This is a genomic window from Xanthomonas arboricola pv. guizotiae (genome assembly GCF_002940205.1).
In the GTDB taxonomy this organism is placed as follows: domain Bacteria; phylum Pseudomonadota; class Gammaproteobacteria; order Xanthomonadales; family Xanthomonadaceae; genus Xanthomonas; species Xanthomonas arboricola_C.
On record NZ_MDSK01000022.1, the window covers coordinates 1 to 85,286 of the forward strand.

Consider the following 85,286-nt stretch of genomic DNA (forward strand, 5'->3'; position numbering starts at 1 on the left):
ACGCCGTACGAGTTCATCTGCAAGCAGTGGACATCCGAACCCGAGCGGTTCAAGGTGGACCCGATCCATCTAATGCCGGGACTGAACACCTAGTGTGCCATAGCCGCCACAGAACGTCTTACCTCAGGTGCGGCGTTGGCATTTTTTTAGCGATTAATGGAGCCTAGGCCAAGTGTAGTTGACCAACTGAGTACATGCCGATATTTGTGCCACCGGCACTTATTTGGGAAAACCATGATTCACCCGCACAAGGCTAATGGAAACCCGTGCGGTTATCGGCCATCTCCATCTAGCGACATCACATCAGGTTGCTCTCCTTGCGACCTCAGCCGTCCAGCAATGCCTTATCCCGCACCGCACCCTTATCCGCACTGGTCGCCAGCAGCGCATACGCCTTCAACGCAGTGGTGACCTTGCGTGGGCGCACCTCGACCGGCTTCCAGCCCTTGGCATCTTGCTCTGCACGACGAAGGGCAAGTTCCTCTTCCGAGATCAGCAGATTGATCGAGCGGTTGGGGATGTCGATCAGGATCTTGTCGCCATCGCGTACCAGCCCGATCGCGCCGCCTGCGGCGGCTTCCGGTGAGGCGTGGCCGATCGACAGGCCCGAGGTGCCGCCGGAGAAGCGGCCGTCGGTGAGCAGGGCGCATTGTTTGCCCAGGCCCTTGGATTTGAGATAGCTGGTGGGATAGAGCATCTCCTGCATGCCGGGGCCGCCCTTGGGGCCTTCGTAGCGGATGACCACGATGTCGCCGGCTTTCACTTCGTCGGCGAGGATGCCCTTGACCGCCGCATCCTGGCTTTCGTACACGCGCACATTGCCTTCGAACACGTGGATGGATTCGTCCACGCCCGCGGTCTTCACCACGCAGCCGTCGCGGGCGATATTGCCGTACAGCACGGCCAGGCCGCCTTCCTGCGAGAACGCGTGCGCGACATCGCGGATGCAGCCGTCGCTGCGGTCGGTGTCCAGGCTGTCCCAGCGGGTGGCCTGGCTGAAGGCGATCTGCGTGGGGATGCCGGCCGGGCCGGCCTTGTAGAACGTGTGCACGGCCTCCGCGTCGGTCTGGGTGACATCCCACTGCGCGATGGCGTCGGCCAGCGTGCGTGCGTGCACCGTGGCCGCGTTGGTATGCAGCAGGTCGCCACGCGCCAGCTCGCCGAGGATGGCCATGATGCCGCCGGCGCGGTGCACGTCTTCGATATGGTACTTGGGCGTGTTCGGGGCGACCTTGCACAGCTGGGGCACGCGCTTGGACAGGCGGTCGATGTCGCGCATGCCAAACGGCACGTCGCCTTCCTGCGCGGCGGCGAGCAGATGCAGGATGGTGTTGGTCGAGCCGCCCATCGCGATATCCAGGGTCATCGCGTTTTCGAACGCTTCGAAGGTGGCGATGCCGCGCGGCAGCGCGGTGGGATCTTCGCCGCCGTACCAGCGGTGACACAGCTCCACCGCCACGCGTCCGGCGCGCAAAAACAATTGCTCGCGGTCGGCGTGCGTGGCCACCACGGTGCCGTTGCCCGGCAGCGACAGGCCCAGCGCTTCGGTCAGGCAGTTCATCGAGTTGGCGGTGAACATGCCCGAGCACGAGCCGCAGGTGGGGCAGGCACTACGTTCGAACTCGGCCACCTTCTCGTCGGAGGCGCTGTCGTCGGCGGCGATCACCATCGCGTCGATCAGATCGAGCTTGTGTTCGGCCAGCTTGGTCTTGCCGGCTTCCATCGGCCCGCCGGAGACGAACACGGTGGGGATGTTGAGCCGCAGCGCGGCCATCAACATGCCGGGGGTGATCTTGTCGCAGTTGGAAATGCACACCAGTGCGTCGGCGCAATGCGCGTTGACCATGTATTCGACCGAGTCGGCGATGATCTCGCGGCTGGGCAGCGAATACAGCATGCCGTCGTGACCCATGGCGATGCCGTCGTCCACGGCGATGGTGTCGAACTCCTTGGCCACGCCGCCGACGCGTTCGATCTCGCGCGCGACCAGCTGGCCGAGATCCTTCAGATGCACGTGCCCGGGCACGAACTGGGTGAACGAGTTGGCGATGGCGATGATGGGCTTGTGGAAGTCCCCATCCTGCATGCCGGTGGCGCGCCACAGTGCGCGGGCGCCGGCCATGTTGCGGCCGTGGGTGGAGGTCTTGGAGCGGTACTCGGGCATGGCGAATTCGACGGCTGATTGGCGAGCGGTGGCTGGCAATTAGACCGCGTCGTGACTGTTGCTGCTGCAACGGTCGCGGCGCGCTCCGGTGATCCGGCACGGTAGCACGCGGGGCAGGGCACGCCGTGGCGGTGGGGAGGGCGCCGGCAGGGTGCGCATCGCAAAAGCAGCGGCGGAGCGTTCGCGGGCACGGCGCGCGAACACGCGCCTCCCGCTGGTCGGCGTGGCATGTAATGCGATGTAAACGTATGCGTGCCGGCATGCAGTGCCCGGAGTGCGAACCGGAGCGCAGATTGCGCCGTTGCCACACCGGCACGATTGTCCTTAGACCGGTGTGGCAGAGGGGAGCACCACCGCCAAGGATCTCCACCAACGGCACCGCAGGAGGCGCCCATGTCCGACCATCCACACCCACACCCACACCCACACCCACGCCGCACGGCAGTGGCAGCCCCGCATCCCATCGAGCAGACGCCGGCAGCAACAGCCCGCATCACCCGCCGTCGCGTGCTGCAGGGCGCAGCCGGCGCGGTGGCATTGGCCGGCCTCGGGTGGGGCGGCCGCGCGGCTGCGCAGAGCGCCACCCTGCCGTTTGCGGGCCTGAACCTGTCGGGCCTGGCCTCCAACAGCTATGTGGAGAATGCCGAGATCGGCACGCACTACCGCGCCATCACCGCACAGCACGTGGCCGCCGCCGGGGCCTGCCCGCTGTTCCGGCTGCCGACCACGGCCGCGCGCTTCACGCGGGGGCAGGGCGTGGCCTTGAACGAGACCTACTGCAGCCAGGTCCAGGATGCGCTGGACCACATCGCCGCCCGCGGCAAGCGCGCCGTCGTGGAGCTGCACGACTACATGCGCCTGCCGCAGCGGGTGGCCGTCAAGTCGGGCTATCGGCGCGACGCCAGCGGCGCGCTTGTCGATGCGCGTGGCAACCGCATCGACGACCCGGCGGCCGCCGCGGTCTGGGCCGACACCTATCCGCTGCGCAACTTCGGCTACCAGGGCTACTTCGATCGCCGCGACGGGCTGCTCAAGCTGTACGAATACCGCGTGATCGGCACGCCGGGGTGCACGCTCTACAACGCGTCCGGCCTGCCCGACCTGTGGGCACGCATCGTCAACCGGTTCCGGCAGCACCCGGCGGTGTTCGGCTGGGGCGTGATGAACGAGCCCTATCAGGGCGACGAGCGCGCCGCCGACGGCAGCGTGCTGTCGATGGCAACGCACTGGCAGAACACCGCCACTGCGTGCTGCAAGACCATCATCGATCGCGACCGCGACCACTTCGTGTTCGTGTGCGGCAACGGCTATGCCAGTGCCCGGCTCTGGCAGAAGGATTCGATGGGCCTGTTCGACATCCCCGATCCCTACAACCGCATCGTCTACGAAGCGCACAACTATCTGGACAGCAACGGGGCTGGCGGCGGCAACTGGATCGGACCGGGCGGGCGCAACGAAGCGATCCAGCCCGATACCGGCATCACGATGGTGACGCCCTTCATCGAGGCGCTGCGGGATGCCGGCAAGCGCGGTTATCTCGGCGAGCACGGCTACCCGGCCGGCAACCGCAGCGCGGAGGTTGCCACCACGCGGATGCTGGCCCATCTGCAGGCGAACAATATCCCCAGCACGCAATGGTGCTTCGGCCCCGGTTGGCCGGATGACGACGTGCTCGGCATGAGCCGCGACGTGGGCGCGGACATCCAGGCCAAGAACAATCTCGCTGCCGTGCAGGGCTTTTTCGACGTGCGCCTGTCCAGCTACATCCCGCCGCGCTAGCCACGCTGCCGCTGCCGGCAGGTGGCGGCGGTTTACACTGGCGGCATGCGCAAGAACATCCCGTGCCGCGCCGGCTGCGCGGCCTGCTGCATCGCGCCGTCGATCAGTTCGGCCATCCCCGGCATGCCGCAAGGCAAGCCGGCGGGCGTGCCCTGCGTGCAGCTCGACGGCCAGGGCCGTTGTCGCCTGTTCGGGTTGCCGACGCGGCCGGCGGTGTGCGCCAGCCTGCGTCCGTCCGAGGACATGTGCGGCGCATCGCGCGCGCAGGCGCTGGCCACGTTGACGGCACTGGAGCACGCCACGCGGCCGTGAGCCGCGGCACGCCTCAGCTGCCGGTGCCCTGCGCCTTGCGGGAGAAGACCCGCTTGATGCCCGTACCCACGGCAAACACGCCCAACAGCACCAGCTTCCAGCCCTTGGCCAGCAACAGGCCCAGCTTGGCGAACAGCCCGGCCTTGGCCGCCAGGCCACCGCCGATCAGCCCGGCCAGCCCATAGCTGGCGATCTTGTCGGTGGACGGGTTGTGGTCGGCGTAGCGCGCGCCCTGGTCGAATTCGGTCATCGGCAGCAATTGCTGCATGCCCTGGCGGACCTGTTCGAGCTGGTCCATGCCGGCGACGGCATTGAGGCTGAGGTAGCCGCTGCGGCCCAGCACGCGGATATCGTAGTTGAGCGTGTGCTGCTGGGCGCCATCGAAGCGCAGTTCCTTGGCCCAATAGAGCTTCTTGCTGCCGGCGTCGTACCGCGGCGGCACCGCCCAGCCGAGCAAGTCGACGCTGCCGTAGCCCTGCTCGCGGCGCGCGGCGTTGTCTTCGGCGGTGCCCTTCTGCATGTCGGCCAGCAGCTCGCCGTAATCGATCTTGGCGGCATCCTCGTAGGATACATAACCGTCGGCGGCATAGGTCACCACCACTGCCCAGCCACCCGGCGCATCCAGTGCGGGTGTGCGCGGCACGATCATGCCCAGCACGCTGTCGTCGGGCGGGTTGCCCCACAGCTGCTCGAGCACGCGGCGCGTGTCGGCCTTGTCCAGGTAGCGGAATGCCGGGTCCAGGTCGAGGTGCGCCTTGGCTTGCGGCACGTCGATGTGGCCGGCGCGGTACTGCAGGGCAGACAGCACCTGCGCTTCGTCGACGGCGTCGGCTGGAATGGCCAGCAGCGACGGGCTTGCGATCAGCAGGCAGGCGGCCAGCAGGCTGCCCAGGGCAAAACGCGTATGCATCGGGTCGAATCCATTCGAGGGCAGCGTCCCCACGCCGCAGGGCGCCGATCATGCCATGGCCGCGTAGGGCGGACAACGGCTCAGCCGGTGCCGACGGTGCCCAGGTACTGGTCCTTGAGCCGCACATAATGCTGCGCCGAATAATGCAGGCTCTCGATTTCCTTGTCGCTGAGCGTGCGGGCCAGCCGTGCGGGATTGCCCAGCCACAACTCGCCTTCGCCGACGATCTTGCCCGGGCCGACGACCGCCCCGGCGCCGACGAAGCCGTAGCGCTTGACGGTGGCGCCGTCGAGCACGCAGGCGCCCATGCCGATCAGGCACAGGTCTTCGATGGTACAGGCATGCAGGATGGTGCCGTGGCCGACCGTGACATCGGCGCCGATCACGGTCGGGTAGCCGGCCTTGTTGAAGGGACTGTGGTGGCTGACGTGGATGATGGTGCCGTCCTGCACGTTGGTGCGTGCGCCGACCTGCACATGATTGACGTCGCCGCGAATCACCGTGCCCGGCCACACCGACACGTCATCGCCCAGGCTCACCTTGCCGATGATGGTGCAGGCAGGATCGACATAGACGCGTGCGCCCAGTTGCGGGGTGTGTTCCAGGAACGAGCGAATCGGGGTCACGATGATCTCCGGCATGTCGGCGTGCCGCCCGGTGCGGGCGCGGCCTGCATGATAGCGGGCAAGCGTCGGCATGCGGAAAGCGCTGGTGCGTGCAGTGGATCGATCTGGCTACGGACGTGCCTGATGCAGCGGCGCAGCGGGTTGGAACAGCTGGCGCCAGGGCGTGTAAGGCCGCGCCTGCACATTCGCTGCCGCTTCGAACGGATCGAGGTGTGTGTGGCGGTGTGCAGTCATGCATATGTCGCGTCGTTCAACCTCGCTGCCAGCAACGTTGCATCCATGCCTGCATCACGAGTGCGGCACTGCGCTTTGTAGGCCTGACCAAACGAACGTGATGGTTGCCCGGTCTGATCGCAATCGAGGCACGCGCTGCAGCCGCATGAAAGTCGATCGTTTCCGTACAGGCAAGGCGCACCCTGCAGATGCCGCTGCGCAGACAGCTCAACGAATGCGTGGAGAGGCAAGCGAAGCGCGCTGCCGGCTTGTTCGATAAGCGCACACCCATGCAGGCCGCTGTCTTGAACGCCCTCTGCGATCGGCCTAGCGTGCCGGTGACGTTGCAACGCCCCGTCCGTCGTTGCCGCGTTGCCGCGTTGCAGTACCGCTGCGCTGTCGAAGGCCGTCGCAGCTTCCAGCGTGCTTGCGTCTTCGTCGTGGCGGCGCTGCGTGAGCGCATGGCCATGCGTGAGGTTGCCAATGCAGCTGCCCTCCCTACCAGGATCACCCGATGACCCAGAGCGCCGCGACACCTGCACCCTTCGTACTGCAACGCATGACGCGGTTCCAGTGGAGGGCGGTGGCGGTGTGCGTGTTGCTGACCATGCTCGATGGCTTCGATGTGATGGCGATGGCCTTCACCGCCCCGCAGGTGTCGGCGCAGTGGCAGTTGTCGGGCAAGCTGCTCGGGGCCTTGTTCAGTGCCGGCCTGGTCGGCATGGCGGTGGGGTCGTTGCTGCTGGCGCCGTTGGCCGACCGCATCGGGCGGCGCGCGACGATCCTGGCATGCCTGGCGATCTTGACCATGGGCATGGGCGCCTCGGCACTGGCCACCGGGGTGTGGCAACTCGGTGCGTTGCGGGCATTTACCGGGATCGGCATCGGCGGCATGCTGGCCTGCGTTGCGGTCATCGCTGCCGAATATTCCACCGCCCAGTGGCGCAGCACGGCACTGGCGCTGCAGGCCACCGGTTATCCGATCGGCGCGACGCTGGGCGGCGCGATCGCAGCACTGCTGTTGCAGCACTGGTCCTGGCACGCGGTGTTCGTGCTCGGTGCGCTCGGGTCGCTGCTGTGTGTGCCCTTGGTGCTGGCGTTTTTGCCCGAGTCGTTGGAATTTCTGATCGCGCGTCGCCCGCCCGATGCAGGCGCACGCTTCAACGCGGTGCTCGCGCGCATGGGCATGCCGCCGCAGGCGGTACTGCCGTCACCGCCGCCGCATGGCTCCGATCGGGCGCGGGGCTATGCGGCCCTGTTCGTGCCGGCATTGCGGCGGCAGTCGCTGTTGATCGCGCTGGCGTTCTTTCTGCTGATGTTCGCGTTCTATTTCGTGCTCAGCTGGACCCCGAAGCTGCTGGTCGTGGCCGGCTTGTCGGCAGAGCAGGGCGTGACCGGTGGCGTGTTGTTGAATCTGGGCGGCATTGCCGGCGGCGCGATCTTCAGCGCGCTGGCCGCGCGCACGCGGCTGTCGTGGCTGACCGCCGGTGCGCTGGGGCTGTCGGCGCTGGCGCTGCTGGCCTTTGGCTGGTACGGCACGGTGCCGGGTTGGGCGTTCGTCATTGCGCTGCTGAGCGGCGCGGCGCTGTTTGCCGCCATCGCCGGGCTGTATGCGGTGGCGCCAGTGGTCTTCACCGCAGCGGTACGTTCCACCGGCATGGGCTGGGCGATCGGGGTGGGCCGCTTCGGTGCGATCGCCTCGCCGCTGTGCGTGGGCGTGCTGGTGGATGCGGGCTGGTCGCCGGCGGCCCTGTACCTGGCCTGCAGCGTGCCGTTGCTGCTCGCGGCCATCGCCGTGCTGGGCATGCGGCTGCCGGCGCGCTGAACTGCTCAGCAGGGCGGTTGCCGCGCGGCGCTAGCGAGTTCTACCGGGCCAAAGAAATCCTGCGCACCGCCGATAACCCGATAGACCCTCCATCGTCGTGGCGGGCTCTTCCGCGGACCATTTGCAGATCAGCGCCGCCATGCTCAGAACCATCGACTCAGATCAACTCCGCCCCGGCATGTATGTCTACAAGCTGCTGGGCGCGTGGGTGCACCATCCGTTCTGGAAGACCTCGTTCCTGGTCGATTCTCACGACGTGGAGAAGATTCATGGCAGCCGGATCGAGCAACTGGTGATCGACACCGCGCGTGGCCTGGACCTGGACACGGCGGCGCCGGACGCGCCCGATCCGGAGCCTGAGCCGGAGCAACCGCCGCCGCCGGCCCCGGAACCCGCCGAGCCGGCCACCACCACGCGCACCGCGCGGACCAATAGCGTCACCGCGCAGGTCGGCATCGAGTCCGAAGTGGTGCGCGCACGCAAGATCTTCGAAGACGGCCGCGACACGGTCGAGGCGATGTTCCGCGATGTGCGGCTTGGACGCACCGTCGACACCGAGGCGGCGATGCCGCTGGTGGAAGCCATCAACGATTCGGTCCTGCGGCATCCGCAGGCCTTGATCAGCGTGGCAAGGCTCAAGACCGCCGACGACTACACCTATCTGCATTCGATGGCGGTGGCCGGCCTGATGAGCGGGCTGGCGCGCCAGCTCGGTCTGCCCGAAGCGCAGGTCGTCGAGGCGGCCATGGGCGGCCTGCTGCACGACATGGGCAAGGCGGTGACGCCGCTGGACATCCTCAACAAGCCCGGCAAGCTCACCGACGAGGAGATGGAGATCATGCGCCAGCATCCGCTGGACGGTCATCGCCTGCTGGTGGCCGGCGGGGTGCAGAACGCGGTGGTGCTGGAGATCGCGCTGCACCACCACGAAAAAATGGACGGCAGCGGCTACCCGAACCGCCTGGCGGGCGAGAACATCGCGCTGATGTCGCGGATGGGCGCGGTGTGCGATGTGTACGACGCCATCAGCTCGGACCGCCCGTACAAGCGCGGCTGGGATCCGGCCGAATCGCTCAAGCGCATGGCCTCGTGGAAGGGGCATTTCGATCCGGTGGTGTTCCAGGCCTTCGTGCGGCGGCTGGGGATTTATCCGGTCGGCTCGTTGGTGCGGCTGGAGTCGCAGAAACTGGCGGTGGTGATCGAGCAGACCCCCGATGCGCTGCTCAAGCCCAAGGTGCGCGTGTTCTATTCGGCCAAGCTGCGCAGCCATGTGCTGGTGCAGGACATCGACCTGTCGCGCCCGGACTGCCAGGACCGCATCGCGCAGATGGAAAGCCCCTCCGACTGGGGCTTCCGCGACCTCGAGAAGCTCTGGCTGCCGTAAGCCGTAATCCGTAAGCCGTAGTCCGCTGGCCCCAGGCCGCAGGTGTGCCTGCGGCCTGCCTGGCGCGGAGATGCGCTGGGCGAGTGGGCTGGATGCGCAAGCGTCGTCCGGCGACGGCCGCAGCCTTGCCGTCGTGACCGCCACCATCGCTGCCAGGCCCGGCATACCGCGCGCAGCTGTGCCCGGCGTGCCTGTCACAGGCGGTTGCCGCCACGCCCGCGAGGCCCCACTGGCCCACTGGCCCATCGGCCCACTTGGTCATCCTGGCGAGCGCGACCATGCTGCGCTGCAGCTTGGCAATGTAGTTATGATCCATAACTATTCCGGTACGCAATCACTTGCCGACCCCGGATCCCATGTCCCAGCCCTGCCTGGATGACCGTCGCTTCCCACACCTGCCTGCCGCCGCATGCGGCGGCCATGTGCTGGCGCTGGACTGGCGCCAGCCTGTGGCGGCCTGCCCGCATGGCGGTGCCGCGCGCTTGACGGCCACGCCCACATCGGCATGCCTGCGCGCGTCTACAATGCAGTTCACGCCGCGGATCGGCGTTGCGGGCGGTGAGCGCTGCGCGCACCGGTCCGCCCGTCGTCTTCGCTGCGAGAACCGTCATGTCCGTCACTGCCACTGCCGTCCCGCTGCCGGATGCCGTCACCACGGTGGATCAGGCACGCCTGCTGCGGCTGCTGGGCTACCGCATCACCCGCACCGAGTTGCTGGTGCGGCGGATGTTTCAGGACTGCGTGGCGGCATTCGACCTCAAGCCGGTCGACTTCTCGCTGCTGATGCTGGTGGACGGCAACCCGGGCATCAACCAGCGCCAGATCGGCGACGTGCTGCACGTGTCGGCGCCCAACCTGGCGATCGTGGTGGCACGCCTGGTCAAGCGCCGCCTGCTGCGGCAGGTGCGCGGACGCCAGGACCGACGCATGCAGCATCTGTCGCTGACCAGTGCCGGCGTGGTCCTGCTGAGCGCCGCCGAGGCCGAAGTGCTGCGCATGGAACAGCAACTCAGCGTGGTGCTTGGCAGCAGCGAGGCGCCGTTGCTGCGCGCACTCGACCGGCTGGACCGGCTGGACACCGCGTAATCCGGCGCTGCCGTGCAGGCGCACGGCCCGCTTTCCTTTTGACCTGTGCACGCGCCGTTGCCGGCGTGTCGATCGCGCCTGGCTGACCGTTGTCCCGCCGCAGTTCCCGCGGTCCCTCCCCATGCTGGAGATGTTCGCAGTGAGCTATCGATCGGTCCTGTCCGGCTTGTCTTCCCGCGCGTCGGTACTGCGCAGCGCAGCGCTTGCCATGGTGTCGCTGCTTGCTGCCGGCACGGCCGGCGCACAGAGCCTGCCGCAGAGTACGACGCTGACCAACGGCATCAATACCGGCGGTACCAGCTATCTGGACGGCTTCACCCGCACCACGCCCGGCTGGGCGGTGATCACCTATCTGCGCCAGAACTCCCTGGATGCGATCAAGGACTCCCGCGGCAACGACGTGCCGGTGTTCGATCGCCCACGTATCGATTCCACCCTGCTGCTGACCCAGGTCGCCTATGTCATCCCGTACAAGCTCTTCGGTGGGGCAGTGGGCATCAACACGTTGCTGCCGCTGATCAACCTGGATGCCTCGTTCGGGCGCAACAGCATTGCCAGCTTGCGCGACAACGGCGCCGGCGTGGGCGACCTGACCTTCGGCCCGTATCTGCAGATGCTGCCGGTGATCCGCAATGGGAGGCCGGTGTTTTCGCAGCGTTTCGAAATCGATGCGATCGCGCCGATCGGCAAGTTCGACCGCGATCGCGACCTCAATCAGGGCGCCGGCTACTGGTCGCTGGTGCCGCAATACGCGTTCACCGTGTTCCCGACCCCCAACTGGGAAGTCAGTGCACGCATCAACTACATCTACAACTTCCGCAGCGAGCGGCGCCCGAACCTGCCGCCGGGCTTTGCGTTCCGCAACGGCCAGGCCGGCGATGCGGGCTGGATCAACTTCGCCACCTCCTGGGAAGTGGTGCCCGACATCCGCCTCGGCGTGAATGCCTATTACCTCACCCAGTTCCGCGACAACCGCACCAATGGGCAGCGCGTGGCCGATACCCGCCAACGCGTGTTCTATGCCGGCCCCGGCGGCGTGTGGCGGATGGATGCCAACAATATGCTGCTCGCCAACGTGTATCTGCCGGTGGAGGTCAGGAACGCTGCCTCCGGCAACAACGTCAACCTGCAGTACGTCCATGTGTTCTAGCGCCGGCACGGCCGGCTTCTTCGGAGAGTGGCGATGAATCTGCAGAACAAGACGATCGTGGTCACCGGCGTGGCATCGGGCATCGGTGCCGAAGTCGCGCGCCTGGCCCGCTTCCATGGCGCCACGGTGATTGGTGTCGATCGCACGCCGGTGCAGATGTCGCTGCATGGGTTCCACCAGGCCGATCTCGGCGATCCGGCGTCCATCGATGCGCTGGTGCAGGCCTTGCCGGCGCGTGTCGATGCGCTGGCCAATGTGGCGGGGGTTCCCGGTACCGCGCCGCTGGAGGTGGTGGCGCGCGTCAACTATCTGGGCCTGCGCCAGTTGAGCCAGGTGCTGTTGCCGCGCATGACGCCCGGCGGTTCCATCATCAACGTGGCCTCCATCCTGGGCGCCGAATGGCCGCAGCGCCTCGAACTGCACAAGCAACTGGCCGCCACCGACAGCTTTGCGTCCGGCACCGCATGGCTGCAGGCGCATGCGGTGGCGCACGCCACCTGCTACCAGTACTTCAAGGAAGCGCTGATCGTGTGGACCCTGCTGCAGTCGCGGCCCTGGTTCGCCGAGCATGGCGTGCGCGTCAACAACGTCTCGCCGGGGCCGGTGTTTACGCCGATTCTTGGCGATTTCGTCACCATGCTCGGCGAGGAGCGCGTCAAGGAAGACGCCAAGCGCATGACGCGGCCGGCGTATGCCGACGAGGTGGCCGACGCCATCGTGTTTCTCGCCTCCGACGCGGCGCGCTGGATCAACGGCATCACCCTGCCGGTCGATGGCGGGCTGGCGTCCACCACTCTGTAACACCACCCCTCAGCAGGAGGCTAGACCATGAATGCTCTCCCCACTCACGCAATTGCCGCAAGCGCCGCTCCGGCGTGGCATGGCTGTATCTTCAACGGCGACTGGGTGCCCGGCAACGGCGGCACCGTGCAGATCATCGAGCCGGCCACCGGCACGCTGCTGCACGAAGTCGGCAAGTCCGATCTGGCCGACGTCGCCGCTGCGGTGGCGCTGGCGAAAAAAGCGCAACGTGCCTGGGCAGCCACTGCGCCGCGCGAGCGCGCTGCGGTGTTTCACCGTGCCGCGCAGCTGATGCAAGCGCGCAGTGCCGAAGCGGCGCTGCTGATCGCGCGCGAAACCGGCGGCATCCTGCCCAAGGCCCAGCGCGAAGTGGACGAGTCGGTAGTGTTCTATCAGCAGGCTGCAGCGCTGCCGCTGCAGGCGGTCGGCCAGGTGCTGCCGACCGGCGACGGTCAGCTCAGCCTGGCCCGGCATTTGCCGCTGGGCGTGATTGCAGTGATTTCCCCGTTCAATTTCCCGCTGATCCTGTCGCTGCGCTCGGTCGCCCCGGCGCTGGCGATGGGCAATGCGGTGGTGCTCAAGCCTGACCCGCGCACGCCGTATACCGGCGGCGTGGTCATCGCGCAGGTGCTGGAAGAAGCCGGCCTGCCGAAGGGGTTGCTGCATGTGCTGCACGGCGATGCAGCGATCGGGCAGGCGCTGGTCGAATCGCCGGATGTCCCGATGATTGCCTTCACCGGCTCTACCGCGGCAGGGCGGCGCATCGGCGAGATCGCTGGGCGGCATTTGAAGAAGGTGTCGCTGGAGTTGGGCGGCAACAACGCGATGATCGTCCTCGACGACGCCGATCTGGACAAGGCCGCCTCTGCAGTGGCATTCGGCGCCTACTCGCATCAAGGGCAGATCTGCATGGCCACCGGCCGCGTGCTGGTCCAGCGCGGTATCGCCGATGCATTGACGCAGCGGCTGGCCGAAAAAGCCCGGCATCTGCCGGTCGGCGATCCGGTCAGCGGTACCGTGGCACTGGGCCCGATCATCGACCAGCGCCAGCTGCAGCGGGTGATCGATATCGTGAACGACAGCGTCGCCGCCGGTGCGGTGGTGGAAGCCGGTGCCAGCAACGAAGGCCTGTTCTATGCGCCGACGGTGTTGTCCAACGTGCGTCCGGGCATGCGTGCATTCGACGAGGAAATCTTCGGCCCGGTGATCAACATCACCGTGTTCGACACCGACGAGGAAGCTGCGGAACTGGCCAACCACGGCGAGTACGGTCTGGCTGCGGGCATCCTGTCGGCGTCGGTGTCGCGCGCGATGCGCCTGGGCGACAAGCTGCATACCGGCCTGTTGCATATCAACGATCAGACCGTGGCCGATGAAGTCATCAACCCCTTCGGCGGGACCGGCGCGTCGGGCAACGGCACCAGTGTCGGTGGGGTGGCCGATTGGGAGCAGTACACCCACTGGCAATGGCTGACGATCAAGAACGAAGTGCCGCAGTACCCGTTCTGACCGACGCGGCGCAACCGACCGGGTGGCGGGGCTGCAGGCGAGCCGTGGATCAGCCGCGTTGGGGCTGATCTATCGGCGTTGTCCAAGCGCACTGCTCTTAACCTTGCCCATCGACCATCTCAACTGGTCCTTGCCCGCTCACCGTCGCGGGACCTTACGCGGCATGGATGCCGCGTAAGAGCCTTACAAGGACATACTTGCGGCGTGTCCTGCGATGGTGGGCGGGCAAGGGCCCTGCAACCGAGTCACAGACCAGCCGCTCTGCAACCAACGCATCGGCACCGTTCAATCACCTTTCAAGACGATCGAGATCTCGCGCTTCAGGAGTTTTTGTCAGCCGCTCTTACTCGCCAGCGCGGAATTGCGTCGGCGAGCAGCCGGCATGGCGTGCGAAGTAGCGGCTGAAATATGCAGCGTCGAAAAATCCAAGGCTGGCGGCGATCTGCTGCACGCTCAGACTGGTGTAGCGCAGGCTGCGGCGTGCTTCGAGCATGATCCGGCGCTGCAGTAACTGCAGTGCCGAGGCGCCGGCCAGTCGCTGGCATAACGCGTTGAGATGGCCCGGAGTCAGACCCAGCTGCTCGGCATAGCGGGAGATTGGCCAATGCGCGCGGTAGTGCTGGTCAATCAGGGTCTGATAACCACGCAGATGGCGCAATGCCGGGTCGGCGTACGGGCTCACCGCAGCCGCATCCTGCGCGTGCTCCAGTGCCGTGCGGGCGGTCCAGATCAACAGCTGCGCTGCGGCGGCGTGCAATGCGGCCTCGTGGCCGATGCGTCGGCACGCGTGATCGTCGGCAATGCTGGCGAACAGCACGTCGAGCAATCCGCATGCATGGCGTGCGCGCAGGACCTGCGGGATGGCCAGCGCACGCTGCAACAGCGGCGCGGCACTCAAGGCACTACGTACCAATGGCATGCACACGGTGATGATGTGACCGCGCACCTGTGGATCGAAGTTGAAACCATGCACGCACAGCGGTGGCAGCCAGATCACGCTTGCGCCACGCACGCGCTGGCTGCGTCCATCCAGCTGCAGCGTCGCCGGCCCGCGTTGCATGTACAGCAGTTGCGCCAGGTCTTCGTGCCGGTGCGGGGCGATGCGCCAGTCATGCAGCCGGCTGCGTGCGGCAATCGACTCCCAGTGCAATAGCTCGGGCGTGTCGGCCTGCTGCTCGCCATACAGGCCGAAGGCGGGAACCGCAGCGGCTGCGGCAGTGGCGTGCGCGCGTGTGGGCATCGTCGAAAAGTCCAGGTACTGCACACAATCATCCCTTCAAAGCATGTGCTTGGCTACCCACACTGGCCTGCATCCCTCGGCTGAGGCAGGAGCATTGCATGCGAACCCAGATCGCAATCATCGGCGCCGGCCCCTCCGGCCTGTTGCTGGGCGAGCTGTTGCTGCGGGCCGGTATCGATAGCGTGGTGATCGAGCGGCAGACTCCGGAGCATGTGCTGGGGCGTATCCGTGCCGGCGTGCTGGAACAGGGCAGCGTGGCGCTGTTGCAACGGGCAGGGGTTGGCGCACGCGTGCAGCGCGAAGGCTTGCCGCATCACGGCTTCGAACTGTCGCTGGATGGCCGGCGCGAGCGCATCGATCTGCTGCGCGGCTGCGGACGCAGTGTCACCGTCTATGGCCAGACCGAGGTCACTGCCGATCTGATGCAGGCCCGTACGCGCAGCGCTGCGCCAACGTATTACAGCGCGCAGGACGTGACGCTGTGCGGGGTGGACAGCGATGCGTCCGCGGTGGAATTCACCCACAATGGCCAGCGCCTGCGTATCGACTGCGACTATATCGTCGGCTGCGACGGCTTCCATGGCATCAGCCGCGCCAGCATTCCGCCCGAACGACTGCGCCTGTTCGAGCGGGTATATCCGTTCGGGTGGCTTGGCGTGCTTGCCGACACCCCACCGGTCCACGACGAGTTGATCTACGCGCAGCACCCACGCGGCTTTGCCTTGTGTTCGATGCGCTCGCCGACGCGCTCGCGCTATTACGTGCAGGTGCCGGCCGATACGCGGGTGGAGGCATGGAGCGATCAGGCGTTCTGGGATGCGTTGCGTGCGCGTCTGCCAGACGCCTTGTCTGCGCAACTGGTCACCGGGCCATCGATCGAAAAGAGCATTGCGCCGTTGCGTAGCTTCGTCGCCGAGCCGATGCAGTACGGGCGTCTGTTCCTGGCCGGCGATGCGGCGCATATCGTGCCACCCACGGGCGCCAAGGGCCTGAATCTGGCGCTGGCCGATGTCGGCTTGCTGGCGCAATTGTTCGAGCGCTGGAACGCGCGTGGCGATATAGCGGTGCTGCAGCAGTATTCGGCGCTGGCGCTGCAGCGGGTGTGGAAGGCCGAACGGTTTTCATGGTGGATGACCACCTTGCTGCATACTTTCGACGATCAGGACGCATTCACCGCACGCATTCATGCCGCAGAGCTGGATTATCTGCTGGGCAGCGAGGCCGGGCGCGCAACACTGGCCGAGAACTACGCGGGCTTGCCGTTGGTGGAGCTGCCGGATTGAGCGTCGCGATGGCCGCCGTCGGGATGCCTCGTGTGCGCGCGAGAAACCGACTGCGGTGGTTATCTTCTGATTACCACCAATACCGCAGGTGCCCTGGTGCACTCCAGGGCGGCTAGCGGGCGAGCGGACGCGGCCGGTAGGCTGGCCGCGACGCGTGGAAAACCCCGTGTGTCAAGGCGCGTCGTCCCCCAATCAATGGTGCACCGTGTTGGCACCCAGCCAGCGCAGCGCCCGTCTCCACGTAAGGAGTCCTCCATGAAGAAGCTGTTCTCACGCGCCTTGCTGCTGGTCATGCTGGTGGCGCCGGTGGCTGCGTTCGCGCAGACCGCAGTGACCGAAAATCCCAACCACCAGAAGATGCTGCTCGGCTCCACCTGGCCCGAGACCGTCAACAAGCGGCTGGTCTACGATTTCTGGCGCATCGTGTTCGAAGCTGGCCAGGTGCAGGAAGCGCCGAAGTACATGGACAAGAACTACATCCAGCACAATCCCAATGTGGCCAATGGTCGCGATGCCTTCATCGCGTTCCTGACCGCATTCGTGCCGCCCACGCCGGTATAGGCACGCGTGCAGTTGCCGCTGGTGGCCATCACGGCAGATCGCGATCTGGTCACGCTGGTGTCCGTACGCACGCTGCCGGATCCGCGCGATCCGAGCAAGACCTATACCACCACCTGGTTTGACATGTTCCGCATCAAAAAAGGCCTGATCAAGGAGCATTGGGATCCGGACACGATTGCCGGCCGCGCCAATACCGGCGGCCAGTAATCGCTGCTGCATTGCAGGGCTGCAACGTGCAGCGCTGCAATGCGTGAGCCATGCAGGTCGTCGGCAACCATGCCGGTGGTTGACGAAAAAGACGACGCCCGCCTGACGGCGGGCGTCGTCTTTTTGAGGGCGGCGGTCAGCGGATGCGGAAGCCCATCGTCGCTTCCACTGCCTGCTGCCAGCCGGCATAGAGTTGTTCGCGCTTGTCGTCGGCCATGGTCGGCTCGAAGCGGCGATCCACTGCCCACTGTTTGGCGATCTCTTCGCGGCTGCTCCAGAACCCGGTCGCCAGACCGGCCAGATAGGCGGCGCCAAGCGCGGTGGTTTCGGCCACTTCCGGTCGCAGGACCGGCACGTTGAGCATGTCGCTCTGGAACTGCGCCATGAAGTCGTTGGCGATCGCGCCACCGTCGGCGCGCAGTTCCTTCAGCTCGATGCCCGAATCGGCCTGCATCGCAGTCAATACGTCGCGGGTCTGGTAGGCCATCGATTCCACTGCCGCACGCACGAAGTGTTCCTTGGTGGTGCCGCGGGTCAGCCCGAACACCGCGCCGCGGATATCGCTGCGCCAGTACGGCGCGCCCAGGCCGACGAAGGCCGGCACGAGGTAGACCCCGTCGTTGTCGCCGGCACGTTCGGCATAGGCCTGCGAGTCGCTGGCCTTGCCGAGCATGCGCAGCCCGTCGCGCAGCCACTGCACCACCGAGCCGGCGACGAAGATCGAGCCTTCCAGCGCGTACTCGACCTTGCCGTCGATGCCCCAGGCGATCGTGGTCAACAGACCGGCCTTGGACGCAACCGCCTTGTCGCCGGTATTCATCAGCGCAAAGCAGCCGGTGCCGTAGGTGTTCTTGGCCATGCCCGGTTCGAAGCAGGCCTGGCCGAACAGCGCCGCCTGCTGATCGCCGGCGATCCCGGCGATCGGCACCTGCTCGCCGTAGAAATACTGGGTTTGGGTCATGCCGTAGATTTCGCTGGACGAGCGCACCTCCGGCAGCATTTGCTTCGGCACGTCCAGCATGGCCAGCAGCTCGGCGTCCCACTCCAGCGTGTGGATGTTGTACATCAGCGTGCGCGAGGCATTGGTGTAGTCGGTGACATGCACCTTGCCGCCGGTGAGATTCCAGATCAGCCAGCTGTCGATGGTGCCGAAGGCCAGCTCGCCGTTGCGCGCGCGCTCGCGCGCGCCGTCGACGTGGTCGAGGATCCATTTGACCTTGGTGCCGGAAAAATACGCATCGATCAGCAGGCCGGTCTTGTCGCGCACCATCTGCTCGTGCCCGGCCTCCTTGAGCTGGGTGCAGATGTCCTTGGTCTGCCGCGATTGCCACACGATGGCGTTGTAGATCGGCTGGCCGGTGGCCTTGTCCCACACCACTGCGGTCTCGCGCTGGTTGGTGATGCCGATACCGGCGATCGAGCGCGCATCGATCTGCGCGTTGTTGAGCAGCTCGGTGATCGTGGTGTAGACGCTGGTCATGATCTCGCGCGGGTTGTGTTCCACCCAGCCCGGCTGCGGAAAGATCTGGCCGAACTCGCGCTGCGCCACACCGGCCACCTTGCCGTTGCGATCGAACAGCATCGCCCGTGAACTGGTGGTGCCTTGATCGATCGCAAGGACGTATTGCTTTTCCATCGGAGATTCCTCGAACAATGCCGGCGCGGGCGCACGGCGAGAAAGTGGGCAGTGCACGCCGCTGCGCGAAAGGCCGATAAAACCCAGGGCCTGCCCGGCAGCGGCGCCGTGCTGTCAGTCGTGCAGCGGTGCGATCAGCGCGGATCGAGCGGCGGTTTGCCGCCCTGCAGATGGCGCACGCGTGCCGGCAGGAACGGCAGGATCAGCCACTGGTAGGCGAGCGCGCCGATCGGGCCGCCGATCAACGGACCGACGATCGGGATCCACCAGTAATTGTCCTTGGCCGGCAATGCGGCCTCGCCCCAGCCGGCAAGGTAGGCGAACAGACGCGGGCCGAAATCGCGTGCCGGATTCATCGCCCAGGCTTCCAGATAGCCCATCGACGCGCCCAGCGTGGCCACCAGCAGGCCGATCATCAGCGCGCCGGAGTTGGCGGTCGGCGCGGCTTCGTTGAATTGTTCGGTGATGGCGAAGATGCCGAAGATCAGGAACGCGGTGATGATGATCTGGTCGACCAGCGCATGCATCGGCGTGACCGCAAGGCCGGGTGCGGTGAAGAACACCCCGGCGGCGCCACCGGCTTCGCGGGTGAGTTGCTGCACCTGGTTGTAGTGGTCGATGACCGGGCCGTACAACTGGTAGACGATGGCCGCGCCCAGGAATGCACCGATCACCTGCGCGCCCCAGTACGGCAGCACCTTCTTCCAGGAGAAACTGCGGAACAGCGCCAGCGCCAGCGTCACCGCCGGGTTGGCATGCGTGCCGGACACCGAGCCGGTGACATAGATCGCCAGCGTTACCGCCAGGCCCCAGGCGATGCACACGCCCCAATAGGCGTTCTGGTACGGGCTGGGGTCGTAGAGGACGTACATCGCCGCGACCGAATCGCCGAGCGCGATGATGATGAACATCGCCACCGCTTCGGAAATCAACTCACCCACGAGTTGGCGGCTCATGCGCGCGTCCTCGCGCCGATGGTGATGACGCAGGCAGGGTGGTGCGATACGCGCATTGGCGCGCAGGGGTCTTCGGTGATGCTCATCAGGGTGCCCTCCACGTGACTCAGGATGATGCCGGCGAATGCGCCAGGATACGTTGCCGCGCGACCCGTCCTCGCCGGCAACGTGGTTCGATCAGGCCGGCACGCCATCCGCCTGCCGGACCGAGTGTGTCTGCAGATACGCCTCCAGACGTGCGCGCCCGGCCGCGTCGATGCGCAGGCCGAGTTTGCTGCGGCGCCACAGGATGTCGTCGGCGGTCACGGCCCACTCGTGGGCACGCAGGTAATCCACCTCGGCCTGATACAGGTCGGCACCGAAGTGCGTGCCCAGGGCGGCGATGTCCTGCGCCTGGCCCAGCAGCTGCTGCGCACAGGTGCCGTAGTTGCGCACCAGCCGCTGCGCGGTCGGCGCCGGCAGCCATGGGTAGGCGTTGCGCACGCGCTCGAGCAGGCTGGCGATATCGCGTTGTTCGCCGCCGGGCAGTGCCTCGCCGCGCGCGGTCCATGCCGGCTTGCGGGCACCCAGTGCCTGGGTGAGGCGGTCGACCGCTTCTTCGGCCAGCTTGCGATAGGTGGTGAGCTTGCCGCCGAACACGTTGAGCAACGGTGCGCCGTCGGTGAGCACTTCCAGCTGGTAATCGCGGGTGACTTCGGCGGCGTTGTCCTCGGCATCGTCGAGCAGCGGGCGCACGCCGCTATAGCTCCACACCACATCGGCAGGGGTGATCTGCTGCTGGAAATACAGGTTCACCGCATCGCACAGGTACTGCACTTCGGCCGCATCGATGCTGGGCGCGGCGGGGTCGGCCTGGTAATCCACGTCGGTGGTGCCGATCAGGGTGAAGTCGTGCTCGTACGGAATGGCGAACACGATGCGCCGATCCGGTTGCTGGAAGATGTAGGCGTGGTCGTGGTCGAACAACTTGGGCACCACGATGTGGCTGCCCTTGACCAGGCGCAGCGCGTGCTTGTGCGGCACTGCGGCGACCTTGTCAAGGAACGACACCGCCCACGGCCCGGCCGCGTTGGCCAGTGCACGCGCCTGCACGGTGCGGCGGCGGCCGTCGCGGTCTTCCAGCTCGGCATACCAGAAGCCTGCATCGCGCCAGGCACCGACGCAGCGGGTGCGGGTGCGGATCTGTGCGCCACGCCTGGCGGCGTCCATCGCATTGAGCACCACCAGCCGCGCGTCCTGCACCCAGGCATCGGAGTACACGAAGCCGGTGCGCAGCGATTCCTGCAGCGGCTGGCCAACCGGGTGCGTGCGCAGCGACAGCCGGCGCGAGCGCGGCAGGCTGCGCTTGCTGCCGCCGAGATGGTCGTACAGGAACAGGCCGGCGCGGATCATCCAGGCCGGGCGCAGATGCGGTTGATGCGGCAGCAGGAAGCGCAGCGGCCAGATGATGTGCGGAGCCAGCCGCAGCAACACCTCGCGCTCGGCCAGCGCCTTGCCGACCAGCGCGAACTCGTACTGTTCCAGATAGCGCAGGCCGCCGTGGATGAGCTTGGTGCTGGCGCTGCTGGTATGCGCGGCCAGATCGTCCTGTTCGCACAGGCACACCGACAGGCCACGCCCGGCCGCATCGCGGGCGATGCCGACCCCGTTGATGCCGCCGCCTATCACCAGAAGATCGTATGTCTCGCCCATCGGTGTCTCCGTCCGGGCGCGCCAGCAGCGAACCCAAGTTGTCATGTTCGAACATATTCGAACATCAAACCTTTTCGGGACGTGAAGAACTGCCAGGCTGGAGAACTAGGCAATTAAAGAGTAAGGCGGCCTATCAAAGTCGGAATCCTGATAGCCAAAGCGGATCATCAAGGTCGCGGAATCGGCATGCCGCACCGCAAACGCACAAAAACGAACAATTGGCTCAGCTGGCGTCGCCAGGCGCGGCCAAGTGCACGCGGGTGCCGGCCTCGGCCAGCAAGGCGGCCAGTTCCTGCGGCGGCGGCCGGTCGGTGAACCAGTCGTGCACCTGGGCGATCGCGCCCAGCCGCACCATCGCGTTGCGGCCGAACTTGCTGTGGTCGGCGGCCAGCAGCACCTGCCGCGAGTGTTCGATGATGGCCTGCGCCACGCGCACTTCCTGGTAGTCGAAATCCAGCAGGGTGCCGTCCAGATCGATGCCGGAAATGCCGATCACCCCGAAGTCCACCTTGAACTGCCGGATCAGCTCCACCGTCGCCTCGCCGGTCACGCCCTGGTCGCGCCCGCGCACCACGCCACCGGCCACGATCACCTCGAAGCTGGGGTTGGCGCTGAGCATCACCGCCACGTTGAGGTTGTTGGTGATCACGCGCAGGCCGCGGTGCTGCAGCAAGGCGCGCGCGACCTCTTCGTTGGTGGTGCCCAGGTTGATGAACAACGAGGCATCGTCGGGAATGAAGCGCGCGACCTGCGCGGCGATGTGCTGTTTCTCGCGCGCCTGCAGCGCCTTGCGCGCGGTGTAGGCCAGGTTCTCCACGCTCGAGGGCATGCTGACGCCACCGTGATAGCGGCGCAGCACGCCGGCATCGCACAGCAGGGTCAGATCGCGACGGATGGTCTGCGGCGTCACCTCGAAGCGCGTCGCCAGCCCTTCCACCTCGGCAAAACCCTGCTGCCGCACCAATGCCACCAATTGTTCCTGGCGCGGGTTGAGTGCCGGCGCCGGGACCGTCCTGTAGTGAGTCGACTCCATGCGCAGATGATCGCGCATGCGCGTGAGGATGCAAACACGCGCTGCGCGAGCGCCGGCGTGCCGATGGCCGCGCTCAGCCCAGCTCGCCGCGGTAGCCGGTATCGATGCTGATGCTGCCGCCCACCGCGCGCGAGACGCAGGCGCACAGCTTGCGGTTCTCGCGGCGCTGTTCGTCGCTGAAGAACACATCGCGGTGATCGATATCGGCCGCGCTGTCCAGCACCTCGACCGCGCACAGCCCGCATTCGCCACGTCGGCATTCGGCGATCAGCTCGACTCCGGCGTCGGCCAGCGCATCCAGCATCGATTCGTTCTCGGCCACCGGCACTTCCAGGCCGAGCCCGGGCAGCTTGACCACGAACGCCTGTGCCGGCACCCGCCCGCTGTTGCCGAAGGTCTCGAAGTGCAGCCGCGCGCGCGGGCGCCCGGCGGCATGCCAGTGCTGGCGCACCGCCTCGAGCATGCCGAGCGGGCCGCACACGTACACCTCGGCATTGGGCGACAGCCGTGCCAGCTCGGCGGCAAGATCCGCCGGGCCGGCGCCGTCGTCGCATTGCAGCTGCAGGCGCTCGCCCAGCAGCGCTTCCAGCTCGTCGACATAGGCCATCGTACGCCGCGTGCGCCCGGCATACAGCAGGCGGAACGCGCGGTGGCGGCGCGCCAGCCGCTGCGCCATGCCGATGATCGGGGTGATGCCGATCCCGCCGGCGATCAGCAGGATCTCCTCGCCGCCCTCGTCCAGCGCGAAGTTGTTGCTGGGCGGGGAGATCTCCACCACATCGCCGGGCTGCAGCGTCCACATGTGCCGCGAGCCGCCGCGGCTGTCGGGCATCTGCCGTACCGCGATCTGGTAGTGGCCATCGGCACGCGGCTCGCCCACCAGCGAGTAAGAGCGCACGTCGGCGCGGCCATGCAACTGCACGCGAAAATCCAGATGGCTGCCGACTTCGAAGCCGCGCGCCGCGGTGCCCGGATCGAGCACGATTTCGCGCACGCCCTCGCAGGCGTCGGCGATGCTGACCACATGGGCGCGGTGCCACTGGGTGTCTTTACGCATGGGGAACTCCAGGCAGAGGGGTGGGCCGGCTGCTGCCGGCAGTGGCGGGATGGGCGCGGCCGATCAATGCGCCGCCGCGCACCTGGGTGATCGCCGCCGGGGTCTGCAGCACGTGGCGCAGATTGCGGTGCGCCAGCCGTGCGTGTTCGCGCATCAGCGCTTCGGCGCGCGCGCCCTGGCGGTCTTCGATGGCGGCCAGGACTTCGCGGTGCTGGTCCTGCGCCAGGGTCAGGATCAGCCGCGCCTCGGCGCTGGTGGTCTGCGCCATGACCAGGCTGTTGGGCGAGGCGAACGGCAGCTGCAGCACACGGGTGAGCTCGCGGCCCAGCACATCGCTGCCGGCCATGGCCACCAGCAACGCATGGAACTGCGCATTGGCCTGCACATACGCGCTGAAGTCGATGGCGTGCAGCGGCGAGCCGACGATGCGGTCGAGCGTGTCCAGCAGCTGACGTGCCTGGGCCAGCGCCGCGGCCGATGCCCCGCGCTCGGCCGCCATGCGCGCGGCCAGGCCTTCGAGCGTGCCGCGCAGTTCGATCGCATCGTGCACGTCGCGTTCGCTGAAGGCCTGCACCGCATAACCGCCGCCTGGCAGTGCGCTGGCCAGGCCTTCTTCGCACAGCCGCTGCAACGCGGCGCGCACCGGCGTGCGCGACATGCCCAGCCGCTGCACCACCGCCAGCTCGGACAGGCGCGTTCCGGCCGGCAGGGTGCCATCGAGGATCAGTTCGCGCAGCGACAGCAGTGCGCGCGTGGTCTGCGCGGCACTGCTGCGAAACGGGGTGGCGGGTGACATGGAGACCTCCGCTGCGGTGCTCAGCCCACCATGCGCAGCGACAGTTCCTGCGCGCGCTGCTCCTGGGCGATCAGCCGATCGATCACACGGCGCGCCCACATCCCGCCGGCATCGACGTTGAGGTTGTAGAAGGTGTGATCCGGATGCGCGTCGATGGCGCGTTGCTGCGCTTCCAGCACCGCCTCGTCCTCGCCGAACACGCCGGTGACGCCTGCACGGGTCAGCGTGGTCAGCGATTGGTCGTGCAGCGCGTAGTTGCGCATGAACGCCCAGAAGTAGTGGCAGGTGGTGTCGGTTTCCGGCGTGATGGTATTGAGCACGTAGCCGTTGACGCCCTGGCTGCGGTCGCCCTCCGGCGCACCGGTGCCGGCGATGGCCACGCCGACGTCGATGGCGATGGTGCCGGGCGCTTCGAAGCGGATGATCTGCCAGCGGTCGACCTTGCCGCGGTAATCCAGATGGCGCGCGATCTGGCTGGCCCAGAACGGCGGCGCGTCAATATTGCGCATCCAGCGCGACACCACCACCGAGCGGTCGCCATGCATCACCTCGAACGGCGCTTCGGCGATCTCGTCCTGGCCGATGCTGGAGCCGTGCACGAAGGTCTCGTGGGTCAGGTCCATCAGGTTGTCCAGCACCAGCCGGTAGTCGCACCTGGCGTAGATGGTGCGGCCATCGCCGGCCCAGGCCGGATCGTGCGCCCAGTGCAGGTCGGGAATCAGGCCGGTGTCGGCCTGCGCCGGGTCGCCGGGCCAGATCCACACATAGCGATGCTTCTCGGCCACCGGAAAACTGCGCACGCACGCGGAGGGATTGATGGTCTCCTGCGAGGGCATGTGCACGCAGCGGCCCTGGCTGTTGTAGACCAGCCCGTGATAGCCGCACACCACATCGTCGCCGCGCAGCTTGCCCATCGACAGCGGCACCAGGCGATGCCAGCACGCATCTTCGAGCGCGATCACCGCCCCGGCAGTGCTGCGATAGACCACCACATCCAGGTTGCAGACCTTGCGGGGGGTCAGCGCGTGCTTGATCTCGTGGTCCCAGGCGACGGCGTACCACGCGTTGAGGGGAAACAGTTGCTTGGACTGGGACATGACCGTGGCTCCTGGGGTTTGCATACAACCTGGGGGTGCGGATCGGCATCGGTGCGCCGGCTGGCGACCAGTTGACGCGCATGCCGGCGCTGGCGTCCGCTTGCAAGCGAAGTTATGTATACACCGGAGACAATGTTGGAGCGTCGGCCGTACATCGAAATTGTGCGATTATCGAATTGATGTACCGATAATCGCATTGACCGGGCCGTGCGCCTGCGCCTACCGTGACCACACGCTCGCTGCGCAGGACCGACCCAATGGCCCAGATCGTCCCCCTTTCAGAAGCGGTGTCCCAACTGATCGCCGATGGCGACTGCGTGGCGATGGAAGGCTTCACCCATCTGATTCCGCATGCGGCCGGCCACGAGGTGATCCGCCAGCGCAAGCGCGACCTGCACCTGGTGCGCATGACCCCGGACCTGATCTACGACCAGTTGATCGGTGCCGGTTGTGCATCGGTATTGCGGTTTTCCTGGGGCGGCAATCCCGGCGTCGGTTCGCTGCACCGGCTGCGCGATGCGGTCGAACATGCGTGGCCGCAGCCGCTGCAGATCCGCGAACACAGCCATGCCGACATGGCCAACGCGTACGTGGCCGGTGCCTCGGGCCTGCCGTTCGCGGTGCTGCGCGGTTATGTCGGCTCGGACCTGCCGCGCGTCAACGACAGCATCAGGTTCCTGCAATGCCCGTACACCGGCGAGACGCTGGCCACCACGCCGGCGGTGGCGCCCGATGTCACCGTGATCCATGCGCAGCAGGCCGACCGCCGCGGCAACGTGCTGCTGTGGGGCATCCTGGGCGTGCAGAAGGAAGCCGCGCTGGCGGCGCGCAAGGTGATCGTCACGGTGGAGGAGATCGTCGACACGCTGGATGCGTCGGCCAACGCCTGCATCCTGCCGCGCTGGGTGGTCGATGCGGTCTGCCATGTGCCAGGCGGTGCGGCGCCGTCGTACGCGCATGGCTATTACGCCCGCGACAACCGCTTCTACCTGGCCTGGGATGCGATCGCGCGCGACCGCGCCCGCTTCCAGGCCTGGATCCAGACCCACATTCTCGACACCGAGGACTTTGCCGCGTTCCAGCGCGTGTACGCGCAATCGCTGCTGCAGGTGGCCGCATGAGCGACTACAGCACCAACGAGATGATGACCGTGGCGGCGGCGCGGCGCCTGCCCGATGGCGCGGTGTGCTTTGTCGGCATCGGCCTGCCATCCACCGCCGCCAACCTGGCGCGGCTGACGCATGCGCCGGATGTCACCCTGATCTACGAATCCGGCCCGATCGGTGCGCGCCCGGAGGTGCTGCCGTTGTCGATCGGCGACGGCGAGCTGGCCGACACCGCCGATACCGTGGTCTCCACCCCGGAAATCTTCCGTTACTGGCTGCAGGGCGGGCGCGTGGACGTGGGCTTCCTGGGCGCGGCGCAGATCGATCGCCACGCCAACCTCAACACCACGGTGATCGGCCCGTACGAGGCGCCCAAGACGCGGCTGCCCGGCGCGGGCGGCGCGCCGGAGATCGCGGCCAGCGCCAAACAGGTGTTCATCATCATTCGCCAATCCAGACGCAGCTTCGTGCCCGCGCTGGACTTCATCACCACGGTCGGGCACATGGACGGTGGCGATGCGCGGCAGCGTGCCGGCCTGCCCGGCGCCGGCCCCACCGTGGTCGTCACCGACCTGTGCGTGATGGAGCCCGATCCCGTGACCCGCGAGCTCACCGTCACCGCGCTGCACCCCGGCAGCACCCGCGAGCAGGTGAGCGCGGCCACCGGCTGGCCGATCCGCTTCGCCGCCGATCTGGCGCAGACCACTCCACCCAGCACTACGGAACTGCAGGCGCTGCGCGCGCTGCAGGCACGCACCGATGCAGCGCATGGCAAGCAGGCAGCCGGAGCCGAGGCATGAGCGAGGTCTATCTGATCGATGGCATCCGCACGCCGATCGGCCGCTATGGCGGTGCCCTGGCCGGCGTGCGCGCCGACGACCTGGGCGCGATACCGATCGCCGCGTTGATGGCACGCAATCCGCAACTGGAATCGGCGCTGATCGACGACGTCTACCTGGGCTGCGCAAATCAGGCCGGCGAGGACAATCGCAATGTCGCGCGCATGAGTCTGTTGCTGGCGGGCTTGCCCAGTTCGGTGCCGGGCAGCACGCTCAATCGCCTGTGCGGTTCCGGGCTGGATGCGGTCGGCACGGTGGCGCGCGGCATCCGTGCCGGCGAGCTGGGCCTGGCGATCGCCGGCGGGGTCGAATCGATGACCCGCGCGCCCTGGGTCATGGGCAAGGCCGAGAGCGCGTTCGCGCGCACGCAACAGCTGGAAGACACCACGATGGGCTGGCGGTTCATCAATCCGCGCCTGCAGGGCGCCTATGGCGTGGAGCTGATGGGCGAGACCGCGGAGAACGTGGCACAGCGCCATGCCATCGCGCGCGAAGACCAGGACGCGTTCGCGCTGCGCAGCCAGCAGCGCGCCGCCGCCGCACAGGCGGCCGGTTTCTTCGATGCAGAAATCACCCCGGTGGCGGTGGCCGCACGCAAAGGGGGCGAGGCAAGCGCGGTCGATCGCGACGAGCATCCGCGCCCGAACACCACCGCCGAGATGCTGGCCAAGCTCAAGCCGGTGTTCCGCCAGCCCGGCACGGTGACGGCCGGCAATGCGGCCGGTCTCAACGATGGCGCTGCCGCCCTCTTGCTGGCGTCTGCGCAGGCCGTCCACGCGCATGGGCTGAGCCCGCGGGCACGCGTGCTCGGCTTTGCCTCGGCGGGCGTGGAGCCGGCCTACATGGGCATCGGCCCGGTACCGGCCACGCAGCGCCTGCTGGCGCGCCTGGGCCTGCGCATCGAGCAGTTCGATGCGATCGAGCTCAACGAAGCCTTCGCCGCGCAGGTGCTGGCCTGCACGCGCGCGTTCGGCCTGGCCGACGATGCCGCGCACGTCAACGCCAATGGCGGCGCCATCGCGCTGGGCCATCCCCTGGGCATGAGCGGCGCGCGGCTGGCGTTGACCTTGTTGCGGCAACTGGAGGCGGGCAACGGGCGGCTTGGGCTGGCCAGCATGTGCATCGGGGTCGGGCAGGGCGTGGCGCTGGCGATCGAGCGCGTGTAGTACGCCGATTGCAACCGCCGCTGCCGTGACCGTACATCCACGTTTTGATCCTGCCGTAGCGCAACCGATGGAGATCCCGCATGCGCGACCCCAGCTCCGACACGTCGATCGATCCGCTGCTCGGCTATCGCCGGCCGCGGATCGGCACGCAGCCGGCCTACCTGCATCTGCCCTACGCATCCACCGCATTGCGCGGCCCCACGCACGCGCCGATCGATATCCCGGCCACGCTGTCGGAAGTCACCGGCCCGCAATTGAACCGGCTCACCCTGGGTGAGCATGCCGCCGACCTCACTGCCGGCTTTGCGGGCGAGCCGTTGGGCGAGCGCATCATCGTGTCTGGCCGCGTGCTCGACGAAAACGGCAAGCCGGTGCGCAACAGCGTGGTCGAGGTGTGGCAATGCAATGCCGCCGGCCGCTATCAACATGCCGGCGACCGGCATGACGCACCGCTGGATCCCAACTTCCGCGGCACCGGCCAGGTGCTCACCGACGACCACGGCCGCTACGCGTTCAAGACCATCAAGCCGGGCGCGTATCCGTGGCGCAATCACTACAACGCCTGGCGGCCGGCGCATATCCATTTTTCGCTGCATGGCGATGGCATCGGGCAGCGGCTGATCACCCAGATGTACTTCCCCGGCGACCCCTTGCTGGCGCACGACCCGATCTACAACTGCGTGGACGATGCGCAGGCGCGCGAACGCATGGTGTCCAGCTTCGACTGGGAAAACGCGGTGAGCGAATACGCGCTGGCCTACCGCTTCGACATCGTGTTGCGCGGTCGCAAGCAAACGGTCTGGGAGTGAATCGATGAGCCTGCACGCCACCCCGTCGCAAACCGTTGGCCCGTATTACCGGCTCGGGCTGGAGCCGCTGTATCGCGCGCAACTCGCGCCTGCGCAGGCCGCGGGCACGCACGTGCGGGTCAGCGGTTGCGTGTTCGATGGCGCCGGCAACCCGGTGGCCGACGCGGTGCTGGAACTGTGGCAGGCCGATGCGGCCGGCATCTATGCGCATGCCGCCGACGCGCGCTGCCAGGCGCACGATCCCGGCTTCGATGGCTGGGGCCGTGTGCCGACCGACGCGCAGGGGCGTTTTTCCTTCAGCACCGTCAAGCCGGGCCGGGTCGCCGGGCCGGATGGCAAGCTGCAGGCAGCGCATCTGAGCGTGCTGGTTTTCATGCGCGGGCTGTTGCGCGGCGTGTCCACGCGGCTGTACTTCGCCGACGATCCGCAGCTGGGCAGCGACCCCATCCTGGCCCTGGTGCCGGCCGGGCGCCGCAGCACGCTGCTGGCGCACTCGCGCGGTGGCAGCGATTACGTCTGGGACATCCATCTGCAGGGCGATGCGGAAACGGTGTTCTTCAACTATTGATCGCGCCGTCGGTGCGCGGGTTGCCATGCAGGGTTGTCTCCGTGCGAGCAGCACCCCTGCACCCGCGTGCAGGTGCGGCGCAGCCGTCGCCGCGCGCCGGGCAGGCAGGTGCCGGCGCGCGCTGCCCTCGGTGATCCATCGCGATCGCGTGGCCGCTGCGTGCAATGCCGTGATCCCGCCGCGACACGCGCCTTGTCCAAACGTGCAGCACGCATGACCCGCACCGACCACCACGCGTGCACCCCACCCAGCACCGCGCACGCCAGTTGGCACTCCCGCGCATCGGTGCCATGCTGCCGGCACGCCACCCGAGGCCATGCATGACTGCGACGTCTTCCCTGTTGGGATCCCTGTTTGGCGAGCCTGCCTGCGACGCGTTGTTCGACGATACGGCGCGGGTGCAGGCGATGCTGCAATTCGAATCCGCGCTCGCCCGCGCGCAGGCGCACTGCGGCGTGATTCCCGCCGAGGCCGCGCAGGCCATTGCGGCTGCCTGCGACGTGCAGCATTACGATCTGGCCGCGCTGGCCCAGGCCACCGCACTTGCCGGCAACCCCGCCATTCCCTTGGTCAAGGCGCTGACCGCGCGCGTGGCCGCCGACGATGCGCAGGCCGCGCGCTGGGTGCACTGGGGCGCCACCAGCCAGGACGTCATCGACACCGGCACGGTGCTGCAGCTGCGCGCCGCGCTAGCCCTGCTGCTGCCGCGCCTGCAGGGCCTGTGCGCCGAGCTGGCTGCGCTGGCCGCGCGCGAACGCAATACCGGCCTGCCCGGACGGACCTTGTTGCAACAGGCGGTGCCGGTCACGTTCGGGCTCAAGCTCGCTGCCTGGCTGGATGCGCTGCAGCGCGCGCATAGCCGCCTGCAGTCCTTGCAGCACGACGGCCTGGTGCTGCAGTTCGGCGGCGCGGCCGGCACGCTGGCGTCGTTGCAGGAGCGCGGTCTGGATGTCGCCAAGGCGCTGGCAACCACGCTGGCGCTGCCGTTGCCCGCGATGCCGTGGCATACCGCACGCGATCGCCTCGTCGAGGTCGGCTGTGCGTTCGGCCTGCTGGCCAGTACGCTGGGCAAGATCGGCGGCGACGTGGTGTTGCTGATGCAATCGGAAGTCGGCGAAGTGTTCGAGCCGGCCGCAGCCGGCAAGGGCGGCTCCTCGGCGATGCCGCACAAGCGCAATCCGGTCTCCAGCGTCGCCGCGGTTGCGGCTGCCACCCGCGTGCCCGGCCTGGTGGCGACCTTGTTCAGCGCGATGGCGCAGCCGCATGAACGCGCCGCCGGCCAATGGCATGCCGAATGGGAGACCTTGCCGCAGATCGTGTGCCTGACCGCCGGCAGCCTGGCGCAGATGCAAGGCTGCCTGGCCGACCTGCACCTGGACCGCGAGGCCATGCGCGCGCACCTGCACAGCCATGGCGGCGCGCTGTACGCCGAGGCGGCGGTGTTTGCGCTGGCACCACGGCTCGGCAAGCCACAGGCGCATGCGCTGGTCGAACAGGCGGTGGCACGCGCCCAGGCACAGCAGCGCCATCTGCGCGAGGTGCTCGGCGACGACGCGCAGGTGAGCGCGGTACTCACGCAGGCGCAACTGCAGGCGGTGTTCGATGTGGACAGCTGGCGCGGCATGTCCTCGGTCTGGATCGATCGCGTGCTGGCCGCTTCTTCATCCCGCTGACGGTGCTCCGATGGCTTATCTCCAGTTGCCCACGCATCGCCTGCACTACCGCCTCGACGGCACCGAAGGCCGCCCCTGGCTGACCTTCTGCAACTCGCTGGGCACCGACCTGCACATGTGGGACGTGCAGATCGCCGCGTTTGCGCCGCATTACCGCATCCTGCGCTACGACCGCCGCGGCCATGGCGATTCGGACACGCCGCCCGGCCCGTATCGGGTTGCCGACCTGGGCCAGGACGTGCTGGCGCTGTGGGATGCGTTGCAGATCGCGCAGAGCGACTTCTGCGGCCTGTCGATCGGCGGACTCACCGGGCAATGGCTGGGGCTGCATGCGCCGCAGCGCCTGCGCCGGCTGGTGGTGTGCGCCACCGCGCAGAAGATCGGCAGCAGCGAGAGCTGGAACGCGCGCATCGAGCAGGTGCGCAGCGAAGGCCTGCCGGGGCTGGTCGATGCCACCTTGCAGCGCTGGTTCACCCCACCGTTTGCCATCAGCCATGCGCAGCGCCTGGACATGATCGTGGCCGCCTTCGTGTCGACATCGCCGCAGGGCTATATCGCCTGCTGCCAGGCGGTGGCCGACGCCGACTTCCGCGACGCGCTGGACACGCTGGAGCTGCCACTGCTCGCACTGGCCGGCGACGACGACCCGGTCTGTCCGCCGGCCGATCTGCGCGAGATCGCCTACGCCGCCCCGCACGGCCACTACGCACAGGTGCCCGGCCGGCATATCTGCAACCTGGAGTCGCCGGCCGCGTTCAACCACAGCGTGCTGGGCTTTCTGCAGGCCGACCACGTGTGACCCTCCATCCGGCCAGGCAGCTGCCGGACGCATGCAGCCGTCACCCCGATCCGGCACGCACGCCGCCCGGCATTCCCGCTCATGCGTTGCATCTGCGCCCAGCTGACCACGGCCAGCTGCCTGTCGCCGGCGACGTCAATCGCAACCAATGCACCTGATGTCCCAGCGCTCGCCCTGCGCTCGCCGCCAGCACCCCGATTCCCCATTCCCCATTCCCACGCAGGAGAGATTCCGATGCACGAAGACGAGCGTTACCAGGCAGGCTTGCGCGAACGCCGACGCGTCCTGGGCGATGCGCATGTCGAGCGCTCGCTGGCCGCACGCACCGAGTTCACCGACGAGTTCCAGGCGCTGATCACCCGCTACGCATGGGGCACCATCTGGACCCGCGACGGCCTGCCCGCGCATACCCGTTCGCTGCTGACCCTGGCGATGATGGTGGCGCTGGGCCACGACGAGGAGTTCAAGCTGCATGTGCGCGCCGCGCGCAACAACGGGGTCACACCCGGGCAGATCAAGGAAGTCCTGCTGCAGGCCGCGGTCTATTGCGGCGTGCCTGCCGCCAACCATGCCTTCGCGCTGGCCAAGCCCATCCTCGAGGAGCAGGCAGGCGAAGAAGAGCCAGTGCGCGAAGGCTGACGGCCACGGCGATGCGTGAATGCAGCAGGCATGCTGCATTTGCGCGGCATGCGGTGCAAATGCGACCGGTTCGGTTGGCTGTGCCCCTGGCCTGCACTCAGGGCACGCCGGGCAGGGTGGCGATCCAGCGCGCGCACTGCGTTGCACCCTGGCCATCCGGTATGCACATCGCCGCTGATGACATCGCCCATCGACGACGGGATGATGCACGTGTCGCAACGGACCACCGCTTGCGTTCGCACAGGACATTTCCCATGAGGCTGCCGATGCTGCTGCGTACCATGTGTTTGCTTTTGCTGCTCACCGCATCCGGGCTGCAGGCACGACCGCATCCCGGGCCCGGAACCGAGCTGGCGCAGGTGCGCGCCGACGATGGCCAGACGCTGGCGGTGTGGTCGCGCGTCCCCGCGCAGCCGCGCGGCACGATCCTGCTGGTGCACGGGCGCACCTGGAGTGCGTTGCCCAATTTCGATCTGCAGGTTGCCGACGAACCGCGCGATGCGCGCTCGGTGCTGGCGGCATTGGCGCAGGCCGGTTATGCCGCCTACGCGGTCGATCTGCGCGGCTATGGCGGCAGTACGCGCGATCGCAGCGGCTGGAACACGCCCGCGCGCGCCGTGGCCGATGTCGATGCGGTGCTGAGCTGGGTCGCCCGCCAGCATCCGCAGCTGCCGCCGCCGGCGCTGCTCGGGTATTCCAATGGCGCGCGGGTCGCGCTGCTGGTCGGCCAGCAACATCCGCAGGCGGTGTCGGCGCTGGTGCTGTACGGCTTCCCCGACGATGTCGACGCAGCGCCCGACACCACCCCGGCGCCGGCGCAGCCATTGCGTGCGCGCACCACGGCCGCGGCGGCCGGCGAGGATTTCATCACCTCCAACGCCGCACCGCCCGGCGTGCGTGCGGCCTATGTGACGCAGGCGGTAGCGGCCGACCCGGTGCGCACCGACTGGCGCGCGATGGAGCAGTTCGCCTTCCAGCCCGAGCAGGTGACCACGTTGCCGGTCTTGCTGCTGCGTGGCGTCGACGATCCCATCGCGACCCAGGCGGACAACGCGCACCTGTACGCACGTCTGCGCAGCGAAGACCGCAGCTGGGTCACGCTGCCGCACGCCGATCACGTGGCGCATGTCGAGGACAGCCATGCCGCCTGGGTGGATGCGGTGGTGAGCTTCCTGCGCCGGCCGCGCTGAGCGCGCCCGCCGGCGACTAACTCAACAACGCACCCAGCCGCTGCGCCGCCTGCTTCAACGGCTCCAGCAGCGTCTGCATCGTCTGCAGGCTCACGCGCCCGGCCTGGGCGCCGATGTTGAGCGCGGCGATCACCTCGCCGCGCAGGTTGCGCACCGGCACCGCGATCGAGCGCAGGCCGATCTCCAGTTCCTGGTCGGTCAGGCACATGCCTTCGCGGCGCGTGCGTGCCAGCACTTCCAGCAGTGCAGAAGCCTGGGTCACGGTGCGGTCGGTGCGCGGGCGCAGCGTGGTGCGCTCCAGGTACGCCTGCAAGGTGTCGCCGGGCAGGGCGGCCAACAGGACGCGGCCCATCGAGGTGCAGTAAGCCGGCAGGCGTGTGCCCGGGCGCAGCCCGATCGACATGATGCGCACCGTCTCGGCACGCGCCACGTACAGCAGGTCGTCGCCGTCCAGCACGCCCAGCGAGCAGGATTCGTGCAACTGGTCGCGCAGCCCGTCCAGCACCGGCTGCGCCGCCGCGGTCATCGACGAAGACGCTGCATACGCACCGCCGATCCCCAGCACGCGCGGCAGCAGCACGTAGCCGCGGCCCTGCTCGCCGACATAGCCCAGCCTGGCCAGGGTATGCAGCACCCGCCGCACCGCAGCGCGCGAGATGCCGGTTTCCAGGCTGATCTGCGACATCGTCACCTCGCGCGCGTGCTGGGCGAACACGCTCAGCACCACCAGCCCGCGGCCCAGCGAGGTCATGAAGTCCGGGTCGCCCTGGGCGGCGGCAATCTGCTGCATCAACGCATGCGGCAGGCCGCGCTCGCTCCCGGCGGTGGCCACGGCGGCGGTGCGTTTGCGGCGGCTGGAGGCGGGCTCGGGCATCGGATCGCAGGGTGGACGGGTCCGTGCATGGTAAGCGCTCAAGCCGATACATGCCCCCGGTCGCAGCTTGCGCCTGGACATGTAAGCGCTTCACCCTGGTTGCCGCATAATCGTTGCTGGTTTGTTTCGGATCGGTCTCCTTAGTCCATGAAAACCCCCAAGGGCCTGCAACCGCTGATCGACGACGGCATCATCGACGAAGTGTTGCGACCACTGAAGAGCGGCAAGGAAGCATCCGTCTATGTGGTCAGTACGGGCGCCGACATCCTGTGCGCCAAGGTCTACAAGGACATGGCGCAACGCAGTTTCCAGGCACGCGTGCAATATCAGGAAGGCCGCAAGGTGCGTGGCAGCCGCCAGGCGCGCGCAATGGGCAAGGCCACCAAGTTCGGCCGGCGCGAAGCCGAGACCGCATGGAAGAACACCGAAGCCGAGGTGCTCTATCAACTGATGGACGCCAGCGTGCACGTGCCCAGGCCGCGCGGCTATTTCCACGGCGTGCTGCTGATGGACCTGGTCACCGACGAGGCCGGCCACAGCGCACCGCGGCTGGGCGAAGTGGACCTGGAGCCGGAGCAGGCGCGCAGCTTTCACAGCAGCCTGATCGGCGATGTGGTCAAGATGCTGTCGCTGGGCCTGGTGCACGGCGACCTGTCCGAATACAACGTGCTGGTCTCGCCCGGGGGCCCGGTGCTGATCGATTTCCCGCAGGTGGTCAGTGCTGCCGGCAACAACGCCGCACGCGACATGCTGCTGCGCGATGTGCACAACCTGCGCGATTGCCTCGGCCGCTTCGCCCCGGAGCTGCTGGACACCCATTACGGCGAAGAGATGTGGGCGCTGTTCGAAAAGGGCGAGCTGCGCCCGGACAGCGTGCTGAGCGGCCGCTTCAGGTTCGACACCCGGCGCGCCGACGTGCGTGCCATCCGCGCCTCGATCGAGGACGCACGCCAGGAAAACCTCATCCGTCAGCAGGGCCGCGAGGCCGCTGCCGAGGACGACGACTAGGCCGCTGTTGCGCGCGCGCGCGATGCGGCGTCACAGCAGCGACACAGTTGGCGCGCATGCCGGCATGCATCGCTCATGACTGTCATGCAGGTGCGCGCCGATGCAGGCGCGCAGCCACGATGCAGTGCAGCAAAAAACCAACAGATGCTGATGATGCGACTGTTCGCCAGGCATCGCCATGGCAGGCGCATGCAGCGGTATCACAGGGGTTTTTGCGGTGCTGCGGCGCATCTCCGGCAACGTCACTGAACCGATTGATGGCGTCGAATGGTGATTGATCATAAGTATCTGGCAGGCTCAGCCATCGTCTCCCGGAGAGTCCGCCATGTCGTTTGATCCCGATGTCGTGCGCCTGTTTGCCCAGCTTCAACACGCCGCTCAACCACCGATGGAAACCCTGCCGATCGAAGGCGCGCGCGCCATGATGCGTGCACTCGGCACGCAGCTGGGCTTTCCGCGTGTGGAGATGGCCGAGGTGCGCGACCTGCAGGCCGGCACCGCTGCCGGCCCGGTGCGCCTGCGTCTGTATCGCCCGTCCGGGCTGGCTGCCGGTCCGGCCCCGACCTGCCTGTTCGTGCACGGCGGCGGCGGTGTGGTGGGTGACCTCGACTCCCACGACGATGTCTGCCGGCAACTGGCGGCGCGTGCCGGCTGCCAGCTGCTGGCGGTCGACTATCGCCTGGCGCCGGAACATCCCGCGCCGGCCGGCGTGGAGGACGTGATTGCGACCATGCACTGGCTGCTTGCCCAGCCCGATGCGGTCGGTGCCGACGTGCAGCGCCTGGCCGTGGCTGGCGACAGCATCGGCGGGGCCATGGCCGCGGTCGCGGCGCTGGCCGCGCGCGATGCCGGGATCGCATTGCGCTGCCAGGTGCTGGTGTATCCGCTCACCGATGCGCGCGAGGACAACGGCCAATACCCGTCGCGATCGCACAACGCCGGCCTGCCGCCGCTGACCACAGAGGCGGTGCGCTTCTTCAATCGCCATCTGTTGCCCGACCCGGCCATTGCACAGGACTGGCGCGTCTCGCCGATGCTGGTGCCGGAGGTGGCCGGCGTTGCGCCCGCACTGGTCATCGTGGGCGAGCGCGACATGCTCTACGACGAAGGCCGCAGCTATGCCGAACGCCTGCGCGCCGCCGGTGTGGAAGTCACCCTGCACAGCTTTCCCGGCATGATCCACGGCTTCATCAATATGGGCGGCGTCCTGCGCGCCGCCGGCGAAACGCTGGAGATGGCAGCGCTGCTGCTGCGCCAGCGCCTGCTGCCTGCCGTCGAGCGCAGGGCCGCATAAGGGCCTGCGGCAGGCGTGCCATGCGCGCGCTGCCGCAGCGCTGCAGCGATGCCGGCATGCGGATCACCGCTTGAGGGAAAGACGACGATCCAGGCCCGCAGGTGCGCAAGCCTTGCGGGCCACCCATCAGAAGTTGAAGCGGAACGTGGTCATCAGCACGTGGTTTTCGCGGTCCACCGTGCTGGTGTTGACGAACTGACCCAGATAGCCGACGTCGACATTGGCAATGTCATTGAACTTCCAGTTGATGCCGACGAAGACGCGGTTCTGGTCGAGACCGCGTCGGGCGCCCCACTCGGTCTGGTCGAGATTGACGAACAGTTCGTTGAACGCCACCCACGACAGTTGCGGAGACAGCGCACTGGGCCGGACCGCCCTGATCATCTGGCGCACCCGATACCCCTCGTCGCTGAAACCTTCGCGGTGACGCTGCTCCAGGCGGGTGCGACTGGTGATGGTGATATTGGCAATCGGATCGAACTGATATTGAAACTGCCCCCACCAGCGATTTTCGCGGTTGGAGGATTGCCCGGCCGGGTGGCTGATGATGGTGTCGTAACCCGTCCAGACACTGGCCTTGGGAGTGAACCGGTAAAACACCGCAGGGCGCAGGATCAACTGGTCGAACTGTTCGCCCTCTTCGCGCCAGCGTGGATGCACATCCATGCTCCAGTACAGGTTTTCGACCGGCAGCTTGCCCTGGGCATACACGCTCAGCCAGTAACGCCCGTCTTCCTCGGTCTGCGCGGCCGCTTGCGAGGTGCCGCCCAGCATCAGCAGCAGGGCCGGGCAGGCGATTCGGTAGGTGGCCGTCAGCAGCGCGCGCAGTCTGTTCATGATCAGGAAGTCGTCAGTGGTGCCGGAGCATACCAACTCGATCGCGACCTCCATCAAACTTCCCGGCACCGCCGCTGCGATACCGGTGTGTTGCTTCGCCTACGGCGACATGCCATCGCGCCGTGACATCCGCTGACAAACATTCGCGCGTTAGGCGCGTAAAACGCGCGTGTCCGAACAGGCGGCCGCCATGCAGCTGCCCGCGCACCGGGCGAGCGCTTACGCCACCTGGCTGCGGCGCGCGCGCTCCAGATGCACCAGCAGCAGCGAGATCGCCGCCGGCGTCATGCCGGCGATGCGTTGCGCCTGGCCGATACTTTGCGGGCGCACGCGCTCGAGTTTCTGCTGCACTTCGATCGACAGCCCGCGCACGCCGGCATAATCGAATCCCTGCGGAATCGGCGTGGTTTCGTGGCGCTGCTGGCGTGCGATGTCGTCGCGCTGGCGGTCCAGGTAACCGGCGTATTTGACGCTGATCTCCACCTGCTCGGCCACCTGCGCATCGTCCACGCCCGGCCCCAGCGTCGGCACGCGCATCAAGGTGGCGTAGTTGAGTTCGGGGCGCTTGATCAGGTCCAGCACGTTGGTTTCGCGGCTCACCGCCACGCCCAGGGTCTGGGCCACTTCGCGGCCCAGCGCATTGCCCGGGGTCGCCCAGAGCACGGACAAACGCGCGCGTTCGCGCTGCACCGCCTCCTGCTTGGCCGAGAAGCGCGCCCAGCGCGCATCGTCGACCAGGCCCATCGCGCGGCCGACACCGGTCAACCGCGCATCGGCGTTGTCCTCGCGCAGCTGCAGGCGGTATTCGGCGCGGCTGGTGAACATGCGATATGGCTCGGTGGTGCCGTGGGTGATCAGATCGTCCACCAGCACGCCCAGGTAGGCCTCGTCGCGGCGCGGCGACCACGCCGGCAATCCCTGCACATGGCGCGCGGCATTGAGCCCGGCCAGCAGGCCTTGTGCAGCGGCCTCCTCGTATCCGGTGGTGCCGTTGATCTGCCCGGCGAAGAACAGCCCGCCCACCGCCTTGGTTTCCAGCGAGGCCTTGAGCCCGCGCGGGTCGAAGAAGTCGTACTCGATCGCATAGCCGGGGCGGGTGATATGCGCCTGTGCAAACCCGTGGATCGAGCGCACCAATGCCAGCTGCACGTCGAACGGCAGCGAGGTGGAGATGCCGTTGGGATAGATCTCGGCCACGTCCAGGCCTTCGGGCTCGGCGAAGATCTGGTGGCTGCTCTTCTCGGCAAAGCGCACCACCTTGTCTTCGATCGACGGGCAGTAGCGCGGGCCGATGCCTTCGATCTGCCCGGAATACAGCGGCGAGCGATGCAGCGCGTTGCGGATGATGTCGTGGGTCTGCTCGGTGGTCTGGGTGATCCAGCAGCTGACCTGGCGCGGGTGATCGCCGCGCTGGCCCATGAACGACATCACCGGCAGCGGATCGTCGCCGGGTTGTTCGGCCATCGCGCTGTAGTCGAGCGTGCGCCCGTCGATGCGCGGCGGGGTGCCGGTCTTGAGCCGGTCGATCGCGAACGGCCGCTCGCGCAGGCGCGCGGCCAGCGTGGTGGCCGGCGGGTCGCCCATGCGTCCGGCCGCGTACTGGGTCTCGCCGACGTGGATCTTGCCGGCCAGGAAGGTGCCGGCGGTCAGCACCACCGAGGGCGCTTCGAAGCGCAGCCCGGTCTGGGTGATGACCCCGCGCACGCTGTCGGCTTCGGCGGCGCCGTTGTAGATGATCAGGTCGTCTACCGCCGCCTGGAACACGGTCAGGTTGGGCTGCGCCTCGACGATGCAGCGGATCGCAGTGCGGTACAGGTTGCGGTCGGCCTGGCAGCGGGTGGCGCGCACCGCCGGCCCCTTGGAGGCATTGAGCGTGCGCCACTGGATGCCGGCCTGATCTGCCGCGCGTGCCATCGCCCCGCCCAGCGCGTCGATCTCCTTGACCAGATGGCCCTTGCCGATCCCGCCGATGGCCGGGTTGCAGCTCATCGCGCCCACCGTCTCGATGTTATGGGTGAGCAGCAAGGTGCGCGCACCGGCGCGCGCGGACGCCAGTGCGGCCTCGGTGCCGGCATGGCCGCCGCCGATCACGATGACGTCGTAGCGATAGAAGGAGTCGGACATGGGCGTGGGACCAGGATGCAGAAGGAGGTTGGCGGCCGCGAACGTAGCGGCTGAAGGGCGAGCGAGGTCACTTAATCGGTAAAAGTGTGATGTGAATCACATTATTGAACACTGACCCTCAAGTTGGCATGTTCCGTGCGGATATCCCTAGTGCACCCGTCGTGGCATTGCGACATGGGCGCAAGGCTGGAATTGGAACAGGGGCCAGCCACGCGTGCGATGGGGTAGCGTAAGGGTCGGTAGTCGGGGGACTGCCGACCCTTATTTTTTCCCGCGATCCAGCGCCCGCCGCAGCCCTGACTGCTCCAACGGGGATGCCCAGGCGTGGCAGAGCAGCCCGCACGACAAAACATAAAGCCCCGGCATGCCGGGGCTCTATGCGTTGGAGGCGCCGATATCCGACAGGGCCGGAACAGGGGGGATCCAGATTTCCCTGTCGGACATCGACATAAGTCGGTCAGTGAGCCGGGCCAGGTCAAAACATGACGTGGCGGGTCACAGAGCGCCTAGCTTGCGACCAAGTGCCGGCTGAACGCAAGCCCCCAACATCACCATCTGTGGGCCACGTCGCAGTCAGCAACTCAGGGAATCTGCTCACGCGTATTGCGCGGTGCGGTCTGCCGTTGAATCTCCCGGATCACCCGTGGCGGCGCACCGATGCGTGGCGGCTGCGACGGCGGAGCGCCGGCCGCCGGTGGGCGACTGGGGCGCTGCGGGCGCGGGCCGTTGGGACGGGGACCATTGTTGAACGAGCCGTTCGGACGTGGCGGCCGGTACTGCGGGCGGCGATCGTTCGGGCGGTAGTAATAGCCGCCGCCGCGGTAGACCGGATATGCCGGGTAGCCGTACAGCCCGATCGAACCGGCGCCGTAAGGGTAACCGTAGGGGTTGCCGTAGAAATACGGCGAGTACCCCGGCGGGTAGCGGTACTGCACCGCAGGCGCGCCGCGGTAATAGCCGCCCGACCCAGCACCGGTGTAGTCGTAGGTTGCGCAGCCGCCCAGGGCCAACAGCCCGGCGGCGAAGATCAGACGGAATTTCATGAATGGTGCCCTCCTGCAACCATGGTGTCACTGTCGAACCGATGCATTGAATCGGTCCTTAACTGTGCCGCAATGTGGTGCTTCTGCATCGATCCAGCATGCGCGGGCGCTGCGCGTGCAGCCGTGAAGGCAGAGACGATACGTTAATCTTGCAGGCATGATCGAGACGGTCCCGCTTGCCCATTCCGACGTCCTGCAAGCCGCTGCGCGCATCGCGCCGCAGTGCGTGCCGACACCGTTGCTGACCTCGCACAGCCTGGACGCCCTGTGCGGTGCGCAGCTGTTCTTCAAGGCCGAACACCTGCAGCGCAGCGGCGCATTCAAGTTCCGTGGTGCCTGCAACGCGGTGTGGTCGTTGCCGGAGGAGCTGGCCGCGCGCGGGGTGGTCACCCATTCGTCCGGCAATCACGGCGCCGCACTCGCACTCGCCGCGCGCACGCGCGGGATCGGCTGCCACGTGGTGGTACCCGAAGGCGCGGTGGCCGCCAAGCTGGCCAATATCTCCCGTCACGGCGCCACGCTGTGGCGCTGCGCGCCCACCATCGCGGCGCGCGAGCGGATGTGTGCCGAGGTCCAGGCCGGCAGCGGCGCGACGCTGGTGCATCCGTATACCGATCCGGCGGTGATCGCCGGGCAGGGCACCGCCGCGCTGGAGCTGCTGCAGCAAAGCGGCGGGCTGGATGTGCTGGTGGCACCGGTCGGCGGCGGCGGGCTGGCCGCCGGCACTGCGCTGGCGCTGCAATCGGCGCCGGGCTGTGCGCTGGTGCTGGCCGAGCCGAGCGGGGCGGCCGATACCGCACGCTCGCTGGCGGCCGGGCAGCGGCTGGTCGATTTCGTGCCGGACACTGTGTGCGACGGTCTGCGCGGTAGCTTGGGCGCGCCCAATTTCACGCTGCTGCAGCACGCCGGTGCACAGGTGATCACGGTCGACGATGCCGCGGTGGTGCAGGCGATGCGGCTGGTCTGGCAGGTGCTCAAGCAGGTGGTGGAGCCGTCCTCGGCAATTGCGCTGGCGGCGGTGCTGGCCGACCCGGTGCGCTTTGCCGGGCGGCGGGTCGGGCTGATCCTGTCCGGCGGCAATGTCGACCTGGATGCGCTGCCCTGGGCCGCGGCGTGAGCAGGCGCTCGCGTGGGGTCGGTCTGTGGGGCTGGTGCTGGCGCCTGTGCATGCTGACGCTGATCTGGCTGGTGGGCGTGGCCGGCTGGATCGTGTGGGTCGGCGATCGCGACCAGGCCGCGCCGGCCGACGTGATCATCGTGCTGGGCGCGGCCGCCTACGACGCGCGCCCTTCGCCGGTGTTCGAAGAGCGCATCCGGCATGCGCTGGACCTGTACGCGCAGGGCTATGCGCCGCGGCTGCTGTTCACCGGCGGCTTCGGCAATGGCGCGCGCTTTGCCGAGTCGCAGGTGGCGCGGCGCTATGCGCTACGCCACGGCGTACCGCCGGAGGCGATCGTGATCGAGACGGTCTCGCGCACCACCCGGCAGAATCTGCAGCAGGCACGCGCGCTGATGGACCGGCACGGCATGCACCGGGCGATCATCGTCAGCGACCCGTTGCACATGGCGCGCGCGCTGCGGCTGAGCGATGAGCTGGGGGTGGACGCGCTGGCCTCTTCCACGCCCAGTACGCGCTTTCGCAGCTTCCACACCAGTTGGCGCTTCCTGCTGCAGGAGGTCTATTACTTCCATCGCGACCTGGTGGTGCAGGGCGCCTGACGCCGGGTATGCCGCATGGCAGGCGTGTTCAAGCGCAAGACGCGCTCTATGATGCGGCTTTCCCAGCGGCAGGTTCGAGCATGAGCGAGCGCAATCGACAACACGCCACCGGCCTGGTTCAGGCCTATTACGCGGCATTCAACCGCGGCGATTGGGATGCCATGCTGGCGTTCCTGGCCGACGACGTCGCGCACGACCTCAACCAGGGCCCGCGCGAGATCGGCCGGGCGGAATTTGCCGCCTTCCTGCAGCGCATGAACGACAGCTACCGCGAACAGCTGCGCGACATCGTGATCACCGCCAACGAGGATGGCACGCGGGTCGGTGCCGAGTACGTGGTGCACGGGGTCTACCACACCACCGACGAAGGTCTGCCGGAGGCCAACGGGCAGACCTATGTGCTGCCGGGCGGTGCGTTCTTCGATGTGCAGGGCGACAAGATCACCCGCGTCACCAACTACTACAACCTGCAGGAATGGATCGCGCAGGTCTCGCGCTGAGCGCATCGACCGTCACGGCGTAGGAGCGCACCAGGGCGCGATAAGGCGTTCCCGGCAATGCCTGGTGGCGCCCGGGTGGATTGGTGCTCTGCCTATGTAGGAGCGCGCTCGCGCGCGATGGGGCGTTACCGGTAATGCCTTATCGCGCCCGGGTGCGCTCCTACGTGGGTGGGTGGGGTTACAGCAACACGATCCCGACCACCACCAGGATGAAGATGCCCCACTTGAGCGTCTGGTACAGCGGGTTGTTGCGTTCCTTCAGCGCCTTGGCCTTCAGGCGCGCGGCATAGAAATAGCGGAACACGCGGTTGATGCCGCCGGTCTTGTCGCCTTCCTGATTGGGCGAGGCGCCGGCCGAGAGCAGGCTGCGGCCGACGAAGCGGTTCACCGCCGCGGCCCAGCGCCAGCGCATCGGGCGCTCGATGTCGCAGAACAGGATGATGCGGTCCTGGTCGGTGTCGTTGCGCGCGTAGTGGATATAGGTCTCGTCGAACATCGTCCACTCGCCATCGCGCCAGCTGTGGCGCTGCCCGTCGACATCGATGAAGCAGCGGTCGTCGTTGGGCGTGGCCAGCCCCAGGTGCAGGCGCATGGACCCGGCGAACGGGTCGCGGTGCGGGCGCAGTTCGCTGCCCGGCGGCAACTCGGCGAACATCGCGGCCTTGACCGTGGGGATGGACTGCAGCAACGCAGTGGTCTGCGGGCACAGTTCGGACGCCGACGGGTGCGCGGTGCCGTACCACTTCAGATAGAAGCGCTTCCAGCCGCGGCGGAAGAACGAGTTGAAGCCGATGTCGGTATAGCCGTCGGCGGCGCGGATCTTCTGCATCTGCTGCAGCGCCACCGCTTCATCGCGGATCAGCGGCCAGTTGGCGCGCAGCGGCGCCAGCTCCGGGAATTCCTTGCCGGGATCGATGAACGGCGTGGTCGGCACCCGCGAACACAGGTACATCAGCGTGTTGATCGGCGCCATGAAGGTGGAATGGTCCAGCAGCTGCCGGCTGAGCCGGTGCCGCACGCGACCGCGGTAATGGATGTACAGCGCCGATGCGATGAACAGCGCGATGATGAGCCACTTCAACATTGGGAAGGCCGATTGGGGGGCGGGGGCCGCAAATTGGGGGACGGGAGCCGTAAACGTAAGAGCGGCGATCAAACGACAGTGCAGCGGCCTGGGGCGCTGCCGGTGCGCGGAGCCTGCATGTACCACGCGTACACAGCGGTTCCTGCGCGCCGCCTGCAGCCACCTGACGACTGCTTGCTGCGTTTTGCTAGCCACTCCGGTCGAGACATCGAAAAAAGGCAGGCCGACACAGGAACATGCGGCCGTTAACTGCTGAATTCTACCGGGTGTGGCGACCGCGCCTGACAACTCTGCATGGGTGCCGTCGCAAAACTGTGTGTCTCGCCGGCAACGGCTACGTTGCTGCCGGCGATCTGCACCGCCGCTAGTCGATGCGGCGGCGGATCGGGATCGAGGCCACCGGGACGCTGGCGACATCGTGTCCCTGCTCGCGGATGGGCGCGCCCGGCGCCGGTGCCCAGGCGTGGGCATAGATCACTTCCCAGGAGCTGGGCAGGGTGCCGTCCGGCCGCCGCAAGGGCTCGTAGGCGGCGCTGGCGGCGGCAAAGCGGCCGCGTCCGGTCAGGGTGGCGCGGCGATTGCTGAGTGCGTTGGTGGCGCCCATCGCGCGCAGCTCGCGCATCAGCGCGGGCAGGTCGCTGTAGGTCAGCGTGAACAGGTCGCGGTCCAGCACCGGGTCGCGGAAGCCGGACATCAGCAAGGCATCGCCGAACTGGGCGATCGGCGGAAAGCGGCTGACATGCGGGGCCGGGTCGGCCTGGGCGAAGGCCTCGCGCAACTCGATCAGCGTCTCCGGGCCGAAGGTGGAGCACAGCAACAGGCCGCCCGGCCGCAGCGCGCGGCGGAAACCGGCGAACACCGCCGGCAGGTCTTCCACCCACTGCAGGCACAGGTTGCTGAAGATCACGTCCACGCTGCCGTCGGCCACCGGCAAGGCGCGTGCATCAGCGCAGACCTGCGCGAACGGCTTCCACCAGCCCGCCGCCTTGCGCGCCTGGCGCAGCATCGGCATGGCCTGGTCCAGTGCGATCACCTGCGCCTTGGGCCAGCGCTTCTTGATCGCGCCGCTGGCATGGCCGGGGCCGGCGCCGACATCCAGCACCACCTTGGGCACCTGGTCGCCCAGGTAGTCGAGCGATTCGAGCAGGCGCGCTTCGGCTTCGCGCTGTAGCGCGGCGGCGGCGGCATAGCTGCTGGCGGCACGCGCAAAGGCGCGCCGGACGTGGCGGGGGTCGAAGGTACTGTTCATGAGCGGCGCTATTGTCGCCTGTGGCCGGGGCGGAGGGAATCGATGGATGGCCTGGCATCGGCCTGGCGAGTCTGCAGACGTTCGGTCTGCCGGTGGCTGCGCGGCGAGCGGCAAGGGGTTCAACGGGGCTTGGCCAAAACCCCACCGGATGTCCGCGGCGGTCGCCACGACTCGCCGCGTGGCCGAGGCGCTCTAGAACGTGCCGGGATAGCTGCCGCCGTCGATCAGCAGGTTCTGCCCGGTGATGTAGCCGGCCTGCGCGCTGCACAGGAACGCGCAGGCCGCGCCGAATTCGTCCGGCTCGCCGAAGCGTGCGGCCGGAATGCCCGCACGCTTGCGCTCGGCGACGTCTTCGGCACTGCTGCCTTGCCGTTGCGCGATCGCCGCGAAGTTGCCGCGCAGGCGGTCGGTGGCGAACTGGCCGGGCAGCAGATTGTTGATGGTGACGTTGTCGGCCACCGTGCTGCGCGCCAGCCCGGCGACGAAGCCGGTAAGGCCGGCGCGCGCGCCATTGGACAGGCCCAGGATGTCGATCGGCGCCTTCACCGCACTGGAGGTGATGTTGACGATGCGGCCGAAGCGCCGCGCGCGCATCGCATCGACGCTGGCACGGATCAGTTCGATCGGCGCCAGCATGTTGGCGTCCAGTGCGCGCAGCCAGTCATCGCGTTCCCACTGACGAAAATCGCCCGGCGGCGGGCCGCCTGCGTTGTTGATCAGGATGTCGACCTGCGGGCAGGCGGCGAGCGCCGCGCTGCGTCCTTCCGGCGTGGCGATATCGGCGACCACGCTGCGTACCTGGCCGGCACCGGGAAGTGCGCGCAATGCATCAGCGGCGTGTTCCAGTGCATCGCGGCCGCGCGCGGCGATCACCACATTGACGCCTTCGCTGGCCAATGCGCGTGCGCAGCCCAAACCCAGGCCCTTGCTGGCGGCGCAGACCAGGGCCCAGCGCCCGGCGATTCCCAGATCCATACGATGTGTCCTCGATCAGCGATTGCGCATGATCGACGATCCGCTCACGGCACGGACGCAACGAAGCGTTGCAGCGCCTCGGCGACCTGATCGGCATGGCCAAGAAACGGTGCGTGACCGCCACCGGCGATGGTCAGGGCCTGCGCGTGCGGCGTCAGCGCGGCGGCGGCCTGCATGCCGGCCGCCGGCACCAGCCGGTCGCGTTGGCCCGCGATCCACAGGCTGGGGCGCGCGAGTTGCGGCAAGGCGCGGCGTAGATCGGTACGTTCGAGCAGGGTGAGCCCTTGCTGCAGTGCTTCGGCGGCCGGTTCGCCACGCGCCACCAGCGTCTCGCGCAGGCTGCGCAACTCGCTGCGGGCATGCGCCGAGCCTAGCGTATCCAGCGCCAGAAACCGCTCCAGCGTGCCGCGATAGTCGCGCGCCAGGTCCTGGCCGAATTGCACGAACACCTCGCGCTCGACCGCGTCGGGCCAATCGTGGCCACGCACGAAACGCGGCGTGGCCGCGATCATCGCCAGCCCGCGTACCTTGGGCTGGGTGGCCGCGGCATGCAGCGCAAACAGCCCGCCCAACGACCAACCGATCCACACCGCCGGCGGGGTGGCGGCGGCGATGCCGGCGACCACGTCCGGCAGCGCCAGCGGCGTGCTGTCGCCACGGCTGAAACCGTGCCCGGGCAGATCCACCAGATGCAGTTGATGGTGCGCGGCCAGGCGTTCCACCAATGGCGCGAACACGCCGCCGTGCAACGCCCAACCGTGCAGAAGAACCAGCGCAGGCCCGTGGCCGATGACATCGATATGCATGCGGGGATTGTCGCTGATGGCGCCGACCGGCGCATGGGTCGGCGCGTGCGGCGCGCAGTGTCTTGCGCCAGCATGCATTGCGCGTGGCGCCGATCTGCGCTGCGCGCCAAGCCGGTTGCGGGAGTGCATGAGCGCGCCGACAGCAGCGATCCTGGTCGCATCAGCGACGCGGACGCCGCCACGTCGGACACGGCCGCTCCTGCGCAATCGTCTCGATCGTCGCCCTCAGGCAGACGCACGCAGCGGTTGCCGGCTGACCACATCGCGCGCCTGCACGATGGCCTCGATCAAGGCCTGCACCTGCTGCGGCGTATGCAGCGCAGACAGGGTTACACGCAGACGCGCCTTGCCTTCGGGCACGGTGGGCGGGCGGATCGCGCCGACCAGGAAACCGGCCTGTTCCAGCGCGGCGGACATCGCCATCACCGTGGCTTCTTCGCCGCATAGCAGGGGCTGGATCGGCGTATCCGAGGCCATCAGCTCGAAGCCATGCCGGCGTGCACCATCGCGGAAACTGCCGATCGACTCGACCAGCTTGGCGCGCCGCCAATCGTCGCGACGCGCCAGTCGCACTGCTACCAACGTCGCGGCGACCTGCGCCGGCGGCAACGCGGTGGTGTAGATGTAGGGGCGTGCGGTTTCGGCCAGATGGCGCACCAGCGCGTCGTCGCCGACCACCACCGCGCCATAGCCGCCGAGCGCCTTGCCCAGGGTCACCAGTTGCAGCGGCACTTCGGCCGCGCCCAGTCCGGCATCGGCCACGCAGCCGCGCCCCTGCGGGCCGAGCACGCCCACGCCGTGGGCATCGTCGACGTAAAACAGCGCCTGCTGCATGCGTGCCACCAGGCTCAACGCACGCAGCGGCGCGACATCGCCATCCATGCTGAAGACGCCATCGCTGGCCAGCATCGCCGCGCCCTCGGGCGCGCCCTTGAGCTGACGCATCGCACCTTCCACATCCAGGTGCGGATAGCGGCGCAAGCGGCAGCCGGCCAGGCGCGTGGCATCGAGCAGGCTGGCGTGGTTGAGCCGGTCCTGCACGCAGACATCGTCGTCCTCGCTGAGCAGGGCCTGCTGCACTGCCAGGTTGGCGATGAAGCCGCTGCCGAACAGCAGCGCCGACGGATAGCCGAGCCAGTCGGCGATCTCGCGCTCCAGCGTTTCGTGCGCGGTGTGGTGGCCGCAGATCAGGTGCGAGGCGGTGGCGCCGGCTCCATCGCGCGCGGCGGCGTCCTGCAACGCGGCGACCACTTCGAACTGCTGCGACAGGCCCAGATAGTCGTTGGAGCAGAAACCGGTCAGCCAGCGGCCATCGACCTCCAGCCGCACGCCATCGCGACGGCCCACCAGCCGCCGCACCCGCACCCGTTCCTGGGCCACACGCAAGGTGCGCAGCGACGAAATCCGTTCGTGCAGATCGGGGCGGGCCATGGGGGCGTTCAACGGCAGAAGGGGGCGTTAGCGTAGCCTGCCGCGCCCGGCACGCCCAGCCGGCACCGACGACCGGTGCCGGACGTTCGATTCGCGGTTAGGCGGCGTGCTCGCAGGCCGTGCTGCGGGTGATCTCCGCATGCACGGTGCCGGGGTGGTCGTGCTCGGCGGCGTCGACGGTGATCTGCATCGGCCGCAGGCCCAGGCGCTGGAACAGGGCCTGGTCGCGTTCGGTGTCCGGGTTGCCGGTGGTGAGCAGTTTTTCGCCGTAGAAGATCGAGTTGGCACCGGCCAGGAAGCACAGCGCCTGCAGTTCGTCGCTCATCGCTTCGCGGCCGGCAGACAGGCGCACCATCGAACGCGGCATCGTGATGCGGGCGACCGCGATCATGCGCACGAACTCGAACGGGTCCAGTTGCTGGGTGCCGTGCAGCGGGGTGCCGGCGACCTGGACCAGCTGGTTGATCGGCACCGAATCCGGATGCGCCGGCAGCGTGGCCAGCGCCAGCAGCAGGCCGATGCGGTGCTCGCGGGTTTCGCCCATGCCGACGATGCCGCCGCAGCAGGTCTTCAGGCCGACATCGCGCACATGCTCCAGCGTGTTCAGGCGGTCCTGATACTGGCGGGTGTGGATGATCGAGTCATAGTAATCCGGCGCGGTGTCCAGATTGTGGTTGTAGTAGTCCAGCCCGGCGTCCTTGAGCGCGCGTGCCTGGCCGGCGTCGAGCATGCCGAGCGTGGCGCAGGTTTCCAGGCCCATCGCCTTGACCTCGCGGATCATCGCCGCGACCTTGGGGATGTCGCGCTGCTTGGGCGAGCGCCAGGCCGCGCCCATGCAGAAGCGCGAGGCGCCGGCGGCCTTGGCCTGGCGTGCCTTGGCGACGACCTCTTCGGTCTCCATCAGCTTCTGCGCGGTCACGCCGGTGTCGTAGCGCTGCGCCTGCGGGCAGTACGCGCAGTCTTCCGGGCAGCCGCCGGTCTTGACCGACAGCAACGTGGAAACCTGCACTTCAGCCGGATCGAAATGGGCGCGATGCACGCCGGCGGCGCGGTGCAGCAGCTCCGGAAACGGCAGCTCGAACAGCGCCTGCAGCTCTTTGCGATCCCAGTCATGACGGACGACAACAGACATCGGGGTTTCCTGACAGTCAGCGGCTTGGAAGCCAGGCAGTCTGGTGAGCATGGAGGAGGCTGTCAACTTCGATGAGGTGCGCTCGGTTTACAGGTGGCCGCGACGGGTGTTGCGGTTGCTGCTGCCGAGCCTGTGCCTGGTGTGCGCGGAGGCAGGCAGCGACGATTGCGATCTGTGCCCGTCGTGTCGCGCCGCGTTGCCGGAGCACGCGCACGCCTGCCTGTGCTGCGCACTGCAGTTGTCTGCCTGCGATGGCGCGCTGCTGTGCGGGCAATGCCTGCGGCATCCGCCACCGCTGCAGCGCGTGCATGCGTGCTTCACCTATCGCTGGCCGGTGGACGGCTTGCTGCGGCGTTTCAAGTTCCACCAGGATCTGGCTGCCGGGCGTCTGCTCAGCGCGTTGATGGCCAGGCGTTGCGCAGGCCTGCCGCGTCCGCAGGCGCTGGTGCCGGTGAGTCTGCATCGGCAGCGCTTGCGCCAGCGCGGTTACGATCAGGCGCTGGAGCTGGCCAGACCGCTCGGCCGCGCGCTGCGGCTGCCCTGCCTGCCGTTGCTGCGCCGGGTCCGCGCGACCGCGCCGCAATCGGAGCTGGATGCGGCCGAGCGTCGGCGCAATCTACGCGATGCATTCGTGGCACGCGGCGCGTTGCCGGCGCACGTGGCCCTGGTGGACGACGTGATGACCACCGGTGCGACGCTGCACGCGGCGGCAAAGGCGTTGCGAAAGGCGGGGGTGCAGCGGGTGGATGCATGGGTATGCGCGCGGGTGCCGTGAGGCCTGGTGGGCTGCGGATTGTGAGCTGCAGCATGGGGGCTTCGCCCGTACCCTCACCCCAACTCCTCTTCCGCGGGGGGGGGGGGGCTGAAGCCGAGGCGATTGACCTATCTGCGCGTCAGCGCACTGCCAGGGCTACGGCGATGCCGACGAAGATCGCCAGGCCCACCCAGTTGTTGTGCAGGAAGGCGCGGAAGCAGGGGCCGCGTTCGCGGTGGCGGGCAATGCGGAACTCGTAGGCCACCAGCAGCGCGGCCACGCCCAGTCCGGCCCAGTACGCGATGCCGAGACCGGCGCGCAGGCCGACCAGCGCCAGTGCCGCAAACATCGATGCATACAGCAGGCCCTGCGCGACCAGGTCGAACCTGCCGAACAGGATGGCGGTGGATTTGCTGCCCATGCGGATGTCGTCCTCGCGGTCGACCATCGCGTACCAGGTGTCGTAGGCCGTGGCCCAGAGGATATTGGCCGCATACAGCAGCCAGCCCAGCAGCGGCACGCTGCCCTGTACCGCGGCGAAGGCCATCGGGATGCCCCAGCCGAAGGCCATGCCCAGATAGACCTGGGGCAGGTGGGTGTGGCGTTTGAGATAGGGATAGCTGGCGGCCAGCAACACGCCCGGCACGCTCAGGGCCACGGTCAGCCAGTTGAGCGTGAGCACCAGCGCGAATGCCACCAGCATCAGCACCACGAACACCCACAGCGCTTCGCGTCCGGACACCGCCCCGGTGGCCAGCGGACGCGACTTGGTGCGCTCCACATGCGGGTCCAGCCAGCGGTCGGCATAGTCGTTGATCACGCAGCCGGCCGAGCGGGTCAGCCAGACCCCGGCGGTGAACACGAACAGCGTCCACAGCGGCGGCAGGCCACCGGCGGCCAGCCACAACGCCCACCAGGTGGGCCACAGCAATAGCAGGCTGCCGATCGGACGATCGCCGCGGACCAGTTTCCAGTACTGCCCCAGTCGCTGCGGCCAGGTCAGCGCGGGCGCTGTCGGCAGCGGTTCAACACCATGCTTGCTCATGCTGCAAAGGGTAGCAGCGCGGCTCGGCTGCGGTCATGCGCTGGTTGATGGTCGACCTGTGCATCGCCCAGCCTTCCGGGCGGCTGTGCGAGGTCGCGCCGAGCCGGTCGGCGCAGGCGCTGGGCCCGGGCCGGGGCCGGGCCCCGTTCGGCACCCGGTGGTGCCTGGCCATTTGCAGGCCTGCGCTGCGGGCGTCACGCGCACGGTCGTGGTTCTGGCATAATGCCCGACCAGGCGCTCGTAGCTCAGCCGGATAGAGTAGTGGCTTCCGAAGCCATTGGTCGGGGGTTCGAATCCCTCCGGGCGCACCAGATGAACCCTCCAGGGACATCCAAGAAGGTCCAAAACCCCCCCGAGAAATCGGGGGTTTTTTGTTGTCCGTAGGTCCGTCAAGGTCCACCCTCATCCATTGAAATCCAGGTCGATCGGGGGCATAGATGGGGCACCGGCCCCGGTAATCCCCCCCGCAGGTTAGCAGGCGTCAGAAGTGGAATTTTCTCGTAGTCTTTCCCGAGGAGGTTCCATGAAAAAGTCCCGCTTCACCGACAGCCGGATCATCGCCGTATTCAAGCAGGCCCAAGCCGGCACGCCGGTGCCGGAGTTGTGCCGCGAGCATGGCATCGGCTCAGCCACCGTCTACAAGTGGCGCAGCAAGTTCGGCGGCATGGACGCATCGCTGATGTCCCAGCTCAAAGAACTGCAGGACGAGAACCGGCGCCTGAAGAAAATGTATGCCGAGGCCCAACTCAGTGCCGACCTGCTGAAGGAAGCGATGGCAAAAAAATGGTGAGGCCATCTCAGCGCCGGGAGATGGCCCGATGGGCAGTTGAAGGTGGGCAAACGAGTATCCGGCACGCCTGCCAGACCTTTGCCGTAAGCCAGACCTGCTTCCGCTACCAGGCCAAGGCGAGTGAAGAGAACGGACGGATCGCCGACTGGCTGGTGCGGCTGACCACGGCCTATCGCGACTGGGGCTTCGGCTTGTGCTTCCTGCACCTGCGCAACGTCAAAGGCTTTGGCTGGAACCGCAAGCGGGTGTACCGCATTTACCGGGAGCTGGAATTGAATTTGCGGATCAAGCCGAGGAAGCGTCTGGTACGGGAGCGACCGGAGCCTCTGGCCGTACCCGATTCGATCAACCAGGTCTGGTCGATGGACTTCATGCATGACCAGTTGGCCGACGGGCGCAGCTTCCGGCTGTTGAACGTGCTGGACGACTTCAATCGCCAAGGCCCGGGGATCGAGGTCGATCTGTCGCTACCTTCGGCCCGCGTGATCCGGTCGCTGGAGCAGATCATCGAATGGCGCGGCAAGCCGCGCACCATTCGCTGCGACAACGGCCCGGAATACATTAGTGGCGCGCTGCTAGCCTGGGCGCAGCGGCACAACATCCGAATTGAGCATCTCCAGCCGGGCAAGCCGCAGCAGAACGCCGATGTCGAGCGCTGCAACCGCACCGTCCGCTACGCCTGGCTCGCCCGAATCCTGTTCGACACCATCGAGCAGGTACAGGACCAGGCCACGCGCTGGCTCTGGACGTACAACCACGATCGCCCGAACATGGCGCTCGGTGGCATCACGCCGGCGATGAAGCTGGCGATGGCCGCATAGCTCCACTTAATGTCGCGATTGTTGACCGCCGCTCCATAGACCTGCGATGTCGCACCTGGGTCGGGATCGAAGCTATTGTCTTCGTTCTCGCTGAAGAGCAGGCCATCGATGTTCTTATAGGGACAACGCCATCCACTGGCGCGTGCCATCGGTGATAGTCCGCGCCGCTTAGGAAAATCTGCACCACCGCCCCCCCCCCACAAGACGCTGCAATACGTCTTGGCTTGGATTGGCGAGCATGTCTTGTAGCGAGTAGCTTTGCTCCTTGATCCAGAACACGGCGCTCTGTTGCATGTTAGTTGCGATGTGATACACCGTGCCGTCGTTGGGCGAGGTAATGATGCTGGCATCGTATTCTCCAGCCAGAGGCGGCAACGGGCCTGGATTTCACGATGAAGAAAAGCGTTGTAGGACTGAAAGCCGCCGTGCTTTGCATCCCAGTCGATGACGAAATCGGCAAGCTTGAATTCGGCGATGGCTGCCGTACCAAACCAGCCAACGTTGGGATCCCGGTTAAGCACCCAGCAGCTGGCATGACTGTCGAGATACGCCGCCCATGCCTTCAGATGGCCCTGAGCGCTTCATTGAACGAATCGAGGCGGAAGAGCGCCTTACCCGCGGGTGTTGCCATCATGCCGACAAACAGCGCTGACATCGGGAACAGTACGTGTGCGTTTTTGTTGACGTTGTATTCGGGCGCCGTGGTGCAAATGACATCGAGCTGGGCCAGCATGTCCTGGATGCTGGTGATGTTTTTCGTAAACGCGCTCGTCTGGTCGATGGCCTCGGTGACATACATCCGCACGATGCCATTGGCCTCGATCAGGTCGGCCAGATTCTGCACTGCCTGGTTGGCGTAGCCAGATCCTTGGTCGCTGCGCAGTCGGGTAGCTTTTTGGCGAATATCCGCATGCCACGCGGCCTGCCCACTGCGATCTTCCGGAAGGTATCCGGCAAACGCGCCAAAGCTGCGTTGATAGTGCGCGTCCATCAACGATGTGGTAACGCTAGGCATGGCGGATGTCCTGGTCGGGTGAGGGGCAGACTTACATGTCGGCGAATTCGGGAGTTGCTGATGCAGACCTGAGCACTACCAAGCTCGATGCCTGTGCAGTGGGCAGCTATAGCGCAAGCAGGGCGTGCAGCTCGCCCTCCGTTCGTCCGGTGCGGCGTGCCGCCGCCTGCGCGCATTCGATGAGCGTGCGTGGACGACACGCCGCGTGGCATCAGGCCAAAGAACTGCCAATCAATGAGCGGCTCGATCCCGACCCGGTAGCGGTGACGGCGAACCGCCAGGAAGGTTCGGCCTGCAATGGGGGATTCGCTTGGGCTTGCACCCGATAGCCAACTGCGAAAGCTCTCCGGCGTGTGCGACGCGATGCTCAACCTGGTGGTAGCAGGCAGGCGCACAACGCACGGCAATACGATTGCGAGCGCTGCTGCATCGATCTGCGCATCAATGTCTGCCTCTTCCAGATCTCGCGCGCTATTCCTGCAGGTGTCGTCGTTTGATCAGATGCTGTCTGACCAACCGGGCCACGCGCACACCGACGTAGGCCCAATGCAAGGACCGGGGCAGAGGCACGGCCTGGCGATCCATGTCGGTGGGAAAGAGCAATCCCGGCAGCACGTTTAGGCGGCCGCGCCATGTCGATTGCAGAGACAGCAGGTGCCTGATGTAGGCAAACAGTCCGATCCGCACCGCCAGATCCGCACCGCGATCGGACCCGATCGCATCCATGCACGGTAACAGCGCAGCGGCGGCCGGTCGGGCTTTGTGCAGCAAAGTGGTTTGCTGCCGTAGCGCCGCGGGTAGCGCGATTCCCAGACTTGCTTCGGCCAGCAGCGCACTCAGCGCCAGCTGTCTCTCCACGCCAAGTCGGCGTGCCAGCGCGAGGACCGCCCCCCAGTCCAGCTGCGCACTGCCAAGCGCCTGCGCCATGTCCACCAGCCAGAAGGTGCGATGCCAGTGGTGCTTGGTGCCATGGAATGCGGCATAGACCACAGCTGCTGGCTGCGACAGCGTGGGCACATGCATCCCGCCCAACACGACTGTGGTGAGATGATCGCGCCAGACCTGTTTGCTGAGCGGAAACTGGTGCTCGTGGTTGGCCAGTCGCAGATGCAATTCCAGCACCACCCTGGTTTCGGAATGACGCAGCGGTAGGGCATGGTTGTAGCGGCTATATTCCGTTGGATCGAGTGCGGCGTCCGATTGCAGCACATAGCCCAACGCGCTCAGTGCGGACAGCGCGTGTTGGCTGGCATGCGGCTCGATCAGCACATCGATATCGCTTGCTTCGCGGCGATGCAGTTGGCCAAACTGCGCGGCATACCCCAATCCCTTGAGCAGGCAGCAACGGATGCCCGCCTGCTGCAGCGCAGTCACCATCTCGCGGATGGCGGCCGTTTGCTGCAATGACTGCAGCAGCATGCGTTGCTGCCGACGCCGCAGTGCTTCGCGTATTGCGACAGGAACGCTGGCCGCCAGGATGTCGGCCGCAGGTAACGCCAATGCCATTCGATGCTGTGCAAGCGAATGTTCGAAGGAAACCACATCGGGTGGCGATGCCGCCGCCGGTAGTGCTGCAGCAGCAGGATCGTGTTGCCGCCATAGCGACAGAATGTAGCCGAACGCAGACGACCACGTCGCACAAGCGTTCTCAACCGTTAGGGTGCAATGCACTTCAGCGCGCAGTTGCACGAGAATCGCAAGTGGTGAACGCGCGCACCTTAGCGCGTCTGTGGCCTGTGCTACGTTTGCTGCCAGGGGCCATATCCGCGTTTGCGGATTGCGAGGGACACTGAGCGAAGTGGTAATCGATGCGCATCGTTTTGAGCCGCCTGACGGCCGTGTTTGTCATGCCGGCCCAGCGCCGATGCGCTGTGCATACCCCGCGCTATTAATAGCACAGCATTTGCCGTGTCGCGGCTTGCTCATGCGCGTAGCGGAAGGGGGTGCGCGAGGTTGCCGCGATGGCTTGGGTCAATCCCAGGTATCTTACACATGCGCTTGATATTGCCGATCGTTGAGGAGCCGCTCCATGAATGAGACCGATGCATTTGTTGGTGAAATCCGCCTGTTTCCGATCGACTGGGCGCCCGCCGGATGGCTGCCCTGCGATGGCCGCCAGCTGCAGATCAACAGCAACGTCGCGCTGGCGTCGCTGCTCGGTAACCAGTTCGGCGGCGACGGCAAGACCACGTTCAATCTGCCGGACTTGCGCGGTCGTGTCCCCGTCAGCCAGGGTATCAATCCGCTCACCTCGCCGCCGGTGTCCTACGTGGTGGGCACCTATGGTGGGTTGGAGGGCGTGGCGCTGACCGCGGCGCAGGTTCCGCCGCATATGCACGCCATGAATGTGATCGATGCGGCAGCCACCACCGGCGCGTTGGACGGTAGCGGACTCTTTGCGCAGACACCGACCCCGCACAATCTGTATGCGCCAAGCGGCACATTGGTCGGTCTGGCGGCGGATTCCGTCAGCCAGGAAGGCGCCGGTGCCGCCCACAACAACATGCAGCCATCGCTGGTGCTGAATTTCTGCATCTGCACGGTCGGCATCTACCCGCAGCGCCCCTGAAGCGGGCCATAAAGGAACCACACCATGGATGCCTACATCGGTCAGATCATTCTGTTTGCCGGCGATTACGAACCCCAGGACTGGGCGTTCTGCGATGGACGTCAGCTGCAGATCACCACCTACATGGCGCTGTATTCGCTGATCGGTACCACGTACGGCGGCGATGGTAGGACCACCTTCAACCTGCCGGATCTGCGCGGCCGCGTGGCGGTCTCGCAAGGGCAGGGCGTCGCGCGTGCGCAAACGCCGCAGTTGACCGCACGCGTGCTGGGTCAGCAGTTCGGCACCGCGACGGTGTCCCTGCAGACGGCAGAGATGCCGGCGCACAGTCATACCCTGCAGGCATCGACCGCACCGGCGTCTGCGCTGACGCCGAGCAACAATCTGCTTGCCGTTCCGCAGAATGCGGAAGTGTTCTATTTCGTTCCGCCCACGGGGAGCAGCCCGCCGGTAACCAACTTGGCGGCCACCGCGGTGAGCGTGAGTGGAGCCAGTCAGCCCCACGACAACCACATGGCGGCGCAGACGCTGAGCTATCTGATCTGCCTGAACGGGTTCTATCCGCAGCGGCCCTGACCGGCTATCGCAAAGGAGTTCGACATGTCCAATAGCTTCATCGGGGAAGTGCGCGCATTCCCTTACAACTTCGCGCCGGAAGGCTGGCTCGACTGCATGGGGCAGACGGTCAGCATCAATCAGTATCAAGCACTGTTCGGGGTGATCGGCTTTACCTACGGGGGCGACAAGCAGAGCACGTTCGGCCTGCCGGATCTGCGCGGCCGCGCCGTTACCGGCCAGGGACAGGGGCCGGGCTTGAGCAACTGCACCATCGGTCAGTTGCAGGGTGCCGATTCCGTTGCGCTGGCTTCTGCCTCACAATTGCCGGCCCATACGCACACCATCTCCAGCAAGTTCCTTGGGCCTGTAGACGCTCCGGGTGGCTCGGTCAATATGCCGGGTTCGTCCGCTTACATCGCGCGTCTGTTGAACCTGACCCTCACGCCGAAAAAGACGTATGTCGCGTATGCGTTAGCGACGTCGACGCCTGTGGCGCAGATGTCGCCCAATGCGTTGGCGCCTTTTCCTTCCACCGCAGCAGCAGTACAGGCGCATGAGAATCGCCAACCGTTCACCACGGTGCGCTATTGCATCTGCGCCACGGACGGCATCTATCCACCCCGGCCGTGATGCCGCTGCACTTCGCCTGCCCTGCGCCCTTGCTGGCGCAGGGCATGGCGATCCGTCCCGAGGGCATGGCGGACCTACCCGCGCTACGCGAGCTGCTTCGCCGCGAGCACTGGGGCGAATTTGCGATGTTGCCGTGGGACGATGCGGCAAAGGCCGCATTGCTCGATCAACAATTCGAGGCGCAGCGCCGCCATTACCTCCGCATGCATCCTGGTGCCTTGTTTTTGGTCCTGGCGCTCCGGGAGAGAGTGATTGGTCGTCTCTATCTGGCGGCGACGGAGAAGGGCGAGCTGCGTGTGCTGGACATTCTGTTGTCGCTCGATCAGCGGAGCCAGGGAGTCGGAACGCTGCTGATCAGCGCGGTGCTGGATCAGGCGCGCGCCGAGGGACAGTGTGTGCTGCTTGAAGTGAAAAAAGGCAATCCTGCGGTCAACTTGTACCAGCGGCTCGGCTTCCAGGAATTTGCCGATGCGGGTATCTCCTGGCACATGGTCTGGCATCCTGTCGTTAGCGGTAGCCAAGCCAGTCCATGACGACACCGTGGTCGGAGGCCACGCGTTGGGCCTGTTCCGGGGTGAGCGCGGACCGCCAGGCGCCGGCGCGGCCCTGGCGAAAGAATCGCGTCTGTTCACGGCGGCGTTCGGCGAATCCGCGACGGTCCTCAATGCTGCGTAGCGTTTCGAAATGGGACGCGGCGACAGCGCGTGCCACATGCGACGAGCCGGAAGGCAGCCCAAGAAACGTCGCCAGGCGTGTCGTCTCGCGCAAGGGCTGGGCCAGAAGATCTTCGTAATGCAGAATTAGGCGCGGCCCTGGCGCCTGCTGCAGCCACGACGCGACATGTCCTGACCAAGACCCATACCATTGTGGTGTCTGTGTATAAAACGAGCGGCCCATGCGGCTCATGGTCATGCGTGAGTCGCGCATCTGGCTGATGGCGGCGTCTACGTCCATGCTCATCTGGTCGGCCCAGGAGGGCGCGATGTCGCGTGGGTCGCGCACGATGTAAATCGTTGCGAGCGTCGCATCTGCTGGAAACAGCGTCGGGTCGTAGCGGTCGTGTACTTTGAGCAGTTCAAGCGACTGCGCTGCGCATTGTCGATAAGCGCTGTTGCGCAGAAGGTGCAGTTCGGACGATGTGAGATCGCTGCTGTCGACATCGACGAATTGCTCGAGCCAATCGCGCGAGGCCGCAGGCGGCAGGCTCTTGCCGAGCCTATCCAGGTCCACTTCGGCTGCGCCCGTTTGCAGGCTGGAGATCAGGCAGCGCACCCAGGTGTTGCCGGATTTTGGATACGACGCCAGCCAGATGATGCCGCGCTGGCTCATGTTCCCAGGTGTGTCTCGATCAGTTCGGCGCCGTCGTCCAGTGCATCAAAACGCAACGGACGCAGCAGGTGCCAGACCGGTACTTGACGTGCGATGGCGGCGGCCTGGGCAAAAGTCGCCGGTCGCAGGCCGAGCCGCAGGGCGGCCGTTGGCCGCGCCAGGTAGTTGTGCAGCAAGGGCAGCGCGGCACTGGGGGAATGGCGCTGCATGCTCATTTCTGATGCCTCTTTCAGGATAACGATCGCATCCAGTGGAGCCGGGGTGGGGTCGAATCCCGATTGCGGGCGTAGATCGAACTTGTCCATCCCCTTGCGCACCTGCGGAAGCCCGACGCATGGCATCTGCAGGGAATCGAGCGTATCGCGCCATAGTTTCAGGCGTGGAAAGGCCGGCAACACCTCGATGTCGCCTTCAGTGCGGATGACGGTCAGATCATCGCTGAGCAACCCATGGCCGCGCCTGACGAGGGCTGCCGACAGCGTGGACTTGCCGGCGCCACTATGCCCGGCGATGGCCACGGTGCGGTTGCCGATGCGCAGGCAGGCCGCATGCAGCGGGAACAGGCCGCGCTGCAGGCAGAGGTAACCCAGTGCGGAGCCGAGCAGGAACAGCCGCCAGCTCTCATCGTCCTGGCGCAATCGCTGTACCTGAATCGAACGCCCGCCGCGCACGAGAATGCGGACCAGATCTGGCACCTGCAGCAACACCGAGCCGTCTGCTCCGATGCTCAGCCAGGTGTCGGCGGGATCGGCAGCATCAAGCAGGCTTGGCAGTGGCGCTTCCTCGATCACCACGTCCGAGGTGTCGCTTGCAGTCACCGACGCCGGCCAGTGCGGCAACTCAGGAAGTAGCAGGGTGCTGCGCACGTGCCAGCCGCATAGCAAGTAGTCACGCAGAGGTTCCGCCGCTGACAGTGATGCCGAAGTTTTGCAACTGCTGTTCAGGCGCGGATCTCGACAGTGCCAGCGCCGCGCAAGGTTTCCAGCAACGACGCTACGTCGGTCTCGATCCTGGATCGTGTCGTCGCGTAGTCGGCGCACAACCGGTCGCACAGCGCGACGAATGTGCAGGGCGATGCGAGATGCGTCCAGATCTGCTTGCCTATCGGGTCAAGCGAGAAATACAGCCCGCGCTCAGTGTTCATGACCACCAGCTCTTCGCCCATTTCCGCAGCCAGGCAACCAGGCGCCTGCACGATCAAGGCGTTCGGATCGATGCGCATGGCGAGTCATCCGCTTGAGGAGTTGAAACCTTAACCGGGAAACGTCTTCCTTGGAAGGAGCATAGGGCGGCCTCAAACGCCAGCAGCGACCCGGTCACTTGGGTGTTCGCGGCGACGAAACACCACCTCGTCATCTGACTGAACGGGCAGGCGTCGATTGTCTGGGCCGAACAGCGGGGTGTCCGCTTGTGCAGCTAGCGGAAGGCGGAGGACTGGGTCGAACCAGCGCGCTGCGGCGGTATCTCGAAGGCGGAAATTTGCGTGCCGCAGCATCAACAATCCGCCAGGGCGCAGGCAGCGGGCGAAGTCCAGCAACTGCGCCTGCACATCTTCGAATCGGATCAAGTGGTCGCAACGTTCGCCCTGGTGTGAAGCCAGATCGCCGCGGCGCAAGACCGCCAGGCAGAAGATCGCATCGTAGGACGCGGCGGTTTCACGCGCCGTACTGCCAGCCAGGCGAAACTGAATGGCAGAGTCCGGTTGCCTTTGAAGCCGGAGGTTGCAGGCCGCAATATGGCCGGGATGGATATCCAATCCCGTGATGGCAGCTTCCGGGAAGTAACTGCGTAATGTGAAGACTTCTTCGCCGCTGGAACAGCCGAACGACAACAGGCGCAGGTTCCCAGTCGCTCCCAAGGTGTCCTGCGCAAAGGCAAACAACGTGGGATAGCGATCCATGGCGGTAGTGCCGTAATCCTGGAAAACGGACGCGGCCGAGGTCAGGCGCAGCCAGGTATACGTTCGGCTTTCACGGTCGCGCAGCGCGCGATACAGCTGCTTCGCCCACGAGAAGTGGGCCAACCTGCGCCAATGGGGCAGAAGTCGGCTCATCTATGTGTGGAATCTGCAAAGAGCAGTAGAATGGACCTGGCCGGCCGCAGCAGGATGATTGGCGCATCGGATAGGATTGGCACTACCATCGGTCATGGAACAAGCAGCCAGACTGCAGCGGGGATGTTGCTTGAAGCGTAGCCGGTAGCGGCCATCAACGACACAGCGTGCTACCGGACACGTGGGACGTACGCGGTTGACACTGCGCGCTGTGCTGGGCGGCGCGTACGCGAGCTGCCGGCGACTTTACAAAAAACGGGAGTGTGCGATGTACGAGAATGATCAGGCAGTAGCGTCCGATACCTCCTCGCAGACCGAGCGCAAGGTATGGGCGACACCGGTGGTGTCGTTCCTTGCCATCGATGAGACCGCCAACAATATTTACGCAGGGAACGATGGCGTGGGAAACGGGACCGGTTCCTGAGTCCGTCTAGTCGATCAAGGTGAGCGATTTCGCGGGGGTGTGGCGTCTCGACGGCGCACCTGTCTCCGCCGTGGATGTGGTGCGTCTCGATCAAGCGCTGGAAGCACGCGGAATCGGCTCGCGGCGTGTCTGGCACGGTGGCGATATAGCGATCGTCCATCGCCAGCATTACTTCACAGCGGAGGACGCCTGCGAAGCGATGCCATGGGTGGGCGGGACCGGGGCAGTCCTTGCCGCAGATGTCGTGTTGGCCGCGCGCCGCGAGCTCGCCGCCGCGCTAGGTGAGCCTCCCAGCAGCTGTAGTCCCGATGGCGCCTTGTTGCTGGAGGCCTTGCAGCGTTGGGATATCGACGCGTTGCCACGTGTGCATGGGTCCTTTGCGCTTGCGTTGTATCGGCCCGACCAGCGCCGGTTGTTGCTGGCCCGCGATCCAGTGGGTATCCGCGCGTTGTTCGTGCATCGTGGCCCGAACCTGATCGCGTTTTCCACCCGTTTACGGGCGCTGCTGGCGTTGCCGGAGATTCCCTCGGATCTTGATGAGCAGGCGCTGGCCGGGCAACTCGTCATGGACAGAACGCGGGCGACGCGCACGATCTATCGCTCTATCGACCGGGTGCCGATGGCACATGTCCTGAACATGACGCAGGAATGGACGCGCGTGCAGCGATGGTGGTCGCTGCCGCAAGCCGGTGTCTTGCATTTGCGCAACGATGAGGAGGTCGAAGAGGCCGCCGCTGAGGTACTGGATCTGGCCGTTGCCGACTCCCTGCGTGCGCCCGGTCGTGTCGCCATGTGCCTGACGGGTGGCCTCGATAGTACGTCGGTCGCTCTTTCCGCCGCGCGTCAACACACCGCTGCGCCACTTCTTGCTTTCACGCGGTTCCCGCAGGCGGCGACTGCAGCGCCCAACGCACGCCACTACTATGACGAATCGCCGCGTGCCCGCTTGCTGGCCGCCAGCCATCCGGGCATCGACTGGCACATGGTCGGCGACGATGGCCAAGACTGGGGCGAACACGATGCTGAGCGTTGGCTGCGCGAAGGTGCGCAGCCAACGCGCTCCCCACTGAATATGGCCTGGTTTTTTCCCCTCTATCGTGAGATGGAGGCGTGCGGCTGCAGCGTCCTGATCGGTGGCGAGCTAGGCAATGCGTTTTTCAGCAATGACGGCTTGTCCCGGTTGCCGGACTTGCTCCGCGACCGCCAGTGGCGCACGTTGCTGATGCAGACGCGTGCGCTGGCGGCCACCGAAGGGTTGAGCGTGCGCAAGGCGCTGCAGCGCCACGTGCTGCGCCCTTTCATGCCGATCGCGGTTATCCGGCGCTGGCATGGTCTGCCCGCCGACATATGGATGTGCAACGCCGCTCTGAATCCCCAGTTTGCACGAGAGCTGGATCTGCGCCGTACGTTGGAAATGAGCCGCCACCGGATTCTTTTCCGTGCCAACCATCCTTCGCTCGCGGTGCGGCGAGAGTGGTTCCTGAGCGATGCCGTGGCGATGGAGACCTATGGGGTGCTTCGCGCAATGTCTGGCGTGGATATCCGCATGCCGCTCGCCGACCGGCGCGTCATCGAGTTCTTCGGCAGCCTGCCGCTGGATCAGTTCCTGCGCGATGGCGTCAGCCGATCGCTGCCGCGTCGGTTGCTCGCCGCACGCGGCGCACCTCCGGAAATTTCCGCCAACCGTCAGGTGGGCGTGCAGCATGGGGACTGGTTCGCGCACCTGAGCGCGCGGCGCGCCAGCATGCAGCAGCAACTCCACACGCTGCAGGACTCCGCGCTGGCGCGGCGCGTGCTCGACCTGCCGCGACTGCAAGGATTGCTGGACAATTGGCCGCGCGATGCTCAGGCCGCTGAGTCCAAACGTGAGGCCTATCTACAGATGCTGGTATATGGGTTGCAGACCGGCGGCTTCCTGGCCTGGCACGAGCGCGGCGGTCGCTGATCGCGATCAGCGACCGCCGCGTGGGCATACAGCCCGCGCCAAGGCTGCGCCGCGATCGACAGCGCAACGCGCCCGGTCTGACGTTTGTTAGGCTAGCCGACACGGCAAGGCACTCGGCCATGGGAAGCCGCTCGGGCCCGCGTGATGGCATGAGCTCGATCGCGTCTGCCGCCCTTCCCTCGACACGTGCCTGCGCCATGCTCTTTCCTCCTTCGGTCCTGCAGTCACGAATGCGGACACCACAACGTTGCTTGGCGGGAGTGCGCCATGCTCATATCGCGGCGGTGGAGTCGATTGCCGCGCAAGATCACCCTAGCTGGGATGAGGGCTGCCCGTGAGCGTTTCCCGCGCTGTCAGCGGCTTCCATCGCAGGCTGGTCGCCTTCGCGCGCCTGCCTCGCTTCGAGCGGCTGTTACTGGTGCCGGCCTGGCTGCTGCTGGGTGCAGCGCGGGGCGCCGTGCGGTTGGTGGGCTTTCGCCATCTGGCACCCTGGGTGGGCCAGCAAGTGGCAGTACCGCCAGCGTTGCCACGCCTGGATGAACGTGCGCAACGTCGCGCCCTGCAGATCAGCCGCACCCTGCGGCTGGCCGCACGCCACACGCCCTGGGAATCCAACTGCCTGGCGCAGGCGTTGGCGGCGCGTTGCCTGCTAGGCCTGTTCCGGGTCGCCCATTTGCTGTGCCTGGGCGTTGCGCGTAGCGCAGACGGATCCGCACTACAGGCGCATGCCTGGGTATCGGCCGGCAGCCAGCACGTCACCGGCGGACACGGGACCGATCGCTTCACTCGCGTGGGTTGCTTCCTGCCACGCACACGGCAAGCCCGGTGACAGTCCTGCGCTTTGTTGCCGGCCTGTTGCGGTGGGCGCCGCGCGGCCGCTGCATCGGGCTGGCGCTGCTGATGGTGCTGGCTGCGGTTACCGAAGGCATCGGCATGCTGCTGCTGGTGCCGCTGCTGAGTGCCATGCAAGGCGCTAGCGCTGCGATCGGAATGGCGCACCAACTGCTGCGCCTGCTGGCAGCACTTGGCCTGCCGGCGAACGCGCCGATTCCCTTGCTGCTGCTGTTCTGTCTGATGCTGTTACTACGCAATGCGATCCAGTTCGGTCGCGAACAGCGCGCGGCGCGACTGCAGCAGGGCGTGGGCAAGCGGCTGCGCACGAGTAGCTTCGCTGCCCTGCTCGGTGCGCAGTGGCGCTGGCTGGCGGGCCTGCGCGCTGGCGACCATGCCAGCCTGATCCTGAGCGATGTAGGCCGCGCTGAAATCGGGCTGGGACACGCTCTGGCGATGTTTGCCTCGGCGATCACCGCCGTGCTCTATCTACTCGCCGCCTTCGCGTTGTCCTGGAAGCTGGCGCTGGTTGCGGTGCTGAGCGGTGTTGCGTTGCTGCTGGTGGGCGGCCAGCGGCGCGGGCTGGCGCTGCTGGGATGCCAGCTGACCGAGGCAAACCAACGCTTGCATGCAGGTCTGCACGACCGTCTGTCCGGTTTACGGCTAGCCAAGATCCTCGGTGCCGAAACGGCGTATCTGGTTGCGTTCGAACAGACCGCCGGCACCATCCACGACCAGCAACTGCGCTTTGCGCGCGGCTTGAGCGTCTCCAAGGCCTGGCTGCAGAGCGCAGGCGCGATCCTGTTGGCGTTTTATGTCTACCTGGGCTTGCAGGTCCTGCATATGGCGTTGGCCGAGCTACTCGTGCTGGTGGCCATTTTCGCGCGCCTGGTACCGCTGCTGACCACGGTGCAACAACAACGCCAGTACTGCCTGCATGCGGCAGCTGCGTTCAGCGCGATCGAACGCCGGCTACAGGAGAGCCGGACCTGGGCCGAGCCGCCCCTGCCTGACACGATGCCGCGGATCCAGCTGACCACGTCGATTGCGCTATCTGCGGTCCAGGTCCAATACGCCGGACGCGATACGCCCGCGCTGCAGGATCTGTCGTTACGACTGCCGGCACGGACCACCACCGCCGTGGTCGGCGCCTCCGGTGCAGGCAAGAGCACCCTGGCCGATGTCCTGAGCGGCCTGCTTGGCCCCGACCAGGGCACGTTGGAGATCGACGGCGTGATGCTGGACGCGGCCGCGCGACGGGCCTGGCGCCGCTCGGTGGCCTATGTCTCGCAGGACGCCTTCCTGCTCAACGACAGCGTGCGCAATAACCTGTTGATTGCTTGTCCGGATGCAAGCGAACAGGCGTTGTACGCTGCGCTGGATCAGGCTGCCGCCCAGTTCGTCCATGCGTTGCCACAGGGTTGGGACACGCCGGTCGGCGAGGGCGGCATGCCGTTGTCCGGGGGAGAGCGGCAGCGCCTGGCACTGGCCAGGGCCCTGTTGCAACGTCCGGCCTTGCTGATCCTGGACGAGGCGACCAGCGCGCTGGACCATGACAACGAGGCACGCATTCGCAGCGCCGTCCAGAACCTGCATGGTGACCTGACTGTCCTGCTCATCGGCCATCGGCTGGCCTTGCTGGAACAGGCCGACACCGTGCTGGTTCTGGATTATGGGCGGCTGGTGGCGCAGGGCCCATGGCAGGTAGTGGGGCCGGTCTGGATCGGCGCCCGGTGATGCCTCGCCTGCCGCCTGCGTGGCGTGGCCTCGCGCGCGGTTTGTCGGCGCAGTGGGTGTCGATCCTGTTCACCGCCGCGGTCTCGCTGGCGCTCTCGGTGTGGCTGGCGCGCGGGATGGGCCCGGCCGGCTTCGGTCGCTACGCCTATCTGCTCAATCTGGCGACCTTGCTGGCGCTGCTGCAGGATGCCGGCATGCGCACCCTGGTACTGCGCGAAGGGGTTGCGGCCGGCATCCCGGCGACGATGGCGCGCGCGCTGCCGGGCCTGGCACGCGGGCATCTGCTGTGGTCCACGCTGCTGCTGGTCGCCGCAACCCTGGCAGCGACGCACGCCGGCAGCGATCCGGCACTGGTCTTGGCGGTGCTGTGCTTCGGCGCGGTCACTCTGACCCAGCTGGTGTCGGCGCAACTGAAGGCGGCAGGCCAATGGCAACGCGATGCCGGCTGGCTGGCGGGTGCGCGCGCCCTCAGCGCGGTGCTGGTGGTGGCGGCAGTGCTGCTGCTCGGCCACGACCCTGGCGTGGTCTTCGCTGCCTGGGCATGTGGCCTGCTGCTGGCCTACGTCTGGTTGGGGCGCGGCCTGCACGATCGACCGCTCTGGCGGCCACAGCCGCTGGCATATCGCGCGGCCGCCGGCTTTTTCTGGATCGATACCGCGACCGGCCTGTACCGTCGTAGCGACGTGGTGATCCTGCAGCACATGGTGCCAGCGGCCGAGGTTGGCCAGTATGCCGCCGCGTATCGCGTGTTCGATGGCGTGCTGTTGCTGGCGATGCCGGCCGCCTTGCTGCTGTTCCGCCAGTTGCGCCTGGCACGCGCGCAGGCCGAGCGCGCGCGCCGGCTTGAGGACCGTGCCCTATGGGTGGCCGGCGCGGCGGGTTTGGCGCTGGCGGCCACCGGCGCCTGGCTCGGGACCTGGCTAATGGAAGTGTTGTACGGAGCGTCCTATCGCGTGGTGGCGGGGCAGCTGCTCGGTTGGTTGTTTGCCGCCTTCGTGTTCGTACTGCCGAATTACGTGCTGACCCAGGCCGCCATCGCCTGCGACCAGCAGCGTTGGTACGTGCTCGGCGCCGGTGTCGCGGCGGTGGTCAACATCGCGCTGAATCTGCTGCTCACCCACCACTACGGTGTGCACGGCGCAGCCATCGCCGTGATCGCCACCGAGGCGGTACTGACCGCCACATTGTGGTGCGGGCTGCGCATTGCAGGGCGCGGTCGCACTCTCGCATAGCTGCGTTGCCGCCGCTGCAATCGCTGTGGCACAGTGCTGCCGGTACGGCATGGCGCTCCCATGCCCCTTGAACCCAAGCGAAGATCTGATGCCGGGTATAGACGAGATCCCTGAACGCCATGACGAGGTCTCCCTGGGCGATCTACTGCTGGAAGTGCTGCGCTTCTACCAACAGTTCGGGCGCCTGCTGATTCCGCTGGCATTGCTGTTTGGGGCAGTGGCCGGCGTGCTCGTGGTCATGCGCCCCCTGTATGCGCTCACTGCGCTACTGGAAACGCCGCAGATGAGCCTGGAACAATGGCGCAAGCTGCAACCCATGCTGGCCGACCGTCAGTTGGTGGCGTCCTCGCTCGCCAGCATGACCGACTTGCCGACCGAGCAGCGCGAGCGCCTGCAACGGGCTTTCTTGCGCAGAAATTACTGGGACACGCGCGTGACCTACCGCAGTGCGGTCGAACGCGATGACATTCGCAAACAGGTCAACATCGATCCCCAAAGTGTCGGCGCGCTGGGATTGGAAGTGTCGTTGTACGCACGTGACGATGCGGCTGCGAACCAGCAGCTGGACGCCATTGCGCAGCATGTGCGCCAGGTCGTGCTGTGGGCCGGGATGCGTGACTATCTGGACAGCCTGCGCCAGCAGACGCTCCAACAACGCTCGCAGTTGCAGATCGCCCAGATACAGCAGCGTTTCGCGATCGAACAGAACGAGCGGCAGTCCGCGGATATGCAGCGGTTGCTGGAGCGCTACCCGGAACTGCGGCGCAACGAGGTCAACACGGTCGTGTCGGTAGGCGATGGTGGCGGACGCTATCTCTCGCCACTGGCGCAGATCGTCGCACTGCAGTCGACCATCGCCGGGACGCGGACTACGTTGCGTCAGGTAGAACGCGACTTGGAACAATTGGATGGCAAACAGCGCTTCCTGGCACGGGTAGACCAGCGCGCGCCAGCGCTGCATCTGGGCACGTCCCTGGCAGATTGGATACAGAGCTGCCGACGCGCCGTCTTCGGAAACGGCGCCCCCTCCGGTTCGGCGCTGTCGCAGGTCGCCAGCGAAATAGACTTGGCGCTGTCGCAACAGCGCTGGCGCGCGCAACTGGTGCGCTACCGGGCCATCCCGGCGTTGTCACCGGCGCCAGTACCCTCGCGCCGGCCGGCGCTGGTTGGGCTGGCAGTCTTCTTAGGGGTGTTGCTGGTCTCGTCGCTGGCATTGGCGATGTATGTCATCGTACGCCGCCATGGCGACCGGCACGCACCCTGGTCGGCACATGCCGATCCCCTGTTCGCCTGGTTGCCGCAGCGCGTGCGGCAGCTGTTGCTCGGGTCGACCGACCCGCGCCCGCTGGGGCATGGATGAAGCGTGTGCTGGTCACCGGCGCGGCCGGGATGATCGGGCGGCGTGTGGCGAGCGCGTTGTTGCGGCGTGGCGATGCGGTTGCAGGGCTGGATGATCTGTCCAGCGGCATGTCCTTTCCGCAAGGCCTGCATGCAGCAATCGTCGCCGACGTGGGCGAGCGCGAGACAGTGGCCGCCGCGTTGCGTGCGTTCCGCGCCGATGCGCTGATCCATCTGGCCGCCCTCCACCACATTCCCACCTGCGAGACGCAGCGCATGCGCTGCCTGCAGGTCAACGTCGTCGGCACCGAGAGCGTGCTGCACGCAGCCGGCGACGCGGCACTGCGGCAGGTGGTCATCGCCTCCAGCGGCGCGGTCTACGCGTGGGGCGACAGCGCACTGGACGAGCACGCCAGCGCGACCGAGGCACGCGATAACTATGCGCTGTCCAAACTTTGCAACGAGTCCCAATTACGGCTGTGGTGCACCGCAGAGCCCGGCCGCAGCGGGCGCGCAGCGCGTCTGTTCAACACCATCGCCCATGACGATCCCAATGCGCACCTGATACCGGACGTGTTGGCGCAACTGGCGGCCGATCCGGCCGCGACGCCAACCTTGCGCCTGGGCAACCTGCAACCGTGCCGGGACTACCTCCACGCAGACGACGCTGCGGCAGGGCTGATTGCACTGCTCGACGATGCGCGGCCGGACCCGGCCTTCGATGTCTTCAATCTGTGCTCGGGCGTTGAGCATTCGGTTGCTGAACTGGTGCAGCAGATCGGCGCAGTGCTGGGGCGATCGCCGCGTCTGGAAGTCGACCCGCAACGTCAGCGGCGCATCGACCGTCTCCATCAGTTGGGCAATCCGGATAAGGCGGCGCGCGTGCTGGGGTGGCGGGCGCGCTGGAGTCTGCGCGAGGCACTGCAGCGCGTGTTGGAAGCCACCGATGCGCCCACTGCCGGGCAACACGCGTGAGCCTGCGCGATGCAATCACATCGCCCGCTGCCACGCTGATCGCAACGCCTGCGGTGCAAACAGCCCGCGTTGTCGTGCGACATCACTGCGCCGTGCCATCGCAGGTTGAACGATTGCGGCAATGGCACCACGCGCCCATCTCGAGATGGGTCTGCTCAGTGCGTGAATCCGGCGCCACACCGACCAGACATTCACTGCCGGATATGCGCTGCGTCGCATTGAGCTCTGGCGCTGGCCAAACGCGAGCGATTGTCTTCATGGGGAGTGCGGCCTGCAATTGCGTTAGTGCATCCCCAGCCCGGATACTCCGACTGCGGTATTCCCCGTTCCTGCGAGGGGGTCTGGCTTGTCTGTGACGACCATTGAACGCCTCAAGCTCGCCTACCGTCGATTGCGCGTCGGAGCGAACCTGCACCGTAACGATGCGCTCGGCGCGCTGTTTCGTGCATGGGCCTATACGCATGCCACGCAGCTGACTGGCGACTATTACGAATTCGGCGTCTATCGCGGCAACAGTCGCGCGCGCGTGGCTGCCATGGGTCACGCCGGTACTGGCCGCAGGTGCGACGACACTGCTCAGCAGCGTGCTGGCGGCCTTGTTGGTCGGACGCCACCGCGAAGCGACGCTGGTTCCATTGCTATGGGCGGCGCGCCCTACAGCGCGCTCCTGCAGGTCGCCGCAGCGGCGGCGCACGCGCCACAGTGGCTGCTATGGCTGCGATTCTCGTGCGTGCTGGCCATGGCGGCGGCGAGTCTGCACTTGTGTGGGCTGCGCTTGAACGTCGGTGGCCACGCGGCGCTGCTGCTGGTGCCGGTGGCGTGGACGGTGTGGCAGCGCCGCAGCCTGCTGCACGCCACGCTGCCGGTCCGCGCGTGATGCCTGGTTGCAGCGTGTTGGCGATGCCCTGCCGCCGGAAGCGGAGGCCAGCATGTGCGGCATAGTTGCGCTGCGTAGCTTCGTGGCGGAGACGCCGTTGCAGGCGCTGGCCGAGCGCGCGCTGGACGCCTTGTCCCGTCGCGGCCCGGACGCGCAGGGTCTGCTGTGCCTGGAGCAGCCAGTGCCGACGGCGCTAGGCCACCGTCGCCTGGCGATCCTGGACCTGACCGATGCCGCCACCCAGCCGATGCGCTGCGCCGAGACCGGCAACGTGGTGGTTTTCAATGGCGAGATCTACAATTTTCTCGAGTTGCGCGAGGAACTGGAGGCGCTGGGCCACCGGTTCCGCACCGGCAGCGATACCGAGGTGATCCTGCATGGCTGGCGCGCATGGGGCGAGGGGCTGTTTCCCCGCTGCAACGGCATGTGGGCGCTGGTGCTGCTGGAGCAGGCAAGTGGCGATCTGATCTATTGCCGCGACCGGCTGGGCGTCAAACCCTTGTACCTGCACCACGACGGGCGGCAGCTGGTGCTGGCCAGCGAGATCCGCGCCATCGTTGCCAGCCTGGGGGGCTACCCGCCACCCAATCCTGCCGCGGTGTTCGATTTCCTGGTTACTGGTCTCTCCGACCACACCAGCGACACCTTTTATGCCGGCATCCGCGCGGTTCCTCCCGGCTGGCTGTATCGGGTGTCGCCAGCCGGCCATAGCCGGCGCATGCCGTACCACCAGTGGCCGCTGCCCGGTGCAGTTGCTCCGCTGGACGCGCAGGCCACTATGGAGCTGCTCGAAGACTCCACCCGCCTGCGTTTGCGCTCGGATGCGCCCACGGTGTCACTGCTGTCGGGCGGGTTGGACAGTTCAATCCTGACCACCCTGAGCGTGCAGGCCGGTGCGCTGCCACGCACCTGTTTCGCCGGCGCCTTCACCTATGGCTACGACGACACCGAGCAGGCCGGCTTCGACGAAACCGAGGCCGCAGCGAGCTTGATGCAAACGCTGGGGCAGAGCGAGCGCCACTTCGTGCATCGCGCCCGCGCGATTCCGGACGAGGAGGAACTGCTGGCATTGGTGGCGGCGCAGGAAGAGCCGTTCTGTACGCCGTCGATACTCGCCAGTTTCCGTATGTATCGCGCCATCCGCGCCGCCGGTTACAAGGTGGTGCTCAATGGTGAAGGCGCCGATGAGCTGTTCGGTGGGTACGTGCGCCTGTACCTGGCTTTGAGCGCGCGCAGTGCGCTGCACCAGGCACGACTGCCGACCGCCCTCCGGCTGCTGTCCACCGGCGCGGTGGACCCGCGTCTGCTGCTCAATCGTCTTGCATGGGATCTGCCAGCCGGCGCGCTGGGCGCACTGCTGCGCCGGCAGCGGCCGAGCGTGGCCTGCATGTCCTCGGCGCTGTGGCACGACCAGGCCGCCCGGCTGCAGTCGTTGCAGGTCGATCGCCGCGCCGATATCGAGGCGCGTTTGCGTCGCGACGTGCTCTCGACCAACCTGCCGATGGTGTTGCGCATGACCGACCGCAACAGCATGTCCGCCGGCATCGAGGTGCGCGCGCCATTCCTGGACTATCGCGTTGTCGAACGCGCGTTGTCGACGCCGGCACTGCAGCGGATGGGCGACTACCATGGCAAGGCCATGTTGCGACACGCGTTCGCCGACCGCTTGCCGGCACGCGTGACCACACAACGCAAGAGCACCGGCTTTGGACATGCCGAACAGTTTCTGGTCGACCGCATGCCGTTGCAGCACGCGTTGGCGACCTTGCCTGCGGGCGTGAACGAGCTGCTGGATGTCGCACGGCTTCGCAAGGAGCTGGCCAGCGGACGGTCGCACAGCACGGTGTGGTTCGCGGTCTCGGTCGCGCTGTGGTATCGGAGCGTCTATGCGTAGCGCGCCGCCGACATCGCTGGAGTTGTGGACGCCCGACCATGGGCATTGCCGCTGTTGCGGCGGCACGCAAGCGCAACGCACGGTGTGGGCAGAAGTCTATGTAGGGACTGGTCAGGAGCTGCGCCGCTGCGGTGCGTGCGCGGCGGTGTATCTGGCGCCTGACCTCACCGAAGCGGCGCTACAGCACTTCTATGCCCACGATTATCGGCAGCTGTTTCCCGCCGAAATCCCGTGGGGTAGCCAGCGGCGCTTCTTTGCGTGGCGCGGCGACCGCTGGATCGCGCACAACCGGCTACAGCGGATCGCGCCCGCGCTTGCACCTGCAGCCAGGGTGTTGGAGGTGGGTTCGGGTTTCGGTGCCTTTCTTGGCGCCGCTGCCGCCATGCGACCAGACCTGCGCCTGTCGGCGTGCGAGCCGGATGTGACCCATCGCCACGTCTTGCTGGATGGCGCGGCGGTGACCTTCCTGCCTGCGCTGGACACGCTGGCCGACGGAGAGTTCGAGGCCGTGGTCGCCTTCCATGTGCTTGAGCACTTGACCGACCCGCGCGCGTTCCTGTCGTCGCTGGCGCGCATCCTCGTTCCCGAGGGACAGGCGTGGATCGAGGTCCCGGACCTGATGAGTGGATGGCGTTCGCGCAACTATGTCCACCCGGCCCATCTAAGCTATTTTTCGGCGCCGTTGCTACGACGGCTGGCCAATGCGGCAGGCCTGGAGGTCGTGTCCTGCGGTCCGTATTCCGATCGCGGTGTGTTGGCTGGAAACATCTGGCTGCAGTTGCGGCAGCCTGCGCAACCGCGCGCCGCGACACCGCTGGAGCTGGTTGACGCGCACGAGGTCGACGCGGTCGACGCGCGGCTGGACATGGTCCGGTGGAGCCGGCGGGACCGGCTGCAGCGGCGGCTCAAGCACGGCCTGATCCGGGTGCTCGGCAGAGGTCTGTTCGGTGAACTGCAGCGCTGGCGTGGCTACCGCCAGCTGCGCAAAGACCAGGTGCACGATGGACTTCGCTGACTTCCAGCAAGCCGTACATGCCCAATTCGGCGCGGAGGCGGCCGCGGTACGCCATGAGATCTACTTCCTGACCCGCCGACGCGGCGCAGGGCTGCGTGCCGCTCTGGCCGTCCTACGCGATGCATGGCTGTGCCTGCGGCTGCCGCAACGCCCGCCCGTGCTGTCCACGTGGACGGCGCTGGCAACCCTGCCGGGCAGCAACGGCTGGGGCGCACTGGCGCCATACCTGGCCGATCTGCAGCGGCAGGGCGCGGCATGCACGGTGCTGATCCATCCGCGCCTGCGCGGCAGCGTCGAGGGACAGCTGCCCGCACGTCCAACCTGGGACAGCTGGCGTGCGGCTTTGCGCGCCCTGGCCCTGCGCCGCACGCCGTCCGGGCCGGCGGTCGCTTCGCTCTGGATCGTGCGCGCCAGCGTCTTGCGCCAGCGCCTGTGGCACGGTGCATGGCAACGCACGCTGGGCGCCGCGCCCGCCGGAGCCACACTGCTGCTGCACAACGACTTCGACATGTATGCGGCGGCGGCATTGCACGCTGCCGGCGACGGCTGGCGGAGCGTCTGCGTCCAGCATGGTCTGCCAACCGACGAGTTCTTCCCGGTTCGGGCCCGGCACCATCTGCTGTGGGGGCCTAGCAGTGCGCAGGTCTACCGCAAGCACGGCGTCGCACCTGCCGCCATCGGCTACGGGCCAACGAGGGCGTTGACCGATCTCGATACCGCAACGGTGCCAACCGCGCTGTATCTGATGTCGCAGAGCCACACACCGATTTATGGACCCACCCTTGCCGCGCAGTTGTTGGCCTTGGCGCAGGCGCTGCCGGCGCTGGAGACAGACGGTGTGGCCGTGCGCATCCTGCTGCACCCGGAGGAAGTGCGCGGCAGCCATCCGTATGCAGAGCCGGCACTGCAACAGCGCTGCCAGCCTCCCCCGCACGCGATCCTGGAGGCGGATGTGCGTCCGGCGTTGGTGGTGGGATTTTGTTCCACCGCGCTGCTGCAAGCCGCCTGCCGCGGTCACTACGTGATCGGCATGGCATGGCCCGCGTCCGCGTCCCACGATGCCTTGGCGGTCGGGCGGCCCGCACATCAGGTCGCCGATGCCGACGCGCTGTCTGCACTGGTGCAGGCGCTGCGCAGCGACGCGGGCGCGCGCACGCGATTTGCCGCGCAGCAACGGCACTGGCTGCAGCAGACCTTCGCTGCCGATGCGCGATGGTCGCAACGCCTGGAAGCGACACCATGAAGCGCGCCTACCTGCTGCTGGCAGTGCTGCTGGCGATCCACCTGGGCGATCTGCTGGTGGCATGGCTTTACCATGGCGGGGCGCTGCCGGCGGCTGCCCTGTTGCGGCCGATGCGCGATGCCACGCTCATCGTGCTGGCCGGCATTGCACTGCTGACGGTGCGCATGCCGCGTGCGTTGCTGGCAATGATCCTGATGTTCGGGCTGATCGCACTCGCATACGCGCCGATTGGATACGCACATGGGTTACCGGCCGGCGTGGTCGTCGGCTCGCTTGGAACATTGCTGCTGCCCATGCTGCTGGTGCTTGCCGGGTATTGGTGCATGCCGCATCCACACGATTTCAGGCAGGGGGCGCGCTGGCTGGTCTGGTTGGGCATCGTCAGCGCTTTGTTCGGTGCATGGGACCTGGCGCATACCGATTTTTGGGTGCGGACCGTACGCTTGCCGGACTACCTGGCGCAGGTGAAAGGCGTGCTTCCCAAGGACACCGACCCGGACACCGGGCTGCCATGGAACTTCTTCGGCGGCGAAAACTACACGCGCCGGGCCGGTGGACTGGTGGCAGCGCCCTTGGCGCAGGGCCAGTTCCTGATCACCGCGGCACTGACCGCACTGGGCCTGTGGCAGCGACGCTGGCCGTGGCGCGCCCTGCTTACGTGCCTGGGGTTGCTGGTGGGCGTGTGGATGTCGGGCACGCGGGGCGCCATGCTGGCCGGCATCGTCGGAGTGCTGGGCTACCTGGTCAGCGCACGCGGTCTGGTGCGATCGCCTCTGGCGCGGCTGCTGCTGGTGGGCGGTATCGCGTTGATGCTGGCGGCCGCCTCCTACGGCATCGTGGTGACGTCGGTGAACTTCCGCGACGGCTCCACCATCGGCCACTGGCACGCGCTGCAGCGCAATCTGGCCGACCTGCACCAAGTCATGCTGTGGGGCGGTGGGCTAGGCCGCCAGGGAGCGGTGGCTGCGCGTCAGGCGCTGACCGATCTGGGCGGTGGCGAAGGTGCCATCTTTACCATCGCATACCAGATGGGGTTGCCGGCGGCCCTGCTGTTTCTGGCGTTTGTCGGCTGGAGCCTGCATGCGTTGTGGCGTGCCTATCGCCAACGCGACGATCACCTGGCATTGGCGATGTTCTGGCTGTTGTGCGGCATGGCGACAACCTTGATCTCTTCCGACAACGCAATGACCGTGTCTGGCGCTGGGGGGTTCTGGTTGCTACTCGGCGGCGCGTTGCGTCATTGCCAATGTCCGCTGCCAACCTCACGAGCGATCGCACGTACACGCAGGGACGATACCGCGCCTGCCGCCAGCATGGCCGCAGGCTGAGCGATGCGCATCCTGCACGTTTACAAGGATTTCGCGCCGCACAGCGGCGGCGGCGGGGTGGCGCGGCACATCCATGGGCTGGCAGTGACCCTTGCCGATGCCGGGCATACGGTGCGGATCGTGGCCCCGTTGGCCGATGACGGCATCTCGCCACACGGCTATACGGTGGTCCGCGCTACCGCATCGCAGCTCTGGCATCACGTCGGCTGGGCCGATGTAGTGCACGTGCACGGTGCGCGCACGCCAATCGCCGCGATCGCCGGTGCGCTTGCCCGGCTGCGCGGCAAGCGTGTGATCTATACACCGCATTGTTATTACGATGACGATCTTGCAGCGAGCAAGCGCGCGCGCAAGTGGTGCTGGGATCGCTTGATCGAGAAGCCGCTGCTGCGAAGCGCACAACCCACCGTGCTGCTGTCCGCGTATTGGCAGCAATACCTCTCACAGCGTCGGCTGCCGCCCAAGCGCGCCTTGCTGCTGCCCAATGCCGTGCTCGCCGCCGAGCAGTGCCTGCCCGCGACGTCACGGCAACCGTTGCTCGGTGCTCCGGCGCTGCTGTCGGTCGGCCGCCTGGACGCGGTCAAACGGCTACAGGATGCGATCGCAGCCCTCACCCAGCCGAATATGGACGCTGCCGTGTTGCACGTGGTCGGACGTGGCCCGGATCGGGCACGCCTGGAAGCCTGCGCCGTGGCGTTGGGGGTTGCTGCGCGCGTGCACTTCCATGGCTTCGTCAGCGATGCCGAGGTTGCAGCGATGGCCGCACAGGCCGATGTCTTCGTGTTGCCATCGGCAGTGGAGGGCATGCCGACCGTCTTGATCGAAATGCTGCTGCATGGGTGTCCGGTGGTTGCCAGCGACATTCCCGGCAATCGCTCGATCCTGGCCCAGATCGGCCTGCAGGCGGCCTTGCACCGGCTCGGCAACAGCGCCGCGTTGGCGGGATGCATTCGCGTGCAACGACAGCAGCGGATTGGGCCGGAGCGCATCGCGCGTGTCCGGGCAGACTTCACCTGGGAGGGCCTGCGAGCGCAGGTGCTGTCACTGTACGATGCTCAGGTCGTAAAGGAACCCGCAACTTGACCACACCGCCGGCTCGCCTGTCCTTTTTCGGATGTCCGTTGGACCTCCTCCCCACGGACCAGATTCTCTTGCGTGCGCAGCACGCCGCCGAGGGCGGCGCGCCGATCCGGGTGGAGGGCTTGAACGTTGCCAAACTGATCGATGCGCGCGCCCAGCTGTCGCTGCGCCAGGCGCTGGAACAGGCCGAAGTGGTGCACATTGATGGCGCCGGCATCAGCCTGGGCTTGCGTTGGTTCGGGGTGGACGTGCCGCCGCGCAGGGCCGGCATCGACCTGATGCAGGACATGTGCGGCCAGGCCGCCCGCAGCGGTGCAGGGGTCTATCTGCTCGGTGCGCGCCCGGCGGTGGTCGCGGCCGCGGCAGAACGCCTGTGCACGCACTGGCCCGGTCTGCACATTGCCGGCATGCGCGATGGTTATTTCAGCGACGCCGAGGAGGACGCGGTGATCGCGGCAATTCGCCACTCGGGTGCACGCTATCTCTTCATCGGCATCAGTTCGCCGAAGAAGGAACTGCTGCTGGAGAAACACTGGCAGACCCTGGGCGTGCCGGTGGCGATGGGCGTGGGCGGTTCGTTCGATGTGCTGTCGGGCATGTTGCCGCGCGCGCCGCGGTTGATGCAGCGCTGCGGCATGGAGTGGCTGTTCCGGCTCGCGCTGGAACCCCGCCGGCTGGCCTGGCGCTATCTGCGCACCAATGCGGCGTACCTGCTGCTGTTGCTGCGCGCCCGCCTCAGCCGACGCTACCGCGCGCAGGCGCTGACGACCTGGCCCACATGACCGCTGGGGCGCCTGCGCGCCAGCCTGCGCAGACGGGGCTGGTGGCCGTGTGCCTGGGCCTCTACCTGCTGTTCTGTCTGCAGCAAGTGGTGTTGACCGGCCGCTACTTTGGGGTCGGTCTGTCGCTGGGATCGATGGCCATCCGTGGCGTTGCGCTTGGCCTGAGTGCATGGGCGTTATGGCGGCACGGCGTTCCGGCATGCCTGCGCTGGCCATTGCTGTCGATTCTGCTGTGTATGACTGCGCTGGCAGCGTCGGTGCTGGCGTCCGAGCACTCGGCCTTGGCATTCAAGTACGCCGTGCGCTATGCCACTGCCTTGCTGTGGCTATGGGCCTTATTGAATCTGGCGGTGGCGTGGCCGCAGTGGCCGCGCGCGGCGACGCTGGCGGCGTTGATCGCGGTGTGGATCAATCTGGTGTTGGGCATGGCGGTACGGCTACAGTGGTCGCCGGCACTGACGCTATCGCTGGCCTTCCATGCGCAGGACAGCTTCAAATATCTGCCACGGGTGTCGGGCATGTACGACCATCCGGCGTTGCTGGCGGCAACGGCCGTCATCGTTGCGTTGCTCACGATCCAGTTGTATCAGCGGCACGAGGTTGGGCGCGGGCAGCTTGCCGCAGCAGTGCTGGCGACGATCGCAGCGCTGGCGTTGAGTGAAGTTCGTAACCCGTTGCTGCCGGTGGCCGCATTGATCCTCTGGTGGGCCTGGTCGCGCCGCAATGGCGCACGCCCTGGCCGCCGCGCGGTCTTGGCCGCCTTGCTCGGCCTGCTGGCCGTTGCCGGCTTCGTGCTTTGGCAGCGCTACGCGGAGATGACCAGCGCAGTCCACGAAAGCCCGCTGACCGCATTTTCGTTGGGGCGAACCTACCTGTGGTCCGGCGCGATCGAGGCATGGCGCACGCATCCCTGGTTCGGGCTAGGCGCCGGTGTTTTCCAGTTTCTGGTTCCCGATTACACCGGTGGTCGCTTCGATCGCGGCGAGCTGCACGCACACAATGCCCTGCTGGCGGTGTTGTCGGAAACCGGGCTGTGCGGGCTGGTTGCGTGCCTTTGCCTGTTGGGGGCGCTGTGGGCGCCGTTGCTGCGCAACCCTGCCGAACGTGGCTGGGCGCTGATCTGGCTGCTGTTCCTGCTGGGCTTGAACGTGTTCGACTTCTATCCGCTGTTCTATCCCTTTTCCCTGCATGCGGCCTTGGCGGTGGCGCTGCTGTATGCCCGGCATGTCACGCTCGGCAAGGGAGCGCGGTCTGGGATTCACTGAGGCCGCATCGGCGCTCGGCAGTTGGCGTACCGTACCGGCATGAAGCAGCCCAGCCATCCCGCCCCTGCGCAGCGGGCGGATCCCGTCGACGATGCATGGTGCCTGCGCACGCGTGCGCGCTCGGTCCCGGGAACGCGCGCAGGCTCAGCGCAGGTCGCCGCCCGCCGAGCGAGGCGGCGTTGGTGCACGCGGCCGGCGCGCTCAAGCACTTCGTCTGCGGCTGCCTAGGCGTGCTGCAGGCGTGGCTGCTGTGCGCTGGCGCGTTCGTCCCTGGCCAACAGCGTATCGAGGATGCAGCGGAACGCATGGCCATCGCCGAATGGATTGCGCCACGCCACCGAGCGCGCCAGCAAGCGATCGGCGGCTGACCGCAGCGCGTCCTGGTCAAGGCCGTCGGGCAGTTCCGCCCCACCGATCTGCAGGGTTTCCGGTCGCTCGGTGTTGGTGCGCAGCACCAGACATTTGCGCTGCAGGATGCAGGCTTCCTCCTGGATCCCGCCACTGTCGGTCATGATCAACGCCGCGCCTTGCTGGAGCGCCAGCATGTCCAGGTACCCCACCGGACCGATCGCCCGCAGCACGCGATGCCGCGCAGCCGCCGCGCTCCCCAGTGCATCCAGGCGCGGGTGCATCGGGAACACCAGCGGCAACCCCTGCTCTTCGGAGATCGAGCTGACCGCCTGCATCAGCGCGGCAAAATGGGCGGGATCTTCGGTATTGGAACGGCGATGGCAGGTGAGCAGGTGATAGCCGCCTTCGTGCAGCCCCAGCCGTTGCAGGATGGTCGAGCGGCGCAGCGCAGTCTGGGCATGCGCCAGGGTCGCATCGGCGACGGTATTGCCGGTGATGCGGATGCGTGCGCCGGTCAGGCCTTCATCGCGCAGGATCTGCGCCTGCAGTGCGGTGGGACAGAACAGGTAATCGGACAGGTGGTCGATCAGAACGCGATTGACTTCTTCGGGCATGCTGCGGTCGCGACTGCGTAGGCCCGCCTCGACATGGGCCACGGCGATCTCCAGCTTGTTGGCCGCCATGGCACCGGCCAGGGCGCTGTTGGTGTCGCCCTGTACCACCACCACATCCGGCTGTAGCGTCGCCAGCACCGGCTCGATGCCGCACAACATGCGTCCGATCTGTACGCCGTGCGGCGCCGAACCCACGCCAAGATTGTAAACGGCCGGGGGCAAACCCAACTCGTCGAAGAACACCCGGTCCATCGCCTCGTCGTAATGCTGGTTGGTATGGACGATCGAAAAATGCAGCCCATCGCGCAGGCTTGCGGCGATCAGCGATGCCAGCTTGATGATTTCCGGGCGCGTGCCAAGAACATAGGTGATGTGCATGGGACTTCCCGATCCGAGTTCAGTAGGCATCGCGGTCGAACAGAACGATCACGCAGGTCTGCGCGATGATGCTCAGATCCAGCCACAGCGACCAGTGCTGGATGTAGGCGAGATCGTGTTGAACACGGCGGTGCATCTTTTCCACCGTGTCGGTCTCACCGCGCAGGCCATTGACCTGCGCCCAGCCGGTGATGCCCGGCTTGACCCGCTGGCGTTGAAGATAGTTCGGCACCAATTCCTGATATTGCGCGTTGTGCGCCAGCGCATGCGGCCGCGGCCCGACGATGGCCATGTCTCCCTGCAGCACGTTGAGAAACTGCGGCAATTCGTCGAGGCTGGTGCGCCGCAGGAACGCGCCGAAGCGCGTGACCCGTTGATCGCCCCGGCTGGTCTGCGAGGCGGCGGTTGCCGCATCGTGTACCTGCATGCTGCGGAACTTCCATAATTCGAACGGACGTCCGTCCCAGCCCTGCCGCGTCTGCCGAAACAAGACCGGTCCGGGGCCGGAGAGCTTCACGCCTGCGGCCAGGGCCAGCATGAGCGGTGCACTCGCCACCACGATGACGGACGCCAGCACACGCTCGGTCGCTTCCTTCAGCGCGCGCGACAGGCCCGTCAGCGGGCGGACCGACAACGCCAGCATCGGCGGGCGGCTCATCTCTTCCAGGCAGGATTGCCCTGGACGACATGCGAACAGGTCGGGAATCCAGCAGGCGTCCACGCAGCAGGCATCCAGTTGCGCGACGCTGTGGCGAAGTCGCGCTTCCTCGCGCATCGGCCAGGTCACCCACACTTCGCCGACATGCTGGTCTTCCAGCCAGGACGACAATCCGGCGGTGCCGCCAAGCGCCAGGTCCATCGGTACCTGCAGCAGTTCGATCCCCGGGCATGGTTGCCGCTGGATACTTTTCGCCAAGATGTCGCTGCATTCGGGCGGACCGAGCAGGGCGATGCGTCGGCGTCCGATCTCGTGAGAATGCAACCAGGCAAGCGCGCCCTTCATTGCATAGCGTACGCACAGCAAACCGGCGCCACCGCATCCGGCCCAATACAGAAACCACAGGCGGGAGAAACCCGCACCGGTTGCGCTCAGAAAGCCGATCGACATCAACGTGCTCAGCACGATTGCCCACCCCGTCAACACGCGGCCGGCTACCATCGTCAAGGCCACATGCGGTCCTTGGCGATAAAGCGACAGGCGGCCGAACACCAGCAGCGTCAGCGCCGCGGCGGCGAGTAACGCATACGTATAGCGGGGCGCTTCGGGCAATGCCGGTTGCCCGACGCGCATGGCATAGGCAAACAACCCGCTGCCGACCACCACGCCCATATCGGCGACCTTCACCAGGCTGGGGACCGACCCGAGCAGATCGCCCGATCGCCTGGGCACGAGGGCCACACGCGGCAACAGTGGATCGAGCGAACTCATCCGCCAACCGCAGCCCGGCAGTAGGGCTGCGCGCCTGCACATGGATTGATCAGCATTCCTTTCCCTTCATCCCTGGTTTCCTCCAAGAGTGGCAGCTCCGCCAGCGGCACCGTGGACCTGGCGATAGAGCGTGGCATAGGAACGCACCATCGCCGCGCCGGTGAAGTACTGCCGATAACGGCTCAACGCCTCCTGCCCCAATGCGTTGGCCACCTGCGGATGGTTCCATAGATAACCCATTGCATCGCGTAAGGCCACCGGATCTTCCGGCGCCACCACCAGGCCGGTGCGTCCGGCCACGTTCACAAAGCTGGTCCCGGTGCCGATTTCGCAGGAGATCATGGGCTTGGCATGCATCGCCGCTTCCAGCAAGGTGATGCCGAACGCCTCGGCTCGCAGATGCGATGGAAATACCAGCCCCTCGCACAGTGACAGCAAAGCATGCTTGTCGGCATCGTCCAGCACGCCCAAAAAGTGAACGTGGGTCAGGCCGAGCTGCCGCGCCTGCTGGCGCAGGCGCGCGCCTTCCGGCCCGTCGCCAACGATGGCCACCGGGATCTGCGTCTGGCGGACCGCCTGCAGCAGGTATTGCAGACCCTTGTAGTAGCGCAGGACCCCGACGAACAGAAAAAACCGTGGGCCCAGGCGCGTGCGCCAGGCCTGCGCGCGTTCGGCATCCGGCGTGTGGTGAATGGAGAGGTCCAGTCCGATCGGTATCACGCTCAGCTTGGCTTGAAAGTCGGCCAGGACCGGACTGGTGGCGCGGTAATTGGGCGACGTCGCGACAATATGATCCACGCGCTCGAGAAAGCGCCGTTGCAGCGGCCGATACAAACGCAATAAACGGCGTTGTCGCACGATGTCGGCGTGGTAGGTCAGCACCGAAGGCGTGCGAACCGCGCCCGCCAGATGCAGGACATCCATGAACGGCCATGGAAAGTGGTAATGGATCAGATCGAAGCGACGGGCCAGACCTGCGAACCGGCGCAACAAGCGCAGCGATACCGGCATCGACGCCACTTCGAAGTCGCGTCGGAAGCGGTGCAGTGCGTAGGGGCCCTGCATGCTGGTGCCCGCTAGACGCCCATCGGCGCACAGGGTCACCACCTCGCTGTCCACCGCGTACCGATGCGATTGCATGGCAAGCGTGCGGATCACCTGTTCGGTGCCGCCCATGGTTTCCGGCAAGCTGGTCTTGTAGACCTGCAACACCCGTAGCGGCGGGGATGCAAGGCTCAAGCGGACAACACGTCGCGGTATGCGTCGGCCGTCGCTGCGGCGCAACGCTGCCAGCTGAACTGGGCTGCGCGCTGCAACCCCGCCTGGCGCGCGGTTTCGCGCCAGGCGGCATCGTCGATGCCTTGTGCCAGCGCCAGGGTCAACCCGCTGACGTCGGCAGGATCGAACAGCATTGCCGCATCGCCGGCCACCTCCGGCAATGCCGACGCCGACGCGCACAGCACCGGCGTACCGCTCGCCATGGCCTCCAGCACCGGCAGCCCGAACCCTTCGTAAAACGATGGAAACACCAACAGGCGGGCACCCGCCACCAATGCCGGCAGACGGTCTTGCGGGACGTAGCCGAGATAACGCAGCCAACCGGCCTGTTCGGCGCTGCGTATGCGCGCATGCAACGCCTCGCTGGACCAGCCGCCGTGGCCGGCGATCACCAGCGGGTGGCGAGCACGCACTACGGTGGGCAAGGCCGCATACGCCGTCAACAGGATGTCGATGTTCTTGCGCGGTTCGATGGTACTCACGCACAGGCAATACGCCTGGGTCTGCAGGCCCAACGCCTGCAGCGGTGCCGCTAATTCGCCCCAAGCATGGGGCCGGAACGCCGCATCTGCCGCCAGCGGGATGGCGCGAATACGCTCGAGCGGCAAGGCAAAGTGCGCAGCAATCTCCTGCCGCGAAAATTCCGAGACCGTCAGAATCAATTGCGCGCGCTGCACCGCCAGCGCCAACTCCTTGCGCATATAGCGCACCCGATCTGCGCGGTGGCATTGCGGCCAGCGATAGATCGAAATGTCGTGGAAGGTCGCCACGCTGGGACCGTCGTAGGCCGGCAGGTAGTAATTGCAGCCATGAAACAGCGCCGGTCCCCGCCCGCGCAGCGCGCGCGCCTTGGCCAGATTGCTGATGCGTCGATACGCATCTGTCGCGATTTCGATACGCGAGAAACGATCACGCATCCACGATGTCACGTTCGATGCCGGCCCAGGAATCGGTCGCTGTTGCAGCAGGCGTCTCCCATGCAGGTACTGCAAGGACTCGATCTGCGGCAGTGCGGCCAAGTGCACCGCCAGTTCCTGCGTATAACGCCCGACACCGGTCAGCGGGTGTCGAATCGACTCGGTAGCTAGGATGATGTGCACGGCGCGTCGCAGCGATCAGGGCCGTTGGCAGCCGACGACGCGGCTGTCCAGGGCACGCTGCGCCGTCGGCTGTTTATTGATACCTGGATATAACGACCGGCATCGGCCCATTCCATGCTCCTCGTGGCGACCCTCTCAGTCTACCCGCTGCCGAAGACCGCGGCGACCCAAGCCCTCCTCCATGCCACGGTGACGTCAGTCCATGTACGCCGCGCTACATCTTCACCCTCTGGGAGCGCGCCTGTCAGGCGAGAGACCCATCCGGCGGTCGCAGGCCGCAAAGTCAGCATCTCCCGTTTTCGTTATCCGCTGCATACGCAAAGCAGCGAGCTAGGTCCTGTTAACGCTAGTGGCTGGGGAGGTTAAACTATTGGACATGGAGATCACGCCAGCACAATTTGCCCTCATCGAACATTGCTTACCT

At 66.7% G+C, this 85,286-nt stretch carries 78 protein-coding genes, 1 tRNA gene, 1 other RNA gene and 2 pseudogenes; 48 read left to right on the forward strand and 34 right to left on the reverse strand.

Annotated elements, in window-relative coordinates; genetic code table 11:
• Positions 1 to 325: 325 nt before the first annotated feature.
• Positions 326 to 2,164: a dihydroxy-acid dehydratase gene (ilvD, locus tag XarbCFBP7408_RS13845; RefSeq protein ID WP_104563452.1), complete on the reverse strand. Its 1,839-nt coding sequence runs from the start codon at positions 2,162 to 2,164 to the stop codon at positions 326 to 328.
• A 393-nt stretch (positions 2,165 to 2,557) separates the two neighbouring features.
• Here ilvD and XarbCFBP7408_RS13850 point away from each other — a divergent pair, with 393 nt between their 5' ends.
• Entirely contained in the window at positions 2,558 to 3,943 is a 1,386-nt protein-coding gene (locus XarbCFBP7408_RS13850; RefSeq protein WP_308632320.1) for a glycoside hydrolase family 5 protein, read from the forward strand.
• A 45-nt stretch (positions 3,944 to 3,988) separates the two neighbouring features.
• On the forward strand, positions 3,989 to 4,255 hold the full coding sequence (locus XarbCFBP7408_RS13855) for a YkgJ family cysteine cluster protein (RefSeq protein WP_080959949.1): 267 nt from the start codon (positions 3,989 to 3,991) through the stop codon (positions 4,253 to 4,255).
• Between the two features lie 13 nt (positions 4,256 to 4,268).
• On the opposite strand, the gene XarbCFBP7408_RS13860 is transcribed toward XarbCFBP7408_RS13855, so the two are convergent.
• Both XarbCFBP7408_RS13860 and XarbCFBP7408_RS13865 read right to left on the reverse strand, forming a co-directional pair.
• Positions 4,269 to 5,165 carry a DUF2167 domain-containing protein gene (locus XarbCFBP7408_RS13860; protein WP_104563454.1) on the reverse strand — a complete coding sequence of 299 codons (897 nt, stop codon included), beginning with the start codon at positions 5,163 to 5,165 and terminating at the stop codon, positions 4,269 to 4,271.
• Between the two features lie 80 nt (positions 5,166 to 5,245).
• Positions 5,246 to 5,791 carry a gamma carbonic anhydrase family protein gene (locus XarbCFBP7408_RS13865; RefSeq protein ID WP_181106622.1) on the reverse strand — a complete coding sequence of 182 codons (546 nt, stop codon included), beginning with the start codon at positions 5,789 to 5,791 and terminating at the stop codon, positions 5,246 to 5,248.
• A 727-nt stretch (positions 5,792 to 6,518) separates the two neighbouring features.
• Here XarbCFBP7408_RS13865 and XarbCFBP7408_RS13875 point away from each other — a divergent pair.
• The 6 genes from XarbCFBP7408_RS13875 (at position 6,519) to XarbCFBP7408_RS13900 (ending at position 13,759) form a co-directional block, all read left to right on the forward strand.
• Positions 6,519 to 7,829 (forward strand): MFS transporter, encoded by a 1,311-nt coding sequence (locus XarbCFBP7408_RS13875; RefSeq protein ID WP_104563456.1) that lies wholly within the window; start codon positions 6,519 to 6,521, stop codon positions 7,827 to 7,829.
• 139 nt (positions 7,830 to 7,968) lie between these two features.
• On the forward strand, positions 7,969 to 9,213 hold the full coding sequence (locus tag XarbCFBP7408_RS13880) for an HD-GYP domain-containing protein (RefSeq protein WP_104563513.1): 1,245 nt from the start codon (positions 7,969 to 7,971) through the stop codon (positions 9,211 to 9,213).
• A gap of 609 nt (positions 9,214 to 9,822) precedes the next feature.
• Positions 9,823 to 10,299, forward strand: coding sequence for a MarR family winged helix-turn-helix transcriptional regulator (locus XarbCFBP7408_RS13885; RefSeq protein WP_104563457.1), 477 nt, complete (start codon positions 9,823 to 9,825; stop codon positions 10,297 to 10,299).
• A 121-nt stretch (positions 10,300 to 10,420) separates the two neighbouring features.
• Positions 10,421 to 11,449 carry a SphA family protein gene (locus tag XarbCFBP7408_RS13890; protein ID WP_429001392.1) on the forward strand — a complete coding sequence of 343 codons (1,029 nt, stop codon included), beginning with the start codon at positions 10,421 to 10,423 and terminating at the stop codon, positions 11,447 to 11,449.
• Between the two features lie 33 nt (positions 11,450 to 11,482).
• Positions 11,483 to 12,250: a coniferyl-alcohol dehydrogenase gene (locus XarbCFBP7408_RS13895; RefSeq protein ID WP_104563458.1), complete on the forward strand. Its 768-nt coding sequence runs from the start codon at positions 11,483 to 11,485 to the stop codon at positions 12,248 to 12,250.
• A 27-nt stretch (positions 12,251 to 12,277) separates the two neighbouring features.
• Positions 12,278 to 13,759, forward strand: coding sequence for a benzaldehyde dehydrogenase (locus XarbCFBP7408_RS13900; protein ID WP_104563459.1), 1,482 nt, complete (start codon positions 12,278 to 12,280; stop codon positions 13,757 to 13,759).
• Between the two features lie 343 nt (positions 13,760 to 14,102).
• Here XarbCFBP7408_RS13900 and XarbCFBP7408_RS13905 read toward each other — a convergent pair whose 3' ends face one another.
• Positions 14,103 to 14,999 carry a helix-turn-helix domain-containing protein gene (locus tag XarbCFBP7408_RS13905; RefSeq protein ID WP_104563515.1) on the reverse strand — a complete coding sequence of 299 codons (897 nt, stop codon included), beginning with the start codon at positions 14,997 to 14,999 and terminating at the stop codon, positions 14,103 to 14,105.
• 98 nt (positions 15,000 to 15,097) lie between these two features.
• Between XarbCFBP7408_RS13905 and pobA the strand changes: the two genes are divergently transcribed.
• A complete protein-coding gene (gene pobA, locus XarbCFBP7408_RS13910; protein WP_104563460.1) occupies positions 15,098 to 16,282 on the forward strand; it encodes a 4-hydroxybenzoate 3-monooxygenase in 1,185 nt (394 codons plus the stop codon).
• Between the two features lie 255 nt (positions 16,283 to 16,537).
• A pseudogene (locus XarbCFBP7408_RS13915) lies at positions 16,538 to 17,050 on the forward strand (nuclear transport factor 2 family protein).
• 136 nt (positions 17,051 to 17,186) lie between these two features.
• Here XarbCFBP7408_RS13915 and glpK read toward each other — a convergent pair.
• The 7 genes from glpK to XarbCFBP7408_RS13950 form a co-directional block, all read right to left on the reverse strand.
• A complete protein-coding gene (gene glpK, locus XarbCFBP7408_RS13920; protein WP_104563461.1) occupies positions 17,187 to 18,686 on the reverse strand; it encodes a glycerol kinase GlpK in 1,500 nt (499 codons plus the stop codon).
• Between the two features lie 134 nt (positions 18,687 to 18,820).
• Positions 18,821 to 19,642: an MIP/aquaporin family protein gene (locus XarbCFBP7408_RS13925; RefSeq protein WP_104563462.1), complete on the reverse strand. Its 822-nt coding sequence runs from the start codon at positions 19,640 to 19,642 to the stop codon at positions 18,821 to 18,823.
• A 177-nt stretch (positions 19,643 to 19,819) separates the two neighbouring features.
• Positions 19,820 to 21,334, reverse strand: a complete 1,515-nt coding sequence (gene glpD / locus XarbCFBP7408_RS13930) for a glycerol-3-phosphate dehydrogenase (RefSeq protein WP_104563463.1) — start codon at positions 21,332 to 21,334, stop codon at positions 19,820 to 19,822.
• 223 nt (positions 21,335 to 21,557) lie between these two features.
• Positions 21,558 to 22,385, reverse strand: a complete 828-nt coding sequence (locus XarbCFBP7408_RS13935) for a DeoR/GlpR family DNA-binding transcription regulator (RefSeq protein ID WP_104563464.1) — start codon at positions 22,383 to 22,385, stop codon at positions 21,558 to 21,560.
• A gap of 55 nt (positions 22,386 to 22,440) precedes the next feature.
• Positions 22,441 to 23,424, reverse strand: a complete 984-nt coding sequence (locus XarbCFBP7408_RS13940; protein WP_104563465.1) for a PDR/VanB family oxidoreductase — start codon at positions 23,422 to 23,424, stop codon at positions 22,441 to 22,443.
• Complete coding sequence (locus tag XarbCFBP7408_RS13945; protein ID WP_016904720.1) at positions 23,417 to 24,220, reverse strand: GntR family transcriptional regulator; 804 nt, start codon at positions 24,218 to 24,220, stop codon at positions 23,417 to 23,419. Before XarbCFBP7408_RS13945 ends, XarbCFBP7408_RS13940 begins: the two co-directional genes overlap by 8 nt.
• A 20-nt stretch (positions 24,221 to 24,240) precedes the next feature.
• A complete protein-coding gene (locus XarbCFBP7408_RS13950) occupies positions 24,241 to 25,317 on the reverse strand; it encodes an aromatic ring-hydroxylating dioxygenase subunit alpha (protein ID WP_104563466.1) in 1,077 nt (358 codons plus the stop codon).
• Between the two features lie 257 nt (positions 25,318 to 25,574).
• Between XarbCFBP7408_RS13950 and XarbCFBP7408_RS13955 the strand changes: the two genes are divergently transcribed.
• From XarbCFBP7408_RS13955 to XarbCFBP7408_RS13995, 9 genes are all read left to right on the forward strand, one after another.
• Complete coding sequence (locus XarbCFBP7408_RS13955) at positions 25,575 to 26,438, forward strand: CoA transferase subunit A (RefSeq protein ID WP_104563467.1); 864 nt, start codon at positions 25,575 to 25,577, stop codon at positions 26,436 to 26,438.
• A complete protein-coding gene (locus tag XarbCFBP7408_RS13960; RefSeq protein ID WP_104563468.1) occupies positions 26,435 to 27,223 on the forward strand; it encodes a CoA-transferase subunit beta in 789 nt (262 codons plus the stop codon). Before XarbCFBP7408_RS13955 ends, XarbCFBP7408_RS13960 begins: the two co-directional genes overlap by 4 nt.
• Complete coding sequence (gene pcaF, locus XarbCFBP7408_RS13965) at positions 27,220 to 28,428, forward strand: 3-oxoadipyl-CoA thiolase (protein WP_104563469.1); 1,209 nt, start codon at positions 27,220 to 27,222, stop codon at positions 28,426 to 28,428. Before XarbCFBP7408_RS13960 ends, pcaF begins: the two co-directional genes overlap by 4 nt.
• A gap of 80 nt (positions 28,429 to 28,508) precedes the next feature.
• Positions 28,509 to 29,237, forward strand: a complete 729-nt coding sequence (gene pcaH / locus XarbCFBP7408_RS13970; RefSeq protein WP_104563470.1) for a protocatechuate 3,4-dioxygenase subunit beta — start codon at positions 28,509 to 28,511, stop codon at positions 29,235 to 29,237.
• A gap of 4 nt (positions 29,238 to 29,241) precedes the next feature.
• The gene (gene pcaG / locus XarbCFBP7408_RS13975; RefSeq protein ID WP_104563471.1) at positions 29,242 to 29,805 is read left to right on the forward strand and encodes a protocatechuate 3,4-dioxygenase subunit alpha; all 564 of its coding nucleotides are present in this window, start codon (positions 29,242 to 29,244) and stop codon (positions 29,803 to 29,805) included.
• 290 nt (positions 29,806 to 30,095) lie between these two features.
• A complete protein-coding gene (locus XarbCFBP7408_RS13980; RefSeq protein ID WP_429001393.1) occupies positions 30,096 to 31,478 on the forward strand; it encodes a 3-carboxy-cis,cis-muconate cycloisomerase in 1,383 nt (460 codons plus the stop codon).
• 10 nt (positions 31,479 to 31,488) lie between these two features.
• A complete protein-coding gene (pcaD, locus tag XarbCFBP7408_RS13985) occupies positions 31,489 to 32,277 on the forward strand; it encodes a 3-oxoadipate enol-lactonase (protein WP_104563473.1) in 789 nt (262 codons plus the stop codon).
• Between the two features lie 234 nt (positions 32,278 to 32,511).
• Positions 32,512 to 32,916 carry a 4-carboxymuconolactone decarboxylase gene (gene pcaC, locus XarbCFBP7408_RS13990; RefSeq protein WP_104563474.1) on the forward strand — a complete coding sequence of 135 codons (405 nt, stop codon included), beginning with the start codon at positions 32,512 to 32,514 and terminating at the stop codon, positions 32,914 to 32,916.
• Between the two features lie 266 nt (positions 32,917 to 33,182).
• Positions 33,183 to 34,106, forward strand: coding sequence for an alpha/beta hydrolase (locus XarbCFBP7408_RS13995; protein WP_181106626.1), 924 nt, complete (start codon positions 33,183 to 33,185; stop codon positions 34,104 to 34,106).
• Between the two features lie 16 nt (positions 34,107 to 34,122).
• On the opposite strand, the gene XarbCFBP7408_RS14000 is transcribed toward XarbCFBP7408_RS13995, so the two are convergent.
• Positions 34,123 to 34,980 (reverse strand): IclR family transcriptional regulator domain-containing protein, encoded by an 858-nt coding sequence (locus tag XarbCFBP7408_RS14000; RefSeq protein WP_104563475.1) that lies wholly within the window; start codon positions 34,978 to 34,980, stop codon positions 34,123 to 34,125.
• Between the two features lie 147 nt (positions 34,981 to 35,127).
• Here XarbCFBP7408_RS14000 and XarbCFBP7408_RS14005 point away from each other — a divergent pair, with 147 nt between their 5' ends.
• Positions 35,128 to 35,988: a PA4780 family RIO1-like protein kinase gene (locus XarbCFBP7408_RS14005; RefSeq protein ID WP_104563476.1), complete on the forward strand. Its 861-nt coding sequence runs from the start codon at positions 35,128 to 35,130 to the stop codon at positions 35,986 to 35,988.
• Positions 35,989 to 36,018: 30 nt separating this feature from the next.
• Here the strand turns inward: XarbCFBP7408_RS14005 and XarbCFBP7408_RS14010 are convergent, their stop codons facing one another.
• Positions 36,019 to 36,270, reverse strand: coding sequence for a hypothetical protein (locus tag XarbCFBP7408_RS14010; RefSeq protein WP_146093772.1), 252 nt, complete (start codon positions 36,268 to 36,270; stop codon positions 36,019 to 36,021).
• Positions 36,271 to 36,313: 43 nt separating this feature from the next.
• Between XarbCFBP7408_RS14010 and XarbCFBP7408_RS14015 the strand changes: the two genes are divergently transcribed.
• Positions 36,314 to 37,282 (forward strand): alpha/beta hydrolase, encoded by a 969-nt coding sequence (locus XarbCFBP7408_RS14015; protein WP_104563478.1) that lies wholly within the window; start codon positions 36,314 to 36,316, stop codon positions 37,280 to 37,282.
• A 126-nt stretch (positions 37,283 to 37,408) separates the two neighbouring features.
• Here XarbCFBP7408_RS14015 and XarbCFBP7408_RS14020 read toward each other — a convergent pair whose 3' ends face one another.
• A complete protein-coding gene (locus XarbCFBP7408_RS14020; protein ID WP_104563517.1) occupies positions 37,409 to 38,119 on the reverse strand; it encodes a DUF2490 domain-containing protein in 711 nt (236 codons plus the stop codon).
• Between XarbCFBP7408_RS14020 and XarbCFBP7408_RS22965 the strand changes: the two genes are divergently transcribed.
• A complete protein-coding gene (locus tag XarbCFBP7408_RS22965) occupies positions 38,118 to 38,255 on the forward strand; it encodes a hypothetical protein (RefSeq protein WP_181106628.1) in 138 nt (45 codons plus the stop codon). The genes XarbCFBP7408_RS14020 and XarbCFBP7408_RS22965 overlap by 2 nt on opposite strands.
• Positions 38,256 to 38,338: 83 nt before the next feature.
• On the opposite strand, the gene mnmG is transcribed toward XarbCFBP7408_RS22965, so the two are convergent.
• Positions 38,339 to 40,243, reverse strand: coding sequence for a tRNA uridine-5-carboxymethylaminomethyl(34) synthesis enzyme MnmG (gene mnmG, locus XarbCFBP7408_RS14025; protein ID WP_104563479.1), 1,905 nt, complete (start codon positions 40,241 to 40,243; stop codon positions 38,339 to 38,341).
• 581 nt (positions 40,244 to 40,824) lie between these two features.
• The gene (locus tag XarbCFBP7408_RS14030) at positions 40,825 to 41,286 is read right to left on the reverse strand and encodes a hypothetical protein (protein WP_104563480.1); all 462 of its coding nucleotides are present in this window, start codon (positions 41,284 to 41,286) and stop codon (positions 40,825 to 40,827) included.
• Positions 41,287 to 41,443: 157 nt separating this feature from the next.
• Here XarbCFBP7408_RS14030 and XarbCFBP7408_RS14035 point away from each other — a divergent pair, with 157 nt between their 5' ends.
• From XarbCFBP7408_RS14035 to XarbCFBP7408_RS14045, 3 genes are all read left to right on the forward strand, one after another.
• The gene (locus XarbCFBP7408_RS14035; protein WP_104563481.1) at positions 41,444 to 42,403 is read left to right on the forward strand and encodes a pyridoxal-phosphate dependent enzyme; all 960 of its coding nucleotides are present in this window, start codon (positions 41,444 to 41,446) and stop codon (positions 42,401 to 42,403) included.
• A complete protein-coding gene (locus tag XarbCFBP7408_RS14040; protein ID WP_104563482.1) occupies positions 42,388 to 43,005 on the forward strand; it encodes a YdcF family protein in 618 nt (205 codons plus the stop codon). The genes XarbCFBP7408_RS14035 and XarbCFBP7408_RS14040 overlap by 16 nt, the downstream gene beginning before the upstream one ends.
• Before the next feature lie 80 nt (positions 43,006 to 43,085).
• A complete protein-coding gene (locus XarbCFBP7408_RS14045; protein ID WP_104563483.1) occupies positions 43,086 to 43,505 on the forward strand; it encodes a nuclear transport factor 2 family protein in 420 nt (139 codons plus the stop codon).
• 178 nt (positions 43,506 to 43,683) lie between these two features.
• Here the strand turns inward: XarbCFBP7408_RS14045 and lpxO are convergent, their stop codons facing one another.
• A complete protein-coding gene (gene lpxO / locus XarbCFBP7408_RS14050; protein WP_104563484.1) occupies positions 43,684 to 44,589 on the reverse strand; it encodes a lipid A hydroxylase LpxO in 906 nt (301 codons plus the stop codon).
• Between the two features lie 117 nt (positions 44,590 to 44,706).
• On the opposite strand from lpxO, the gene XarbCFBP7408_RS14055 reads away from it, so the two are divergent.
• Positions 44,707 to 44,782, forward strand: a non-coding RNA gene (locus XarbCFBP7408_RS14055) — sX9 sRNA.
• A 171-nt stretch (positions 44,783 to 44,953) separates the two neighbouring features.
• On the opposite strand, the gene bioC is transcribed toward XarbCFBP7408_RS14055, so the two are convergent.
• From bioC to bioB, 5 genes are all read right to left on the reverse strand, one after another.
• Entirely contained in the window at positions 44,954 to 45,838 is an 885-nt protein-coding gene (gene bioC / locus XarbCFBP7408_RS14060) for a malonyl-ACP O-methyltransferase BioC (protein WP_039517288.1), read from the reverse strand.
• A gap of 192 nt (positions 45,839 to 46,030) precedes the next feature.
• Complete coding sequence (locus XarbCFBP7408_RS14065) at positions 46,031 to 46,813, reverse strand: SDR family oxidoreductase (RefSeq protein ID WP_104563485.1); 783 nt, start codon at positions 46,811 to 46,813, stop codon at positions 46,031 to 46,033.
• Between the two features lie 44 nt (positions 46,814 to 46,857).
• Positions 46,858 to 47,619 (reverse strand): pimeloyl-ACP methyl ester esterase BioH, encoded by a 762-nt coding sequence (bioH, locus tag XarbCFBP7408_RS14070; RefSeq protein WP_104563518.1) that lies wholly within the window; start codon positions 47,617 to 47,619, stop codon positions 46,858 to 46,860.
• 225 nt (positions 47,620 to 47,844) lie between these two features.
• Positions 47,845 to 49,050 carry an 8-amino-7-oxononanoate synthase gene (gene bioF, locus XarbCFBP7408_RS14075; protein ID WP_104563486.1) on the reverse strand — a complete coding sequence of 402 codons (1,206 nt, stop codon included), beginning with the start codon at positions 49,048 to 49,050 and terminating at the stop codon, positions 47,845 to 47,847.
• 97 nt (positions 49,051 to 49,147) lie between these two features.
• Complete coding sequence (gene bioB / locus XarbCFBP7408_RS14080) at positions 49,148 to 50,182, reverse strand: biotin synthase BioB (RefSeq protein ID WP_104563487.1); 1,035 nt, start codon at positions 50,180 to 50,182, stop codon at positions 49,148 to 49,150.
• Between the two features lie 49 nt (positions 50,183 to 50,231).
• On the opposite strand from bioB, the gene XarbCFBP7408_RS14085 reads away from it, so the two are divergent.
• Complete coding sequence (locus tag XarbCFBP7408_RS14085; RefSeq protein ID WP_181106630.1) at positions 50,232 to 50,957, forward strand: ComF family protein; 726 nt, start codon at positions 50,232 to 50,234, stop codon at positions 50,955 to 50,957.
• Positions 50,958 to 51,075: 118 nt separating this feature from the next.
• On the opposite strand, the gene ubiA is transcribed toward XarbCFBP7408_RS14085, so the two are convergent.
• On the reverse strand, positions 51,076 to 51,981 hold the full coding sequence (gene ubiA / locus XarbCFBP7408_RS14090; protein ID WP_104563489.1) for a 4-hydroxybenzoate octaprenyltransferase: 906 nt from the start codon (positions 51,979 to 51,981) through the stop codon (positions 51,076 to 51,078).
• 234 nt (positions 51,982 to 52,215) lie between these two features.
• On the opposite strand from ubiA, the gene XarbCFBP7408_RS14095 reads away from it, so the two are divergent.
• Both XarbCFBP7408_RS14095 and XarbCFBP7408_RS14100 read left to right on the forward strand, forming a co-directional pair.
• Positions 52,216 to 52,292 (forward strand) — tRNA-Arg (locus tag XarbCFBP7408_RS14095).
• A gap of 212 nt (positions 52,293 to 52,504) precedes the next feature.
• Positions 52,505 to 53,592 (forward strand): IS3 family transposase gene (locus XarbCFBP7408_RS14100; protein ID WP_258072130.1). Its coding sequence is split into 2 segments (ribosomal slippage): positions 52,505 to 52,757 and positions 52,757 to 53,592, totalling 1,089 coding nucleotides; the frame shifts between segments, so codons are not numbered across the junction.
• Here XarbCFBP7408_RS14100 and XarbCFBP7408_RS23430 read toward each other — a convergent pair.
• The 3 genes and pseudogenes from XarbCFBP7408_RS23430 to XarbCFBP7408_RS14120 form a co-directional block, all read right to left on the reverse strand.
• Positions 53,558 to 53,886: pseudogene (locus XarbCFBP7408_RS23430) on the reverse strand (phosphatidylserine decarboxylase). The gene XarbCFBP7408_RS14100 and the pseudogene XarbCFBP7408_RS23430 overlap by 35 nt on opposite strands.
• A 268-nt stretch (positions 53,887 to 54,154) precedes the next feature.
• A complete protein-coding gene (locus XarbCFBP7408_RS23190) occupies positions 54,155 to 54,607 on the reverse strand; it encodes a phophatidylserine decarboxylase associated domain-containing protein (RefSeq protein ID WP_258072131.1) in 453 nt (150 codons plus the stop codon).
• A gap of 471 nt (positions 54,608 to 55,078) precedes the next feature.
• Positions 55,079 to 56,296: a nucleotidyltransferase domain-containing protein gene (locus XarbCFBP7408_RS14120; protein ID WP_104563490.1), complete on the reverse strand. Its 1,218-nt coding sequence runs from the start codon at positions 56,294 to 56,296 to the stop codon at positions 55,079 to 55,081.
• Between the two features lie 340 nt (positions 56,297 to 56,636).
• Here XarbCFBP7408_RS14120 and XarbCFBP7408_RS14125 point away from each other — a divergent pair, with 340 nt between their 5' ends.
• From XarbCFBP7408_RS14125 to XarbCFBP7408_RS14140, 4 genes are read left to right on the forward strand one after another with little or no spacing between them, the layout of a single operon-like run.
• Positions 56,637 to 57,176: a phage tail protein gene (locus XarbCFBP7408_RS14125; RefSeq protein WP_104563491.1), complete on the forward strand. Its 540-nt coding sequence runs from the start codon at positions 56,637 to 56,639 to the stop codon at positions 57,174 to 57,176.
• A 24-nt stretch (positions 57,177 to 57,200) separates the two neighbouring features.
• Positions 57,201 to 57,752, forward strand: a complete 552-nt coding sequence (locus XarbCFBP7408_RS14130) for a phage tail protein (RefSeq protein ID WP_104563492.1) — start codon at positions 57,201 to 57,203, stop codon at positions 57,750 to 57,752.
• A 24-nt stretch (positions 57,753 to 57,776) separates the two neighbouring features.
• A complete protein-coding gene (locus XarbCFBP7408_RS14135) occupies positions 57,777 to 58,364 on the forward strand; it encodes a phage tail protein (RefSeq protein WP_104563493.1) in 588 nt (195 codons plus the stop codon).
• On the forward strand, positions 58,364 to 58,897 hold the full coding sequence (locus XarbCFBP7408_RS14140; protein WP_258072132.1) for a GNAT family N-acetyltransferase: 534 nt from the start codon (positions 58,364 to 58,366) through the stop codon (positions 58,895 to 58,897). The genes XarbCFBP7408_RS14135 and XarbCFBP7408_RS14140 overlap by 1 nt, the downstream gene beginning before the upstream one ends.
• On the opposite strand, the gene XarbCFBP7408_RS14145 is transcribed toward XarbCFBP7408_RS14140, so the two are convergent.
• The 4 genes from XarbCFBP7408_RS14145 to XarbCFBP7408_RS14160 all read right to left on the reverse strand — a co-directional run bounded on the left by XarbCFBP7408_RS14145 (position 58,872) and on the right by XarbCFBP7408_RS14160 (position 61,746).
• Entirely contained in the window at positions 58,872 to 59,693 is an 822-nt protein-coding gene (locus XarbCFBP7408_RS14145) for a sulfotransferase domain-containing protein (protein WP_104563494.1), read from the reverse strand. The genes XarbCFBP7408_RS14140 and XarbCFBP7408_RS14145 overlap by 26 nt on opposite strands.
• On the reverse strand, positions 59,690 to 60,484 hold the full coding sequence (locus tag XarbCFBP7408_RS14150; protein WP_258072133.1) for an HPr kinase/phosphorylase: 795 nt from the start codon (positions 60,482 to 60,484) through the stop codon (positions 59,690 to 59,692). Before XarbCFBP7408_RS14150 ends, XarbCFBP7408_RS14145 begins: the two co-directional genes overlap by 4 nt.
• A gap of 149 nt (positions 60,485 to 60,633) precedes the next feature.
• Complete coding sequence (locus tag XarbCFBP7408_RS14155) at positions 60,634 to 60,915, reverse strand: PqqD family protein (RefSeq protein ID WP_104563495.1); 282 nt, start codon at positions 60,913 to 60,915, stop codon at positions 60,634 to 60,636.
• A 72-nt stretch (positions 60,916 to 60,987) separates the two neighbouring features.
• On the reverse strand, positions 60,988 to 61,746 hold the full coding sequence (locus tag XarbCFBP7408_RS14160; RefSeq protein ID WP_104563496.1) for a class I SAM-dependent methyltransferase: 759 nt from the start codon (positions 61,744 to 61,746) through the stop codon (positions 60,988 to 60,990).
• A 268-nt stretch (positions 61,747 to 62,014) separates the two neighbouring features.
• On the opposite strand from XarbCFBP7408_RS14160, the gene XarbCFBP7408_RS22790 reads away from it, so the two are divergent.
• From XarbCFBP7408_RS22790 to XarbCFBP7408_RS14235, 15 genes are all read left to right on the forward strand, one after another.
• Positions 62,015 to 62,170 carry a hypothetical protein gene (locus XarbCFBP7408_RS22790; RefSeq protein WP_181106632.1) on the forward strand — a complete coding sequence of 52 codons (156 nt, stop codon included), beginning with the start codon at positions 62,015 to 62,017 and terminating at the stop codon, positions 62,168 to 62,170.
• Between the two features lie 19 nt (positions 62,171 to 62,189).
• Complete coding sequence (locus tag XarbCFBP7408_RS14165; RefSeq protein ID WP_104563497.1) at positions 62,190 to 64,115, forward strand: asparagine synthase family protein; 1,926 nt, start codon at positions 62,190 to 62,192, stop codon at positions 64,113 to 64,115.
• A gap of 334 nt (positions 64,116 to 64,449) precedes the next feature.
• Positions 64,450 to 64,944 (forward strand): lasso peptide biosynthesis B2 protein, encoded by a 495-nt coding sequence (locus XarbCFBP7408_RS14170; RefSeq protein WP_104563498.1) that lies wholly within the window; start codon positions 64,450 to 64,452, stop codon positions 64,942 to 64,944.
• Positions 64,941 to 66,683: an ABC transporter ATP-binding protein gene (locus XarbCFBP7408_RS14175; RefSeq protein WP_104563499.1), complete on the forward strand. Its 1,743-nt coding sequence runs from the start codon at positions 64,941 to 64,943 to the stop codon at positions 66,681 to 66,683. The genes XarbCFBP7408_RS14170 and XarbCFBP7408_RS14175 overlap by 4 nt, the downstream gene beginning before the upstream one ends.
• A complete protein-coding gene (locus XarbCFBP7408_RS14180; protein WP_258072134.1) occupies positions 66,683 to 67,915 on the forward strand; it encodes a lipopolysaccharide biosynthesis protein in 1,233 nt (410 codons plus the stop codon). The genes XarbCFBP7408_RS14175 and XarbCFBP7408_RS14180 overlap by 1 nt, the downstream gene beginning before the upstream one ends.
• 88 nt (positions 67,916 to 68,003) lie before the next feature.
• Positions 68,004 to 69,275 (forward strand): hypothetical protein, encoded by a 1,272-nt coding sequence (locus tag XarbCFBP7408_RS14185; protein WP_258072135.1) that lies wholly within the window; start codon positions 68,004 to 68,006, stop codon positions 69,273 to 69,275.
• The gene (locus tag XarbCFBP7408_RS14190; protein WP_104563501.1) at positions 69,272 to 70,228 is read left to right on the forward strand and encodes an NAD-dependent epimerase/dehydratase family protein; all 957 of its coding nucleotides are present in this window, start codon (positions 69,272 to 69,274) and stop codon (positions 70,226 to 70,228) included. Before XarbCFBP7408_RS14185 ends, XarbCFBP7408_RS14190 begins: the two co-directional genes overlap by 4 nt.
• Positions 70,229 to 70,574: 346 nt before the next feature.
• The gene (locus XarbCFBP7408_RS14200) at positions 70,575 to 71,105 is read left to right on the forward strand and encodes a hypothetical protein (protein WP_258072136.1); all 531 of its coding nucleotides are present in this window, start codon (positions 70,575 to 70,577) and stop codon (positions 71,103 to 71,105) included.
• A 52-nt stretch (positions 71,106 to 71,157) separates the two neighbouring features.
• The gene (gene asnB / locus XarbCFBP7408_RS14205; RefSeq protein ID WP_104563522.1) at positions 71,158 to 72,999 is read left to right on the forward strand and encodes an asparagine synthase (glutamine-hydrolyzing); all 1,842 of its coding nucleotides are present in this window, start codon (positions 71,158 to 71,160) and stop codon (positions 72,997 to 72,999) included.
• 22 nt (positions 73,000 to 73,021) lie between these two features.
• Entirely contained in the window at positions 73,022 to 74,014 is a 993-nt protein-coding gene (locus tag XarbCFBP7408_RS14210; protein ID WP_258072137.1) for a class I SAM-dependent methyltransferase, read from the forward strand.
• Positions 74,001 to 75,257: a hypothetical protein gene (locus XarbCFBP7408_RS14215; protein ID WP_104563503.1), complete on the forward strand. Its 1,257-nt coding sequence runs from the start codon at positions 74,001 to 74,003 to the stop codon at positions 75,255 to 75,257. The genes XarbCFBP7408_RS14210 and XarbCFBP7408_RS14215 overlap by 14 nt, the downstream gene beginning before the upstream one ends.
• Positions 75,254 to 76,585: an O-antigen ligase family protein gene (locus tag XarbCFBP7408_RS14220; protein WP_104563504.1), complete on the forward strand. Its 1,332-nt coding sequence runs from the start codon at positions 75,254 to 75,256 to the stop codon at positions 76,583 to 76,585. Before XarbCFBP7408_RS14215 ends, XarbCFBP7408_RS14220 begins: the two co-directional genes overlap by 4 nt.
• Positions 76,586 to 76,588: 3 nt before the next feature.
• Entirely contained in the window at positions 76,589 to 77,668 is a 1,080-nt protein-coding gene (locus XarbCFBP7408_RS14225; protein WP_104563505.1) for a glycosyltransferase family 4 protein, read from the forward strand.
• Positions 77,669 to 77,736: 68 nt separating this feature from the next.
• Positions 77,737 to 78,447 (forward strand): WecB/TagA/CpsF family glycosyltransferase, encoded by a 711-nt coding sequence (locus XarbCFBP7408_RS14230; protein ID WP_104563506.1) that lies wholly within the window; start codon positions 77,737 to 77,739, stop codon positions 78,445 to 78,447.
• Positions 78,444 to 79,712 (forward strand): O-antigen ligase family protein, encoded by a 1,269-nt coding sequence (locus tag XarbCFBP7408_RS14235; RefSeq protein WP_104563507.1) that lies wholly within the window; start codon positions 78,444 to 78,446, stop codon positions 79,710 to 79,712. Before XarbCFBP7408_RS14230 ends, XarbCFBP7408_RS14235 begins: the two co-directional genes overlap by 4 nt.
• A 224-nt stretch (positions 79,713 to 79,936) precedes the next feature.
• On the opposite strand, the gene wecB is transcribed toward XarbCFBP7408_RS14235, so the two are convergent.
• From wecB to XarbCFBP7408_RS14255, 4 genes are all read right to left on the reverse strand, one after another.
• Positions 79,937 to 81,055: a non-hydrolyzing UDP-N-acetylglucosamine 2-epimerase gene (gene wecB / locus XarbCFBP7408_RS14240; protein ID WP_104563508.1), complete on the reverse strand. Its 1,119-nt coding sequence runs from the start codon at positions 81,053 to 81,055 to the stop codon at positions 79,937 to 79,939.
• A gap of 19 nt (positions 81,056 to 81,074) precedes the next feature.
• Positions 81,075 to 82,484, reverse strand: coding sequence for an undecaprenyl-phosphate glucose phosphotransferase (locus XarbCFBP7408_RS14245; protein ID WP_104563509.1), 1,410 nt, complete (start codon positions 82,482 to 82,484; stop codon positions 81,075 to 81,077).
• Positions 82,485 to 82,550: 66 nt separating this feature from the next.
• Positions 82,551 to 83,660 carry a glycosyltransferase gene (locus tag XarbCFBP7408_RS14250; protein WP_181106635.1) on the reverse strand — a complete coding sequence of 370 codons (1,110 nt, stop codon included), beginning with the start codon at positions 83,658 to 83,660 and terminating at the stop codon, positions 82,551 to 82,553.
• A 59-nt stretch (positions 83,661 to 83,719) separates the two neighbouring features.
• A complete protein-coding gene (locus XarbCFBP7408_RS14255) occupies positions 83,720 to 84,862 on the reverse strand; it encodes a glycosyltransferase family 4 protein (protein ID WP_104563511.1) in 1,143 nt (380 codons plus the stop codon).
• Between the last annotated feature and the right edge of the window lie 424 nt (positions 84,863 to 85,286).

What these genes read in the sequence shown, in the direction of transcription:
- ilvD (WP_104563452.1), bottom strand. Translation starts at nt 2,164, where the DNA reads ATGCCCGAGTACCGCTCCAAGACCTCCACCCACGGCCGCAACATGGCC.
- XarbCFBP7408_RS13850 (WP_308632320.1), top strand. Translation starts at nt 2,558, where the DNA reads ATGTCCGACCATCCACACCCACACCCACACCCACACCCACGCCGCACG.
- XarbCFBP7408_RS13855 (WP_080959949.1), top strand. Translation starts at nt 3,989, where the DNA reads ATGCGCAAGAACATCCCGTGCCGCGCCGGCTGCGCGGCCTGCTGCATC.
- XarbCFBP7408_RS13860 (WP_104563454.1), bottom strand. Translation starts at nt 5,165, where the DNA reads ATGCATACGCGTTTTGCCCTGGGCAGCCTGCTGGCCGCCTGCCTGCTG.
- XarbCFBP7408_RS13875 (WP_104563456.1), top strand. Translation starts at nt 6,519, where the DNA reads ATGACCCAGAGCGCCGCGACACCTGCACCCTTCGTACTGCAACGCATG.
- XarbCFBP7408_RS13880 (WP_104563513.1), top strand. Translation starts at nt 7,969, where the DNA reads ATGCTCAGAACCATCGACTCAGATCAACTCCGCCCCGGCATGTATGTC.
- XarbCFBP7408_RS13885 (WP_104563457.1), top strand. Translation starts at nt 9,823, where the DNA reads ATGTCCGTCACTGCCACTGCCGTCCCGCTGCCGGATGCCGTCACCACG.
- XarbCFBP7408_RS13890 (WP_429001392.1), top strand. Translation starts at nt 10,421, where the DNA reads ATGCTGGAGATGTTCGCAGTGAGCTATCGATCGGTCCTGTCCGGCTTG.
- XarbCFBP7408_RS13895 (WP_104563458.1), top strand. Translation starts at nt 11,483, where the DNA reads ATGAATCTGCAGAACAAGACGATCGTGGTCACCGGCGTGGCATCGGGC.
- XarbCFBP7408_RS13900 (WP_104563459.1), top strand. Translation starts at nt 12,278, where the DNA reads ATGAATGCTCTCCCCACTCACGCAATTGCCGCAAGCGCCGCTCCGGCG.
- XarbCFBP7408_RS13905 (WP_104563515.1), bottom strand. Translation starts at nt 14,999, where the DNA reads ATGCCCACACGCGCGCACGCCACTGCCGCAGCCGCTGCGGTTCCCGCC.
- pobA (WP_104563460.1), top strand. Translation starts at nt 15,098, where the DNA reads ATGCGAACCCAGATCGCAATCATCGGCGCCGGCCCCTCCGGCCTGTTG.
- glpK (WP_104563461.1), bottom strand. Translation starts at nt 18,686, where the DNA reads ATGGAAAAGCAATACGTCCTTGCGATCGATCAAGGCACCACCAGTTCA.
- XarbCFBP7408_RS13925 (WP_104563462.1), bottom strand. Translation starts at nt 19,642, where the DNA reads ATGAGCCGCCAACTCGTGGGTGAGTTGATTTCCGAAGCGGTGGCGATG.
- glpD (WP_104563463.1), bottom strand. Translation starts at nt 21,334, where the DNA reads ATGGGCGAGACATACGATCTTCTGGTGATAGGCGGCGGCATCAACGGG.
- XarbCFBP7408_RS13935 (WP_104563464.1), bottom strand. Translation starts at nt 22,385, where the DNA reads ATGCGCGATCATCTGCGCATGGAGTCGACTCACTACAGGACGGTCCCG.
- XarbCFBP7408_RS13940 (WP_104563465.1), bottom strand. Translation starts at nt 23,424, where the DNA reads ATGCGTAAAGACACCCAGTGGCACCGCGCCCATGTGGTCAGCATCGCC.
- XarbCFBP7408_RS13945 (WP_016904720.1), bottom strand. Translation starts at nt 24,220, where the DNA reads ATGTCACCCGCCACCCCGTTTCGCAGCAGTGCCGCGCAGACCACGCGC.
- XarbCFBP7408_RS13950 (WP_104563466.1), bottom strand. Translation starts at nt 25,317, where the DNA reads ATGTCCCAGTCCAAGCAACTGTTTCCCCTCAACGCGTGGTACGCCGTC.
- XarbCFBP7408_RS13955 (WP_104563467.1), top strand. Translation starts at nt 25,575, where the DNA reads ATGGCCCAGATCGTCCCCCTTTCAGAAGCGGTGTCCCAACTGATCGCC.
- XarbCFBP7408_RS13960 (WP_104563468.1), top strand. Translation starts at nt 26,435, where the DNA reads ATGAGCGACTACAGCACCAACGAGATGATGACCGTGGCGGCGGCGCGG.
- pcaF (WP_104563469.1), top strand. Translation starts at nt 27,220, where the DNA reads ATGAGCGAGGTCTATCTGATCGATGGCATCCGCACGCCGATCGGCCGC.
- pcaH (WP_104563470.1), top strand. Translation starts at nt 28,509, where the DNA reads ATGCGCGACCCCAGCTCCGACACGTCGATCGATCCGCTGCTCGGCTAT.
- pcaG (WP_104563471.1), top strand. Translation starts at nt 29,242, where the DNA reads ATGAGCCTGCACGCCACCCCGTCGCAAACCGTTGGCCCGTATTACCGG.
- XarbCFBP7408_RS13980 (WP_429001393.1), top strand. Translation starts at nt 30,096, where the DNA reads ATGCTGCCGGCACGCCACCCGAGGCCATGCATGACTGCGACGTCTTCC.
- pcaD (WP_104563473.1), top strand. Translation starts at nt 31,489, where the DNA reads ATGGCTTATCTCCAGTTGCCCACGCATCGCCTGCACTACCGCCTCGAC.
- pcaC (WP_104563474.1), top strand. Translation starts at nt 32,512, where the DNA reads ATGCACGAAGACGAGCGTTACCAGGCAGGCTTGCGCGAACGCCGACGC.
- XarbCFBP7408_RS13995 (WP_181106626.1), top strand. Translation starts at nt 33,183, where the DNA reads ATGCTGCTGCGTACCATGTGTTTGCTTTTGCTGCTCACCGCATCCGGG.
- XarbCFBP7408_RS14000 (WP_104563475.1), bottom strand. Translation starts at nt 34,980, where the DNA reads ATGCCCGAGCCCGCCTCCAGCCGCCGCAAACGCACCGCCGCCGTGGCC.
- XarbCFBP7408_RS14005 (WP_104563476.1), top strand. Translation starts at nt 35,128, where the DNA reads ATGAAAACCCCCAAGGGCCTGCAACCGCTGATCGACGACGGCATCATC.
- XarbCFBP7408_RS14010 (WP_146093772.1), bottom strand. Translation starts at nt 36,270, where the DNA reads ATGATCAATCACCATTCGACGCCATCAATCGGTTCAGTGACGTTGCCG.
- XarbCFBP7408_RS14015 (WP_104563478.1), top strand. Translation starts at nt 36,314, where the DNA reads ATGTCGTTTGATCCCGATGTCGTGCGCCTGTTTGCCCAGCTTCAACAC.
- XarbCFBP7408_RS22965 (WP_181106628.1), top strand. Translation starts at nt 38,118, where the DNA reads ATGATCAGGAAGTCGTCAGTGGTGCCGGAGCATACCAACTCGATCGCG.
- XarbCFBP7408_RS14020 (WP_104563517.1), bottom strand. Translation starts at nt 38,119, where the DNA reads ATGAACAGACTGCGCGCGCTGCTGACGGCCACCTACCGAATCGCCTGC.
- mnmG (WP_104563479.1), bottom strand. Translation starts at nt 40,243, where the DNA reads ATGTCCGACTCCTTCTATCGCTACGACGTCATCGTGATCGGCGGCGGC.
- XarbCFBP7408_RS14030 (WP_104563480.1), bottom strand. Translation starts at nt 41,286, where the DNA reads ATGAAATTCCGTCTGATCTTCGCCGCCGGGCTGTTGGCCCTGGGCGGC.
- XarbCFBP7408_RS14035 (WP_104563481.1), top strand. Translation starts at nt 41,444, where the DNA reads ATGATCGAGACGGTCCCGCTTGCCCATTCCGACGTCCTGCAAGCCGCT.
- XarbCFBP7408_RS14045 (WP_104563483.1), top strand. Translation starts at nt 43,086, where the DNA reads ATGAGCGAGCGCAATCGACAACACGCCACCGGCCTGGTTCAGGCCTAT.
- lpxO (WP_104563484.1), bottom strand. Translation starts at nt 44,589, where the DNA reads ATGTTGAAGTGGCTCATCATCGCGCTGTTCATCGCATCGGCGCTGTAC.
- bioC (WP_039517288.1), bottom strand. Translation starts at nt 45,838, where the DNA reads ATGAACAGTACCTTCGACCCCCGCCACGTCCGGCGCGCCTTTGCGCGT.
- XarbCFBP7408_RS14065 (WP_104563485.1), bottom strand. Translation starts at nt 46,813, where the DNA reads ATGGATCTGGGAATCGCCGGGCGCTGGGCCCTGGTCTGCGCCGCCAGC.
- bioH (WP_104563518.1), bottom strand. Translation starts at nt 47,619, where the DNA reads ATGCATATCGATGTCATCGGCCACGGGCCTGCGCTGGTTCTTCTGCAC.
- bioF (WP_104563486.1), bottom strand. Translation starts at nt 49,050, where the DNA reads ATGGCCCGCCCCGATCTGCACGAACGGATTTCGTCGCTGCGCACCTTG.
- bioB (WP_104563487.1), bottom strand. Translation starts at nt 50,182, where the DNA reads ATGTCTGTTGTCGTCCGTCATGACTGGGATCGCAAAGAGCTGCAGGCG.
- XarbCFBP7408_RS14085 (WP_181106630.1), top strand. Translation starts at nt 50,232, where the DNA reads ATGGAGGAGGCTGTCAACTTCGATGAGGTGCGCTCGGTTTACAGGTGG.
- ubiA (WP_104563489.1), bottom strand. Translation starts at nt 51,981, where the DNA reads ATGAGCAAGCATGGTGTTGAACCGCTGCCGACAGCGCCCGCGCTGACC.
- XarbCFBP7408_RS23190 (WP_258072131.1), bottom strand. Translation starts at nt 54,607, where the DNA reads ATGCCTAGCGTTACCACATCGTTGATGGACGCGCACTATCAACGCAGC.
- XarbCFBP7408_RS14125 (WP_104563491.1), top strand. Translation starts at nt 56,637, where the DNA reads ATGAATGAGACCGATGCATTTGTTGGTGAAATCCGCCTGTTTCCGATC.
- XarbCFBP7408_RS14130 (WP_104563492.1), top strand. Translation starts at nt 57,201, where the DNA reads ATGGATGCCTACATCGGTCAGATCATTCTGTTTGCCGGCGATTACGAA.
- XarbCFBP7408_RS14135 (WP_104563493.1), top strand. Translation starts at nt 57,777, where the DNA reads ATGTCCAATAGCTTCATCGGGGAAGTGCGCGCATTCCCTTACAACTTC.
- XarbCFBP7408_RS14140 (WP_258072132.1), top strand. Translation starts at nt 58,364, where the DNA reads ATGCCGCTGCACTTCGCCTGCCCTGCGCCCTTGCTGGCGCAGGGCATG.
- XarbCFBP7408_RS14145 (WP_104563494.1), bottom strand. Translation starts at nt 59,693, where the DNA reads ATGAGCCAGCGCGGCATCATCTGGCTGGCGTCGTATCCAAAATCCGGC.
- XarbCFBP7408_RS14155 (WP_104563495.1), bottom strand. Translation starts at nt 60,915, where the DNA reads ATGCGCATCGATCCGAACGCCTTGATCGTGCAGGCGCCTGGTTGCCTG.
- XarbCFBP7408_RS14160 (WP_104563496.1), bottom strand. Translation starts at nt 61,746, where the DNA reads ATGAGCCGACTTCTGCCCCATTGGCGCAGGTTGGCCCACTTCTCGTGG.
- XarbCFBP7408_RS22790 (WP_181106632.1), top strand. Translation starts at nt 62,015, where the DNA reads ATGTACGAGAATGATCAGGCAGTAGCGTCCGATACCTCCTCGCAGACC.
- XarbCFBP7408_RS14180 (WP_258072134.1), top strand. Translation starts at nt 66,683, where the DNA reads ATGCCTCGCCTGCCGCCTGCGTGGCGTGGCCTCGCGCGCGGTTTGTCG.
- XarbCFBP7408_RS14185 (WP_258072135.1), top strand. Translation starts at nt 68,004, where the DNA reads ATGCCGGGTATAGACGAGATCCCTGAACGCCATGACGAGGTCTCCCTG.
- XarbCFBP7408_RS14190 (WP_104563501.1), top strand. Translation starts at nt 69,272, where the DNA reads ATGAAGCGTGTGCTGGTCACCGGCGCGGCCGGGATGATCGGGCGGCGT.
- asnB (WP_104563522.1), top strand. Translation starts at nt 71,158, where the DNA reads ATGTGCGGCATAGTTGCGCTGCGTAGCTTCGTGGCGGAGACGCCGTTG.
- XarbCFBP7408_RS14215 (WP_104563503.1), top strand. Translation starts at nt 74,001, where the DNA reads ATGGACTTCGCTGACTTCCAGCAAGCCGTACATGCCCAATTCGGCGCG.
- XarbCFBP7408_RS14220 (WP_104563504.1), top strand. Translation starts at nt 75,254, where the DNA reads ATGAAGCGCGCCTACCTGCTGCTGGCAGTGCTGCTGGCGATCCACCTG.
- XarbCFBP7408_RS14225 (WP_104563505.1), top strand. Translation starts at nt 76,589, where the DNA reads ATGCGCATCCTGCACGTTTACAAGGATTTCGCGCCGCACAGCGGCGGC.
- XarbCFBP7408_RS14235 (WP_104563507.1), top strand. Translation starts at nt 78,444, where the DNA reads ATGACCGCTGGGGCGCCTGCGCGCCAGCCTGCGCAGACGGGGCTGGTG.
- wecB (WP_104563508.1), bottom strand. Translation starts at nt 81,055, where the DNA reads ATGCACATCACCTATGTTCTTGGCACGCGCCCGGAAATCATCAAGCTG.
- XarbCFBP7408_RS14245 (WP_104563509.1), bottom strand. Translation starts at nt 82,484, where the DNA reads ATGAGTTCGCTCGATCCACTGTTGCCGCGTGTGGCCCTCGTGCCCAGG.
- XarbCFBP7408_RS14250 (WP_181106635.1), bottom strand. Translation starts at nt 83,660, where the DNA reads ATGGGCGGCACCGAACAGGTGATCCGCACGCTTGCCATGCAATCGCAT.